Source organism: Candidatus Pelagibacter sp. HIMB1321 (genome assembly GCF_900177485.1).
Taxonomy (GTDB): domain Bacteria; phylum Pseudomonadota; class Alphaproteobacteria; order Pelagibacterales; family Pelagibacteraceae; genus Pelagibacter.
In genome coordinates, this window is record NZ_LT840186.1 from 747,788 (window position 1) to 863,130 (window position 115,343).

A 115,343-nucleotide genomic window follows, 5' to 3' on the forward strand; every position below is an offset into this window, starting at 1 on the left:
TTAGGTTTTGACCTTCTTTAACAATATGAAATCTACTTGGTATTACAATTTTATCTCCCATAACTAATTTTCTAGATCCAGGATAAATTGCATTTGCTAATTCTATTTCTCTTAAAGAAAAACCATATCTAAATGCAATTTGTTCAACTGTTTCATTTTCTAAAATAGTGTGGGTTGTTGGTGTTTTTGCCCGGTCAAATTTTCTAATTTTAGCTCTTTGAAATTTATGCTCAGACTCTTTACTTAATGCTACCCCTTTTAATAAATAGTCCTTTAATGAATAAGCAACAATTGGATCAATATTTAAAATAGTAACTAATTCAGTATCCTGAGGTTCAGCTTCAGCAACTTCAATTGTTTCTTCAGCTTCAATTGGTTGCTCTTCATTAATCTCTTGATCATTATTATCATTTTCAGCAACTAGCTCTTTTTCAACTTCAATTGTCTCTTCTGGCTTTACTTCAACCACTTCAGGCTGTCTTGTAATTCCTATTTCATTGGTAAATGGATCACTATAAGAATTACTTTGAAATAAAGTTATAAGAAATATTAATAATATTCTAAACAGCATTATTTTTTACCTGCCTTTAACAAATTCATAACCATCGCTTCATCATCAAAAACCTCATCATCAACAGGTTTTAAAGATAGTCTTGAATTAAATTTTTTAGATATTTTTTCTTTTGGTAAATCTTCTAGTTTTGGAACAGGCTGACCTTGAACAGTATAAAGCGCTACTCTATCCTCATTAGTAAACTCTACCATTGCTTCAATTTTACTGTCACTGACAACTTCATTATCTGAAAAATTATTCATCATGTTAACCACTGCTTGGTCATTCTTTGCAACCCCTGAAAATAAAATATTATTTTTTTCTTCAATTCCAAAATTAGTTAATCTTATATCTTTAGGAACTATTTGACTTAAACTTGCATAAAGATTTGCAGTTGTTTTTAAATTAGAACCTAGTGATGCTGCAATTCTTGTATCTTCATTTATCTTTTGAATTTTAGCGTTGTAACCTTGTAACAAACTTTGTTTGCTTTCTAGATCTTCTTTGAGTGTTGCCGCTGCAGTTATTTTTGAAGAATTATTAGAAATTTTTAAAATCTTAAATGGTAAAACATGAGCAACAAAACCTAAAATAAATAACATTGATATCATCAAACAAAAATTACCTAAGGATTTTGAACGTCTATTAATTTTCACCTGATTAAAATTAGATAATAAATTTATAGACATTATCTCATTAGTTTCGATATTAAATGAATTAAGTTTTCTTGATGCAATACCAATTGCTTCAGATGCAAGTGATTTATTAGATAGACTATCTACATATTTTTTTGCATCATTTGAAAGTTCAACTGTTTCTTCTGGGTTGTAATGTTTTACAATTACATCGCCTAATTGACGTTCAATTCCTTTTGAAACATTTTTAATTTTTATCTTATCCGTTAGAATTGTAATAATGCTTATTGGATCAAATTCATATTTTGTTTCATACTCAACTAGATATTGTTTAATCTGTGAGCCTAATCTTTCAAAAATTTCATCCCAAAATTCATTTTCTATACTATCTACTTCTTCAACAGTATCTAATAACACTTGGTCAGCTTCAATAATGTTAAGCTCAGAATATTGAAAACCTTTGCTTGAACAAATGGTAATACTTTTTTCTTCTTTCGTATAATTTAAGATTACGTTAGGGGTTTCAAAACCTTCTTTGCCAAGAACAATCCCTTGAGCATTAACATGTGCAAACGGCGCTAAATCTATAACGACTGGATTATAACCTGCTAATCTAAAAATATTTGAATAGGCTTCAACAAATTTTTTTTCCATAGTAACTAAAACAACATCCATAACTCCGAGTTCTTCGTTTGTGTTCACTACTGAGTAACTTGTTTCAAACTCTTCTAAACTTTCTGGTGTTTCATCAAACTGATCCCAAAAACCACCAAAGGCTGTTGCTTCAGTTAAACTTTCCTGATCCATTATAGGGATTTGTAAATTATAAATTTGTGCTTTGGAGGTATCTAGTGAAATTGCAACATCTCTTGTTTTTGTCTTAATAGAATCTAAAGCATTTTTAACTTGATCACTTAAGTATGTGGTTGCTGATAGAAAATCTTGATCTTCACCAATTCCTGCTATTTGTTGGTTTGTAAAATTATCAACTTTACAAGTATTTTTTTTATATGAAATTTCTGCTGCTTGAATAAACTTATCTTTAAAAACTACTCCAATAACCTTTTCTTTTTTAGAGTGGTAATTGCCCAACATTTTTATTACTGGTGCAAATGCTTTTGCAATTGGTGGGCCAAGTTTATCAATCATAAATTTTTAAAAAGCTTAATAGAATCACAATAATAAATAGCGAATCGGTACACAAGCATTAGTTGTGTTACTTTATATATAGATCAACAGTAAAAAAAACTTGAAAAACTGTTACTTTTAGAGCATCAAAACATTAATGAGTTTACATGATAAATTAAAAACATATCCAAAAAATTATGATTTATCTGATATTCACATCAGATCGAATCAACCATTTGCAATCAGAGAAAATGGTGAGATCAAAGTTTTTAGTGATGATATAATATCGAGACAAGACATCGAGTCATTTTGGAAACAATCTTTAGATAAAGCTCAATACGATTACTTAATTACAAATGGAGATTTAGACTTTGCAGTCGTTGTCGATGGACAAAGATTTAGAGCAAATGGTTATTATTCTTCTTATGGACCTAGTATGGTTCTTAGAAAAATTATTAGTGAAATACCAAACATTGAAAAACTTGGTTTACCCCCTGCAGCTCATGAAGCAATTACTCATAAAACAGGTTTAGTTCTTGTCACAGGTCAAACAGGTTCAGGAAAATCTACATCTCTTGCAGCAATGATTGATCAAATCAATTCACACAGAGCAGAAAATATAATTACTATTGAAGATCCTATTGAATTTGTTCACCCTGCAAAAAAAAGTATTATTTCCCAAAGGGAAGTTGGAAAAGATACAGGAAGTTTTGCTAAAGCTTTAAAATCTGCATTAAGACAAGATCCAGATGTAATTTTAGTTGGTGAAATGAGAGATCTTGAAACTATTTCATTAGCATTAACTGCTGCTGAAACAGGTCACTTAGTTTTTGGAACATTGCACGCAAGTAGTGCCTCATCAACTATAACAAGGATCTTAGATGTGTTTCCACCAGCGCAAAAAGAACAAGCACAAACGATGTTAGCTGGATCAATTCGATTAGTAATGTCTCAACAACTTTTAAAAAAGAAAGGTGGCGGAAGAATTGGTTGTCATGAAGTAATGACCGGCACACCTGCAATTAGAAATTTGATTAGAGAAGGTAAAACAGAACAAATCCAATCTACACTTCAAACATCTGCTAAAGATGGAATGTTTACGATGGAAAAATGTTTGGAAGGTTTAAAATTAAAAAAATTAGTTGAATAAAACTAATTAGGACTTTCAGTAAATCGTTGTTGCGGAATAGTAGCTGAGAAAGTTCCGGTTCCTACACAGTTATTTTCTGTTTTCTCTCCAAGGCCTCTATTAACATTTGAAGGATTTGGATTATTTGAACCTTTACAGTTTAAATTTAGATTAACTTTACCGTTCATTTCTACTTCAACATCGATAAATTTAATATTGCTAGCAGTAGACTTCGTTATGATATTATTATAAAAATAATGAGCAGCTAAAAATGCAAAAAAAGCAATAACAAATAATTTAATGCTATCTAAATTTTTTTTAAACTTAATCATATTTACTATAATTATAGCTTTTATTCCTAAAAATTCTAATGCAAATATTTATGAGTTAAGTTGTAAAAATAATAAAAATACAACTACTTGGGTTTATTCAAATAAAAGACAACAAGTTATTTTAACAAAAATCAATAATTCTAAAACAAAAGTAAACTTTAAAATGGATAGACAAACACCGTCATCTTTTTCTTCAAAGGGCAACATTGGTGGCTTTCAAACTAATGTAACATTCAGCAAAAATTCAAAAGAATTAGCGATGTTGCAAAAATCTCTAAGGGGCTCTAATCAATTTTACAAATGTTCTGAGCCAAAACTTCTAAAAGAAGAGTAATTAAAATACCAAAGTTAATAAAGTTCCAGCTTCATCCTTATGTTCATATGCCATTTCTTTAGAAATACTCTTAATAAAATGCACACCTAAACCACCTGGTTTAATATCATCTAATGCTCTATGTTTAATTTGATCTATTGGAACCCGTTGACCAAAATCTCTAATCTCTGCTTTAAAACTATCTCCAGATATTTTTTCTAATTTTATGGTTATCTTTTTTGTTTTATCAAATTTGTATGCATAGCGAATTATGTTTTGTACCGCTTCATCAATCGCTAATTTGATATTTAAAATATTTACTTTAATTTGATTTTTTTTACAAAAATCTTCAACTTTTTGTCTAACGTTTTTTAGCTCAGCAGGGTCAGAATTAAATTCTAAAATCATTATTTCTATGATTTATCACATTTATAATTAATATTATCATAAAATTTCATGCAAACTTTTATACCTTTCTTACTAGCAACTTTTTTATTACTGGTGGTTCCAGGTCCATCGGTCTCAATTATTATTGCTAATACTCTAAGATATAATTTTATCTCAGGAATAAAAACCACTTTAGGTACTGTGACAGGATCTGCCTCTATGTTTGTTTTATATGCTTATGGTTTTGATTTCTTAAATAATCAACTAAATCTTTTTTTAATTATTGTTCAGTGGATTGGTATTTTTTATCTATTTTATATTGGCTTTAGCATGTTTAAAAATGCAAAAGATTTAAATATCAAACTACCGAATGTTGAGAAAAAAAACTTCTATATCCAGGGTTTTTTAGTTTTATGGTCCAATCCTAAAATGATTGTATTTATTGGATCATTTATTCCAGTATTTTTAGATATAAACCAAGACCCTTTTAATCAAATAATAACTTTTGGAATTATATTTTGTATCTTAGGTTTTATCTCTGATGGATTTTATGCAGTGATTGTAAATTTTATGAAAGAAAATTTCTTTAAAAAAGATTTATCATTAATTGGCAGATTATCAGGTACTTGCTTAATGATAGGATCTTTATGGTTATTAAGTTTGAGATTTTAAGTAAATCTTAAACTTCTTTTTTGAATTAAGTTTTTATCTAAGTTTTTGCTTGATAAATATTTTAAATACCCTTTTTTTAATTTTTTCCATTCTTTATCAATAACTGAAAACCATGCGGTATCTCTATTTCTTCCTTTAATCACTGCTGCTTGTCTAAATACACCTTCAAATTTAAAACCTAATCTTAAGGCAGCATTTTTGGATTTTGCATTTCCATTATTACATTTCCATTCGTACCTTCTGTATTTAAGTGTCTCAAAAACATTCTGCATCATTAAATACATAGTTTCAGTTGCCTCAACTGTTTTTCTTAAAATTGGAGAATAGGTAATATAACCAACTTCTATTGAACCTGCTTTTGGTTGTATTCTTAGATAAGATGCCAACCCACAATATTTTTTATGCCTTTTTGAGTAAATGGCATAAAAAAAACAATCTGTATTTTTAATATAATGCTTTAATTGATTAATATTTTTAAATGGTCCATCAGGCATATATTTCCATAACAAACCTTGTTTATCTAAACTAAACGTTTCAAATAAATCTTTAGTATGCTTTGATGGATTAGCTGGCTCTAGAGTAACAAATTTACCTTTTAAAAAATTTTTACCTGGAACTTTAGGAAGTTTGAATTTAATTTTTTTTCCTAACATTGCTAATTAGTATTTGACATAATTTTATCCAGCAACTGCTTTTTTACTGTGATGATGATAACAATGAAAACAAATAGGTCTGTCTTCTATTTCAAATTCTGAAAAATATATCTTTTTATCTGTTCTAATTTCTTTTTCCTGACCACAAAATCCACATCGCTCAATTCTTTTTTGCTTACTGAATTCTTTAGCAATAGGATCTGTGTTATTTAAGTTATACCAAGCCATTAATTTTGATATTAATTTAAAAGAAATATTTAATCTAAAATAATGTCAGGTTTTCCCAATAATTTCTTTTTCTATTTTCAAGTTGAATACCAAACTGTTGAAGCTGATGCCACTTAATATCTTTGTCATTAAATAACTGAATACATTTTTGATCTAAATCTAATGTATTTTTATTTCTAAAAATTTGATTAGTGAATATGTCTGTAATTTTGAATTCATTAATTAGTTTACTTAAAATTTCAATAGTATTACCGTAAAATATAGATAACTTTATGTTAAATTTTTTATGAAACTCATTACTAAGCTCATCTAAGCTTTCTTTGGTAAAATTTAAATGAAATGAGCTAGAAGTTTCTAATTTCCAATATTCTTTATCATAAATGAAGATAGGTAAAACTTCACCACCTATACAAGCTTTATTGAAAGCTTCATTATCTTCAATTCTTAAATCATATCTAAACCAAAGTATTTTCTTCATTTATCTAAATATAAAGCCCTGACGTGGTATTGCTGAATTTAAAATATCTAGATCATACTTTTTAAAAATATCAGTACTAGGCCAATAACCTGATTTTAGTGTTTTTGTATAATGGACATTAAGATTAATTTTCATCATCTTATTAAAAGTTCTTAAATAATTATAAGAGAAAGATTTGTGTTCAATTAAATCTTTTTCTAGATCTATGATTGAATACCATCCTCTATTCGTACCATCATGAGGAGGAAGGCCAATTGCACCACTGTTGTGCCAAAAACTTTTTTTAAAATATCTTGTAAATGGTATTCCACTGTGACCAGCAATAATTCCATTAAAATTTTTAATCAAACTCTTTATTAGTGTTTTGCTTGTTGACGGTAAGATAAATTCATTAATTTTTCTAGGAGAACCGTGACAGACTAAATATTTTTTTGATTTATATTTTAGTATGATTTCATAAGGCAATTTTTTAAGCCATTTTTTATTTTGAATAGATATATTTTTTTTAGAATATGGATACCACTGAGAGGTTAATAAATCACAAGTACTATCTTTTTTAAATCCACAACCACAATCATCTGAGTTAAATGCAATAGACTCTTCACAGTTACCCATAATAGATACGATTTTGTGTTTTTTTACTAATTCAATGGCTTTATTTGGTTCAGAAAAATAAGCGAAAATGTCCCCCGTATTAATAATAGGAATATTCTTAAATTTTGTTTTTTTAATTAATGTTAAAAATTTCTTGAAAGACTCAATGTTAGAATAAATACCCCCAATAACGATAATTTTATTAGTCTTTAAATTGATAGAAATTTTTTTCATGCTTAAAAAAAATTATAATTATTTTAAAGTTCCCTCTAAAACATATTTTAAAATTCTAACAACTTGCATTTGATCTGTAGCAACAGCTGAAGCTGCTGCATCAACTTCTTTTAAAGCATGTTGATGATCATCGCTATGGATTACAATTATTGATTTATTTAATGCTGCTGCATAACCTGCTTCAAATGCTGCATTCCATTGCTTATATTTTTCACCAAATTTAACAACAACGACATCGCTATCTTTAATAGATTTTTTAGTTCGAATTGAATTGATATTTGCACCTTTTCGATCCTTCCAAAAATTTTTCTCTTCAGAGCCTAGAATATCAACTCCACAATCATCAGATGATGGGTGATCCGTTACTGGAGATGAAAATTTGATATCTAAATTTTCTTTTTTACAATTTTCAATTATTTCTTCTCGCCAATTCGTATGAATTTCACCAGCTAAATAAACTTTCAACATTTTAATCCTTTTTTTTACCAAAATAACCCGATTGAAGAAATTTAACAAGATTAACGGTTGAATTATACAATGTATGGTCTACCAGTGAGCTGATGAAAATTTTAAGATTTCTAATCATTTTTATAACTTTTTTTGCTCCGATAAACTTACTAGCAGAAGAAAAAAATTCAAAATTATATGAAGGAGAATGGATCAGTAATTGTTCTGCAGATGATAAAAAACAATGTGTCCTTGAAAGAAGTGTGTTTGTAGATAAAGAAATGAAACAAAAGATAGTTACTATTGCAATGCAAACAAGATCAGGTTCTGATGATGTAAGATTTGTTTTAATTAGTCCTCTTGGAACATCAATACCTCAAGGAGTTAAAATTGGCTTTGATGGAAAATTTATTAGTGAAAAACCGTATGGTTTTAATATTTGTAGACAAAATGGATGCATCACAAGCATGAGGGTTAAGGATGAAACGTTAAGTAAATTTCAAAAAGGTAATGAAATGAATTTAGAGTACGTTGCACCTAATGGCCAAAAAATAAATATCAATCTTGGTTTAAGCGGATTTAGTAAAGAATTTAAGAAAATTGCTTCTAATTAAACAATCTTAAAATTGCTTTGCTTAATTGCACCAAAGCCACCTTCAACATGAGATACTTTTTCAAATCCCATATCCTGTAATGCTTTAGCGGCTAACGCAGATCTTGCACCTGCAGCACAAAATAAAACCATTTCTTTATCAAGGTCTAATTTTCCTTCTTTAAAATATTGACTATTTGGATCTATCCAAAACTCTAACATGCCTCTAGGAATATGAATTGAGTTTTCAACTCTTCCCTCTTTTTCTAATTCTCTAACGTCTCTAATATCAATTAGGTTACATTTGTTCTCTTTAACTAGTGTTAATGCCTCATCAGTATTGATTGTTTTAACCTCAGTATAAGCTTCTTGGACTAACTGTTGTGCTGATTTGATTGTCATAGGTATTATTTATATCAAAAAATTTTATAATCAATTTCTTATATTGCACTATCTATTATTAAAGATATAAGCGCATTAAAAATACATATATTTATACCTTTCCCACCATCAATGAACTTCTCAGATTTACAAATAGAAAATAAGCTAAAAAAATCAATTGAGCTTGCAGAGTTTAAAACTCCAACTCCTATTCAAAGTCAATCAATTCCAATTAGTTTAACGGGAAGAGATATTTTAGGAACTGCCCAAACAGGAACAGGTAAAACGCTAGCCTTTACAATTCCAATGATTAACAAACTTTTAAAAGATAAAAATGCAATGGCATTAATAGTTTGCCCAACTCGTGAACTTGCAACGCAAGTGATGGCAACTGTTTTAAAATTAAATGTAAGAGAAATTGGGATTGGCAATGCTTTATTAATTGGTGGTGAGAGCATGCAAAAACAACTTAGAAAACTTGGCAAACGTGCAAGAATTATAGTTGGAACTCCTGGAAGAATTAATGATCATTTAAAGAGAAAAAGTTTAAATTTATCTAAAGTAAATTATTTAGTACTCGATGAAACAGATCGAATGCTCGATATGGGATTTACTCCCCAAATAGAAGAAATTTTAAACTATGTTCCAAAAGATCATCAAACATTATTATTTTCAGCAACTCTACCTGATAATATATTAAGTATTTCTCAAAAATATCTAAATAATCCTGAAAGAATTTCAGTTGGTTCATTATCAACTCCAATTGAAAAAATTAAACAAGAAACTTTTGAAATTACACAGGATAAAAAATATCACGAACTAATAAATCAATTAGTAGAGCGATCAGGATCAATTTTAGTATTTGTTAAAACAAAACATGGGGCAGATAAAATTGTAAAACGATTAAAATTTGATGGTCATAAAGCAGATGCTATTCATGGAAATTTAAGACAGAGTAAAAGAGATCGAGTAATTAATGGATTTAGAAATGGTAATAGTCGAATTTTGGTTGCAACTGATGTTGCTGCACGTGGATTAGATATTCCTGTTATCAAACATGTTATTAATTACGATCTACCACAAGTACCAGAAGATTATGTACATAGAATTGGACGAACTGGTAGAGCAGGTAAAGAAGGATCTGCTTTAACCTTTTTAACTCCAAGTGATCGTTCAATGTGGAATTCAATTAGTAAATTAATTGATCCAAACTACAAACCCCCACAAAGAGACAGGGAACAAAAAAGAAGTTTTAGAGGTAGAAAAAAAGGTAAAGGTTCTTTTAATAGAAACAAAAGATTTAGAGATAATAAAAAGTCAAACTTTAAAGAGAAAAAGAAGCTCTTTAAAAAAGATGATGATAGAAAGACCAGTTTTAATGGAAAGAAAAATTTTAAAAAGAAAAATGATAATAGAAAGAAAAACTTTAAAGATAAGAAAAAACCTTTTGGATATACTAATAATCCTCAATATTTTGGTAAAAAAGATGATGAAAACCCAAGATCAAATGATGATCGAAAATCCTCTTTTAAAAACAAAAAAAAGTTTAAAAATAGAAAAAGACCTAAAAGTTTTAAATTTAAAAAATTTAAAAAAAGGTAATTAAATATTTGTGGATGAAATATCCACCAACAAGCAGAAATATTCCACTTAGATAAATAAGCCAGAAATTCATATTTAATAAATTTGCGAAAAAGAATGGTATAAAAAATAAATAACTGACAGGCACTGCTATCAGTATGCTCTTTGTAAAGGTTATAGTTTTTTCAACATCTTGATGCTCATAATATGAAAAGATAATTGCAATTAATGAAGCAATAGGAAGAGCTATTATAAATCCTGCTAACTTTGGATATTGACCTGAAAGCCAGCTTGCAAATGAAATTATACTTGCGGCTATTAATATCTTTATAAAAAAAATCATTTTAATTAGTTAAGGGTTGAACTAAAGAAGCGGTATTATTTGTTGGTTTATTTACATCTTTTGATACTTCATGAAAAATTAAGTTTGGTTTTTTAGCCTCTTTTAAAAAATTTGAACCAGATAACTCTAAGTTTAAATATCGATTAACATCTGTTTGATTTAATATCACTGGCTGACGGTGATGAATTTCTTTTATATTATCTGACGCTTCCTCTGTAATTAAACAAAACTGATCACTTTCATAAATACCAGCAAAGAAAATAGGTTTTTTATCCTCTCTTACAAAATAATGAGGAGTTTTTTCTTTTTCCTCCCTTTTCCACTCATAAAATCCATCGGCAACTGCAACACATCTAAAATCTTTAATCAATTTTTTAAAAGAAACTTTTTCATCAATTGTCTCTAATCTTGCATTAATTAATGCTTTAAAATCTTTGTCTTTTGCCCAACTAGGTACTAATCCCCATTTTAAGTTTTCTAAAGTATTACCATTTTTATATTTTTTAATAACTGGAAGCTTTTGATATGGGTGAGCATTATAATTTTCATTATCTTCAATCTGGATTGCAGATTTTATTAATTTATCAGTTTTTGAAACAGGGCTTGTAATCACATAACGTCCACACATAATAAAATATAATACTAGTAAATTTGAAGATTCACAAAGAAATCGTTCGATAATTTTATGATTAACTTGCTTTTAGATTATCAAGCCAATTTCTAACTTCATGAGTTCTATTATCAAAATCTAAATCTTGTTCTTTTATATAGTTAACATGTTTTTCAAACTCATCTTCATTTTTAAAAATATTGTTATTTAGTAACCTGTCTTTTCTTGCATTAGATAAATTAACCATTTGCCAATACTCGTAATCAGGATGATATTGTAATCCCCAAATCTCTGATTGACCCGATTTAAAATAAATTGCCATTACTCTATTAATACTATCACTAGATAATAATTTGGCACCTTCTGGTAATTCTATTACTTCATCAAAATTAAATGCAGGAGTTGTAAAAATGTGTCTTTTATTTTTGTATATTAAATTTTTTTTACCTTCATCATTGATCTTAACGTCAGTTGCTATACCTATGTGGGCACCATTTTTTGCGGGTGCAACATTTCCTCCTGCTGCAGTGGAACATACTTGTAAACCCCAACATATAGCTAAAATTTTTTTTCCGTGTTTAAAACAATTAGATGCAAAATTGATATGCTTTTTAATTTCATCTGTCATATCATTAATTCTCATGGCTCCACCTGTGAATATAATTCCTTTATATTGATTTAAATTTTCTAAAGCTTCTTTTGTTTCATTATCTCTGGAAGGGTTAATGATTTTTATTTCAGCTAATGGCTCTATTTTTTGCACTAGATTTTTTAAATTTTCAGAACAACTTGCTTTTGCAGCTTCAATAAAAACACTAGAATCTTCTGGGTTATTACCTTCAACTATTAAAATATTTAAACTCATTCTTTGTTAATACACTAAATTAACTGTTGTTTTATTAATTCTTTTATTTGCTCAATCATAACTTTTGGAGACTGCATAGCAGGATAAATCTCTTGAGCTCTTTCATAACTTTCAATTGCTATTTCATAATTTTCTAATTTAATATTAACCAAACCTTGTCCAGCTAAAGCTCCAAAATGTCTATTTTCTAACTCCAAAACTTTATTAATATCTTTTTGAGATCCTTCGTAATCACCAATTAAATATAAAGCATTTGCTCTTTTGTTCCATGCTTCGGCCCAATTTGGATCTAGTTCAATAAGATCTGAGAATATCTCAATTGCTTTTGATAAAGTATTTCCCTGCATAAGATTTGTACCCTTCGATAATTTTAATGTAAGTTTTTCGTCAGTTGGGTGGGTGCTCCAAATTTTCCAAATTTTTTGTTCAGTTCCATAAACTAAAGCTGCATTATTAATTTTTAGTTCATTGAATAAACGGTTTAACTGAATGTCTCTATCATTCGCTTTTGAACTGATAGTTAAAAATAATAAACTAATAAATAATGTAATTATTTTTTTCACTTTTAAAAACTATCAAAAAAAATTAAAAATTTCTTTTAATTATTTGGAATTAATCTGATCTATTGTAGGAATTGAATTTGCAGCACCTAATTTAGTTGTAGAAATTGCAGCAACTTTATTCGCAAATATTATAGCTTCCTTAACCGATTTATTGTTTGATAAAGCAATCGCAAGAGCACCATTAAAAACATCCCCCGCACCAGTAGTATCAACAACCTTATCTGTCATTTTATATGCATCTAAAAAATATTCTTCCTTATCATTTTTAAAGAAAGCCCCTTTTTCTCCAAGGGTAATAATCACATTTTTAATTCCAAAATTTAACAAATCTTTTGCTGCTTGTTTAATATCTTCTTCATTTTCAATCTTTTTATTAAGATAAAATTCTGCTTCCTTTTCATTCGGAGTAAAAAAATCAATTAATTTAAAATACCGATTATCTATAATGCGTGCAGGAGCAGGATTTAAAATAGTAATACAATTAAAATCTTTTGCTTTTTCTAAAGCATACATTGTAATATCAGTTGATATTTCTAATTGAGTTAAAAATATTTTAGAATCTTTTATTGTATCTAGATTATTATCAATATCTTTTTTGGAAATTTTATTAGCTACACCAGGAATAACATTTATAGAATTATTCCCTTTTTCATCAATGAATATTCCAGCAACGCCTGTTTTTTCATTTTTATCTAAAAGTACAGAATTTATTTTAACATTATTTGATTTATAAATTTCTAAAGCCATATGACCATATTCATCATCCCCCAGTCTTGAAATAAAGTTTACATCCCCATTTAGCTTAGCAACTGTAATTGCTTGGTTGGATCCTTTTCCACCTGGTCCTATTTGAAAATCATTTCCAATTTGAGTTTGTCCAATACTTGGTATTTTTTTTCCAATAAAACAAAGATCTGCAACAAATATACCTAATACGGTAATAGAATTAGACATAAAAAATTAATTTTTAACAAACCGGTTTTAATATTTTTATTAACTGATTGTGAATATTTTTATTTGCTGAACAAATAATATTACCAGCTTTAACTGCACTCTTGTTACTCCAAGTTGATACTATTCCACCTGCAGCTTCAATAATTGGTATCAATGGATGTATATCCCAAATTTTATTAGAACATTGAATAACAACATCTAATTTTCCTTCAGCAAAATGAGAATAACTTAATGCATCTACACATGGAAATTGCATCAATTTTAATATTTTTGGAATTTTTTTTTGTTGATCTAAAGAAATGCCACCATGAAATGCAACTGACATTTTCATATTAGAAAATTTTACTTTGTTATTAACTTTAATTTTTCTCTTTTTATTATTTTCAACAACAAAAGAGGATTTATTTGATGAATTAAAATAATATTTTTTCAATACTGGGAAATTAGCAAGTCCCACAATTGGATTACCTTTGTAATTTAAAGAAATTAAATTACTCCAAGTAGGATTTCCTATTACAAAAGATCTTGTTCCATCAATTGGATCAATTACCCATGTGAAGTCACTTTTAGATTTTTGATGACCAAATTCTTCTCCAATAATTTGATGCTTTGGAAATTTTGAATTAATTTCTTTTCTAATAAACTTTTCAAAAGCTTTATCAGCAGTTGTTACTGGATCGTATCCTTTGCCCTTGATCTTGTTAGAGGTAACAAACTTTTTGTTAAGTTTTAAGTAATAAAATTTAGTTAATTTCTTTGCTAAATTTTCAACAAATCTTGAAAATACTTTATAATCTGATGATTTAATATCTGACACATCTCTCTAATACTATTTAATTGATATTGATTAAAGACAAATTTTAAATAATCATCTTAACTTCTATGAAAATTGAATTATCAGAAAATAAAGTTTTTTTTGAGAAAGATGGCTCAAAGAAAGAGATTCATCCTTTTTGGTTAAGAGAAAGAGTAAATGGAGATCAATACCTTGATAAAGGAACCCAACAAAGACTATTCGATCCAACAGAGTTAAAAAATGATATCAAAATTAAGAAACTTAATATTATAGATAATTTTTTAGAAGTAACTTTTGATGATGGTGCTTTTACTAAGATAGCTATCCAAAGTATTTTAAAAGAGTTTGCAAATGATAATGACATTAAATTAATAGAAAAAGTAAAATGGAACTCTTCTTTAAAAGATTTTAATTACTTTAAATATAATGAAAACTTTTTTGAAGATAAATTAATGCATGATGCATTAATCAAATTTTATCAATATGGATTTGTGATTTTTAAAGATGTGCCAACAGAAAATAATTTTCTAGTAAAATTTGCAAATTCTATAGGTAGTATCAGACGAACTAACTTTGGTGAATATTTTGATGTAAAATCAAAACCAAATCCAAATGATTTAGCGTATACATCATTACCTCTAGCACCTCATACAGACAACCCTTACAGAAATCCAGTTCCTTGCATTCAAATGTTACATTGTATTGAAAATGAAGTTTCTGGAGGTTTATCAACATTAGTTGATGGTTATACTGTGACTGAGGATCTTAGAGAAAAATATAAAGAATATTATGAAGTTTTAACTAAAACAAAGATAAGATTTCAATTCGTAGATGATACTGTGGTTTTAGATAGTTGGGCTGAAATGATTCAATTAGATGAGCACAAAAAGTTTAAACAAGTAAGATTTAGTCCACGATTAGATTTTGTTCCTTTAATGGAAAAAAATAAATTAGAACTTTATTATTCAGCAAGAAATAAAATATCTGAACTTTATAATTCTGATCAATATCGAATTGAATTTAGATTATCACCTGGAGATTTGTTGATGATGGATAATCATCGCTTATTACATGGCAGAACTACTTATAATGCTAATGAAGGAAAAAGGTTTTTACAAGGCTGTTATATTGATTATGACAGTACTGAAGGCAAGTTAAAACATCTTCAAAGAAAATTTAATAATTAATTTTTATTCCTTCTTTCAATTTCTTTATAAAGTGCACTGTGGTCATCATTATCATTTCCATTTTCAACTAAAGATTTGAACATATCCTTAATTAAATTTGATATGGGTAATTGAGTGTTGAGATCTCCTGCACACTCTAAAATATTATTCATGTCTTTTAAATGAGTAGATACTTTGCCTTTTGGAGAAAAATCTTTATCAATCATTCTCTTACCGTGATTTTGCAAAATTTTACCATCAGCAAACCCACCTGCTAAAGCTTTAATAAATTTATTACCATCAACTCCTGCTTTTTCACATAAAGTAATTGCTTCGGCAACAGCACCAATGGTTATCCCTACAATTATTTGATTGGCTAATTTTGATACTTGCCCACTTCCAATAGGACCTACTAATGTTGGATTTCCCATAACTTTTAAAACATCTTTAATCTGATCAAAAACTTTTTGATCTCCTCCAACCATTATTGCTAAGGTTGCCTGTTCAGCGCCAATGGTTCCTCCTGAAACTGGTGCATCTAAAAAATTGATACCTTGATCTTTTAAAAGTTTTCCATATTTAATTGCAATTTTTGGTTTGATCGATGACATATCAACTATAGTTGATCCTTTTTTTAAATTTTCTTGAAAGTCTTGGTCACTTAAAACTTTTTCAACAGCATCATCATCCGTTAGCATTGTAATAACCACATCAACACCTTTCACGGCTTCACTCAACGAATTTGATATTTTTGCGGCAAATTTCTCTAGAGGTTTAGCTTTTTCAATTGTTCTACTAAACACATTCAATTCTAAATTTTTTTCAAGAAGATTTTTGGCCATTGGATAGCCCATAAGGCCAGTGCCAATAAATGCAATTTTCATTTGAAAGATTTATCTCTTCAAACAATTATTAACTAATATCGCCATTAAGATCCAAACTATAAAGGCTTCACCATTAGTGAATGTATAATCTGCACCTGCAAACCCAGCAACAATATTTAATCCATAAATTATTACTGTAGATGCAACAAGGCTAATTAATAAATCTTTTAATGCACATAAGTACTTCATGAATAAACTTTATACATATTCATTAATCATGTAAACTTGATAATATGAAAAATATTGGCTTCATTGGTGTTGGCTACATGGGTTATGGAATAGCCAAAAACATTTTAAAAGCAGGTCATAAATTATTTGTTGTTGCAAATAAAAACCGAGAACCAATTGAAAAAATAGCTAGTGAAGGTGCAATTGAAGTTAAAAATTTTGATGAATTTAAAGATAAAAATTTAGATGTACTATTTAAATGTGTAACAAATACACCAATCGCAAAAGAAATTGCTGAAAAATTATCCTCAATACTAAGTAATAATTGTTTAGTTATAGATATTACAACTCATAATAAAACTGGATCTATTGAAACAGAGGAAATCTATAAACATAAGAATATTAGATATATAGAGTGTCCTGTAATGGGTGGTCCTGTCCAAGCTGAAGAGGGTGTTTTAGGAGGTATTGTTGGTGCTTCTGATGAAAACTTTAAAATTGCAGAGCCATATTTAAAAAATTTCTGTAAAAATTACTTTCATTTTGGTCCGGTTGGAATGGGAGCTAAATCAAAATTATTAAATAATTTTTTAACTTTAGGAAATGCTGCTCTAATCAATCATTTAGCAAAAACGGGAAAAGAATTTGGTCTCGATATGAAAAAATTATTTGAAGTTGCTAAACTAGGGTCAGGCAATTCAGCAGCTTTAAATCGAGTTTTTGATAATTTACTTGAAGGAGATTTTACTGGTTTTAAATTTACTACAAAAAACTCAGTCAAAGATTTAACTTATATACAAGATTTATTAAAAAATTTCCCTGAAGCAGAAAAAGTTGCAGAAACAAATAAAAACTATTTTCAAAAAGCTGTTGATGATGGTTATGGTGAAAATTTTATTAGTGAATTAATAAATAAAAAATAATTTTTAAAAAAACTTTTTGTATTCTCGTTTAAAGGGAAGTAAATTCTGATATCGGGAACCTACTAAAGCATCAGGTTGTATTCAAGAAATATATTTGCATAAAATTAAAATAAATTAATTGATAAAAGTTTTAATTATAATTAACTTAATAAATAAGGAGGTTATTATGATTAAACTTACACCACCTGACACATAACTGAAGATCTTCAAATACGAAAAAACGAAAACAAAAATCCAATCGGATTTAAATGCCAAAGAGGCAACATAGAGGAGCTCTTTTGGTGAAGAGACTGAAAGAGCGAACCTCTCAAATTAATTAAAAGACTTCAAAATTTCTAAAGGTAAAGGTGCTTCAGGATATTTTTTAGTACAAAGCACTTCATATTTTTTACAAAACCTAATTATAGTTTCATAAACCTCATCAGTTTTATTTGAATTATTCTCAAGATCTAATTGTTTAATCATTTGATCTCTTTCATTCTCAAGTTCTTTAACTTGTTTACCTGATAAATATTCACCTGTTTCAATTTCCCAATATGTGTCTTTTAATTCGTCTTCGCTTAAATTATTCAACTTTGACTGTAATTCTTTAATCACCTCATCTTCAGTTTCTTTATCTCTCATGGGTGAATTGATTAATTTAACAAGACATTTATCCTTCAGACCATCAATAAAATGATCATAAGGTCTGCCGTCAGATAAATCCTTAAAATGATTTGAGCTAAAATATTTATTAATTGCTGATTTAGTTGTACCTTTTTCTTTACCTTTAATGACGGCTATTTGAACATACACTTCTTGACAAATATACTCTTCAAGATGCTCTCTTACTGTTTCGGGTATCATAAATAATTTATTTATTATATTAAATAATACTCGATTTTAATCTAATTGTTTTCTGAGCTTTCTTCATCTCCAGCAGTTGTTTTTTTTGTAACAACTTCTGGAAATATCCAAATTCCAATTATCATTAAAGGAGCTAATGCTGCAATAGATAGAATTAATGATTTATCTCCAAGGAAATTTTCAAAAAGTATTACACCTATTGCAACAATAATCACATAAGAAGTTAAAAATATCTTAATCTTTATTGGCATTAAGTATTAATTTTGATTTTGTTTATCAGCCAATACTTCCTCTTTAATATATTTTTTATTGTATCCGTTAAAAAATGTACCAATCAATCCTCTATCTAAGTCTGATGTTCCAAAAAGCCAGTCAGCAAAAGGAAATGTTAGGTTCATGTTTAAACCCATCATTATTCCTTTATTATGGTGTGCCGCATGATGTCTTCTTATTGTATTGATAAATGGACAATGTCTAACAAACCAATTTTCCTCAACATGGCAACAAAAATGCATAAATTCATAAAGAAGATAAAATGAAGTAGTTGAACATATAAATAACCATCCAACATTAGGTGAAACAATATATGATAACACAAGTACACCTGGTGCAGATAATAATGTGATAAATATTGCTAACGCATATGGAGGAAATACAGTTACTCTCCAGTCATGAGGCCCTGCAAATCTCATTTCTTCTTCAGTAAAAAACTGATGGTGTTGTAAAGTATGCCTTGAATAAATTGCTCTAGCACCTGGAAAATTTTGTGGTTTATGCATAACAAATTTATGTATCCACCATTCAAAAATGTTTGCACCAATCAATGTTACCGGCACAATCAACCATTCCCACCATTGAATATTGTTTAAGTGCGATGTGAAATAATAAAGTGCTACTGCGCCAATTGCATAAACTAATAATACATGCACATATCCATTATAAAAACCTTTTAAATTTGATCTATAAACATCCCTAAATTCTTTTTGCCCTTTTGTAAAATTAGCATTTTTTAGCTCTAAATTTTCTGCACTCATTTTAACCTCTTTTTTTTATTAATATATCAGTAATATATCACAAATAATCAATATTTGTCAATTAGGTGTTTCTTTCTGTTGAATTGCGAAAATTGAAGAGTAACCGTTTGACCAATTAGGTGGAATAATAAATTCTCCAGAATCACATCTGATCTTATTATCATATTTTCCCCTAACGATTGCTTGTTCATATTTTGATTTTAGGGGTTGGGGTGTAAATGGCACAGAATCACCTGAGCTCAAAACATATAGCATTAGAGGCCTTGGCAACTCTGAGTTGTTGGGTTTTGACCCATGTACAGTTCTGTAATTATGAATTGTTATTGATCCCGCATTTCCTTTTAGAATTTTTTTATCATCTAAATTAATTTTAATTAAATTTTTTTCTGAAATATTCCCTAACCACTTACCATTATCATAATGATCAATTACATCTTTTTGATGAGATGTTTTAATGATTTCTAATGGTCCTTGTTCATCTGTGCAATTTTCAAGATAAACACCAATTGTGATGACTGAGTCATTGGTATGTGGAAAATAAGGTTTGTCTTGATGCCATTTTACTTCCGTCCCTCCTTTGGGATTTTTAAAATTTAGCTTTGATTGATAAAATCTTACTACTGGACCTAGAATGTCTTCTGCAACATCTCCTATAGGTCCTTCAGTTAATAATCTCCATAAATCATCATTATAATCACAAGGACTAGATACTCTTCTTAGTTTAGGATTTTCTTTTGTATGGTCGGGTTGAATATCGTAGATTGAATTAGATTTTTTTAAGTTTCTACTTTCATTTATAAAATTATTTATTGCTTTTTGACATTTTTGTAGCCATTCAGGACTTAAAATATTTTCAACTTTAATTCCACCATCTTCAAAAAATTCTAATCTTTTTTCTTCAGATATTATTTTAGGTTTAAATTTTAAAATATCTTCTTTTTTCATTTAAACTATTTTATTCATTAATTTACTGATTTTCAAATCCTAATAGTTTTTCGGGTAACCAGGTAACTAAATCTGGAAAAATCATTACGATCGCTAAAGCAACAACTTGAATTCCAACAAATGGTATCACACCTTTGTACATAGTATTAAGTTTCATCTCAGGCGGAGAAACACCTCTTAAGTAAAAAATTGCTGGTGCCATTGGAGGTGTTAAATAACTTGTTTGTATCATTATCAAAACCAAAATACAGAACCAAACTGGATTAAATCCAATATCAGTTACTATAGGTGCAAATATTGGAATAAAAATTAAAAGAATTGAAATCCATTCAAGAAAAAAACCTGCAATGAAAATAATACCTAAAAATGCAAACAATAATATCCAAGGAGATAATTCTAGTGAATTAACAAACTCTTTCATAATTGACATACCCCCAGAGGCTGCAAAAACACCAGTAAATAAACTCCCTGCCATTAAAATAAACATAATCATTGATGTAACAGTAATTGTTTTTACTAAAGCATCTTTAAAAGTTTTCAGAGTAAATTTTTTATAAAATATAGTAAGGATCAAAGATCCCGCTGCGCCTAAGGCAGCAGCTTCAGTTGGTGCAGCAAATCCGAGCATAATTGAACCTAAAACTGCAAATATCATTAATATTGGGGGCACTAGAGCTTTAACTGTAATCATAATTTTTTCATTAAAACTTAATCTATCAATCTCATCTTCTTCCGTAATCGTTGGTCCATTTTCAGGTCTTACTATGCAAAGAATTAAAATATAGATTATGTAAAGCGCAGCTAAAACTAATCCAGGAAAAATCATTCCTACCATTAAGTCTCCAATAGAAACGTCTGCGATAGGACCTAAAACAACAACAACGACAGATGGTGGTATAATTGTACCTAAAGAACCTCCAGCACAAATAGTTCCTGAAATTAATGAATGTGAATATTTGTGTTTTAACATTGCAGGAATTGCTAATAAACCAACAACTGTTTCTGTAGCTCCTATCACGCCAGTTGAAGCTGCAAAGATTATGCACATAATTACAGTACCAATTGCAAGACCTCCCGGTAATTTCTTTGTCCACATGTGTATTGCGCTGAACAATTGTTGAGCAATACCAGACCTTTCTAGCATTGACCCCATGAAAACAAATAAAGGTACAGCTGCTAAGATAAAATTAGAAGCTATACCTTCAATTTTAGATATGAATTGATAAAAAACTGCATCTCCGAATGTTACTAAACCAAAAGCAAATGCTATACTAATTAAGGATAAAGCGACTGGAAAACCAAAAAAAATTAAAACAAATAATGCTGGAAACATCCATAATGAAATCATTTATTGTTTTTACCTTTTAAAATTAAAATTGATTTAAAACCTTCTGCTAAAGATTGTAAAAATAGAATGAAGAAACTTAAAAACATTATAAAATGCATTGGCCAAATTGGAGGATTCCAAGCTGAATGGCCGGTACTTTCACCACTTAAAAAAGAGTATTCGGTGTGCTGATATAGTTTTAAAGATAAAACACTCAAGCAAGGAATTATAAAAATAATATAGAAAAATAAATCAATAACCGCTTTTTTTTTATTTGATAATCTATTGTAAAAAATATCTATTCTAATGTGCTCTTGTTTTTTTAATGTTAAAGCACCACCCAATAAAAAATGAAAACCCATCAACAAATAGCCAAATTCATATGCCCATATTGTAGGGTTATTTAAAACATATCTTGCAAAAACCTCGTAACAAGTTGCAACTATCAGAGGAATAATGAGACCTGAAGCAATATATCCAGGAAAACAAGTTATAATTTCAGTATATCTTATGAATTTATTCAAAAAAGTTCTCATAAAAATCTCACCCTAAATTTTTAGGGTGAGATCAATTTTTAATATTATCTTACTTTTACATTTCTGTATTTTCCAGAATCTTTCCATCTAGAAAAGTACTCATTTTGATGATCCAAAACTTTCTTAAAGTAAGCATTCTCTTTAGCTACCCCTTCAGCCCATTTTAAACCAGCCTCTCGACCAGCATATTGAACTTCTGCATCTAACTCTATAATTTCATTTCCTTTACCTTTGAAATATTCAAGAGCTTTTGCATCTTCATCTCCAATAGTTAACCAAGAGTCCATTGTGGTAACAAAAGCTGCATCTTTTACCAATTGCTTATCAGCAGCAGATAATTTACCCCAAGCCTTTTTGTTTATTACTAATTCAAAAGGCGCTGTAGGCTGATGCACACCTGGAATGATCACGTATTTAGTAACTTTATCAAAACCTGGTGAAATATTTTCCCAAAGTGTTCCCCACTCTGTTGCATCAATTGTTCCTCTTTCAAGAGCAGTATAAACTTCTCCTCCAGGCATTGTAACTGGTGAAGCTCCCATGCCTTTAGAAATTTCTAGCCAAGCTCCAGCGGTTCTAAGCTTCAAACCTTGTAAATCATTTAAACTTTTTACTGGTTTTCTAGAATGAAGAAATACTTCTGCAGTTCTAACAAATAGTGGCATTGAAACTAAACCGAACTTTTGATCTCTAAATTCAGCTTGCATTTCTGCTCCACCACCTCTGTATAACCAATGTAGCATTTTTTCTGTATCACTTGATCCTGCATAGCCACCGAATAAAACTGTAGTTTTATCTTTACCCCAGTCATATCCCATCCAAGTATGACCCATATCAGCAACACCATTTTTCACAGTTTCTGAAACTTTCAAACCTGGTCCAAGAGTACCAGCTGGAAAAACCTCAATCTGTATTCTTCCATTTGACATCTTATCTACATTTGCTGCAAATGCTTTAGCACCAATTTCCATTAAAGGACCACCACCCCAACTAGTAGCCATTTTAAACTTATGTTTATCAGCTGCAATTGAATGAGAAGTGATTACTAATGAAAAAGTTGCAATTAATAAAAATAATTTTTTTATTTTATTAATCATAATTACCCTCCGATTAGTTAGTTAATTATTAAAAGTATGCACAATTAACAAATTAAAGTCAATTGGTGATATATCTCAGATATATAAGAATGGTTAAATTTGTTTTCTCTTTTCTACTAATGAGAGAAATGTTTCATATTCTTTATCAGATACTGAATAAGAATGTTCTTCATCAGGGAATGACCCATTTTTAACTTCCTGAACATATTTCTTAAGACCATTTACAGCTACTTCGGTTAAATTAGCATACCGTTTAGTAAACTTAGGCTTAAAATCGGTGAAGACACCTAATAAATCATAAGATAAAAGTATTTGACCATCAGTTCCATTACCAGCGCCAATACCAATAGTTGGAATATTTAGTTGTTCTGAAATTACTTTAGCTATTTTGGCAGGAACAGCTTCAAATTCTAACATAAAGCAACCTGCATCTTGGATTGCAAAAGCATCTTCAAGAATTTTCATTGCACCTTCTGCGGTTTTACCTTGAAGTTTAAATCCACCAAACATTGCAATTGTATGTGGTGTTAATCCAATATGAGATGCTGTTGGTATTCCAGAGTCTACCAATGACTTTAAAATATGTGCTTGGGATTTACCTCCTTGTGGTTTTACTGCATCACAATCAGCTTCTTGCATAAATCTTGTAGCATTTTTTAAAGCATTATTGATAGTGTTGTAACTTTGATATGGCATACAGCCCAAAACAAATGTATTTGGCGCACCTTTTCTAACTGCTAATGCATGCATAACCATCATATCCATAGTAGCTGGAATTGTACTTTTGTGTCCATGAGCTACCATTGCAAGCGAGTCTCCTACAACACAGACATCTACACCTGCTGCTTCAGCCCAACTTGCAGAAGTATAATCTGGAACGGAAGAATAAACCATTTTCTCACCTGAATGTTTAGAATCGATAATTTCTTGAATTAATCTTTTTTTTTTTTCAGGCATAAATATATTTGTGATATATCATAAGTTAATTTATTTTGATTGCAGTTGTCAATATTTAATAATAGCTTGCTTTGGAATGTCTAAAACTTTAGCGGAAAAAACTTATTCTATAATTGAGGAGAAAATAGTTAAACTAGAATATAAACCAGGTTCGTTTATTACAGAAAATTTCTTAGAAAAAAATCTAAAATGTGGAAGAACTCCAATTAGAGAAGCTATTCAAAAATTAGCAAGAGAAGGTTTGATTAAAGTTCTACCAAGAAAAGGTTTGTTAATAACAGAAATAAACATAAATGATCAGCTAAATTTGGTTCAGGTAAGAAGAGAAATTGAACGATTAATGGCAAAATTAGCAGCAAAAAATTCAAACACTAATGAAAGAAAAAAATTTAGAGAAATATCTTATGCAATGAAAAAATGTAAAAAAAATAATACTGCTAAATTTATTAAATTGGATAGTCAAATGAATGATTTATTGTCAGTCACCTGTGATAATGAATTTGTAAGAAGAGCTATTAAATTGGTGGCAAGTTTATCTAGACGTTTTTGGTTTTATAGAAATAAAGGTCAATTAGAGGATTTATTAGTAATGGCAAAATTACATTCAGCAGTATGCGATGCAATTGCGCAAGGTAATGAAAATTTAGCACAATCAAAGTCTGATAAATTGATGGATTATATAGAAAATTTTACAAAACAATCCATTAATACCATTTAAAAATGGAAATCATTGATAAAAGAGTTGTAGATAACATTTCAACAGATGTTGTTGTTGTAGGCGGTGGTGCAGCAGGTGTAGCCGCTGCTAATACAATTGCAAATCAAAATCTAAAAGTTGTTTTAATAGAAAAATATGGTTTTTGTGGTGGTGGTGCTGTAGCTGGATTATCAGGCACAATTTGTGGCTTGTATGAAGCTTCAGATAAATTACAAAATAAACCTAAACAAGCTGTATTTGGTTTTACAGATGAATTTGCAAAAATGTTGGAAAAAAAAGGTGGTTTAACCGAGCCAATAGCTTATGGAAAAACTTTTACAAGAGTGCATGATCCCTTAGTCTGGAAAGAAACTGCAGATATTTTTCTACAAAACAAAAATATTACAACAATTTATCACGCTGTAGTTATTAAAACGTTAGTGGAAGGAAATGATAAAATTGAAGGTGTGCAGGTTTGGAGTAAACAAGGCACTTTTAATATTAGAAGCAAAATTACAATTGATGCATCTGGTGATGCAGATGTAATTGCAATGGCAGGATTGCCTAATTTTATAGGTGATAAAGGTAAAGTGCAAAATCCAACTATGATTTTTAAAATTTCAGGTGTTGATATTGAAACTTTTAAACAAACATACGGATTAAATTCAATAATGCCTCAAGAAGTTACTGATTTGATAACTAAAATGAGCAAAGAAAATAAATATAAACTTCCTAGGGCTAAAATTTGGTTATTTTCAACAACAAAGCCAAATGAGTTATTATGTAACTGCACAAGAATAATTGGAGAGGATGGCAGAGAATTGAATTCTCTTTACTATAAAGATTTTACAGAAGCTGAAACTCAAGGCAGAAAACAAATTCGTGAATATGCAAAATTTTTTAAAGAAAATTTAAAAGGTTGTGAAAAGTCATTTGTAACTGATACTGGAACACAAGTTGGAATAAGACAAACAAGACAAGTGGATGGGGTATACAAACTTAAAAATAATGATGTAATCAATGGAAAAAAGTTTAAAGATGGTATTGCAAGATCGCCTTGGCCAATAGAACTTCATTCTGGGAATAAACCAAAAGTTGAATGGTTGCTGGATGACGTGTATGAAGTTCCTTTGAATTGTTTTATTCCTAAAAATGGAGAAGGTATTATTGCAGCAGGAAGGTGCTTATCTGCTGAACATGAAGCTGTTGCATCAGCAAGAGTAACTGCACAGTGCTTTAGCTATGGTCATGCAGTTGGACATGCAGCCTCAATTTCAATCAAAGAAAATATGTTATTAAGAGATATAAAAGGTGAAAATGTTAGAAGAATACTCAATAAAGAAGGAGCAAGATTAGATTAACAAAAAAATTATGCTTTTAATTTATTATTTTCAGGATCAAAGACAGGTTCTTTAATAATTGTTGCTTTAATTTTGTTGCCTTGAATTTCAATTGTAAATTCATTACCAAGTTTAGCGGTTTCAGGTTTAACATAAGCAAAGGCTAAACTTTTCTTAACTCTAAAACCGTATCCACCAGATGTTGTAAGCCCTACTCTTTCATTGTTAAAATATACAGGTTCATTACCATGGGCATCAGCATTTTTTGCATCAACTTCTAAATAAACTAATTTTGTATCAATGCCTTTTTTTAATCTTTCTTTAACTGCATCTGATCCAATAAAATTATCTTTTTTATCTAGATTAAAAAATTTATCTAAACTTGCCTCAACCACACTTATTTCTGGAGTTAATTCTGACCCCCAACCTCTATAACCTTTTTCCATTCTCATCGAATTTAGAGTTCTTGAACCAAAATCAATTATATTTTCACTTTGTCCCTCTTTAAATAATAAATCATAAACCTCACTCATTTTATCCATTGCAATATGAAGCTCCCATCCAAGTTCACCAGCATAATTTACTCTTAGTGCTAAAACTTCAATATCATTAATTTTTATCTGTTTTGATTTTAACCAAGGAAAATTTTCATTTGATAAATCGGTATTTGTAACTTTTGATAAAACATTTCTTGATTTAGGACCAATTAAACCGAGCACCCCTTTTTCTAATGAAACATTTTTAATTGCTACTTTTTCAGTATCAAGTTTATTTTGATTAAACCAATCTAAATCTCTTATTTCAGAAACTGCTGCTGATAATGCGTAGTAATGATTTTCTTTAACTTTTGTGATTGTAAATTCACTCTGAATTCTACCAATATTGTTTAATGTGTGAGTTAATATGATGCTTCCATCTTTTTTTGGAATTCTATTAACACATAATCGATCTAGAAATTGATAACTATCCTCTCCTGTTATTTCATATTTTGAAAAAGTACTTAAATCTAAAATCCCAACATGATTATGAACATGCTCACATTCTTTTTGGATATAAGGAAAAACATTATTTCTATTATAACTTAACTCCTCTTTAATTTTATCGGTATTAAACCAATCTGGTTTTTCCCAACCATACAAATCATAATATTCTGCACCCTTATCTTTTAATGTTTGATAAACCCCAGATGTTTTCATTGGTCTTCCAGCTTCAACTTTTTCGTGGGGCATTGGTGTTATATACATTCGTCCGTATTGTTCTTTTGATTTTATAACTGAATATTCTTTATCCACCCAATTTAGATATCTTCTAGGCTCAAACTCCATCATATTAATTTCACTGTCACCATGTACAATCCATTGAGCCATAAATTTTCCAGCTCCACCACCATGTGCTATCCCGATACTTGCTGCACAAAACATCCAAAAGTTTTTTAGTCCTGGTGCAGGACCTGCTAGAAAATTGTCATCAGGTGTATGAGTAATAGGTCCACAAATAATTCTTTTAATTCCAACATCTTTAAATTGTGGAATTCTATCCATTCCTCTTTCTAAATATTTTTCAATTCTATCTAAATCTGGTTCTAAAAGTTCCATATCAAACTTCCAATCCATTCCTTCTAATGCCCAAGCAGCAACTTCTTTTTCATAAGGTCCAATTAATAATCCTTTACCCTCTTGTCTTAAGTAAGATGATGAGTCTGGATCTCTAACAACTGGAAGTTCTTTATCTAATTTTTCAATCTCTGGATGAGCCTCTGTTACTAAATATTGATGAACCATATTGATACTTGGGACATTCTTAATTCCAACCATTTGTGATACTTCTGGACAAAAACTTCCTGCAGCATTTACAACATGCTCACAGGTTATATTTCCTTTTTCAGTTATAACTTTCCATTCACCACTTGGTAATTGTTCAATATCAGTTACTCTATTTTTTCTATAGATTTTAGCACCTTTATCTCTTGCACCTTTTGCCATTGCATTAGTTGTTGAAGTTGGATCAGTATAACCATCTTCAGGAGTGTAAAATGCTCCAAGTATTCCATCTAATTTTATAAATGGATGATATTTGTGAATTTCATCTGTTGAAATAATAGAACAGGGAGATCCAGCTATATCTAAAATTCCTTTAACATAATGAAACCACTGAAGATCTTCTTTTTTATAAGCTAGTCTTAAGCTTCCTGTTTCATGAAAACCTGTTGGTTGTCCTGTTTCTTTTTCTAAAGATTTATAAAGATTTGTTGAATGAAGATGAATTTTAGCAAGATTTAAACTACTCAACATATGAGGGCATTGACCAGCTGCATGCCAAGTTGAACCAGAAGTTAATTCACTTTTTTCAATTAAAACAACATCGCTCCAACCCTCTTTAGTTAAATGATATAATAAGCTTACACCCATTATACCGCCACCGATGATCACAAGTTTTGCATGAGATTGTAGTTCAGACATATTAATTATGTATTTTGATTAATTAGAAGAAGTAGTTGTAAATTTTAGAAAATACAAATATAAAAATAACGCAATAATTATAGGCCTAAACTCTATTTTGAGCTTCTCTTTTATTTTCACTAATGTTCTTCTCTATACTTATTGTGACAAGCTTTACAATTTCCCCACATCAATTTTCCTAAAACAAGTTTTACATCATCACTATTCTGAATAATTGAAGCTAACTCAAGCATATCATTTGAGGATTTATCCATCAAAGAGTTAAAATTATCTTTCTCCTCCCAAATAATTGGCAATGACTCAGTTTTAAAACCTTGTTTAGTATTTTCAGGAAACATCTCCTTAAGTTTTTTATAATTTTCACTCATTTCCATCATTAATTTTTTTGCGTCATCAAAATTTCCACTTGATGAAAGAGCTTGAACTCTTTTTGCGGTATTATAATTTTTACTAAATAATGCTTTCCTACCTTTAATGATTTCCTCTACAGTTTGATTGGCATTCGCATTAAATCCAACAAAAATAAAAGAAATTATGATTATACCCTTGCATATAAGGTTAATCGTGTGTTTAATTAAAATGTGCATTTAACAAACACCATAACAGAATATGGATTTATTTCAAAATTCTTTCATTGGTCAACAGCTTTACTTTTAATTATTCAAATTCCTTTGGGATTTTACTTAGTTGATTTAGATTTTGGAAAGACAAGGATAGATATAGAAAATATTCATGTAATTATTGGGTTAAGTATATTTTATTTAGTTATTTTAAGGCTTTTAAATAACTTTTTAAATCCAACGCCAAAAATTATAACAAGTAGTTTTTTTGGTCAAAAATTTATAGCAAAACTAAATCATGTCTTGCTTTATTTATCTGTATTAACAATTACTATTTCAGGAATTTTGAAAAAACTATTTAATGGTGAAAAATTAAATTTTTTTTTTAAGGATATTCAAATTCAAGATAATTTTGATTTGGCAGATCAATTTTATGATATTCATATACTGGCTAATTATACCTTGATAGGTTTAATATCCTTACACATATTAGCAGTGATAGTTCACCGTTATATTTTTAAAGAAAATATTTTAAAAAAAATGCTATGATTAATGAATGTTTTTTGCGTTCTTTATAATATGATGCAAACTTAAACCTCTTTTACAAAGCTTCACTAATCCTGCTATATTGTTTACACCTTGGTCTTTGGCTTTATTTAATAAAAATAAAAATAATCTCGCTGTTATTCTACAATCACCTAATGCAGAATGTCTTATCTGATCATCTGTTTGAATATTAAAATGTTCACATAAATTTGATAATTCATAGCTTTCTAAATCTGGATAAAGTCCTGCAGTTAAAAAAATTGTATCAATTGGTTGAATAACCTTCATACGATTTGCTAGATTTGTACCTTTAGCATTATTTTTTATAAAATTTATATCAAAGTCAATATTGTGACCAACTAAGACACTTTTTTTTAAAAATTTTAATATTTTATCTTCAATTTCAATTAAGGTTGGCTTATCCCTAACATCTTCATCTTTAATATGATGGATCATTGTCGACTCTTCTGGGATTTTGATTTGAGGATTTACCAACTCATCTAAGAACAAGTCCTCTTGGATCTTAAAATTATTAATTTTTAAAGAAGCAACAGATATGACTTTATCACCCTTTGAAACATTTAATCCTGTTGTTTCAGTATCTAAAATAGAAAAGTTAGATTGTTCTAATGATACTCGATTAAATAATTTTTGTTTTTCAAAATAATATCTAATTTTATTAAAAATACTCTTCACCAATATCTACTCTGACCCTTTGCTTTAATTCTCTTATTTTTTTAAGATAAATTTTTAAAACTTTTTTTTCTCTTTCAAGTAATGATTTTGGGTTAATAAAATTTTTAATAGTTAAACCTTGTTTAGTTCTTTCAACTTGATTTTTAAGTAAAATGCTAGACATAAAACGATGAGCATTTTTAAAAAAATCAGTTTCATCGTCATTTAAAACTTTAAGTTTATTCAGCTCATCTAATCTCTCAAATGTAGAGGTTTTAGTTACTTTATGCTTAATTGAATATAATCTGATACTCTCAACTAATGGGAGGGTTCCAGTGTGTTTTAAATTTAGTAAGCCAATATTTTCTTCATCATTTTTTTCAAGAATAAATTGACCAAAAAAACCAATTGCTGCATCACTTTCTTCTTCACTAAAATATAAAAATTTTAATAATTTTTTTTCATGAAGTTTTTCATTTAAATGAAATCTTAATTTATCAGCAAGTTCAGATTTTCCATAAACAGATTTAAAGTCATATAGCATATCTATATGTCTCATATCTTGTGGAGTATGATTATCTAAAAACTGACTAACTTGGTTTTTCCATTCTGGCAAACTTTTTCTCCATAAAGGATTACTTGCCATGAGATCACCTTTACAAAAAGGAATATCACAATCGTCTAATGTTTTAGTGAAATCTTTTGCGAGCTCCTCAAAATATAAATCTAATTTTTTGGGATCTTGATCATTAGTTTCATAAATAATTCCATTATCTTGATCTGGATGTAAAAAACTTTCCATTCTTCCGCCTGATCCCATAACAATCACAGAAAAATCAGGAATATCTTTAATGATATTTTTTTCAGCAACTCTTTTTTCAGCAAGCCTTATTGCTCTTCGATAAATCACATTATTTAAAAAACTCAAAAGATATGAAATATCACCTGGATAAACATTTCTATCCAGCATATTTTCAGCAAGAACTACTTGTTGTTGTTTGATTTTTATCAAACCCGATACATCTTGCTCATCATAAGTCATGTTATCTATTTGATTAACAACATCACCTAATTCAGCTTGTAGAGCTGTATTCATATCTATCATTCCTAATATTTTTAAACCCATGTCAAAAACAGGAAGGTGATTTAAATTTAATTTCCGCATCTTACCTACTGCATGAAATAATAGATCATCCTCATAAACAAATTTTACAGGACTTGTCATAACTTCACTTACTTTAGTTAAATCATTAGATGTAAATACAATTCTTTTTAGGATGTCTTTTTCAGTAATAATTCCAATTACTTTTTTATTGTCTTCTACAATAATGGTTGATTTTTTTTCTGTTCTTAATTTTTCAATTGAGTTTTTAACAGTTTGTTCTTTATCAACTAAAACATAATCATCAGTCATGTAATCCATGACTTTATTTGTAAACAAATCTACACTGTTGGATCTTTTAAACATTCTTAAATATAATTAATTCAGATCAAATGCACATCTAAAACCTACATAAATTGCATAAAAATCTGATGGTTTGTATTGTGCTCCACTTTTTGAAGTCTTTGATCCTCCGTACCACCAAGATGCACCAGCAGTTAAAGAATTTTCGCCTCTTTGATCATCTATCCATTCCCAAACATTGCCCCCCATTGCAACCAGACCATTTATTCCAATAGGTAAAGTGGTTACATCAACATGTTTATTATAATCTAATAGACCTTGTGAATTCATATTTTTAGCTTCATCACCACTTGGATATTTATAAGTTGTCCCTTTTTTAAATTTATCTGAGTCAAAGTTTTGCGTATACGCTGCAAAAGACCATTCTTTAAAAGTTGGTAATCGTCCACCTACATATTTACAATATTTATCAGCTTCAAAACGACTAATGTGAACAGCGGGTTCTAACTCTGAAACTGGTTTTTTTCCATAAGGGGTTTGATAATTCCAATTATTTCTTTTTTCCCAACCAGCACCCCATTCATATCCACCACCTGTTTTTTCTGCCTCAGTAATTATATTATTTGCTACTGCATATTTTTTGAATTCTTTGATTGTAATTTCATATTTATTTAAAGAAAATTTTTCAAAATTAATTTTTTCATTAACAAACGCATAAGATATATTTTGATATATAAAAATTAAAAATGTTAGAATTATTTTTTTATAACTACACATCGTAATTTATCTCTAAAATTAATTTCATTTTTAAACTTTAGTCTTATTTCTTCACAACCTTTTTCAATATCTTTTAAATTAAAATCAAGTAGTGTTGAAATATATTTATCTTTAACCATTTTCAAATATTTTTGTTTTTTAACCTTAACTTTATAAATAAATTTTTTACTAATACATTTGTTATTCTTGATTATAAAATTTATAATTTTTTTATCTTTATTAAGAGAATATTGAAGTTTTTGGTGCATCTTTTTAAATGTTGGTATTTCATTTTTTACAGGATCTAGAGTAAAAATAAATATTTGTCCTTCAGGTAAAAGATTATTTTTACAAAATTTAATTAGTTTTTTTATTTCACTCATCTTTAACAAGTGAATAGTTTGCTTAATTAGTATTAAATCAAATCTTTTGTTATTTGCTTTAAAAAAGTTAATTCCATCAATTTTTTTGAAGAAAATTTTTTTATCTTTATCTTTATGACTTTCTATATCAATACCAATTGGCCTATTTTTTAATTTTAATTTAGTAGATAAATTTCCTAAGATTTTTCCTCTGCCACAACCAATATCTAAAATTTTTGAACTGGAGTTAAGATTTGAATGTTTTATTAAAAATTTATTAAAAGAATTAATGTAATCTTTAGATGACAGCCAAGTTTTATTATCCCAATTCTTAATTGATTTCATAACTTATTTTAATCATTTTAAGTTTTTATTAAATAAAGTATTAATTACTAATGAGTCTTGATTATCATATATTTTTAGGTGCAACTGTTGCAGACGCAGCAGCAAGACCTTTGCACTGGGTTTATGATCCAAAAAAATTGAATTTTTTTATAAAGAATAAAAAAGATATTACTTTTCTAAAAAAAAATAGATGTCCATTTTACAATATCAAAACTGGTAATGTGTCTGGCTATAACGATGTTGGACAGGTAATGTTCAAGTCTTTAATTGAGGCTAAAAATCAATTTGAAGTTTTAAAAATTTTTAAAAAAAATATACTTAAAAATTTCGGGCCTGGCTCAAAATATTGGAAAAATTTAAATCTTAGAAAAAAGTATAAAAAAATCAAATGGACTAAGCCAATGACAGGTCCGTGGATCCATCAAAATATAATGGAAACAATAAATAATATTAAATCTAAAAAAAATATCACAGGTGGAAAAAAGGTTAATGAATCTGATGGGTTTTGTGCAGTACTGCCTTATTTTCTATATGACCAAAAAATCTCAAATATTAAAAAAGTTATTAAAAGTGTAGCAAATACTAAAATCAGTGAACAATATGCTTTAGCTAAATTAGAAATAATTAAACTTGCTGCAGATGGCACAAAAGATCCAGTAAGATCTTTTGTAAAAAAAAATAACTCTAATAAATATTTCAAAGATGTTGTCTTAAACCTTAAAAAAATTATTAGAGATGCTAAGAAACCTCATATCCAAACTGTAAAGAAATATGGAAAAGCTTGTAGTTATCCAGGTACATTTTTAGGTTCAATTCACGCAATATTAAATTCAAAAAACTATAAATCAGCTATTATAAAATTAATTAAAGCTGGTGGATGTAATTGTTCTAGAGCAAATTTTGTAGGTGCGTATTTTGTGGCCCTTAACGGATTAAAAGATATTCCAATAAATTGGATAAAAAAAACTATCCCTGCTAGAAAAATATTAAAAGTTATTTCCTAAATAACCTAGTTATAAATCTAAAATTCCAAAGATTTATTCTAATAAATTTTTCTATTATTAGTCGAAGTTTGTTTGTTTTAATATTTTTGTCTCTATTTTCAAAAACTTCATCATGCTTAAATTTACAAACTCCTCTGATGTCAAAATATTCATTATCATTATTAATTTCTTTAAATTTATTAAAATAATTATTTGTAATATGCTCTATAAAGCATCTTTCATCAGGCTTATTATTTATTTCAGGTAATACAGTGGCTTTAAAATAATTTATATTAAAAGCATGATAGCCCAATGCTGATCTTTCGGTGATACCGTAATTATGTCTAAAATTTGTAAGTTTCTTATTAAATTTCCAAAATTTTGAATTAATAAATTTTTTTAAAGTTTTTTGTTCGTAAAGCCAAAAACAACTGTAATTTTCAAAATCATTTAAAAAATATTTTTTATTATCAATCATAATGAATTTATTCATTTTTTTTGAGACATGTATGCAATATCTATTTTGATCAATTTGATTTTTTTCATAAATTAAAAAACCCAAATGAAAGCTATTTTCAGTTAACTTATCTTTATGATCTATGTAATATTCAAAATTATTTTGAGTAAACTTAATATCATGCTCAATATACATAAAATATTGATATTCATTTATTTGCTTTTCAATTAAGGGTCTACATAACCAAGTTAAGTAACCTTTATTTAATTTATCTTCTTCAATGTCATGAATTATAACTTTTGCATCTATTTTTTTATCATCTAGAAATGAATTATGAGTGTGAATAAAAATGTCAGCTTTATGTGAGAGTTTCTTTAAACTTTCAATATTCTCTCTTAGATAATCATATCTGGTAAGTTGTCTGTAACCTTCTTTTTTTTGAGGTATTGGATTATAAAAAGGGATATGTATTGATATAGACATTATTATAATAATATTTATAAACAATTTATCAGACAATATAATGAAAAAATTATTAATTACAGGTGGAACTGGATATCTTGGTAGAAACCTTGCTTTATTTTATAAAAAAAAATACAAAGTTTTTTTAGGCGCGAGAAATAATAAACAAAACTTTCTAATTAAAAAACTTACTGATTGTGAAGTGGTTCCCCTTGATGTTTCAAATATTGAATCTGTCAATGACTGTTTAAATTATACTAAACCAGACATCGTAATACATGCAGCTGCCACAAAATTTGTAGATTTATCTGAAAAATTCCCATTTGAATGTGTAGATGTGAATATTGTAGGCTCTACCAATGTTGCTAGAGCTTGCTTAAATAAAAGAATTCCTACTGTTATTGGTGTTTCCACTGATAAAGCATCGCCTCCAATTAAGAATATTTATGGACTTAGTAAATCTTGTATGGAAAGACTTTTTTCATCCATTAAGCCATATGGTAAAACAAAATTTGTTTGTGTGAGATATGGTAATGTAACATGGTCAACTGGCTCCGTTCTGCCAATTTGGAAAAAAATGATTAAAGAAAATAATACAATACTTACTACTGGACCAAATATGAGGAGATTTTTCTTTTCTGTTGATGAGGCTGTAAGTTTAATTGATCAAGCCCTTAAAAATAAAAATAAATTAAGTGGAAAAATACTATCTGCTCAAATGAAATCAGCTAAAATGATTGATTTCATAAAAGTTTGGGTAAAAAAGTTTGGAGTTAAATTTAAAGTCATAAAAGGAAGAAAAGGCGATAGATTGGATGAATTTTTAATTGGTGAAGATGAACTAAGATTTGCAGAAGAATTTAAAATAAATAAAAAAAAATATTTTGTTATTGACTTTAATCAACAATCAAAAAAACCATTGAAAAAGATTGTATCATCTCAAAACGCTGAAAGATTAAATAATTCAGAAATTGAAAAAATAATTAAATTTGGCCTTAACTCAGATGAGTTATAAAAAAATTGATGATGCTTTCATAATGGCTGCTGGTCGAGGCATAAGATTAATGCCTTTAACCAAAAAAATCCCTAAAGGTATGGTTAAATATAAACAATCTTCTTTAATTGTTAATGGAATAAATAGATTAAGAAAATATATTAAAAATATTCACATATCTGTTGGTTATAAAGGACCAATATTAGCAAAACATCTCATTGAAAATAAAGTTAACACTATCATTAATACAAATGAAAAAGGGAACGCTTGGTGGATTTTTAACTCAATATTTAGAGAAATAAATAAACCAATATTTGTTTTAACATGTGATAATGTTACTCAAATTGACTTCAAAAAAATTGAAAAAGACTACAACAAATTAGGGTGTCCAATGTGCATGATTGTTCCTACAAAACCACAGTTTGGTTTAGATGGTGATTACATTTCTAGAAATAAGAATGTTGTCTATAAATTATCAAGAAAAATTAAAACAGACATTTATTGTACAGGCATACAAGTTTTAAATCCAAAAGATATAATTAAAAATATAAAATATACTGATGATTTTAATGTTTTATGGAAAAGGCTTATAAAAATTAATCAGCTTTATGTTTCTAATGTAATGCCAAAAAAATGGTTCACAGTTGACAACTTAGAAAATTATAAAAATCTTCAAAATTTATAAAAAAACCCCTTTAAGCATTAAAGCTCAAAGGGGTTTTTAAATTTAAACTATCTATTACTTAAAATGGTTTCGCAATAGAAATTGTGAATGTAGTCAATTCAGCATCAGCTTTCTTATCTACTGACGCACTTCCGTTTGAAGTTGTGTTAACCTTCACTTCATCGTATTCAGTGTAAGTCGCTTCTAGTCTAGCAATCAAACCTAACTGAGAAAATTCAGTTGATTGAATACCAATACCAGCCATTGGTCCCTCTAAACTATCATCGTGAGAGTTTACAGTTGTGCCATCAAAGTTAGCTTTTACCCCACCAATATCTGCCATAGAGTATCCAAGTTTTCCATAAACAGAAGCGCCATTGCTTAATTCTTTAGATGCAAGCAAATAAAGAGTAGTGTGATCACTTAATTCTAAGTGTGAGTCTGCAGCGCCATGGTCAACAGAAACTGTTGCAGTGTATGGAATGTATTCAAGTCCAACTGATACTGGACTTTCTCCAAGATTTACCTCAGCAAAAATAGCTGCATATTCGCTATCCTCAGAAGCTGATTGTGCTGTGTATGTGTTACTTCCAGCTGTGTAGCTTTTTTTATTTCCTTCAAGTTCACCAACTCCGGCTTTGATACCGATCATTCCACCAGCAAAAGCTGACGAAGTTAATAAAAGAAGAGAAAAAAAGCTTGTTAGTATTTTCTTCATAATTTTCCTTAACTATAGTTATTATTTATATTAATGGATTATTATTTAAGTCATTGAGTTAAATATTCAAATAGTTAATTACTATAACCCTTGAATAATCTAAAAAAAACTTAGAATGTGGTATTTTTGCAACAATCAATTTAAGCTTTTATATTATAACCTTTTTTGAGCAAGAACGTGACGATGCCAATGCATGCAATAAGAAATACAACCATTGAGCTAATACTTACCCATATATTAAAATCTGAAACGCCATAAAAAGCGAATCTTAAACCATTTATTAAATAAACTACGGGATTAAAATAAGTTACTGTTTGCCAAAATGGTGGTAGCATATCCAAAGAATATAGGCTTCCTCCTAGAAATACCATTGGGGTAATTACTAGTGTGGGGATAATCGACATCTGCTCAAAGTTAGAGCTCATTAATCCAATTAAAAAACCAAATAATGCAAATGTAAATGCTACAAGTACCAATAAAAATATCATTAATAATGGATGCATTACTTGCACTTCAACAAAGAAGGTTGAAGTCATAAAAATCACAAGCCCTACAATTAATGTTTTAGTTGCTCCAGCACCTACAAATGCAATTACTATTTCAAATGTAGAAATTGGTGCTGCTAAAATTTCATAAATTGTTCCATTAAATTTTGGAAAGAATATTCCAAATGACGTATTACTTATTGATTGTGTCAATAGAGTTAACATTAATAAACCAGGTACTATGTAAGAGCCATAACTAATACCGTCTATATTTTCGACGTATCCTCCAATAACAGATCCAAATACTATAAAATAAAGTGAAGTCGACAGAACTGGAGAAAACAGTGATTGCATCATCGTTCTTCTAAATCTATCCATTTCATGAAGATAGATTGCTTTAAATGCATAGAAATTAAATCTCATTATTCTCCTTTACTAAGCTTACAAAGATTTTTTCTAATGTACTTTGTTCAGTTTTTAAATCTTTTAATTTAAGTCCCGCATCTTTTAAATCTTTAAGCAAATTAGTGATGCCAGTTTGCTTTGCTTGAACATTATATGTGTAATTTACAGACATTTTATCTTCACCTAACTCTAAATTATACTCTTTTAAACTATTAGGGATCTCAATCAGTTTTTCCTGAAGATCAACTGTTAATTTTTTATGACCCATCTTTTTTAATAATTCTTTTGTTTGATCAACAATAATAATTTCACCCTGGTTAATAACTCCTACCCTATCTGCTATAGCTTCTGCTTCCTCTATATAATGTGTTGTTAAAATAATTGTGACACCTGTTTTTCTCAAAGATTCAACTACTTTCCACATATCTTGTCTTAACTCTACATCAACACCTGCAGTTGGTTCATCTAAAAATAAAATTGATGGTTCGTGTGATAATGCTTTTGCAATTAAAACTCTTCGTTTCATACCACCTGATAATTGTCTAAGCCTTTGATCTTTTTTATCCCACAGACTCAACTCTTTTAAAATTTTTTCAATATGAGTTGGGTTGGGTGCTTTTCCATACAAACCTCTAGTGTAAGAAACATTATTGAATACTGTTTCAAAACTTTCTAATGTTAGTTCTTGAGGAACAAGTCCTATTCTTGATCTAGTTTCTCTATAATTTTCAATAATATCAAAACTATCAACTGTTACCTTTCCGGAAGTTGGGGTAACTATTCCACATATAATACTAATTAAAGATGTTTTGCCGGCACCATTAGGTCCAAGCATTGCAAAAATTTCACCTTTTTTTATATTTAGGTTAACTTTTTTAAGAGCACTAAAACCATTATCGTAAGTTTTTGATAGGTTTTCTATTACTATTTGATTTTCAGACATAACTGGAAAGTTTATATAAACTTTATTTAATTTATTACAATCTTAACAAAATTTGAGGAATGAGACATTTGAAGAGTTTCTTTTTATAGATATCTGACTTAAATTGAATACAGATGATTATTAAATCAATTATAGTTTCTATAGCAATAATTCTAGTTTTATCCTTTGAAATTTTTTTTCCTAAAGAAAAAATTGAATTTAAAGATAAATTTACAAGAATATTAAAAAATATTTTTTTTTGGCTGGTAAATATTGGAATTACTCCCATAATAATTTTACCAATTACAATTTATGCAACACAATTTGAAGTTCATAGTTTATTTAAGTTTGATAACTTGATTATTAGTTTTTTATTTAATCTTGTAATTTTAGATATTTTTTTATACTGGTGGCATAGATTAAATCATGAAGTTTCTTTTTTATGGAGATTTCATCATGTTCATCATCTAGATGAAACTTTAGATATCACATCTGGTGTAAGATTTCATTTTGGTGAAGTGATATTAAGTGCGATTGTAAGATCCTTCATAATTATATTGTTTAATATTTCTCTAATTAATCTCCTTTTAATTGAGGCAATAATATTAACTAGCTCAATATTTCATCATTCAAATATTGATCTTCCAAAAAAATTTGAAAAATACCTATCTTATATAATTGTAACTCCCTGTATTCATTGGGTTCATCATCACAAACGCCAGAGTGAGACTGATGCAAATTACTCAACTATATTTAGTTGGTGGGATAAAATTTTTAATTCAAAATCTAAGTTCATAAGAAAAGTTGGGATGTCAATTGGTGTCGAAGGAGATAGAGAGCAGAATCTATTAAATTTAATTTTAAGACCAATTAAAAAATAGACTACTCACTAAATTTTTTCTGATTAGAATAAAGTAAAGTATAAAGTTTTTTTAAAGTTGGGTTATGAGAATAAACTTTTTTCTTTAAATCTTTATAAACTTTTAAAAGATCTTCTTTAACATCAATATCTTGATAAAATTTATTTTCTATTAATAACTTTGAAATATTTTTTGTTAGATCAGATAAAACAGTATTAGTTCCATATTTCACTTTATCTAAAATATCTAAAATTTTATCATCCGATGTTGCAAGTAAACAAAAACCTCCATCAAGTGTAGGATAAAAAACATTTGTAGCTGGTGAAGATTTTAAACTATCAGTAATATCTTTAGCTGATAAAAAAGGAATATCAGTTCCTACAATCACAACTTTTTTGAAATATTTAAGACTAAACTTAATTACTTCTTTCATCGAAGCTCCAAGTTCATTTTGAGATGTAAAATATAAACCATCTGTCATTCTTGAAAATTTATATGCGTAATCTTTATTATCTTTTTCAGAAACTGAAATTTGATAGATAAACTTATTTTTCTTAATTTGTTTTACATTCTTTGATAATAATTCAATTAAGTTTTCATTAAGTTCATTAACAAAATCATCAGATAAATCTTTCCTTAGTCGAGTTTTAGATTTTGGAGATTTTGGATCTTTTAAAAAATGACAAATTACATATTTCTTCTTTGGCTTGTAAAATTTGAAGATCTGTAAAACTGTATCTTTAACAGTATTTAATGTTTGAAGAATAGGATCTTCTTTATATTTGATTGCTGAACTTAAAATATAATTAGAAATAATATTAACTTTTACTCCTATAGTTTTTGCTTTCCAAATAAACTCATGATCTTCACCCTTATCAATAGACTCTGTAAATTCACCAATAAAATTAAACAACTTCTTATTAATGATGAAAGATTGATCTCCAAAAGGAAGATTAAGATATTTGGTTCTTAAATTTGCTCCAACTGAGTTATATTTTAGTTTTTCATCATCAAATCTTAATAAAAACGTATTAATTTTTTGATCATCTATTTTCTCAAAATCTAAGTAATCAATTAAGGAAATATTGCTATCAAGATGAAGAAACCACAGTATCTCATTCTTAGCATTTTCAGCACCTACATTTAATGCTTTAGATCTTGTAGAGTTATGAACAGATAAAAATTGATCTACTTTATCTTCAAGTTTTTTTGCTTCATTGTTTTGATACGAAGCAGCAACAATGATTTCAAAATTTTCAAATTTTTGTTTGATTTGATCAATTAATGAAAAGTTTTGATCTTTGTGACCAATTGGAATAATTACTGAAACTTTCATTTTTACTTAAATAAATCTCTTAAAGTGCCAATTACAACAAACCAATAAAATCGAATTTTATTAAAGATACTTTTTTTAGCTAAAGCACGTAGACGATGGTATTCCGTTATACCGCATTCTGTTTTTATGTATCTTTCAATCTTATCAGTCATTATCAGTCAAACCAGCACCTGCAGCACCTTCTTTTAAACTGTCTGTTTCTTCAACAAATGTTTCTTCGGATAGTTTGTACAAGCTTTTCCATTCTTCATCTGAAAAACTATCTTCATTTTCTAAAATTCTAACTTCGACATTTTCAGCAAGTAAAGGACAATTTTTATTTAATATATTAGATGAAATATTGACGTTAAGATTTAATAAAAATTCAATATTGTTAAATTTAATAAATACTCTTTTTCCTATTATTTCAGAACTTCTACTCAAAAAAGGTATCATCAATAAAGGAAAAGCTACTTTATTAAAAATAATAATTTTAAACTTCTCAATACTTTTAATCTGATCAAGAAAACTAATTCCTAGTATTATTGGACAATAGGGATTTTTTTCAGAAGTGTTTTTTTGATTTATTAAACTTAAATTTTCATATTTTTGATTTGGCTTTGTTTGATAATATTGATTTAAAATCTTAACACCTTGAAGACCAAATAATTCTAAAAGCCTAATACTTTTTCCTATTTCCTCTGACACACCCCAGGAAAATCCAGCTGCTCTACTCGCACGTTTTGAAGTAGTATCAATTTCACTTAATGATTTCATTGAAGTCTTAAGAATTATAAACCCATTGCTGATCAAAATTTTTAAGATCAGTTGGGAGCGGTGCACCCTGAAACATACATATTCTTAACCATTTGTCAGATCGTGGATCAAATTTAAGAGCACCAAAAAAGGAAAGCTTCAATCTTAGCATGTCAATTGGTATTACTTCTTTCCCAATAGTATTGTCTTGTATTTCTGAATATGGAAACTTTTCAATTATAAACGCTCGTCTAACGACATGTCGTAAATCAGAATTTTCAATTAAAAATTTATCAATTGTTAAACTGTTTTTAGAAATAAGCAATACTTCATGAAGCTTTTTGATGTCTCTTGCGATTGCAAGAGGTTGTTCTAATTCAGACCCATTTTCTTCAAATCTATCAGCATATCTTGGCTCCTCTTTATTTTTAGATATAAACCAAAAATTTTTTTGGTTTTCTTGTTTTTCAAAATTTATTTTTAGAATGTCAGGATATCTATTTTCAATTATATTTCTTAAATCTTCTACTGTTCGATGAGTAGGAATTGTAAAATACTGATCCTCATCAGAGCTCATTTTGCTAATTAAAGGTTTTATAATTCTATCAAATGGTTCAAGCATCATTGAAACTACATACTCAATGCATTCTTCGCATGCATTTTGCTCTAACCATAAATATATTTCATTAAAAGGATAATCGATTTCAAAATTAAATTCTTTTTCTATAAAGTTTAAAAATTTTTGAACATTTTTTAAAAGAGAGTTAATTTTTTTTTGTTGGTATTCACTGTCTGTATTCCAGCTTGTAATATTTTTTATTGAGCTAATTAAGCTTTCTTTGAAAATTTTAATTTCTTGATTACTGGCTTCTTTGATTTCACGTATTTCTTTTAAAGCAATTTCCCTACTCATAATCCAATTATTTAAAAGTGTTGGATGATTGACTATAAATGGTGCCATACCAAGTCCTGTAGAATTACCAATTCCTAAATTCTTGCAAATATTTTTATCAAGTTTCACAGCTGTTTTAGGATTTTTAAATTTTGCAACGTGATTTACTTGATCAAAAGTGAATTGTCTAACAAGGTAAACTAACATCATTTCTAGTCTAAAAGGACCATTGATCTCTTCTCTATTTTTTAATCTAATTCTATCTGCAAGACCAAATTTTCCAGAACCGTAAACAGCAGTTGTTCTATAGAGATATCCAACTTTAGTTAGTAGGTCTAAGTCGGGCTGCTGACCTTTACTTAAACTATCAACTACATGATTAAATACTCGAACTGACTTATTGGCCCTAGATAAAGTCAATTCTTTATATGATAGTCTTCCAACTTCTTGTTTTGGAACTTCATTTTTTAATCTTTCAATATCTTCTTTAGATGGTATTCCATCATGAAGTGTAAAAGCAGCATCCCATTTGGTTGCAATTACTCGATCAGATCTTTCGTTATCACTAATTTTATTAGCAAAACAAACTAATGAATAAACTCTCTGTTTTTTTTTAAATGAATAAATAGCCGTTCCAAAACCTTCTTCATCTAAATTAAATAGATCATTTTTATATTCCCAATCTTTAAATTCATCTAAAAAACTTCTTAAAAAAGATAATCTTGATTGATGAAAAGATCCTAGTCTAGATAATTTCATTATTACATTTGGATCTCTTAATTGAACTAGCATTTAAATATTTTTATAAAAATTAAACCAATTATTGCCAAGTATACCATCGGTCTCATCCTGTGAAAAACCAACTTTCAATAATCCACTTTCTAAGTTTTCAAAGCCCCTTGCATCTTCAAACCAATCTGGTTGTTTTGGGAAGCCAGGTTTGTTCTTTGATCCTTCCCCGTAATTTTTACTTTTAGACCAAGTTCCATTTCTCATCCACTCAACAACACTATCTGGTTGATCTAAACAAAGATCAGATCCTATTCCAATATTTTTTGCACCCATCATTTCCGCAGTTTTTGCAGTCATCTCACAAAAGCTCTGTATCTCACAATTAGTATTATTTTTTAAATGATGCGGATAGAGAGAAAGACCCAACATGCCACCACTCTCTCCTAAAGTCTTAAGCAAATCACTTGATTTATTTCTTTTAGCTGGATGCCAAAAAGCTGGATTTGCGTGGGTAATTGCTATGGGTTTTTCACTATTTTCGATTGCATCAAAGGTACTTTTTTCAGCTGAATGAGACATGTCCACAACAATTCCAACTCTATTCATTTCTTTAATTGCCTCTCTTCCAAAATTTGTAACACCACTATCAATTTTTTCATAACATCCTGTTGCTAGCAAAGATTGGTTATTATATGTGAGTTGCATAAATCTACATCCAAGATCGTGAACCTTTTCTATTAATTTGATATCGTCTTCTATTGGTGAACAGTTTTGAAAACCAAAAAAAATAGCGGTTTTATTTTCATCATGTGCTTTTTCAATATCTTTAAAGCTCTTGCCTAAAAAAATTAAATCTGAATTTTGATTAAATAATTCTTCCCATTTTTTTATTTCAATTAGTAATTCATCAAAATCTTCATGATAAACTATTGTTGCATGCACAGCGTCTAGTTTAGCTTCTCTATTAATCTCAAAAATTCTTCGAGACCAATTGCAATATTGTAGATTATCTATTCTGTAATTCATGAGTACGTGAATAAACCTTATCAATATGTATTTTCAATTTCTATTAATTTTATTGAAATTTTAGACATATTTTGAAATAAAGATTTTTTTTAATTTATGAATAAAAACAAAAATTTAAAAGTCTCAATTGTAATGGGTAGTCAATCTGATTACAAAATCATGAAATTATGTGAAAAAACTCTTAAAAATTTAGGTGTTTTGTTTGAAACAAAAATTATTTCAGCTCATAGAACACCAAAGAGAATGTATGAATACGCATCAAATGCAGAGAGGAACAACATAGGTGTTATTATAGCAGGCGCTGGAGGTTCAGCTCATTTACCAGGAATGATTGCAGCTCTAACATCTTTGCCAGTTTTAGGTGTGCCTGTTGAAAGTAAAAAATTAAAAGGCCTCGATAGTTTGCTTTCAATTGCTCAAATGCCAAAAGGGATTCCTGTTGGAACTCTTGCAATTGGTGAAGATGGTGCAATCAATGCTGCTTTACTCGCTGCATCAATTTTAGCTAACAGTAATAATAAAATAAAAAATAAACTTAAAAGCTGGAGATTATCTCAAACAAAATCAGTCAAAAAAATTCCTAAATAATGTCAAATATTAAACTTGGGATTATTGGTGGTGGGCAATTAGGTAGCATGCTTTGTCAGGCAGCAAAAAAATTAAATATTGAAACTGTGATCTATTCTGATGATGCTGAGGCCCCAGCTCAAAATTTTAGTGATGAGTTTATTTGTGCAAAATATAATGATAACGAGAAAATTAATGAGTTTGCAAAAAAAGTTAATGTAATTACTTATGAATTTGAAAATATTCCCTACGAAACATTAAATGAACTTAACAAATTAAAACCTGTATCTCCTAAGCCATCTGTTAATCGTTTAATTCAACATAGATTAGCTGAAAAAGATTTTGTAAATAAATTGAATATAAGAACAACAAGATATGTTCATGTGGAAAGTAAAGAAGATCTTTTACCTCTAAATGATTTTTTGCCAGGAATATTAAAGACAACAACAATGGGTTATGATGGTAAAGGACAATATCCAATAAAAAATATAGATCAAATTGACTCATTAAATATAAATTTTGATAATGAGTATATTTTAGAAAAATTAGTAAAATTAAAAAAAGAAATTTCAGTAATAATTACTCGATTTAATAATAACAAATATGAAATTTATGAACCCATCGAGAATACTCATGAAGATCAAATTTTAAGACGATCTAAAATTCCAGCTGAAATTAATGAAAAAATTTTTGAACAATCCAAAGAATGGGCAATACTTATTGCTGAAGAACTAAAATATGTAGGAACACTTTGTGTAGAATTTTTTATTGATCGAAATGATAATTTATACGTTAATGAAATTGCTCCAAGAGTTCATAACTCTGGCCACTTAACAATTAATGCCTTTAATGTCAGTCAATTCGAAAATCATGTCAGAGCAGTATGCTCACTTGAACAAATCCCATTAAAAAAAATTTCGAATGCAGAAATGATTAACCTTATTGGAGATCAAATTGCTCCATATCGAAACAATCCAAAAATTAGCGATAATCAATTTCTTTTTGACTATCTAAAAAAAGATATTAAAGAGAAAAGAAAAATGGGACATTTAACAACCTTAAAATAAATGCTTAAATCTATTGAGGGTAACTTCGATCATCCTGAAGTTAATCAACTTTTAAAAAATCACTTTATTGAATTACGGGGGGCTTCACCAGAGGGAAGTGCCCATGTTTTAGATATTCCTGGACTAAAAGTTTCTTCAATAAAATTTTGGAGTTTATGGGAAGAAGATCAATTAATGGGATGTGGAGCTTTAAAATTTTTAGAAAAAGATCATGGTGAATTTAAATCAATTAGAGTACATGATAAATTTAGAGGTAAAGGTAATGGAGATAAAGTAATTAAACACCTTATTGATGAAGCAAAAAAACTCAAAATTAAAAGATTAAGTATAGAAACTGGAGCAGGAAAATTTTTTGCTCCAGCAAGAAAATTATTTGATAATTTTGGATTTGAACCCTGTCCACCATTCGCTCATTACAAAGAAGATGTGAATTCGCTTTATTTAACTAAACTTCTAGATAACAGCTAAGTTTATTAAGAATAGATAATCTATTTTGTTGACAAAACTACTTATTTTCTAAACAAAGCGGATATTACTTAATTATAAGTAGTAAATTAATACAACAAAAAGTAAGAAGAAAAATATGAGTCTACAAGGAAAAGTAAAATGGTTCAATCCAACCAAAGGTTTTGGTTTTATTGAAAGAGAAGATAAAGAAAAAGATGTGTTCGTACATGTTTCAGCTGTAAGAGATGCTGGTATGAACGGTTTAGATGAGGGTCAAGCTTTGACTTTCGATGTTGAAGATGGTCCTAAAGGTCCTTCAGCAGTTAACTTAAAAACTGCATAATTTTCATTATATCATTTATTGGCTATAATTAATTTAATAAAAATATAATTTTATATTTTTTATAGCCAGTAAATTACTTTAAAAAATTTAAAACTAAATTATTAAACTCATCAATCTTTTCAAGATGAGCGTTGTGTGAACAACATTTTATTATCTCTAATTTACTATTTGGAATATTTTCATTTAAAGTTTTTACCTGTTCATAATTATAGGCTTTATCAAGATCACCCCAAATAATGAGGGTATCTTGATGAATATTTCTTAAATTATCTATCCCTCTCCAATTTTTCATTGCTACTAATCCACTATCACCAGTTTTTTGATTTATATTTTGATAGGCTTCTTCACATAAATAAAAATTTTTTGCTTTATCTCCATCAACAAACCAAGTTTTGGCTATTCTATTTGCTGTTAACTTAACTCCATCTTTTTTTAATCTTTCTCTGGAAACATCAATAGGCTCAAACCTTCCTGGGATATCTCCAATTGAACCAGTTCCAAATAAAATTAATTTGTTAACAATATTAGGGGCTAATTTTATAATCTCTTGAACAATCATGCCTCCCATAGAATGTCCCATCAAATGAAATTTATCAATATTTTGCTTTTTGATAATTTGAATGACAGTGTTTGCCATATCTTGAATCTTATCAAATGATTTTAATTTATAGCTTTCGCCATATCCTGGCAAAGATGGAGCAATAACTTTAAATTTTTTGCTAAAAATTTTTTTTTGATGGCACCACATATTTGATGAACCAAAATAACCATGTACTAAAACTAAGGGATAGCCATCTCCTACAATATCTGTATAAATATTTTCCAACACACATTAATTATTAAATGCAAAAAAGAAAAATTACAAAAATTAATAAAATTAAATTTCAACCTTTCAACAATTATAAAGTTAAAATCAAAGGCCTTAGTTGGTATAAAATAACTTATAATAGAAGTAACGGGGGTTTTGGATCTTATGTGCTAAAAATGGATCCAGGCTCAAAGACTTTACCTCATCTTCATCCTGGTTTTGAGGAATTTTTAGTAATTAAAGGACAATTGACTGACTCAGATGGCAAAATTTTTAAAAAGGGTGATTTTGTTTCATTTAAACCTGGCAGCAAACATTCTTCATTCACAAAAAAAGGTTGTCAGTTATTAGTTTTTATGAGAGGTAAAAATAGACTAATCTAATTTAATATTATTCATTATGATCGGAATATTAGGAGGAATGGGTACTCAGGCTGGTTTAGACTTTTGCAATAAGCTTGCAATTTTAAACAGAGGAAAGATCGACCAAGAATATCCTTTATTCATATTATATAATAAATCTAATATACCTGGTAGACCAGAGTCGATAGGTGTTCAAACAAGTAATATATCAAACTCAAAACCAATCAAAAAAAATAAAAAAAAATATCAAGCAGTTTTAAATAGTTTATTAAAAGGCTGTAAACTTCTTCAAAAGAACAAGTGCAAGTTTATTGTTATACCCTGTAATACGGCTCACTATTGGTATGATGATTTAAAGAGAAAAATTAATATACCTATTATCAATATGCCCCAAGAGGTATTTGAGACAACAAAAAGAACCTGCAAAAAAAATTCAAAGATTGGTTTGCTTGCTACTGAGGGAACTTTAAAAACAGGTGTCTACAACAAAATTTTTGATAAAGACTACAATTTAGAATTTCCAACAGATAATTTGCAAAAAAATTGTGTAAATAAAGCCATCAAATTTGTTAAAATGGGAAATGTTAAATTAGCCGAAAAAGCCATAAGACCTGCAATCAATTATCTTGTAAAACAAAAATGTAAAAAAATAATTTTAGGTTGTACAGAGTTACCTATAGCAATTTTTGCATTTAAATCATTTAAAAATGTAAAAACTTCAAAAGTATTTTTAGATCCAAATTTAATATTAGCAGTTTCATCAATGAAAAAATACAAATCAAAAAATGTCAGAACAAATCAATAAACCATACGTTCTTAAAGCTGCTGAAAAAATTTACTTTAATGTTTGTAAAATTAAAGATGAAAATAAATTAGATAATGAAAAAGCGATTGAATCTTTTATTAAAACTGATCATTATGAAAAACTGTGTACAGGTGATTTTCATAACGAATGGTTAAACCTGATTAGAGATAATAAGAACATTGACCCAGAAACTAATCAAAAAATTCCAGATGAAACTTTAAAATTACTAGAAATTCAAAGAGATGCTATGATGAAAGAATTAATTAAAATTCCTAAGCTTTATGATACAAAAAACAATCAACTAATTGAATTATCAAAAAAAGCTTATAATTTTTTGTGGAGAATGTGCGAAAGTTATGAGTTGTGGTGTAGAGAAACAAAACAAGAAAATTTGATAACTCTAAAAATTATTGATTAAATTTAGTTAAATCTAGCTTGGCTCTAGTCTCTAAAATTCTTCTTTCAACCAATTTTCTCAATTCTTCATTTATATTATTTTCTTTATTCTTGGTTTGAATTTCACTACTGAAATGTTCCAATGTGCTTTTACCTGTTTTTTTCTTTAGAGTGTGATCCATCATGTATTGAGCGCCAGCTTTATAAACATTGCCAGAAGAAAAAATTGTCATTCCAGGACCTAATATAGAAAATATTGGAATAAAACCTGTGGTAAAAATGAATAAAGTAAGAAATGCTAGTATTTTAATGAATTTACTAAACATCAATAGATAATAACTTTTAGAAAAGTTTGCTCAATTGTTAATTTGTTCAAAATAAGCTTAATTAATTAACAAAACCAAGCTAATAAGTCGCAATGATCAAAATATTTCCTTTCATTTTTATAATTCTTTGGTCGTCCGCTTTTATTACTACAAAACCATTAATAGATAACAGTGATCCATTTTCAGCATTAGCATTTAGATTTTCAATAGTTGCTGTTGGTTTTTTTATTTTTTCAATTATTTCAAAAAATAAAATTTTAATTAAAAAAAAGTTTTTTTTTGAGTCATTTTTTAGTGGTGTTTTATTCCATGGACTTTATTTGGGAGGAGTTTTTTTTGCAGTTTTTCAAGGTATGCCCACTGCAATAGCTGCTTTAATTGTTACACTTCAGCCAATACTTACAAATGCTTTGAGTGGACCAATTTTAGATGAAAAAGTTTCCTTTAATCAGTGGTTAGGTGTGATACTTGGTTTCATTGGCGCTGCAATGGTTTTAGGAATTGATATTGGTGATGGAATTCCTTTAACTGGCTTTATTGCAACTGTTATATCTCTAATTGCAATCACGACTTCAACTATTTTGCAAAAAAAATTGAGTAATAATTTACCTTTGTCTGTAAGTAACTTTTATCAAGCAGTTGGAGGACTTTCTTTTCATTTATTGGTTATTATTTTTTTTATTGATCCATATATCAATTTTACAAAAACTTTTATCATTGCAATGAGTCATCAAATTTTTTTAGTATCTTTTGGGGCTTTTACAATATTGATGTATTTAATTAAGAAAAATTCAGCAAGTAAAACAGTTTCTATTTTTTTTCTTATACCACCAACTTCAGCTTTAATGGCATGGATCTTTTTAAATGAAAAATTAAACACATTAGATATATTTGGATTTATTGTAGCGTCAGTTGGAGTTTATATTGCTACAAGAAATAAAATCTAGATAGCTATATAGCCATATTCTAGGCTAGCATCAGTAATGGAATGATAAAATGACTCTCCATAACTTCTTAAGCATATTAATCTAACTTTTTTTGGATTGTCTGAAATAAAATCTAATGTAAATGAAATTGAATTATAAATTGAATTTGAACAATCATCTTTTTTCATAGCATCGACATTTAAAGGACAGCCTTTTTTTAATATTTCATTAGCTAAATTACCCTCTATCTCAATAATCACTTTTGAATTAGAAAGATTAGTTAATGCAAAATTCATTTTATCAATTTTTACACTCTCACTATCTAGCAAATCTAGTTTTGATGAAACTATTAACCAATTATTAGGACCCATCCAGAGTATCCTTGTTGCATCATTTGATGTTACCTTTAGAGGCTTAGGTAAATTTAAATTATCTATAATCAAATTATTGCTGTCAATTATTGAATTTTTAAATTGTACTATTTGAAAAATAATTAAATTATTTATTTCAGAAATCTTTAATAAATTATTTTCATTTATATTTTCATGATTGCCAAATTTCCCTTTTTGATGAATTGAATTTAATACTGATAATTGTGTCATGATCGAACTCTTACGCCCTCTTTATCTACATAATGTGATGATATAACTTCTACTTGAACTGCAGTATTATTTAATGGTGAAATTGCATAAAGTTGTTGTCCGACCATTTTTCTTCCATCTTTAATAATTGCCAGAGAAAATGGATTATTATTTTCAACACTCCAGCATGATGATGACACATGTCCTAATTTAGGATTTGGTAATTTTGCATCTTTATCTTTAACCAAATGAGAGCCCTCTGGAATAGATGTTTTTTTATCCATTGGAACTAAACCAACAATCGTCTGTCTATCGTTAATATTAAAAGCTTGTTTTTGAAGAGAACTTTTCCCAATAAAATCTTTTTTCTTAGATATCAATCCTTCCAATGCTAGGTCGTAAGGAATTGTTCGACCATCAATTTCTGGCCCTGCCACATGTCCCATTTCAATTCTTAAAGTTGAAAGGGCTTCTGTTCCATATGGTTGAATATTAAATTCTTCTCCGACCTCTAAAATTTTCTCCCACATAAATAGCCCACTATCTGAATTGACATTTATTTCATATGCAAGCTCACCTGAGAACGAAATTCTAAATATTCTTACAGGAACTCCAAATAAATTGTCTTCAGCATATCCCATGAAAGGTAAATTTTTATTACTAACATCAAGATCTGGAAATAATTTTGACAACACGTCTCTAGATTTTGGTCCTGCAAGAGATACTCCGGCCCATTGTTCAGTAGTCGACAAAACATTTACATTTAGCTCTGGCCAAACTACTTGAAGATAATATTCTAAGTGAGATAGCACATTAGCCGCTTGTGCAGTGGTAGTGGTCATATGATAATGATCATCTCCAATCCTGGTAGTTGTTCCATCATCCATAATAATTCCGTCTTCTCTTAACATTATCCCATATCTGGATTTACCTATTGGCAATTTGAGCCATGAATTAGTGTAAACTCTATTTAGAAATTCAGCAGAGTCTGGTCCTTTGATGTCAATTTTACCCAAAGTAGTTACATCACATAAACCAACATTATCTCTGACATTTTTTGCTTCTCGTCTTGACGCCTCAAATAAATTTTCATTTCCCTGTTTGTAATATCTTGGTCTTTTCCAAGCACCTGCATCTACAAATACTGCATTATTTTTTTCATGCCACTCATGCATTGGTGTTTTTCTTGTTGGCATATACTCTTTTCCAACTTCTCTTCCAACAATTGTTCCTATTGTTATAGGTGTAAATGGTGGTCTAAAAGTAGTGTGTCCAACTTGTGGGACAATTTTTTTTTCAATATTTGCAACCAATTGAAGCCCATTTAAATTACTTGTTCTACCTTGGTCAGTTGCCATCCCAAGTGTAGTGTATCTCTTTACGTGCTCAATTGATCTATAGCCCTCTCTTAAAGCAAGCTCTATATCCGATACAGCTACATCGTTTTGAAAATCTACAAATCTTTTGTAATCTTTATTCTTTGGTAACGGTGAGCACCAAAATTTATCATGTGTGCTTTGTTTTTTTTCATTAACTTTTGGTATTAAAATACTTTCATTATTTTTAGTTATTAATTTTGAAGTCTCTGATCCTATATCAAAACTTTTTTGTAAAGTTTCTTTTAGATTGAATACGCCATTTGATGCACCTAGAGATTTTTCATTTTGTTTACTTTTGTCAGGAATAAACGCATCTATTTTTTCATCAAACTTCAATTTATTACCAGATTGTGAAGCAAGATGAACTGTTGGTGTCCAAAATCCAGAGACACATATACAGTCACAAGTTAATCTTTCTATATTTTCAAAATTAGTTTTATCTTTATTTAATCTACCAAAAGTTACTGATTTTACTTTTGTATAACCATGGGCTGCAATAACGGCATGAGAAAATCTAATTTCAATATTTTGATTTTTTGCTTCTTCAACAAGCTCTGAATTTTGATCTTTTCTCGTATCTAAAACAATGGGATTGATACCTTGTTTTTTGAATTCTAAAGCTGTTTCATAGGCACTATCATTATTAGTAAATATAATTGGTTTTTTTCCAATTAATACTCCATAAACTTTAATATATTCTTTTGCTGCTGCTGATAAAAAAACTCCCGGAGTATCATTATTTCCAAAAACAATTGGTCTTTCTATTGAACCTGTTGCTAAAAAAACTTGTTTAGCTCTTATGTACCAAAGTCTTTGACGTGGTGTATATTTATCTTTTTTTTTTAAATGATCTCCAACTTTTTCTGACATTACAGTCATATTATGATCATAATAACCAAAAACTTGTGATCTATTTTTTACAATCACATTTGGCATTTCTTTTAATTCAGAAATAATTTTTTCAGCCCAATCCTTTCCAGATAGATTATCTATTGTTACATCATCAATTAATAAAGATCCTCCAAATCTAGGTTTGTCTTCAGCCAATATAACTTTTGCACCATTCTTAGCAGCAGCATACGCACTTGCTAATCCTGCTGGGCCAGATCCGGCTACTAATAAATCACAATATTCATATTTATGATCATATCTTTCGTTATCTTTTGATGTAGAAGCAATCCCTAAGCCTGCTGCTTTTCTAATGAATGGTTCATAAATCTTGTACCAAAAGCTTTTAGGCCACATAAAAGTTTTGTAATAAAATCCAGCTGGAAAAAATTTACTTAAGAAATTATTTATAGCTCCAATATCAAATTTAACAGAAGGCCAACAATTTTGGCTAGTGGCGGACAACCCTTCCACAAGTTCGATTTCGGTGGCGTTTACATTTGGCTCAGAATATCCATTAATAGTGACCTGTAATTTGGCATTTGGTTCATCTACTCCTGCCCCAAAAAAACCTCTTGGTCTATGATACTTAAAACTTCTTCCGACTAAATGAATGCCATTTGCAAGTAGGGCTGAAGCTAAAGTGTCTCCTTCATAACCAAAAAATTCCGTTCCATTAAAATTGAAGCTAATCTTTTTTTCTCTATTAATTAACCCTTCTCTCTCTAATCTAAATTGCTGAGACATCAAATTTCTTCATCTAATTTTACAGTTTTAAAAATTTCATGGGTAACAGTATCCCTTTGTGCTCTAAACCATTGTCTGCATCCTGAAATATGATGCCATAATTCTACGTGTTTTCCTCTTGGACTTTTTCTTTCATAAACAAATGCATTCCATTCTTGATCAGTTACTGATTTATTTAGTTCAGGTCTTTTAACTGTTCCGTCTCCACCATAAGCAAATTCTTTTTGAGCTCGATTACCACAATATGGACATTTGATATTTAACATTTATGAAATCCAAGTTTTTGTTCCAAGACCTTTTTCATCTAATAAATATCCTGTTGAAAATCTACTAAGGCTAAATCCTGAATTAAGTTCATGCACTCTATCCTGAGCAATTGTATGGGCAAAAGTCCACCCAGATGAAGGCACTGATTTAAATCCACCATAACACCAACCACAATTTAAATATAAACCTTCAATATGTGTTTTATCTATAATTGGAGAACCATCCATCGACATGTCCATGATACCGCCCCAGGTTCTTAACATTTTTAGCCTGCTTAAAAATGGAAATAACGCTACTCCACTAGCTAATACATGTTGAATACTTGGGAGATTTCCTTTTTGGGCATAACTATTATATCCATCTAAATCTCCACCCATAACCATTTCACCTTTATCAGATTGACTAATATAAAAATGACCAGCACCAAATGTAACAACACCATCTAATATCGGTTTTACAGTTTCAGAAACACATGCTTGAAGTAAATGTGTTTCAATTGGTAAAGTAATATTTAATTTCTCAGCAAGAACGTTTGTACTTCCTGCAACACAAAGACCAATTTTTTTAGTTTTGATATCTCCTCTTGAAGTTCTTAAACCTATAATTTTACCACCACTAACATCAAATCCTGTTACTTCACAGTTCTGAATAATATCAACACCCATTGAGTCTGCTTGACGTGCGTAACCCCAAGCAACAGCATCATGTCTAGCTGTGCCTGCACTTGGTTGTGCTAAACCACCAAAAATTGGATACCTTACATCTTCTGAAAAATCTGCCATTGGTATCATTTTTTTAATCTCATCTCGATTAAGCAACACTGCATCAATACCATTTAATCTCATTGAATTTCCTCTACGGGCATAAGTATTCATTTGAGCGTCTGAGTGTGCAAGATTAACTATTCCCCTTGGAGAAAACATTACATTGAAATTTAGTTCTTGAGACATGTTTCTCCATAAGTTCATTCCAAATTCATTGAACTTTGCATTTTCATCATACAAAAAGTTTGATCTTATAATTGTAGTGTTTCGACCAATATTTCCTCCTCCAATCCAACCCTTTTCAATAATAGCAACATTTGTAATTTGATGTTCTTTTGCTAAATAATAAGCTGTGGCGAGACCATGACCACCTCCACCAATTATGACTACATCATATTCTTTCTTTGGAGATGGATCTTTCCATGCTAAATCCCAATTTTGGTGACCTGAAAATGCGTTTTTGATAATACTAAAAATTGAATACTTATTCACATCAAAACATTATCTCAAGGAAATGAAATAGTCTTTATCAATTTTATATCTAATTTTTATAAGTTTTACATTTTATAAAAAAGAGATAAGTGTTGGTAAATTTATAAAGAAATTAAAATGAACGAAGTTAAATCAGATATTCAAATTGCTAGAGAAGCTAAAATGCAACCTATTAAGGAAATTCTTGAAAAAGTGAATGTTCCTGATGAAAGTTTTGCATTTAGTCCAATGGGTCGTCATATTGCTAAGATTAATTTAGAGTACATAGAAACTCTAAAAGATAAACAAGATGGAAAATTAATTTTAGTTACTGCAATCACTCCCACACCTGCAGGTGAAGGAAAAACAACTACCTCTGTAGGTTTAAATGATGGTTTAAATAAAATTGGAAAAAAATCTATAGTTTGTCTTAGAGAGCCAAGTCTTGGTCCATCTTTTGGAATGAAAGGCGGGGCTGCTGGAGGTGGTTATGCCCAAGTTGTTCCAATGGAACAAATAAATTTGCATTTTACAGGAGACTTTCATGCAATCACATCAGCACATAATTTATTATCAGCTTTAATTGATAATCATATCTATTGGGGAAATAAATTGGATATAGATGTTAGAAGAATTGTTTGGAAAAGAGTTATTGATATGAATGATAGATCGCTAAGATCTATAAATATCAATTTAGGTGGTGTTGCTAACGGTTTCCCTAGAGAAGATGGTTTTGATATTACAGTTGCATCAGAAATCATGGCTATTTTTTGCTTAGCAAATAATTTAGAAGATTTAGAAAATAGAATTGGAAATATTACAATTGCATACACTAGAGATAAAAAACCAATTTATGCAAAAGATTTAAAAGCACAAGGTCCAATGACTGTGTTGCTTAAGGATGCAATCAGACCAAATGTTACTCAAACATTAGAAAATAATCCTGCAATAATTCATGGTGGACCATTTGCAAACATTGCTCATGGTTGTAATTCAGTTATTGCAACTAAAACTGGATTAAAATTGTCAGATTATGTAGTCACTGAGGCAGGTTTTGGTGCCGATCTTGGTGCAGAAAAATTTTTAGACATAAAATGTAGAAAATCAAATTTGAAACCAAGTTGTGTTGTTATTGTTGCAACGATCAGAGCTTTAAAAATGCATGGTGGGCTTAGCAAAGAAGAACTTAAAAAAGAAAACGTAGATGCTTTGAATAAAGGTTTAGTTAATCTTAAAAGGCATATTGAAAATATTAAAAAATATGGATTACCAGTTGCTGTGGCTGTAAATAATTTTATTACGGACACTGAAAATGAAACAAAAGCTTTGATTGATGCTTGTAATGAGATGAATGTTAAGGCTACTTTATGCACTCATTGGTCGAATGGTGGAGAAGGAACAAAAGAACTAGCATCTCACGTAGTAGAACTGATTGAAAAAGAAAAGTCTGACTTTAAATTTTTATACGAGAATAAAACGCCATTATTTAAAAAAATTGAGACTGTTGCTAAAGAAATTTATCGAGCAAGTGAAGTAGTTGCAGACACAAAAATTAGAGATCAACTTAAAAATTTTGAAGATCAAGGTTACGGGGAATTACCTATATGTGTTGCTAAGACTCAATATAGTTTTTCAACTGATCCAAATTTAAAAGGTGCCCCTACAGGACATGTATTGCAAGTGAGAGAAGTTAGATTGTCATCAGGAGCTGAATTTATAGTTATTATTTGTGGAGCTATAATGACTATGCCAGGCTTACCAAGGGTACCTGCCGCAGACTCTATTAAACTAAATGATAAAGGTGATATTGAAGGTTTATTTTAATAAATTTATTAAATAAAATTTATCCAATTTTGTAACTCTTTCATTCTAACATTGTCTGAACTTGATTTTTTTTCTTCCTCTAGAAGTTTAACATGATTGTTAAATTTTAAATCATTATCAAACAGTTCATTTTTTTTTAAAGTAGCTAAATCGATCATCTTATAATAATCAAATTCTGGGTGATACTGAACTGCCCAAACTTCAGATTTTTCAAACTTGAAACTTATGGATTGAAATTTGTTTATATTGTTAAAAGATAAGCAATTCGTATTATGAGGTAACTTTGAAACTTCATCAAAATTAAAAGCTGGAGAATTAAAATTATTCTTTTTTTCTTTATACATAGGATGAACTTTACCTTCGTCTGTTAATTCAATTTGAAGGCTTACTCCTATATTTGGTCCTTTAATTGATTTTCTTACATCTCCTTCTGCTGCTTTAACAGCGACTTGCATGCCCCAACAAATTGCAAATATTTTATCTACTTTTTTAAAACACGATTTCATAAATTCCACTTGTAATTTAGTTTCATAGTCATTTTCATAGATATGCCCATTACCACCACTCCAAATTAAACCATCATATTTATCTAAATCTAATTTATTTAAATTATCTTTTATAGATGGATCAAATTGATCTAATTCTAAATTTGAGTTTAATTTTTTTAAAGAATTGTGAATACTTTGTGTATGAGTTTCAATATTATTCGATATTAATTCTAAATTATTTTCTTTTGTATTTCCCTCTACAACAAGAATTTTTTTCACTACCAAACAATTTTTAATTTCTTATTTTCACAAATACACTCAATCATGCCAATTAGTAATGGAAATTCTTTTTTATCAAATTCTTTTATAATTTTAGGACCAATAGCAAATGCTAAATCTGCGCCCTCAACAGTTACTTCTTTCATATAATTCTCTTTAGCATCACTAAATGTGTGACCCTGTCCTAAATAAAAACCCATCTTACTATTACGACCTCCAGCAGAACTCACATGAAGATCTCCCAATCCAGCTAAACCATAAGCTGTTTCTGGCTTACCATTAAGTTTTTTTGTCAAATTTTTCATTTCAGAAACTGCCTTGTAGACTAAGGACGCTGCTGTATTTAAATAATATTTTTTTTTAATATCGTCACTTTGCTCTTCACTACTCAAGCCCTCTGATGCACCAATTAGCATTGAATAAATATTTTTTGTTGCAGCACACACTTCAACTCCAATTAAATCATCTGAATATTCTGTTGAATAGTATTTTGTTGAGATTATAGATCCTATTTTTTTAACAATTTCTATATCTTCATTTGCTAAAACCACACTACTATTAATTCTATTTGCCAAACCATTTGCTAAACATGGTCCTCCAACTGCGGAAATTTTTGCTTTTTTTATATTTTTTTCCTTTAAGATTTTATTTAACTTTTCTGCTAAAGTTTCAAAATTATTATTTATTACAGCTAATCCTTTGGTTAATAAAAGTATGTTGGTTGTTTCTTTATAAAATTTTGATAACTCCTCTCCTATCCACTCTATACCTTTGGAACTTACTCCAACTACTAGCAAATCTATATTTTTTTTTAATTCATCATTAAACTCTGAAAACTTTATTACTTTAATAGATGATGGAAGTTGAGATTTTAATATTGGATGAAAATTTTTTTTTAAATTAATTTCTTCAATTACTTTATCTTCTAAAAATGAACCAACTAAATAAACTTCGTTTGAATTATCTGCACACGGTACTGCAAAAGCAGAACCCATAGCACCAGCTCCAATAATCACAATTTTGCTCATAAACTACACATACTTAAACACAAAAATTGCAAACATTGATGACAAAACTGTAGCAATCCATAGATTAAAATCAGTAAGGCCTAACCAAGCTAAATGAATAAATGCTGCACTAAGAAGAGAAATAAATAATCTATCTCCTCTTGTAGTATTTAATGTTAATATTCCTTTTCTAGGGTTTCCACCTGGATCTTTTTTTTCCCAGAAATACATAACTGTAATACATAGAGCTATAAAAATAAAAAAACTAGCTGTAGGCCAAGTCCAAGCCATCCAAGTTATAAAGTCAAAATCAAAAAGGCTTTTTTCTTTAGGTTGACCAACTGTAGACCAACTAGATGCATATAGATTTGTAAAAATCATACTCTCCCCATTGCAAATCCCTTAGCAATATAATTTCTTACAAAGTAAATTACTACAGCGCCTGGAATTATAGTTAAGCTTCCAGCTGCTGCAAGTAAACCAAGTTCATAGCCTGAAGTACTCGAGGTTCTAGTCATTATAGCAGCAATAGGTTTGGCCATTGTAGCCGTAAGAGTTTTAGCTAACAATAATTCAACCCAAGAAAACATAAAACAAAAAAACATCGTAATACCTATTCCGGCAGCTATTGTAGGTATAAAAATTTTAAAGAAAAATTTAGGAAAAGAATAACCATCAACATATGCAGTTTCATCTAATTCTTTAGGAACTGCAGACATAAATCCTTCTAATATCCAAACCGCAAGAGGAATATTAAAAAGACAATGAGATAACGCTATAGCTATATGAGTATCAAATAAATTTACCGATGAATAAAATTGAAAGAATGGTAAAGCAAATACAGCTGGTGGAGCCATTCTATTTGTTAAAAGCCAAAAAAATAAATGTTTATCGCCTAAGAACTTATATCTTGAAAAAGCATAAGCAGCTGGGAGTGCTGCAGATACAGAAATTAACGTATTAAACACCGTATACATTATGGAATTAACATAGCCCATATACCAAGTGCTATCTGTAAATATTGTTTTATAATTTTCTAAAGTAAAATCTTGAGGCCACAATGAATAAACATTTATAATTTCAGTCGTTGATTTAAATGACATATTTAACAACCAATAAATAGGTAACATCAAAAAGATTATGTAAAATGTAGGTACTACCCATTTAATTTTTTTCATCTCGTGCCCTCATCTTTCATCATTATGCTATAAAAAACCCAGCATATTAAAAGCACAATTAAGAAATAGATTAATGACATAGCAGCTGCAGGTCCGAGATCAAATTGGCCCAAAGCCATTTTTACTAAATCCAATGACAAGAAATTTGTAGCATTACCTGGGCCCCCTCCTGTTAAAACAAAAGGTTCAGTATAGATCATAAAGCTATCCATAAATCTTAAAAGTATCGCTAAAGTTAATACTTTTTTCATTTTAGGTAGTTCGATGTATCTAAAAATATCCCATCTACTAGCACCGTCTATCTCTGCTGCCTGATAATAGGCAGGTTGAATTGAGTTTAAACCTGCATAAGATAAAAGAACAACTAAAGAGGTCCAATGCCAAACATCCATAAGAATGGTTGTAAACCAAGCATCCCCACTCTGCTGAGTAAAATTATAATCGAAACCAATTGAATTTAAAGAATTTCCAAGAAAACCTATATCCGGAAGAGCAAATATATTCCACATAGCTCCAACAACGTTCCAAGGTATCAATAACGGCATTGACATTAAGATTAAACAAACAGGCACCCCCCAGCCTTTTTTTGGCATAGTCAAAGCAATTGCCACACCTAGAGGCAACTGAATTAAAAGAATTATAAAAGTAAATATAAATTGTCTTCCTAGTGAATCATGAAATCTTTCAGAATTTAAAACTTGTTTAAACCACCTTGTTCCTTCCCATGCAAATACATTGCTTCCAAAAGTTTCTTGAAAAGAATAATTAACAACTGTCATTAAAGGAACGACTGCATTAAATGCAACAAGTACAAATACAGGGATAACAAAGAACCAGGCTTTTTGATTAAATGTTTTATTCATTATTCAATTATCCAATTATCTCCATATGCATAAGTATATTTTTGATCAAATGTTATATGTGCGCTGTCGCTTGGTATTTCATCTGAAGCATTAGCTAAAATCTTAATACTTCCACTATCACATTCAGTATCAATTACTTTATGTCTGCCTGTATCACTAACTCTTTTAATTTTTACTTTTATGCCATCATTAGAAAATTTTATAAATTCAGGTCTTATACCTACTTCTGTTTTACTAAAATTTGTTTTTTCAATGCTGATATTATTAGATAACAATTTGCCCTCAAAATTAATTTGACCATTTTTAATTTCACAAGGAAGTATATTCATGCCAGGTGAGCCAATAAAATGTCCAACAAAAGTATGTTTTGGTTTTTCAAATAGTTCCACTGGGGTGCCTGTTTGAACAATTTGCCCCTCATGCATTACCACAACTTGATCTGCAAAAGTTAATGCTTCAATTTGATCGTGAGTAACGTAGATCATAGTCCGATTAATTTTTTGGTGTAACTCTTTTAATTTTGATCTTAATACCCATTTCAAATGAGGATCAATAACAGTTAAAGGCTCATCAAACATAATTACATTTACGTCTGATCTTACTAATCCTCTTCCTAAAGAAATTTTTTGTTTTCCATCTGCAGTTAATCCAGCAGCTTTATTGTTTAGAGTTGATGTAAGCTCTAACATCTCTGCAATTTCTTTTACTTTTGAATCAATTTCTGTTTTAGAAAGACCTCTATTTTTAAGTGGAAAAGCTAAATTGTCATACACAGTCATAGTATCGTATATTACTGGAAACTGAAAAATTTGAGCAATATCTCTATCAACTGGATTTAAAGATGTTACATCTTTATTATCAAATAAAATTTCACCTTTAGTTGGTTTTAACAAACCTGAAATAATATTTAATAAAGTTGTCTTTCCACAACCAGAAGGACCTAATAAGGCATAAGCGCCACCATCTTTCCAATCAATATTAACCCCTTTTAATGCCCAGTCTGAATCATTATTGGGTTGTTTTAAATAGCTATGACTTAAATCTTTTAAAGTAATTTTAGCCATTGGTTACCAATCTATTATTAGAGTCAAAATATAAAAATTCATTCACATTCATAAATAACTTTGTATTCTCACCAATATTTTTTTGCTGTATACCGTTTGATAAAGAAACCCAATTAAGTTTACCGGTGGTGAAATGAATTAAACTTTCAGAACCACTTATTTCTGAAATCAAAACTTTTCCATCAATTTCAACTGAATTATTTCCCTCTTTATTTGTTGTAATATTATGAGGTCTGATACCTATTTTATAATCCCCATCTTTGATCTTTATATTTGATTTCCATTGAACGTTATTGTCTTTTAACTTGAACATTTCTCCACTTTTGCTCACTTCTGCAACATTTATGGGGGGGTCGCTAAATACTTTAGCTGAAGTTAAATTTTCAGGTTTCTTGTAAACATCTAAAGTTTTTCCATATTGAATAACATTTCCTTCTAATAAAGTTGCTGTGTTTCCGCCTATCATTAATGCATCTAAAGGTTCTGTTGTTGCATATATAACAACACAATCTCGATCTTCAAAAAGTTTAGGTAATTCCTCTCTTAATTCTTCACGAAGTTTAAAATCTAAATTAGCTAATGGTTCATCAAGCAATATTAAATCTGAGTCTTTTACTAATGCTCTCGCTAAAGCGGTCCTTTGTTGCTGTCCTCCAGATAATTCATCAGGTTTTTTATTTAGCATAGCTGATAATTTTAAAAGTTCAGCCACTTTCCCTACTCTTTGTTTAATTTCATAAGGTTTCACTCCAATAATTTTTAATGGAGAAGCTATATTTTCAAAAACTGTAAAATTAGGATAATTAATAAATTGTTGGTAAACCATAGAGCAATTCCTTTTTTGAACTTCTTTGTCAGTAACATTTTCATCATTAAACCAAATTTCACCTGATGTAGGCTTGTCAAGACCAGCCATAATTTGCATAAGAGTTGTTTTACCCGATAGTGTAGAACCCAACAGAACATTAATGGTGTTTTTTTCTAATTTTAGATTAGTTGAATATATATGAGTTTCTATTCCTACTTTTTTTTCAACATTCTTTAATTCTAGGCTCATATATTTTTGTAATTTGTTTTAAAAAAAAGGGGCAATAAATGCCCCTTTTTAAATTTAGATTAACCCAAGATTATTTCCAAGCGTCTTTATATGCTATGGTTTTACCTTGAGGTTTCTCATTAACTTTAGCTTTTGGCGAACCAGGCTGATTTAACCAATAAGAAGCTTCTCTTGGTTTGTTAAGTCTTGGCCCACATCCACCGTATGCGTTACTAGCTTTATCAGCTGCTTCCATACGAGACATAACTAAGTCCATCTCATCTGCAAGACGATCCATAGTTTCTTGTGGTGTAAATGTACCAGAGTTAACTTCTCCAATGTGCTGCCACCATAATTGTGCTAGCTTCGGATAGTCTGGAACATTGATGCCTGTTGGAGACCATACATTTCTGTTGTCTGATCTATAGAACTCAACAAGTCCACCTAGTTCAGGCGCTCTTTTAGTGAAGTGATCATGGTTAACCGTACTTTTTCTTACGAAAGTTAAACCAACATCTGCTTTTTTAAGAGATACAGTTTTTGAAACTGCAAATTGAGCGTATAACCATGCAGCTTTTCTTCTCTCAACATCAGTAGACTTAAATAAAGTCCATGATCCAACGTCTTGATATCCAAGCTTCATACCTTCTTCCCAGTAAGGTCCTTTAGGTGATGGCCCCATTCTCCATAATGGCATACCGTTTTCATCAACTACTTTATTATTAGGATCTTTTCCTACTAAAGATGCTGTGAAAGCTGTGTACCAGAAAATTTGCTGAGCAACATTTCCAGAAGAAAGAGATGGTAAAGACTGGTAAAAGTCCATAGCTGCTGCACCTGGAGGCGCATAAGCTCTTAACCACTCATCCCATTTTCTAATTGCGTATACTGCAGCAGGGCCATTAGTAGCTCCACCTCTAGATACGTTAGCACCAACTGGGTTACAAGAACCTGGCTCCATTCTAATTCCCCACTCATCTACAGGCACTCCGTTAGGTAGACCTTTACTTCCTGCACCAGCCATTGATAACCATGCATCAGTCATTCTCCAACCTAAGTCAGGAGCTCTTTTACCGTAGTCCATATGACCATAAATATTAACACCATCTATCGTCTTAACATCTTCTGAAAAGAACTTAGCGATGTCTTCATAAGCAGACCAGTTTACTGGTACACCTAATTCATAACCATATTTTGCTTTAAATTGTTTTTTTATTTCAGGTCTATCAAACCAATCTTTTCTGAACCAATAAAGGTTAGCAAATTGTTGGTCTGGTAGTTGATAAAGGTTTCCATCAGGACCTGTAGTAAATTGAAGTCCTATGAAGTCATCTAAATCCAAATATGGATTAGTAACAGCTTTACCTTCACCTTTCATCCATTCCGTTAAATTTACAGCTTGTTGCATACGAGCGTGGGTACCAATTAAGTCTGAGTCATTAACATATGCATCGTAAATACTTACGTTAGTTTGCATTTGTGTTTGAACGGCCATTACTACATCACCTTCTCCGATGATTTGGTGTTGTACTTTGATGCCTGTTATTTCTTCAAACGCTTTTGTAAGAGTCTTAGACTCATACACGTGAGTTGGTATCCCCTCAGATACTACTTTTAAAGTCATTCCTTTGAATGGCTTTGCAGCATCTTGAAACCACTTTAGCTCTTTCTCTCTTTCTTTAGCAGATAAAGCTGAAAGACTAAACTCACCATCAGACCATTTCTTGATTGCATTTGCAGATGCACCAGAAATAGTTACGATTGAAAGTGTAACAGCAACAGCAAGAACAGTTTTTAATGTTTTAATCATTATTTCTCCCGTTAAGTTATTTTTATTTAGAAAATTAAAGTAAACTAAATCAAAGTATTAAAGTCAAAAAAAAACTCGCACTTATTAATTTCAATTTCAAATTGAATATCTATGATAATGTTTTTCTAATTGCTTTATCCCAACCATTAATAAGTTTTTTTCTTTCATTTGATTTCATTTTAGGAATAAAACTTCTATCGACCTGCCAATTATTAGATATATCTTCAAGAGATTTATAAACTCCAATTTGTAGTCCTGCCATAAATGCCGCACCTAAAGCAGTAGTCTCATCCACTTTTGGTCTCAATACTTTAATGTCAACAACATCAGATAAAAATTGTGAAAACCAATTATTTTTTACCATCCCACCATCTACTTTTATTATCTTTGGTTTCAATCCATCATTTTTCATAGCTTCAAATAAATCATGTGTTTGATAAGCAACCGACTCTACAGTAGCTCTTACAATTTCTTTTGGTCCAGTATCTCTTGTTAGACCAGAAAGTATTCCTCGCGCATTTACTGCCCAATAAGGTGCTCCCAATCCTGTGAAAGCTGGGACTAAATAAATCCCATTATTTGATTTCAGTGATTTAATAATTTTTTCTGTATCTGATGCTTTTTTGATAAATTTTATTTTATCTCTTAACCATTGCACTCCTGCACCAGCTATAAAAATAGATCCTTCTAATGCATAAGTAGTCTGTCCTTTAATTCTATAACCAATTGTAGTTAACAATCTATTCTTAGAGTAAACTTTTTTTCTTCCTGTGTTTAAAAGAACAAAAGCACCTGTCCCATATGTACTCTTTAGTGAACCAGTTTCAAAACAACATTGCCCAATACTTGCCGATTGTTGATCGCCTACTATTCCTGTAATTGGATAAGATACACCAGTAAGACTGGGATCTGTATGACCAAAATCAGCTGAACAATCTTTAACTATGGGTAATATTTCTCTTGGTATTTTTAAAATTTTCAATATTTGATCATCCCACTCATTTGTAGAAATATTGAATAACATTGTTCTACTTGCATTTGTAGCATCAGTAGCGTGATCTGCACCGTTAGTTAATCTCCATAAGAGAAAGCTATCCACTGTTCCAAATAATAATCTTTTCTTTTTTATTAACTCTCTAGCTTTTGGAACATTATCAATTATCCATTTAATTTTTGTTGCTGAAAAATAAGCATCAATTAACAACCCGGTTTTATTATAAATAATAGTTTCTTTTTTTTGTTTTATTAATTTTTTGCAGTATTCTGAGGATCTTCTATCTTGCCAAACAATAGCATTATAAACTGCTTTGCCAGTATGTTTGTCCCAAAGGATAGTTGTTTCTCTTTGATTGGTAATTCCAATCGTCAAAACTTTTCCATTAAGTTTTTTACTTTTTGCAATAACATCTTTAAGAACTTTTTTAGTTGAAGACCAAATCTCCTCTGGATCATGCTCTACCCAACCATCTTTTGGAAAATATTGTTTAAACTCCATTTGAGATACAAATTTTGGTCTACCCTTAAGGTCAAAAAGAATTGCTCTACTTGATGTAGTGCCTTGGTCAATTGAAATAATAAACTTGTGTTTTGGCATCAAGTAATTCTAACTAAAATATTTACAAATTGAAAATAAATTTAACTAATTTATTAATATTCAATTTGGTCGATCTAAGAAAAGGTTTTTAGTTATAAATATATAAAATTTAACTCCATGGAAATGGACTATTTGATGTTGGGTGAAGATTTCCTTTTTTGTAGCGATCAAATCTAAATGGCTTTAATAAATTACTTTCTTTACCAATTATCTCATTTGCAACCAGGTGACCCACCCCGATCATCTTATACCCATGATTTGCATCAGCAATTAAATATACATTATCAAAAAATCTATCAAAAATTGGAAAGCTGTCTGGTGTCATACATCCCAATCCTCCTGAAGGACCTTTTCTATATAAAGAGGAGTTGCCTTCAAATCTTTTTTGACAATGTGATAAAGCTGAAGTCCACATATCTGAAAATGCATCTGTTGTTTGATATTCATCAGACTCTAAACCATATGGATCCACGTTAACTTCATCAAAATGTTTATCTACTATGTGTGGTGATGTTCCACCTTGAACACCTAAACCTTCAATGTCAGGTTTATAATAAATGCCCCATAATTTATCAGTCAAAAGTTTTTTATTCTTGTCTGAATAAAGTGGTGCATCTGTATCAACATGAATTACAGGAGGTTGTTTATTTTCATTAGTTCTTAAATAATCTGATTTAACTCCCAAAACTCCTTCTTGTAAAAACCAATATTTCCACATTTCAGTTTGATGTAATTTTTCATCTTTACCTTTAATTTCTATTTTTTTAGGTAATTCTAACATGTTCCAAAAATCTCTAACCCATGGTCCTGCACCAATTACTACTTGCTCACATTCAATTATTCCCTCATTTGTAATTACACTTCTAACTGTACCGTTATTTTCTTTATTAAAACCATTTACAGCAATTCCTTTAAGAATAGTCACTCCCCCAGCGCTTGCCTTTTTTTCTAAGGCCTTAATTGAATCTTTATTAAAAGCATAACCACCCTTTTTTTCATGAAGAACTGAAGTAATTCTTTTTGCTTGCCAATCATCGAAAATATTTTTCATATATTTCATGCAATCTTTTTCACCTTCAATAAAAACTGACTCATAACCAATAGATTTCTGTTGCTCAAAAATGCTGGCAACATCTTCATGCATAATTTCAGATGAAATTTGCATGTATCCAACAGCATTATATTTAAAAGATTTTGGATCACTTTCCCAAACTTCAACTGAATGAGCCATTAACTCTCTCATTGCTGGCTGGAAATAATTATTTCTTACAACACCACAAGCAATTCCACTGGCACCAGCAGCTGTATCTTTTTTTTCTAAAAGAATTATATCACCAGCATTTTTATAAGTTTCAGATAATTTCCAAGCAGTACTTAATCCGTGAATACCACCACCGATAATGACAACTTTTGCTTTTTTGGGTAAAGACATTTTAAAAGTAATTATTAATACCTAATTTCATAAAAATATAATTATTAATATTAATATTATTTATATATAAAAACTAGATACGTTGTTTAATATTCAATATTTCTAAGAGTATCTAAATAATTCTCAAATTCTTTTAAAAACGATTCTGAAGGCACAATATTTTTAATTCTTTGATCGGGTGAGTTTTTTATCAGTTTAAAAAAACCTTTCTCACAGGCTTCATTAATCATAATTGCAGACTTTGGTCGAGAAGTTTTAAACAGCCTAGTTTTTAAACCTTCTACTGATAATTTTTCATTCAACTTATATGATGACATAACAACTAACATCATATGGTAGTGAGATGGTGATTTTCTAAAAAAATAATTGCTTGAAGTTGAAGAATGCTTCATTTGCTCTTCCCAGAACTGAAGTAATGTTTTTTTATTTTTTATTTCTTTTTCAATCATTACAAACCAATAGTTGAGTTTAAATTTATATTAACATACTGATTAATTTTATAAGTAAAAAGTATCATTTTTGTTTATAGAATGTATAAATAATTCCATATAAATTATAGTTCGTTTTTCAATTAATGCATAAGATTTTAGAAAATAAAATTTATTCAATTTCAAACATTGTTTACAATGAAAAACATCTTTTAGATAAAGACAATATTTTTCAAAATTTAGAGGAGAAACTCATCACAGAAGCAGTCACAACAATTGAAAATTGGGAAACATATAAACCAACACCTTTAATTGAATTAGATAAACTTAGCTCATATCTAAATATAAATAAGATTTATTATAAAGATGAAGGATTTAGATTTGATTTAAAATCATTCAAAGCTTTAGGTGGCGCATTTGCAGTTAATAAAATTGTCAAAGAAACTAAAGCAAAAACTGTATCTACGGCTACAGCTGGAAACCATGGAAGATCTGTTGCGTGGGGTGCTCAAAGATTAGGTATTAAATGCAAGATATTTATCAGTGAGTTTGTAAGTGAAGACAGAGCAGAGGCAATGAGGAATTTAGGAGCTGATGTAATTAGGGTTAAAGGCAATTATGATGCTTCTTTGAAAGAGTGCATAAATCAATCCAAAAAAAATCAATGGGAAATTGTTCAGGATGTTTCTTGGGAAGGATACAAAACTGTACCAAGATATATCATGGCTGGTTATACAATAATGATTAAAGAAATTTTTGATAAGATCAAAAATGAAAAAATTTCACATGTATTTTTACAAGCTGGTGTAGGTGGAATGGCTGCTGCAGCAATTGCAGGTTTTGCAAAATATTCAAATAATTTGCCATGCTTTATTACAGTTGAGCCAAAAGATGCTGAATGTGTATTACAAAGTATTAAAAATAAAAAGCCCACTTCAATAAATATACAAAAAGAGTCTATTATGGGTGGTATGTCATGTGGTGATGTATCTAGTTTAGCTTGGGAAATACTCAAACATTCAACAAATTATTCAATATCAATTTCAGATGAAGCTATCGCAACAACTGTTGCACTTTTAAAACAAAAAGAATTTTCAAATGATGAAATTATTGCTGGAGAATGTGGAGTGCCTGGAGTTATTTCTTTAATATCGGCGATTAAAGACAAAAATATTTGTGAAAAACTTAAGCTTAATTTTCAATCAAATGTTCTACTAATAGGTTGTGAGGGTCTGACTGACTTTAAAATGTACAATAAACTTTTAAAGGAAGGACAAGAAATTATAAAAAATGAACAATAAAGCTATTGTTTGGATTAGAGAAGATTTTAGGATTAATAACAATCCTGCTTTAGCTTATGCAAGCCATCAGCATAATTTGGTTTCAGCATTATTTATATTTAATCCAAAAGTATTTATTAAAAAAAGAGAAGCTCAACAATGGTGGCTATCAAAATCTTTGGAAAATTTTAAAGTTGAATTATCAAAATTTAATATAAACCTCGAAATTCAAATTGGTGAAGAGATGGATATATTATCAAAAATTAACTCAAAAGATAATCTAACAATTTATTGGAATAAAATTTATGAACCAGATGTTATAAGTTTAGGAAAAAAAATCAGAGATAATATTTTTTTAAAAAAAAATATAAAATTCAAATATTTCAAAGGGAATATATTAAATGAATTTCAAAATGTGACTAAAAAAGATGAAACGCCTTTTAAAGTATTTACTCCTTTTTGGAGAGTCGCAGAGCAAATTTATATCAATGCAATACCTTCTAAATTATCAAAAGTTTTAAAAAGAGAAAAAAGTTTTGAATACTTTAAAAATAATAGATTGCCTGAAGAAATTTTACCAAAAAAAAAATGGTATAAAAAGTTTGAAAATTATTGGGATGTATCTGAAAAAAGATCTCAGAGCCTTTTAAATGATCTAATCAAAAATAAAATCAATAGGTATGGTGTAAATAGAGATATTCCCTCAGTTGAAGGAACATCAAAACTTTCACCATATATTAAACATGGACAAATACATGTTGAAAAAATTTATAAAGAATGTTCTTTAGTAAAACCTAAAAACATCAATATACAAAAATATATTAACGAACTTGGTTGGAGAGAGTTTTCACACAGTTTAATCAATTATTTTCCTGAAATGTTAAAAGGTAATTTAAGAAAAGAATTTGATAAATTTCCATGGGTCAAAAATGAAAAACATTTGAAAGCCTGGAAAGATGGAATGACTGGTTATCCTATTGTAGACGCTGGTATGCGTGAACTATATGAAACTGGTTGGATGCACAACAGAATTAGAATGGTTGTAGGATCCTTTTTGGTAAAACATTTAAGAATAAGTTGGGTTGAAGGTGAAAAACATTTTAGAAACTGTTTATTAGATTTTAATGAAGCTAATAATGTAGCTCAATGGCAATGGGTTGCTGGCTGTGGTGCTGATGCAGCGCCTTATTTTAGAATATTCAATCCTATCCTTCAGGGTGAAAAATTTGATAAAGAGGGAATATATGTAAAAAAATGGATACCAGAACTTAATAAAGTCCCAGCAAAATTTATTCATAAACCATGGGAGATGGAGATAAAATATCAAGAAGCTATAAAAACTATAATTGGTAAAAATTATCCAAAACCAATTGTAATTCATGAAAAGGCAAGAGCATCTGCATTAGAAGCTTTCCAATCCCTAAAAAATAAATAAATCAATTACCAATAAAATGATGAATTATTATTCTTTTATGAGGTTGAATTCTGTGTTCAAATAAAAATATTCCCTGCCAAGTACCCAGCAGTAATTCTGTATTTTTTATGCTTAAAGAAATTTGATTGTTTGTGAGAGCTGATTTTATATGAGCAGGCATATCATCTTTGCCTTCTGCTGTATGACTATACAACGAGTTATTCATCGGTACTAATTTATCAAAATATGAGATCATATCTCTTTGAACATCAGGGTCAGCATTTTCCTGGATAACTAATGAAGCACTGGTATGCTGAATACTTAGATTGATAATTCCATTTTGAAAGTTGTTTTTGTTAATCCAGTTTAATGTATTGTTAGTAAACTCATAAAATCTTTGTCCTTCGGTTTTTATTTCTAGATTGTAAAATTCTTGTTTCATGTAGTCTGAATTTTTATTGATGTAAGTTCATGTAGCCTGCTGATTGTTCTTTTAAATATTTTTGCAAGACTCCCTGATGAATTTAAATCATTTAATGAATTTGCTGATGAGATTAAAATTGGAATTTTTTTTTCATAAATTATATCGATTAAAGTAATAAATCTTTGCTGTTGATTAGAGTTATCTTCATTAAAATCTGGCAATCCTTCAATCAAAATGAAATTGCAACAATTCGATATCTGAAGATAGTCCTCTGCACCTAAATTTCTATCACATAATTCATTAAATCTAAATTTAGCAATACCTTCATAAAAATTTTCAATTAATAATTCTCTGCCTTTTATATTTAAATTTTTAGGATTATTCTTTTTATTTTTAGTTAACTCCCTAAAAAATTTATTTAATTTAAAATTTGTTGTTTCATTTATTGGAGATAAAAATCTATTTAGAATATCTTTTTTATTAATTCTATAATCTTCATTAATTGATAATTCCTTTTCAATCGAATTTTCCTTTAAAATTTTAAGAAATGGTAAAAATTGATCTCTTTGTAAACCATCTTTATAAAGATCATTAATCTTTATATTTGATGAAAATAAAACACATATTTTTTTTTCAAATATTTTTTCAAATAATCTTCCTAGTATCATTGCATCCACAATATTCGTGACTTGAAATTCATCAAAAAATAGTATTTTTGCCTTATCTTTTAAGTCTTTAACAAATATACCAATAGCCTTATCTTTTTTGTCATTCTCAAACATAAAATCATGAAAGCTAATCATGAATTCATTAAAGTGGACTTTTAATTTTTTTATTTCTAGTTGTTTAAAAAAGAAGTCTAAAATCATTGTTTTGCCAACACCAACATCACCATGTAAGTAAAAACCCAATTTTGAGCTTTTTTTAAAAAAACTATTTAAGAATGAACGATCAAAATTTATATTCTGAAAATTTTTGAGTGTATTAATAATTTCTATTTGATTTGGGTTAATTTCTAGTTTTTTATTACTACAAAATTCAATAAACTTTTTATCTAATTTCATTTATCCATAAAATTAATTCCATACTCAGAACGTGGTCCTTTTCTCAACCCAAAAGGTCCTGGTATAAATATAGTCATTGGTTTTGTACCTTTTTTTAAATCTACTCTGTGATAAGCATTTGCAGATCTAAAACCAATATAGCCGGGCTTTCTCCAAAATTTTCCATGCTTTGTGGTTTCCCAATAACCACCTCTTAATATTATAGTGATATAAGGGCATAAATGGTTGTGAACACCTTCGCCATGATCATCTGCTAACATCTCGTGAATTAAAATATTAAATGGAAACCATTTTGGTCTATTTCTAAAAATTAGATAATATCTATTCATCCATGGTTTTGCTAAATCAAATCTAGGATGGGAAGGGCCTCTATCTAAGACAACCTTTTTTCTACCTATTTTTTCTAAGAATTTTAAAATCATACTTAATCATATTTAACGATGCTACCATTTTTAATTAAATATAAACTTTGATCTTGAATATAAGGTTGTAAAATTTCATCTCTTCCAATTTTAATTTCATTTATTACTGAACCAGACAACAAATCGACTACAATCAAAGTTCCATTATTGTTAGTTAAATATAATTTTCCATCGCCAACAATAAAACCAACTGGTTTTAATGATTTTCTTTTTTTTTCTTTAAAAGATTTATATAAATTGTTTATTCTAATTATATTTCCTTTATTTTTTTGTATCACAAATAAATATCCCTCTTCTGAAACTGTAAATATAAAATCATCTAAAATAATTGGAGTTAATGTTGAATTCACTTCATTTTTCCAATTAATAGATCCTGTAGTTAAATCCACAGAATGAAATTCATTCTTATTGTTTGAAAAAAAAATTGAACTTCCATCAGTTACTAATTTTGAACTTTGAAAATCATAATTCTGTGCAATAGAACTTCTGCTTTGTGTTGGAAGTTGCCAAGTAATTGAACCAGATATCGCATCCAAAGCAGTAATATCTCCAATAGAATTATTAAAAACAATTAAATTATTTATTAAAATCAATGAGTATTTGTTGTTTGGGATTGTAAATGCATTTTCTGTTGGAAGTGTCCAACAGCTTTTTCCATCTAAAATATTAAAACATTTAATATTGTTATTATAATCAATTGCAAAAAATTTATCGCTAAATATTCTAATTTCTGAATTAAAAGGGTACTCATTTTGTTTAGTCCAAATCAGATCTCCAGTATTAAAATCAACTAAATAAAAATTAGCTATATTATCTATCACGACTAATTTATCATTATGTATTGCAAAACTTAATTTTGGATAAAGTTTTTTTTCACTTTTTGAATAAAAATTTTTCTTCCAAATTATCTTGGCATTTTTATCATATTTTATTATGGAACCTTTTTTATCAAAAAAAATTAAAGAATTTTCACTAATTAAGGGTTTTACATCTAAGATATTAAAATCTTCAAATTTCGAAAATTTAAAGTTTCTAACTTTATTGAGTTGGCCTTTATATTTTTGAGAGCTATAAAAATTAAAGTCTTCGTTTTTTTTAATAAATTCATCTTTAAGATTTATTTTTAATGATGAATTAAATTCTTTTTGAACTTTAATTTTTTCATCTAAAATTTTAACTTGGTTTTGATTTAATGATGTGTCTTCTTCTTTTTTATTCCAAATTCTTGAGTTTTCATTTAAAGAACAATTTGATATTAAAAAAAATAATAAAATTAATATTTGAATTCTATTCACTTAAATCTCTATTTAATCTTTTTTGAGCTTCAGTTTTAAGATACTGATTAGCGTTATCTATTAGGATTATTTGATTAAAGAATTCTTTTGATTTTTGTTTTTCATCTTTAGAATAAAAATATTCTGCTATAAGGTAAAGTGCTTGAGCTTTCCAAATACTCTCGGAGTTGGTAATTGGTTTTAATATTTCTAAAAGCTCATTTTCTTCACTAGAGTCAGCATTATAAAGTGCTTTTTTATAGATAATTAAATTTTTGATTTCCTTGTCTAAAGAAACTTCTTCAATAATATTGTCAAACAAGTCATTAATTTCTGACTTACCAGTAATTAGTTTATTATCGATTATAAAGTAAAGAGATAAAGGAGAGTAAGTAGAATCATTCTTATAAACTAAATCAACTAGTGAATTTTTAGTTATCTCCTTATTCTCCTCTGAATACTTAGTTACAGCAGAATTGTACTGATCAGAAATTTCTAATTTTTTATTTTCTTTATATTCTTCATTGGCAAAGTACCCAAATAAAATTGCTATGATGATTACAACAAATGTTAGAAGTGTTTTTTTATTATTAACAAAAAAGTTTCTGATTTTTTCATTTCTTGTATTGCTATTAATAATTGCTGTTTCTTCATCCATAATTAAATCATATTCCGAAGAACATACTGAAGAATTCCACCATTTTTATAATACTCAAGCTCATTTTTGGTATCTATTCTACAAAGAGTATTAACAATTTTTATTTCACCTGAAATATATTTTATTTCAAGTTTTACAATGTCTGATGGATTAATACCTTTTTCAATATCCACAACACTAATCAATTCTGAACCTTTTAGTTCAAGATTAGATCTATTTAAATTATCTTTAAATTGTAATGGCAATATTCCCATCCCAATTAAATTAGATCTATGAATTCTCTCAAAACTTTCTGCTATGACAGCTTTAACACCTAATAATTTTGTCCCTTTTGCTGCCCAGTCTCGTGATGATCCAGTTCCATATTCTTTTCCACCTATTACAACGAGATCGGTACCTCTTTTTTTATACTCAACAACCGCGTCATAAACTGGCATAACTTTTTCCTCTGGATATAATTTTGTAAAACCACCCTCAGTTCCAGGCGCCATTTCATTTCTAATTCTAATGTTTGCAAAAGTTCCCCTCATCATAACTTCATGGTTACCTCTTCTTGAGCCATAAGAATTATAATCTTTTGGTAAAATCTGATGTTTCATAAAATATTCTCCAGTTGGGCTTTCTTTTTGTATGTTACCAGCTGGTGAAATATGATCTGTTGTAACCATATCTCCTAAAATTAATAAAGGTCTTGCATCTTTGATAGGCTTGAATCCTTCTGGTTGATCTGACAAGTTTTCGAAGAACGGGGGTTTCTTTACATAAGTTGAATTTTCATCCCAATTATAAATACTGCTTTTTTCTGTTTTAATCTCTTGCCACTGTTTAGGTCCTTGTGAAACATTAGAGTATCTCTTTATAAACATGTCAGCATTTAATGAAGTTTTTAATGTTTCTTCAATTTCTTGATTGGATGGCCAAATATCTTTTAAGTAAACATCTTTCCCATTTTTGTCTTTCCCAAATGAGTCTTTATATAAATTAAAAGACATATGTCCTGTTAATGAATAAGCAACTACCAATGGTGGTGACGCTAGATAATTAGCTTTAATATGTGGAGATATTCTTCCCTCGAAATTTCTATTCCCTGATAAAACAGAAACTCCATATAAATTCTCTTTTTGAATTGCTTTGACTATATTATCTGCTAATGGTCCTGAGTTTCCTATGCAAGTCGTACATCCATATCCAACAAGGTTAAAACCTAATTTATCTAAATAAGTGTTCAAACCTGCTTTTTCTAAATAATCTGTTACTACTTGAGAGCCAGGTGCTAGTGATGTTTTTACCCATGGCTTTGTTTCAAGACCAAGTTCAACTGCTTTTTTAGCCAATAAACCAGCTCCAATTAAAACATTTGGATTTGAAGTATTTGTACAAGAAGTAATTGCAGCAATTAAAATACTACCATCTTTTATTTCATAATCTGTATTAGAAACTTTTGATGATTTGAATTCATCTCTTGCGGCAACTTCTTTAAAACTTTTATCAAAACTTTGAGATGCCTCTGATAATAAAACTTTATCTTGAGGTCTTTTTGGTCCTGAAATAGTTGGAACAATAGTAGACATATCTAAAGTTAAAGAATCAGTAAACTCAATATCAGAGGTTGCCCATAGGCCTTGAGCTTTTGCATATTCTTCAACAATTTTTACTGTTTCATCATCTCTTCCTGAAAATTTAAGATACTTTAATGTTTCTTCATCAATTGGAAAAAAGCCACATGTTGCACCATACTCTGGCGCCATATTCGCAATTGTTGCTCTATCTGCTAAAGTAAGATTTTTTAAACCTTCGCCAAAAAATTCTACAAATTTACCGACTACACCTTTATCTCTTAACATCTTAACGACTGTTAAAACAAGATCTGTCGCAGTTGTACCCTCGGGCATTTTATTTTTGACTTCAAAACCAATAACTTCTGGTATCAACATTGAGATAGGTTGCCCCAGCATGCCTGCTTCAGCCTCAATACCACCAACACCCCATCCAAGTACTGATAATCCATTAACCATTGTGGTATGACTATCTGTTCCAACTAATGTGTCTGGAAAAATATATTGTTCGTCTTTTACTTTTTCAGACCAAACAACTTTAGACAAATATTCTAAATTTACCTGATGACAAATACCTGTTCCAGGTGGAACAATTCTAAAATTATCAAATGCGTTTTGACCCCATTTTAGAAATGAATATCTTTCACCATTTCTTTTGAATTCTATTTCAACATTTTTATCAAAGCTATCTGCTTTAGCAGATTGATCTACTTGTACTGAGTGATCAATAACTAAATCAACTGCTGACAAAGGATTGATAGTATTTGGATCTTTTGATTTTTCTTTTACAGCTTCTCTCATTGCAGCTAAGTCTGCAACAGCTGGAATTCCAGTATAATCCTGAAGCAAAACTCTTGCGGGTCTATAGGCAATTTCTATATTTGACTTTTTCGTTTTTAGCCAATCTTTGATAGCTGTGATTTGAGATTTATTAACTGTTAAGTCATCTTCGTATCTTAATAAATTTTCTAACAGAACTTTTAATGATTTTGGAAGTTTTGACACTCCTTCAAGGCCATTTTTTTCAGCTTCAGGTATTGAATAATACGTATACTCTTTATTGTTAATACTAATTGCACTTTTAGAGTTAAAAGAGTTTTTGGTTCCTGGTTTCATGTTAAATATAAAATCCGATTATACAGACTAAAATTAGCCCCGACATAACATAATTAAACCTTTTTATAAAACTGTTATTTGTCGCAAATTTTCTTAAAAATTTACCCAACAAAGTCCAAGCAGTTATTGATGAAAAGGCTGTTAAACTACAAACAATAATTACCATCACTGAGGTTGAAATATAATTACCTTGATCAACAAACTTAGAAATCAATGTTGTTGCAGCCATCACTCCTTTTGGATTTATAAACTGGAAAATAAATGTGTCATAAAAAGTTACTGGGTTAGTTTTTTTTTCATTATTTGAAGCAGTTGCAGTTGCAATCTTATAAGCAAGATAAATCAAAAATACTGTTCCAAGAATTCTAATTATTTCCTGAATAATTGGATAGGTTTTGAACAAAGATATTAAAACAAAATTAATTAAAATTACTAATACTGTATAACCAAATCCAACACCCATTATCAGTGGAATTGTTTTTTTAAAGCCAAAATTGAAGCCTGAATATGATGCTACTGCATTATTAGGACCCGGGGTATATCCCAATGAAAAAGAGATACCAATTAACAAAAGTAAATCAGAACTCATCCTTAGGCTATTGGAAGCCCATTTTCAGATTTTTGAGAAGGATGAACTAAAATTACTTTTCCATCTTTATCAATTGATCCTAAGATTAAAACTTGTGAAACAATACCAGCAATATTTTTTTCTGGGAAATTACAAACACCTATTACTTGTTTTCCTTTAAGATTTTCTTCATTGTAGTAATGCGTTATTTGAGCAGATGATTGTTTAATTCCTATTTCATCACCAAAATCAACTTCTACAACTAATGAAGGTTTTCTTGCTTTTTCATTTTTTTTAACAGAGATAACTGTGCCAACTCTAATATCTACTTTTTCAAAATCCTCATAGGTAATTTGTGGTTTCATAAAAATAATATATAGTTGATTAAAAATGACTATAGAAAGTAATTTATACAAAAAATCAATAAAGATTTTATCTGATCTAATTGGATTTCAAACTATATCTGGTCAAGATAATAGTGAACTTATCAATTATTGTGAAAAAATTCTTAATAGTTTGAACATAGAAACTTTTAAAGTTTTTGATGAAGACAAAAAAAGAGTAAATTTATTTGGAACTCTTAAAGCTAAAAAAACTAATGGAAAAAAACCAATAATATTATCTGGTCACACTGATGTTGTTCCAGTTTCCAAAGGTTGGAGTTCTGATCCTTTCACTGCAACAATTAAAGATAATAAATTGTATGGTAGGGGATCTTGTGACATGAAAGGTTTTATAGCTTGTACACTTGCTTACGCTGAAATTTTCAAACAGAGCAATTTAGATAGAGACATTCATTTTTGTTATACGTTTGATGAGGAAACTGCATGTATTGGTGCTCCTTTATTAATTAAAGAATTAAAAAAAAGAAATATTAAAGATGGAATTTGTATTATTGGAGAACCAACTAATATGAAAATAATTGATGGCCATAAAGGAATGAATGAATATACAATTCACTTTGGTGGACTAGCGGGTCATAGCTCCAAACCTCATAAAGGAGTTAACGCAATTGAATATGCATCTCGATATATAAATAAACTTTTACAAATTAGACAAGAGTTAATCAAAAGAGCACCTAAAGATTGTATTTTTGATCCTCCGCATTCAACACTTTCTATAGGAGGAATATCTGGTGGTATTGCTCACAACGTAATTGCAGATAAATGTAAAGTTGAATGGGAAACAAGACCTTTCAATAAAGCAGATGCCGATTTTGTAACAAGCGAAATGGATAAATTTGTTAATGAAGAGCTTTTACCAAATATGAAAAAAGTTTTTCCGAACTCTTTCATTAGAAAAGAAATTATTGGAGAAGTGATTGGATTTGAAAAATTAAACGAGTCTGAAGCTTGTGAATTTGTGACAAGTATTACTGGCGATAATTCAAGAGAGGTTGTTTCTTTTGGAACTGAAGCAGGTTTATTTCAAGAAATAGGAATTAGCACTGTAGTTTGCGGCCCAGGTTCAATTGAACAAGCTCATAAAATTGATGAATTTATTGAGCTTAATGAAATTAAAAAATGTCTAAAATTTTTAGATGGGGTTAAAGAAAAATCTATATTAAATTAATTTGTCCAGCCACCAACAGCTTTAACTTCTAAAAACTCTTCCAACCCATGTTGGCCAGCTTCACGGCCAATTCCTGAATGCTTAAATCCACCAAATGGTGCATCAACTGCTATACCTGCTCCATTTACATCTACCATTCCAGACCTTACTCTTCTTGAAACTCTTTTTACTTTTTCTGGATCTTGAGTTTGAATATAGTTTGTTAAACCATATGGAGTATCGTTTGCAATTTTAATTGCTTCTTCTTCATTTTCAAATGGTATGACTGATAACACTGGACCAAAAATTTCAGTTCTTGCAATTTCCATATTATTATTAACATCTGCAAAAACTGTTGGTTTGACAAAATAACCTTGGTTAATTCCTTCAGGTTTTCCTGGTCCACCTGCAACTAGTTTTGCACCTTCATCAATACCTTTTTGTATTAAAGTTTGAATTTTATTATATTGAGTTTCTGAAATTACAGGTCCAATATGTTCTCCTTCTTTTGTGGGATCATCTACTTTAAATTCTTCAGCATATTTCTTTAATCTTTCAACAGCTTCATTGTACATAGATTTTTCAACAAGCATTCTTGTTGGGGCATTACAAGATTGTCCTGAATTTCTAAAACATCTTAAAGCACCTCTTTCGATTGCCTCAGGGTCTGCATCTTTAAAAATGATGTTAGCCCCTTTTCCTCCAAGTTCTAAACTTACTCTTTTAAAATCTTTTGCCGCATTTTGAGAGATTAAAGCACCAGCTCTTGTTGAACCTGTAAATGAAATCATATTAATGTCGGGATGGCTAGTCAGAGCATCACCTGTAGTTGCTCCATCTCCATTTACTAAATTAAATACACCAGCAGGGAATTTTACTTCATCAATTAATTCTGCAAGTATCATTGAAGAAAGCGGAGCAAGCTCTGATGGTTTTAAAACCATAGTGCATCCAGCTGCAAGTGCTGGCATTACTTTTAAACAAACTTGGTTCATTGGCCAATTCCAAGGTGTGATTAAAGCGCATACACCTTTTGGCTCATAAATCAGTCTTTGATTAGGAGCATGTTCACCTAATGGTTTTTCAAATTCAAAATTTTTTAAATATTTTATAAATGATTTAATGTGTGCAGCACCAGTGCCGGCCTGTAATTTTGTTGAAAAATCTTTAGGAGCCCCCATTTCCATAGTAATTGCTTCAGCAATATCAGCCCATCTTTTTTTATAACTGTCATAAAGTTTTTCTAATAATTGAATTCTTTCCTCTTTTGAAGTGAAGGCCCAAGTATCATAAGCATTTTTTGCAGCCACAACTGCATCATTAATATCATCTTTATTAGCAAGTCCAATTACTGCACAATCTTGCTCTGTTGCAGGATTTACAACTTTAATTTCTTCTTTAGATTTAGGACTTACCCATTGTCCATTAATATAAAAATTTTTTTTATCTATCATAGATAATTCCTAACCCTTCCTTATTTTTTTGCAAACAAATTTGTTAATTCATAAACAATAGTTGCAGCTGCAAGAGATGTAACTTCAGCATGATCATAAGCAGGAGATACTTCAACTACATCTGCTGAAATCAAATTCATTCCAGATAGTCCTCTTATAACATTTACCATTTCTCTAGTTGTCATTCCTGCAATCTCAGGTGTACCAGTGCCTGGTGCAAAAGCAGGATCTAATACATCAATATCAATTGATAAATATAAAGGATTATCTCCAACTCTATCTCTTATTCTTTGTGCAATTTTATCTGTTCCTTGAGTTTGAAATTCATCACAGTGAATTATTTTAAATCCAAAACTTTCATCATTTTTAATATCATTTCTACTATATAGTGGTCCTCTTATTCCAACGTGCATTGAAGCATCATCTAAAAATAGATTTTCTTCTCTAGCTCTTCTAAATGGAGTCCCATGTGTATATGGAGCACCAAAATAAGTATCCCATGTATCTAAATGTGCATCAAAATGAACTAATGCGACAGGTCCATTATTAATTCTATTGATTGCTTTTAATAAAGGAAAAGCAATTGTGTGATCACCACCTAAACTTATAATTCCTCCAACTTTTTGTAATAATTCATAAGCGCCCTCTTCTACCTGTTTAATTGCTTCATCAATATTGAAAGGATTGCAAGTAATATCCCCTGCATCAGCAACTTGTTGCACCTTAAAAGGTTCTACATCATAACTTGGATGATAATTTGTTCTTAAATGACGTGATGCCTGACGAATACTTTGAGGACCAAATCTTGCACCTGGTCTATAACTTGTACCTGCATCAAAAGGAATTCCAACAATAGCTACATCACAGCTTTCAACATCTCTCAATTCAGGAAGTCTTGCAAATGTAGAGGGACCTGCAAATCGTGGGACTTTTGTTCCGCTTACAGGTTGAATTGGATTTTTATTTTTTTCTTTTTTCATACGTAATTGTATCACATTGTTATTAATTAGAATATCTTGGATTATCTTATTAATGAAAAAATTGTTTCATATTATAATCTTAATTTCTTTAATTTCTCCAGTAAAAGCAAATACACTTTATGAATTAATAAAGATTCCTAACTTGGAAATTTATGATTTAAACACACCTAATAAATTAAGGTATGTATATGCAAAACAACCTTTCACTATTGGCTTAGATAATAATATTAATTGTTACAATTCATCTGATACAGATTTAAAAAAAAAATATGAAATTATAAGAAATGAACTTGATAAATATGATCAAAAATTTCTTAGAAAAATAAATTTAAAATATATAGTTTTATGTGAAGATTTATCTATATCAGGAATAAACACCGCAGGAATTCCTGACAATGTCATGAAAACATTAATTGTTGATATTAAATTTAATAATAAATATTTTAAAAGAGTACTTCATCATGAAGTATTCCACATAATTAATGATAGCTATAAAGAAATATTCAATGAAAATGAATGGTCATCGTTAAATGATAAAAATTTTTCCTATGCGGAATGTTCAACTTGTACAGACAAATTAGGACTAGATACTTATCATAATACAAATGGTTTTATTTCAGAATATTCACAATCTACTGCATCAGAAGATATGGCTGAAGTTTATTCGCATATTATAAGTAAAATAATTCCAAAAAAAATTGATCCTATTCTTAAAAGTAAAATTAATTTTATAAAAGAAAAACTAGAACTAATAGATCAAGATTTTAAAATATGATTGAACAAATAAAACCTTCAAGATCAGAAAAAGTAATTTTTATATTTATTATATTGTTAGCATTATTTTCAATTACATCTTTTTTTTTGATTAAAGATAAATGTCTATTTGTTAAAAATCATGATCCAAATGAACTGAAATTTGAAAATCCTCAAAATATTGCAATCTTAAATGTTGAATGTGGTAACGTCATAATTGAACTTTATCCTGAAACATCTCCAATTGCTGTTAAAAGATTTAAAACTCTAATAAGAACAAAAGCATATGACAATGTTGCATTCCATAGAGTGATCAAGGACAAACTAGTTCAAGCAGGAGATTTAGAGTTTGGTAAAAAAGATAATTTAGATTATGGAAAAATAGGTACAGGAAAATCAGGACTAGGGACTTTAAAATCTGAAATAGATAATCCATTTGATTATAAAAAAGGTAGTGTTGGATTTTCAAGGACATCTAAATTTGATACCGAAGATAGCCAATTTTTTATAATTCTAGATGATGAACCTTTATATGAAGGGGAGTATACACCTTTGGGCAAAGTTCTTTACGGACTAGATGCACTTAAAAAAATCAAATATTTAGATAAATCTGTTTATGTATTAAGGCCTGATTTTATCAATACTTTTAGAATGCTAATTAATTAACCAAAGGCTTACCAGTAGTTAAAGTATGTTTAATTCTATCTTGTGTTTTTTTAGTTTCAATTAATTTCATAAAAGCATCTAATTCTAATTTAAAAAAGGCATCTTCAGATATTTCCTTATCAATTGTCGTATCTCCTCCACTTAATACAAACGCAAGTTCTTTAGCAACTTCCATTCCATGATCTAAAATAATTTTATCATTATAAAGTTTATCTAAAATTTTATACATTTTTCCCCTCACACTCTCTCCAGGAAGTTTAAAAACAAGTTCACTTGGTGCTTTAAAGTCTTTATTGTTGTTTAAAATTTCTTTTGAAACTTCTAATAAACTATTTCTATTCATTATTTGTTTATCATCTGGCATCAAATATTTCATAGGTACAGCTTCAACTGGTGATGTTGCAGTTTTTCCATATCCAATGATGTCAAAAACTTTTAGTGGAGCAAAATTTGGATCTTTTTGAGCATCCTCTGTATTCATCCATCTAGCTAACATTTCTTTACATCCGCCACCTGCAGGAATTAAACCAACAATTGTTTCGACAAGCCCAATAACAATATTTGTATGTGAGGCAACAAAATTACTTTGAACTAAAACTTCAAAACCTCCCCCTAAAGTCAATCCTGATGGGGCAGATACTACTGGATATTTTGAATACTTTAACGTTTTGCAGGTTTCTTGAAAATATTTAATAAATTTTTCTATAGATTTAAAATCACCTTTGTCAGCAAAATCCATTGTGTAAGTTAAATTAACACCAGCAGAAAATTGCATACTTTCGTTAATTATAATTAATGGTTTATCGGTTGCTTTCTTTAATGCATCCATTGAATCGTAATCAAGTGCATTAGCTTTGGTGGTGAACTCAACAATATTATAATCTTTGAATCTATAAATCTGCGCTGAACTATTACCATCAAGGCTAATAGCTTTTCTTTTTACTTTTCCTAAAGTTTCAATTTCGGTATACTTTTGACGCTCACCATAGAAATCTTCATTCTTTGTTTTAGATAAGTTTTCTAAAAATTCATTTCCTTGATATTCATCAATTTTATCAAAAAAGTTTTTCACTCCTATCTCTTCCAGCATTTCAAATGGACCTTTTGCCCAGTTAAAACCTAATCTCATTGCCTCATCAATATCATTAAATTTTTTTGTAATTTCTGGAACTAAAGATGAAGCGTACTTAATAATTTTTGAAATTACTGACCAAGCATATTCACCGTATTTATCATCTCTTGAAATCAAGTTTTTAAGATCAACTTTGTCTGATTTAATATCTATTTTCTTACTTGGTGAATATTCACCTGTTTCAAGATTAAGTGCTTCTAATACTTTGCTACCTTCAGATTTATTTATTCTATAAAATCCTCCCTTGCCTTTTCTGCCAGTATAGCCAGTATCAATTAATTTTTTTACTAATGGAATTTCTTTGGCAACTATTTGAAATTTATCCTCTTTAGGAAGTTCTTTAATAAAACTTTTTAAAACATCAGCCATTAAATCTATTCCAATTAAATCATAAAGGCCAAAAACACCCGTTTTTGGTATGCCCATTGGTCTTCCAAAAATAGCATCCGCTTCTTCAACAGATAGTTTCATTTTAAATGCTTCTGTCATTGCAATTTGCATTGCATAAACACCTACACGATTGCCTAAAAAACCAGGTGTATCATTACAAACAATTGCACCTTTACCAAGTTCTACTTCACAAAATTTTTTAAGATCATTAATTTTATTTAGATCATTGTTTTCGTTTTTAACAATTTCTAACAAACCCATGTATCGAACAGGATTAAAAAAATGTGTTATACAAAAGTCTTTTTTTTCATTCTCAGATAAATGTTCTGATAATACTTTAATTGGAATTGAAGATGTATTTGAAGAAACAATCGCTCCATCTTTTCTACTTTTAAAAATTTTTTCATAAATTTGATGTTTGATATCTATTCTTTCTACAACGGCTTCTACAATCCAATCTGCTTGTTTAACAACATCAAAATCATCTGAGATATTTCCTACTTTGATATTATTAATTCTAGTTTTATCTATAAGTAATGGCGGTCTTGATTTAAAAATTCTATCTCTTGCATTAGTTGAAATTTCTGTTGTTAAATCTAAAAGTGTAACTGGAATATTTGCGTTACATAAGTGTGCAGCAATTCCACTTCCCATTGTACCTGAACCAATGACAACGACTTTCTTAATTTCCATTAATTTTTTTGATCAATTATCGGTTAATTCCTCTAAGTCTTTCAGATCTTCTTCTTAAAAGCTCAGCTGTAACTAAAATTAATGTTGAAAGAATAATCAAACAGGTAGCAACAGCTAAAATTGTTGGACTTAACTGTTCTCTTAAACCTGTCCACATTTGAATTGGTATTGTAGTATTTTCTAAGCCTGCCAAAAATAAAACAACCACAACTTCATCAAATGATGTAACGAATGCAAATAATCCCCCAGAAATTACTCCTGGTAAAATTAAAGGCAATGTAATTTTCATAAATGTATTTACTGGATTACTGCCAAGACTAGCAGCTGCTCGTGTAACACTATGATCGAAACCAGATAATGTTGCAGTAACTGTAATTACCACAAATGGCGTTCCTAAAATCATATGTGCTAGAACAATCCCAGCATGAGTTGCAGCTAAACCAGCTTTTGCCATAAAGAAAAATATTGCAACTCCAGAAATAATTAATGGAACAATCATTGGAGAAATTAAAACTGCCATGATCAATCCTTTGTAAGGCATATGTCTACTGCTTAAACCTAGAGCAGCAACTGTTCCTAGTATTACTGATCCAATAGTTGCAAATATTGCAATTATAAAACTATTTTTAGCAGCTAAACCCCATGGATTCTTTGTTCCATAGATCATATCTTTATACCATCTAAGTGAAAAAGCATCTGGGTCTAAACTTTTCATTCCATCAGAAAAACTTAAAAATTCTTCTGCATTAAAAGATAATGGAAAAATTACAAACAGTGGTGCAATTAAAAAGAAAAATACTGATGCACAGATTGTCAAATATACATAGTGCCAAATTCTATAATGAGGTTCTGTATATTTTGGTAATGCCATAATTATCCTAATTTAATATTATCTATTCCAACTAATTTGTTATAGAGCCAATAAATTGCTAATACACCTGCAAGTAACATTAATCCCATTGCAGATGCAAAACTCCAATCAAGTGTGCTTTTCATATGAAACGCGATTTGGTTACTAATCAATGTTCCAGAAGCTCCACCAACTAAGGCTGGAGTGATGTAATATCCAATTGCTAAAATAAAAACTAATAAACTTCCAGCACCTATACCTGGAATTGTTAATGGAAAATAAACTTTCCAGAAGGCAACAAAAGGTGTTCCACCCAATGATTTTCCCGCTCTCATTAATGAAGGTGATATTGTTTTCATCACACTGTAAAGCGGAAGGACCATGAAAGGTAATAAAATTTGTGTCATCGCAACATAAGTTCCAATCTTATTGTACATCATCTCAGGTCTGTTATCGTCAGTTACAAGTCCAATCCATACAAAGAAATCATTAACTACACCTTGTTGCTGAAGTAATATCATCCAGCTAGCGGTCCTGACTAATAGAGATGTCCAAAATGGAAGTAAAACACAGATCATTAGCAAATTACTATATTTCATTGGTAATGTTGCTAGTAAATGAGCAATTGGATAAGCCATTAAAAAACAAAATATTGTAACAAAAAAAGCTACCTCTAAAGTTCTAAGCCAAAGCACTCTGTGAACTCTCCTATCTTCTGAAACGCTAACAATATCTCCATTCTCATTTGTATACATATCCATACCTTTTAGATATTTTTGACCAGTATAGGCATTAGATCTTGCTTTAATTGCTCTCCAGTATTCAACATCAGCCCACCGTTTATGAACAGACATGATTTGCTCTTTATAATTTCCTTCTTCAAATTTTCTCATTGATCGACGAAGCTTTTTAATAATACTTTTAAATCCGTTCTTTGTATAATTAAGCTGTGTAGAAAGTTTACCCTCACGTTTTTCTTTAATTAACAACTCCATATCAAAGTAAAATGCTTCAAAAACTTCTTCAGAAGGTAGATCTTGACCGTCCCAATTTTCCATAGCTTTAAATGTTTTTGGGAGCATATTTGTTACTTCTCTATCATCAACACTTCTGACAAGCATGTCTCCGATAGGAAATACGTAAGTGATTATTAAAAATAAAAGTAATGGTGCAACTAATAAAAAAGCTTTTAACTTATTTTTCCTTTCAGATTTTTTTAAGCTTACCTCTAAAGGTATTCCATCAGTCGTAAGAATTTGTTGTGTTTCAGAGCTCATAAATAAAAAGGGCGGTTAAGTAACCGCCCTTAAATTATAATATATAAAATAAGTTAATCAAAACTTAAATTATAAACCTGCTTTCATAGCTTCCCATTTTTCACCAAGCTCCGTTCCATTGTCGGCCCAGTAAAGAGGGTCTACTAAAAAGTAGTTTTTAGTGTTTTGTGGCGCTGTTGGCATTTGTGGTACCATGTTAGTCTTACCATCTTTATACCAAGGCTCTCCTTTTTCCATCACCGCAATTGATGATTTTCTCCAAGGAGCGTATGCAATGTATTTAGCAGATCCAGCTAACATTTCAGTGTTAGTCATCATCGCTAAAGCTTTTTTAGCATTTCCATTTGCATCGTTTGGTCCACCTTTAACTTGTACGAAATACTCGTAGTCAAGACCTTGAGCATCCCAAACTTGTTTAATAGGAGCACCTTCGCCTACTTCTGCATTAAAGAATCTACCGTTCCAACCAGTTGCCATTACAACTTCACCTGAAACAAGTAATTCTGGTGGTTGAGCACCTGCTGACCAAAATACACATCCGCCTTTTGGATCTGTACATAATTCTTTGATCTTGTTCATCGCTCTTTCAACACCTTTTTCTGTTTCTAACAATTCGTAGATGTTAGCTCCACCTTTTCCAGGTTTTACACCATCAGCAGCTAAAGCAATCTCTAAGTTTGTTAGAGCGCTTTTGTAGATAGCTCTTTTTCCTGGGAACTTTTTAGTGTTAAAGAAATCTTTGATAGTTTTTGGAGTGCCTTTAACGTTGTTCACGTTGTAAGCATAGTTCCAAGAATATAAAATATTTCCTACAGCACATTTACTTGGCATAGAAGTAAAGAAATCTTCTGATGCTGGAGTTCCATCTGGTGCAGGTGGGAAGTCTTTGTCAAAATCAAATTCTACAAATAATCCTTCATCACATCCGTTGATAGTATCCATAGCAAATACGTCAATGATATCCCACGTAATTTTGCCAGCTTCTTTTTGTGCTTTAATTTCAGATAATCCACCTGAGTAGTCTACCCAGTTGATATCAATTCCAAGTGCTTTCGCAGTTGGGTCACCATAACCTAACTTTTGAGACTCAGTGTACGCACCACCCCAAGACACTACAGTAACTGCAAATGCCGAAGTAGCCATAGAGACAGCAAAAGAAATAGCTAGTAACAATTTACTTAGTTTTTTCATTTATCCTCCGTTTAAACGTTTTAAAAGTTAAGTAAAACAATTTACATGGTATGAGTCAACAGGCCTTTTTGGCCAATGTTTATGGGGAATCCTATTAATTTTTTATTTTGGATCTAAAGCTCTAGCGTCTTCACTATTCCAACCAATTTTAATTTCTTTACCGAGTTTAATGTCTAAGTTGGATGAACTATTTGGTACTTTTAAAATAAATTGATTATTTTGAAGTAGATTGATTCTTATTCTTGTGTGATCTCCATGATAAATAACTTCTTCTATTTTACCTGAATGTATATTATCCATATCATTACTTGGATTTATTAATGCTCTTTCTGGTCTTAATGAAACAGTAGTTTTTTCACCCTTAGATTTAACAGTAATTGGATTAGCTAAAATTTCTGCATTTGCTAATTTAACTTTACATTTTTTTCCTGAAATTTCTGATACTTCACCTGCAAAAGTATTATTTTCTCCAATAAACTCTGCCACAAATGAGTTAACTGGTTTTTCGTATAATTCGTCTGGACTTGAAAGTTGTTGTACTTTTCCATCATTAAAAACTGCAATCCTATTTGACATTGTTAAAGCTTCACTTTGATCGTGAGTAACATAGACAACTGTTACACCAATACTTTCATGAATATGTTTAATTTCATATTGCATGCTCTCTCTTAAATTTTTATCTAATGCACCTAATGGCTCATCCATTAAAACTAGTTGAGGATCAAATACTAAAGATCTTGCTACTGCCACCCTTTGTTGTTGACCTCCTGATAACTGACCCGGCATTCTAGATGCAAATCCTTGAAGCGATACCATTGATAATGCTTTATCAATTTTTTTATCTGCTTCATCTTTTGGTATTTTTCTAACTCTTAATGGAAATGCTAAATTTTCATAAACTGTCATATGAGGGAATAAAGCATAGTTTTGGAATACCATTCCAATCCCTCTTTTGTGTGGAGGGATACTTGAAATCGCTTTTCCATCTAAATAAATTTCACCATGGGTTGGGGTTTCAAATCCTGCCAACATCATCAAGCAAGTAGTCTTACCAGAACCAGATGGTCCTAACATTGTTACAAACTCACCTTCTTCGATGTCTAACTGAAGATCTTTTACAACAAGTACTTTACCGTCGTAGCTTTTATCGACTTTATCGAATTTTACGAATTCAGGATTTTTTGCCATAAAGCATGTATGTTAAACATTTGTTAGATAAGAATTCAACATGTAAAATTGATTTATTTTATAAATAAATCTTTTGAAAGATTACAAAACAATTCTGCACCATTTTCAGTCACTCTAATAGATTCTGAGGCTTCAACACCCCAGTTACCAAACTGCATTACTGCAATCATATGGAATGTTACATTAGGCTTTAGCTCTGTCATATCCCCTTTAGAAATATTTAAAGTATGCTCACCCCAATCAGGTGGGTAGCCAATTCCTATTGAATAACCAGTTCTTGAGGTCTTCTCAATTCCATATTTGTCTAAAATTTTCCAAAAAGCTTGAGCAACATCATCAGCAGTATTTCCTGCTTTTACCGCATCAATACCCGATTGAAGCGCTTCATTGGTTTTTTTCATTGTATCAATTTTCAATTGATCTGATTTTCCAAGTAAAATTGTTCGAGCCATTGGGCAATGATATTTTTTATGTGAGCCTGAAATCTCAATAATGGTTGCTTCTCCTTCAACAAATTTGTCATCTGTCCATGTTAAATGAGATGCTGATGTACCTTTTCCAGTTGGTAGCATTGGAACTATAGATGCATAATCTCCTCCAAATTCAGGTGTTCCCTTAATTAATGAGGAATAAATTTCTGAAACAGCATCACACTGTCTTACGCCCGGACTAATAACCTCAAATGCTTTTTTCATTCCATTTTGAACTATCTTAGAGGCAGCTTTCATCAAATCTATTTCAGTATCTGATTTAACAACTCTGACCCAATTTACTAATCGTTCACAATCTGAAATTTTTGCATTAGGCAATCCTGTTTTTATTTTCTCATAACAATAGGCAGTAAAATAATGACTATCCATTTCAAGACCTATTGAAAGTTTATCCCACTTTTTTTCTTTAATTAAATCAACTAATGCATCGTAAGGATGTAATGGCCAAGTATGAATATATTTTTCATCATACTTAATAATATTTTCATCTTTTAAATAAGTTTTAATATATGCACCACCTGCATCTTGATTTCTTACAAAACATAATGGCTCATCTGCATTTACATGTACAATTACACATTGAGCATAATAAAAAGACCAAGCATCATAGCCTGTTAAATAATTCATGTTAGATGGATCTTGAGAAATTAATAATTCAATTCCTTTTTTCTGCATTGAGGCTTGAACTTTTTTTAGCCTATCTTGATATTCATTTTTTGAAAAAATCATAAATTAATAATTAAATAATTTTCCATACCCTACAACATTAATATTAGAGTTAATTTGATTTAGACTATCCCAGATTAAAGCTTGATTACTTGATACAACGAATTTTCCAAGTTTATTTTCAAGGTCGTTTATTAAAGATAGCACAGGTAGAGCTGTACAAGAAACAAATAACGCATCACTATCATTTAAGTTAATTCTACTTAACACATCAAATAGATATTTATCATCGACTTTTCCTATATCTAAATCAGAAGGTATATCAAAATAAGATAATTCATTAATTTCAAAATTTTCATTTTTAAAATACTCAACAACAGAATTGTTAATTTCATTAGTGTATGGTGTGAAAATAGAAATTTTATTAATATTTAATTTTTTTAGAGCTTTGATGGCTGCTGTAATTGGAGTGGTTACTTTAGTATTTGGTTTTGCAGCATTTACTTTTTCAAATATTGAATTGTATCCTGCAGCAATAGTTCCAGATGTACAACCATAAGCAACACAATCTAATTTCTGATCTGGCAATATATCTTTAGTGACATTGGTAATATCATCTGCCATTTTTTTCAAAGTTTCATTAGTTAATGGATTGTAGCAATGAATTCGATTGCAATATAAGTCTATATCTTTTCCATTAATCACATTATTAAAATCTTTTTCGATTCTAAAATCACTAGCAAGAGTGATTAATCCAATACGTGGGTTAGATTTAGCGATATATTTAGGATCTATTTTGGAAAGTTTCATGATATTTATGAGGTAAATATATATTTACAATTATGTCTAGTTAAATCTATTAACAATCAATTATGTCAACTAAACATTATTTTTTAGTATTGCTAATCATGGCAATCTTTGGGAGTGCTTATCCAGTTGGAAAACTCATTCTTAATACTTCTCTTCCACCAATGCTCATGGCTTCAATTAGAATGGGAATTGTTTTTTTATGCCTAATTCCTTTCTGGAGGTTTAAAATCCCTAATAAAAAATACTTTATACCTTTGTTAGGTTTTTCATTATCTATGGGTGCTGGTGTTTTTACTTTTATGAATTTGGCTCTTCAAAAAGCTTCTATTGTTTCCCCAATAATTATTGGAGCCCAACTGGCTGTGCCGTTTGCAATAATTATTAGCTCTATTTTTATAAATGAAAAAATAAGTTTTAATAAATGGGTGTTAGTGGTGATGGCTTTTATCGGAATAATAATTATTGGTTATGACCCTAATCTTAAAGATGAAAAATTGGCATTACTTTATACAGCTTTAATGTCTTTGTGCTATGCGCTTGCGCAAGTTTTTTCAAGACACCTAAAAGAACTCGGTGTTAAACTAACCAATGCATTTATGGGTTTAACTGGTTTTTTAACTTTAATAATTATATCTGTGATATTTGAGGGAGATACTATTTTTCATTTAAGTAATATAAATTTAAAGACTTGGTTGTTAATTTTACATAGTGCGATAATAATTTCTTTAGTTGCACACATGTCTATGTTCTATCTATATAAATTTTATCCTGTTGGAAATGTGATGCCCTTTTATACTTTGTTTCCAATTTTTGGTATATTACAGACATTTTTGATTTTTAATGAAATTCCACCTTTATTAACATTTATAGGTGGAGCGATTGTTCTTTCATCTGTATTTTTCTTGCAAAAAATAAGATAATTTTTCCATTGAAAAATTTTGCTATTTGTCTTTAATCCATCTTTTAATTAATTAAAACAATTACATAATAGAGGAAGTATAATGAAAAAAATATTAACAGCTGCCGCTATTTTTGCTTTAAGCTTAGGAGCAAATGCAATGGCAGGTTCACACAGTAAAACTATAAAAATGGGTATCATTTTAGGTTTTACTGGTCCAATTGAGTCTTTAACTCCTGCAATGGCTGCTTCTGCAGAACTTGCTTTCAAAGAAGCATCAGACTCAGGGTCACTTTTAAATGGATCAAAAATAGAAGTAGTAAGAGCAGACTCAACTTGTGTTGACTCAGCTGCTGCGACAGCTGCTGCTGAGGGAGTAATATCTCAAGGCGTTGCTGCAATTATGGGAGCAGATTGTTCAGGTGTAACTGGCGCAATCGCATCTAACGTTGCTGTACCAAACGGTGTAGTAATGATTTCACCATCAGCAACTTCACCAGGTTTAACTACTTTAGATGATAATGGTTATTTTTTTAGAACTGCACCATCAGATGCAAGAGGTGGACAAATCCTAGCTGATATAACTAAAGACAGAAAAGTAAAAAGTGTTGCAATAAGTTACACAAATAATGACTATGGTAAGGGTCTAGCAGATGTTTATGCAGCTGCAGTAAAAGCTCATGGCATCAAAGTAACAACTGTTGCTGCACACGAAGATGGTAAAGCTGACTATTCTTCTGAAGTTGCAACTTTAGCTTCTGCAGGTGGAGATGCTGTTGCAGTTATTGGTTATCTTGATCAAGGTGGAAAAGGTATAATTCAAGCGTCATTAGACTCTGGTGCCTTCGACAAATTTATCTTATCAGATGGTATGATTGGTCAATCTTTAGTTGATGCATTTGGAAAAGATTTAAGAAAGTCTTTTGGATCAATGCCTGGTTCAACTGGAAAAGGTGCTGGTGTTTTCGCTGATGTTGCTGGTGCTGCTGGAATTGATAGTTCTGGCCCTTATACATCTGAGTCGTATGATGCAGCAGCATTGATCGTGCTTGCTATGCAAGCAGGTAATTCTGCTGACAGAGCGTCTATTGCAAAAAATGTAATGGATGTTGCTAATGCACCCGGTACAAAAATTTACCCAGGTGAGTTAAAAAAAGGTTTAGATTTATTAGCTCAAGGTAAAAAAATTAACTATGAAGGTGCTACTGGTGTAACTTTTACTGATGTTGGAGAAGCTCAAGGTTCATTCTTAGAACAAGAAGTAAAAGGCGGCAAATTTAAAACTAAAAAACAAAGATAATTAAAATCTTTTAAGAAAACCCCAGTGCTATTAGTGCTGGGGTTTTTTTTATTTAAAAAATATACTTATCAGCCATATACATCGTCCAGGCTATTGCAGCTCCAAGAATAATATATTTCATAACTAAGATTATTTTATTTCAATTTTTTCAGGTAGTATACCTTTTGGTCTATATCTCATAATTAAAAGCAGACCTATTCCCATTAATAAAAATCTAAAATAAGGAACACTTTCAATTAAATGTGCTCTAAAAGCATTTCCATCATCTAAGCCTGACGTAAATAAATTTATTAAGTATAAAGAAATTGGAGCAGCTTCAATCCATAAAAACCATACTGCAAAACCACCTAAAACAGCTCCAAAATTATTTCCACTTCCGCCTACAATAACCATAACCCAAATTAAGAAAGTGTATCTCATCGGTTGGTAGCTACCTGGGGTAAATAATCCATCTTGAGTGACTAACATTGCTCCAGCTATTCCCACAATTGCAGATCCTAATATGAAAATAAATAAATGATGTTTAACCACATTTTTACCCATAGCATTTGCTGCTTCTTCATTATCTCTTATTGCTCTCATCATTCTTCCCCAGGGTGAGTACAATGCTTTTTGAGTGAATATTAACAACAATATAACAACAATTAAAAATAAACCTGAATAACAAAGTTTTACAAATACAGATGATCCTTCAATAACTAATTGGTTAAGAGCCTGTTGTCTTTCAGTTAGATCGGAAATTAAATTTAATTTTCCAAAATTAAATTTTTCAACTAAATTTACAAACCATTCTTTTGTTTGAAGATCTACTTCATAGGGTGCAGGCCTTTTTAAACCTATTACATTTTTTACACCTCTAGTTAACCAGTCTTCATGCTTAATTATTGCTATTACTATTTCTGAAATCAATAATGTAGCAATTGCTAAATAATCAGCTCTTAAACCAAGCGCTACTTTACCAACAATAAAAGCAAGTCCACCTGCAAAAATTGCTCCAACTATCCAAGAAAAGATTATTGGCAAACCAAAACCGCCTAGAAAACCTGTTGATGCAGGATTTGTTGCCTCAATAGCCTCAATTCCAGGCGCTGCAGTAACTCTTATTGCTATTATTCCACCAACTATTATTCCAATAATTGAGTATGTTCTAATTTGGCTTTTTTCATAATTTTTTAAAATAAATCTTACGACCAGTATCATCACAATAATTAGCCATAGACACATTAGAATATCAAAACCACCAGCACGCCAAGCTTCTTGAACTGGATCAACGGAGATTAAAACTGCAGCGAGACCTCCAAGTGCTGTGTATCCCATTATTCCAAAGTTTATTAGGCCAGCATAACCCCACTGCATGTTTGCACCTATAGTCATAACTGCTGATATTAGACATAAATTAAATATTGATAATGCTACGTTCCAAGATTGAAAAAAGCCAACTAAAATAATTAAGCCCATCATGATTGCATAGGCATAAATAACATTCAAATTTTTCATCATAAAACCTTACCTTTGAAAATTCCTGATGGTCTGTAGAGTAGTACTATTACCAATATTGAAAAAGATACTGCAAATTTATAATCTGTAGATAATAGTTGAACTAAGCTTTCTGGTTCCATACTTGCTGGTAATACATACATAAAAAATTTTTTGTAAGCATAAGTTAAAAATATTTCTGAAAAAGCGATTACATATCCTCCTAAAAATGCTCCAAAAGGATTCCCTATTCCACCAACTATTGCTGCAGCAAAAATAGGAAGCATATTGTTGAAATAAGTAAAAGGTTTAAAGCTCTTATCAAGTCCATATAAAACACCACCAATTGTTGCAAGTATTCCTGCTATTATCCAGGTAATCATAACTATTCTTTTAGGATCTATACCAGACAAAAGCGCAAGGTCTTCATTATCAGAATAAGCTTTCATGCTCTTTCCAGTTTTGGTTTTATTTAAAAACCAAAAAAGAATTGAAACCAAGACAACCGTTATTAAAATTGTCATAACTTGTGTTGATTTAAGGGCCAAACCTTCATTCAAACCTGTCACCTCTTTAAATTCACCTGCCTTGATTAAAAATCTTTCTCCATCAAAAAATCTTCTATCATCTGGTCCAATAATAATTCTTACAACAGCTTGAGTTACAAACATGACCCCAATACTTACCATTGCAAGCATAACTGGAGGGCTTTTGTTAAAACGATAATATTTGAAAACAAATTTGTCGATAAATAACATATAAAAAATCATACATATTACTGCAAATGGAATTGCTAAAAGTGCAGTTGGTAGAACTCCTAATGAAATGCCCAATGATTGAAAATACCAAGTAAATAAAATAGTCATCATGGTTCCAAATGACATCATGTCTCCTGTTGCAAAATTAGCAAATCTTAAAATTCCATAAATTAATGTCACAAAAATTGCACCAAGTGCAAGTTGAGAACCATAAGTTAAAGCTGGAATAAATATGTAATTAAGTAAAAGAATGATTGCGTTTAAAATATCCATATTAACCACCTAAAAAAGATCTTCTTACCTCTGGATTATTTAATAATTCTTGACCTGAACCAGAATAACGATTTTTACCTGTTACAAGGACATATCCACGATCTGAAATATTCAAAGCTTGTTTGGCATTTTGTTCAACCATCAATATAGCAACATTTGTTCTTTTTACTTTCACGATGTGATCAAATAATTCATCCATTACTATCGGGGAAACACCTGCTGTAGGTTCATCCAGCATCAAAACAGAAGGTCTGATCATTAAAGCTCTGCCAAGCGCAACTTGTTGTCTTTGCCCTCCTGACAATTCTCCTACTAATTGATTTCTTTTTTCTTTAAGGATTGGAAACAAAGAATAAATTTCGTCAATAATTGATTTATAATCCTCTAATACTAAGAAAGCTCCCATTTCTAAATTTTCTTCTACAGTCATACCTGCAAATACATTTTTTGTTTGGGGGACAAATGATATTCCTTCTTTAACTCTATCCTGTGGTGAAAGTTTTGTGATATCTTTTCCATCTATTTTTATTGATCCCGACTTTAAGTTTAATAAACCAAGCATAGCTTTCATTGCTGTTGATTTTCCTGCTCCGTTTGGACCTAATATTGAAACAATCTCACCTTTCTCAACTTTAAGTGAACAAGAATTGATAATATCTGGTCCATTACCATATCCTCCCGTCATATTTTTTCCCTCAAAATATGCCATTAATATAAACCTAAAGTTTCAGGAATATATCTTCCTGGTAAAATAGTAAAAATACCTGCTAAAGTTAAACCAATAAAATTTCCAACCATAAAAATTTTATGCAGAAATACTTTTTTTTTTCTAATAAAATAGATTGAAAGAGTTAAAGAGATTATTACCCAAATACTTAGTAAATGTATCCAGCTATATAACCCATTATTCAATTCTTTGATCCAAAAAGAAGATACAGCTACATACATCATTAAAGTTACCCAAATCCAACCTATTATCTTATGAGTTAATCCACCTTTTTTCGATAGAAGATTTTTAAAACCAAATCCAACAGCTAAAATTGCTAATAATAAGTGTGAAGTTATTGTCATATTAGTTATCTTTTAATTTTGAACCCCTTCCTAAATAACTTTCAATTACTTTTTCGTCTTTTTTTGCATCTTCTACTTTACCTTCAAATAAAACAGAGCCTTCAGCCATCACAATTACTGGATCACATAATCTTCCGATAAAATCCATATCATGCTCAATCATACAAAATGTATAACCTTTTTCTTTATTAAGTTTTTCGATTGCTGTTCCTAAATCTTTTAATAATGTTCTATTCACGCCTGCTCCAACTTCATCTAGTAAAACTAATTTTGCATCAACCATCATAGTTCTTCCAAGCTCAAGTAATTTTTTTTGCCCTCCAGATAAATTTCCAGCAAGTTCATTTGTTAAATGACCAAGATTTAAAAATTCAACAACTTCTATAGCTTTATCTTTAACTTTTTGCTCCTCTTGTTTAATAAGATTTGGTTTTAAAAAATTATTCATTAAGTTTTCACCAGACTGATTAGCTGGAACCATCATAAGATTTTCTAAAACTGAGAGATTGCTAAATTCATGGGCAATTTGAAATGTTCGAAGCAATCCTTTAGAAAATAATTCATAAGAGGGAACATTAGTAATATCTTCATTGTTAAAATTAATATTTCCAGATGAACATTTAAGATTACCAGCTATTAAATTAAATAGTGTAGTTTTACCAGATCCATTAGGTCCAATTATTCCTGTTATGCTTCCTTTTTTAACAGAAATGGAACAATTAGATACTGCAGACAATCCTCCAAAATTTTTTGATAAACTTTTAATTTCTAAGATGTTTTCTGACACTTTATTTATCTAGTCTTTTGTAAATACTATTTAGAGAATTTATTAATGATTTATAAACATCTTTTTTAATCATTTCTTTTAAACCTTGTTCATTTAAACCTTTTGGTGTTTGTGAGTCTTTAACCAATAACTTCAAATCTTTATTTGAATTTATGACTGCATCTTTTGATAATGCTAAAAATAATGAAGTTACATATTTTTGGGCATCTAATTTTTTCACACCTCTTTTATTAAGCCATAAACTCATCGTATCTAACATGTTGTAATAAGATGCCATCATGCCGGAAGTAGACCAAAAATTAATTGATAATTTTTCATTTTTAATTTCAACTGTTGAGCCAAGTTTATCAAAAAAAGCTTTAACTTTTTTATTAGGTGGACAAATGGGTACAGGACCCTCTCTTAGAGAAATTGGAGGTAAAGGTATGGCTCTAACAATATCTATCTTTTTTTTAATCATCTTTTTTAGCTGAGATAAAGTTATTGTGGAAATGAAACTAATGACTTTTTGATTTATTCTAAATTTTAAATCTTTAATAATCTTTTCACCTACCGAGGGTGTAACAGATAAAAAAACCCAATCTGATTTATCTACAATTTCTTGATTTGTTTTTGATATTATAATTTTCTTAAATTTTTTTTTTAAACTTAAAGCTATTTTTTTATTTCTAGGTGAAATAATTATCTGTTTATATTTAATATTTGAATTACATATTCCAATAATAACTGAGGAGGCAATTTTTCCTGTTCCTATAAATCCTAATTTCATAATCTTATAATTAAAAAATTCTAAATTAATATTTATAAATTAATTTATAAAAAAAGATCCTCTTATTCTAAGAAGTTCTCTGCTTAAATTTTTATTCTCTTTAAAAGGTTTTCTTCCATGTAACCAAAAATAGTTATTTGCAACAATTGCTGAACCAACTGGTAATTTTGTTATAACCTTATTTTTACTGCCCTCTAGTGCATCAGATAATTTTTGTAAAAATTGACCTTGTTTCATATTTTTTGGTTCAGGAAATTGATCAATATAGGAGATTTGAGGTAGACCTTTGCTATCTTCAAAAAAAACTGGGTGTTCAACTTTATAATCAACATTTTTGCTTTTAGGTGAAGACCAGGTAAAATTTTCTCTTCCTATTGGATCATTATATAATTCTTTACAATATTCCCAGTCATCTAAATGAAGCATTGCACTTTCTCCACCTTCAACATTTTTTTCTTCAATTTTAGTCATCATCAACCAATCTGTAATTTCTTTAACATAAGTTCCATCAGTGTGAAGATCCATGTTTGTGTAAGCTTTTCTCAAATATGAATCACTTTTATCTTCATGCTTAACATGAAAACGTGCATAGAATTTACCAGCCATAGAATCATAATTTGGTGTCCCAATCAAATGTGTTACTGCTGTTGATAATTTTACCAAAAAAATATCATTAGTTTCATTGGTGACTGTTTCTGGTCCAATAATAAAACAACCTGTTTTTCTATCTCTCAAAATATCATTTAGATATTTGCTAAGTTCATTATTGGTTAAGTCATCCAAATATTTTGCAACAGTAAATCTTGTAAAGGGTTTGTATTCAATTGCAGTTAGATCAAAATTGTTAAATAAACTCACTAAATCACTAACAATCTTATCTTTAATTTTGATATCTATAATTCGTTTAGAAGAACTGTTTTCAGCAATTAACAAACCATCAATTTTTTTCATAATATATATTTATAACCAATTATTTAATAATGCCATACCAAGAGCTGAAAAAATTGTTGGGTAAACATAATTCTTTTTTGAAATAAAAAAAATAATTAAACTTAGAATTACAATTAAAAATATACTTAAATATGTTGCCTCCTCTAACACGCCAACAGGAAAAATTACTGTTCTTGCAATAACGGCTGCCAATGTTGAATATGCAAGACAATTAAACCATCTAAATAGTTTTGAAGTTTCTTTAATTTTTACTGACGAGATAAATCCTAAAAATCTAGAAAGAAATGTGGCTAAGGAAGTCACTAAAATTGCTAAAAATATATTAATTGCCATTAAGTTCTCCTATTATAAAGGCAACCGACCCAGCAACAAAACCTCCTAGTAATATTGACCATTGAGGAGATAAAAAATAAAAAATTGGACCTAATATAAATCCAAGTACAATTGAGAGAATTATTTGTAGTGTTTTCATTGCTCCAACCATCATACAAATAAAATACACAGGGTTTAAAATTGCTAAACCCATCAACATATCTTTATTAAGATAGTCAGACATATAGAAACCTAAAATTGTTGCTAATACTGAAACTGTCCAAGTAGCAGTTCCTATACCAATCCAGAAATCTACTCTATTTTCTTTTTCAATGGTTTGATAATTGCTTTTCATAATTAGCCAAGCAGAAACAGCAATAAAATGACACGATAAGACAAATTTCCATTTTGGCTGTTTATCATCCATCATTAATGGAAATAAAGAAACCGCCATTGGATAAAGTCTTGCATTAACAAACCAAACAGCAATAAAAATACTTAATAAAGAAGCGCCGACCAAAAGTGACTCGGCCATTACCAAAGAACCTGGTAATGCATAAGTCAACATTGTTGAAAATACACTTTCTTGAATATTAAAGCCTAGATTTTTAAATAGTGCGCCAATTGCAATAAAACAACATCCTAAAGCGATAGCTGGACTATCAATTTTTAAAATTGATTTAAAACCTTTTAGAAAATATTTTTGATTAATCAAATTAGCCGCCTAAAAATAAGCGACCTACATCTGGGTTATTTAATAATTCATCACCCTTTCCAGCGATAGCAGTTTGGCCTGAAACTAAAACATAACCAATATCTGCAAATTCTAGACCTTTCTTTGCATTTTGCTCAACTAGAATGATGGTTTTTTTTTCATTTTGCTGAAGATCTTTAAGTATTTCAAAAACCATATCAATGTACCTTGGCTCTAGTCCAATTGATGGTTCATCTACCAACAATACTGATGGCTTCATTACTAATGCTCTTGATATTTCTAATAATCTTCTTTCACCTCCTGATAAAACTTTTGCAGGTTGATTTCTTCTGTTTCTTAATCTTTCATATTTTTGAAATATCTTTTCAGCTTCCTCATATGACTCTTCTGTTTTGTCTTTGATATAACCGCCCATTAATAAATTTTCTTCTACAGTCATATCTGGAAATACAGAGTTATCTTGAAGGATATATGCAATTCCTACAGACTTTAATTTTTCGGCAGGTGTTAGATTGGTGATTTCTTTGCCATCTATTTCAATTTTTCCAGTAAAAATATTAGTAAAACCATATATTGAATGTAAAATCGTAGACTTTCCAGCTCCGTTTGGTCCAATTAAACAAAGTGATTGTGCTTTGCTGACAAATAAATCGAGATTATGAAGTATTTCCATTTTGCCATAACCTGCATTAAGGCCGTTTATGGTTAAATGAATATTATTTGGTGATAATCTTTTTAAATCTTCTGCTTCTGGTGCTTTCCCTAAGACTTCATATTGATTAGCCATTATTGCGCTCCTAAGTAGGCATCAACTACTCTTTTGTCATTTCTAATTTCATCTGGAGTACCGTTTGCAAGCATTTTGCCATGTGCTAAACAAAATATATTCTGAGCTAATTGCATAATAACTCTCATATTATGCTCAATGACTAACAAGGTTATTCCAAAATCTTGATTGACTTTTATTAATCTATCAATAATTCCATTAATTAAAGTTGGATTTATACCTGCTGTTGGTTCGTCTAATAAAAGCATTTCTGGCTCATTCATTAAAGCCATTGCAAGTTCTAATAACTTTTGCTGACCAAATGACAAGTCTCCAGCTCTTAGTTTTCTTTTTTGAAATAACCCAACAAAACTTAATAAATTTTCAGCTTTATCTGTTAATTCTGCTGGAACCTTAGAAAATATAGCTTTAAAACTTTCATCACTAGCTTTGTGGCTAATCAACATATTATCTATACAATTAAGCTTACTGTAAATTCTGGTTTGTTGAAAAGTTCTAAGTAAGCCAAGTTTTGCAATTACCGGAACTGGTAATTCAGATACTTCTCTATCATTAAATTTTATTGAGCCAGAGTCTATTGGATATGTTCCAACAATTGAGTTAAATAGAGTTGTTTTGCCTGATCCATTTGGGCCAATTAGACCAACAATAGATCCTTTTTCAACTGACATTGAAATATCAACATTGGCTTTTACGCCTCCAAAAGATTTACTGACATTATTTACTTCTAATATACTCACTTTAATTCCACCTGTGCCTTACGATCTTCTTCATCAACTACTTCACCAAATTTCTCAGGATATTTTTCTCTTAACCAACCCATTAAACCTTCTGGAAAGTAAATTACTATAACTACAATCAAAACACCTAAAGCAACATACTGCCAACCCAAAAAGAAAGTCCAAAAACCTTCTTTGAAGAAATGAAACAATGTGGCACCAATTACTGGTCCCCATAAAGTTCCTTTACCTCCAAGAATTGCCATTAAAACCATAAACACTCCCATTTCTCTTCCATCAAAAGCAACATCGGTAGAATCGATATAGCCAACCAAACCACCCATAATTCCACCTGCTAATCCACAGAAGAAAGCTGAAATCATCCAACCAGTAATTTTATATTTCATAGTTTGAATACCCATTGCTTCAGCTTTATCTTCATTATCTCTTATTGCATTTAAAACTAATCTGAACCTTGTTGAATAAATAGCTTTGACCACTACAAAAGTAAGAACAAGAGTTAAAAAACTTAGATAGTAAAAGAATTCTCCTCTAGCTTCAGTGCTACCAATGTTTGGAAAAGGAGGTGTTGTAAAACCTTGACCAGCTCCAATGATTTCAATACCACCTGAAATTTCTCCAGCAGCTACTCCTAGTCCTAATGTACAGATCGCAAAATAGTGACCTCTTAATCCAAGTATTGAATAACCAATTAAACCTGCAACTATAGTTGGAACTACAGCTGCAACCAATAATCCAACTCCCATACCCTGAAAAAACTGTGCAGGTGTATGAACAAATGTTTTTTCTCCACCACCTTCTGTCCATTCAGCTAATGGAAAAAACATTCCAACCTGAACTGAGGCGCAGAGATACATCCCAAGTCCATAAAAAAGAATATTACCAAAAGTATTATACCCCATTTCACCACCTTGAATATTCCAGGTAGTTGCTAAAATAATTAAGATACAAAGAATTGATAATTGAACTTTAAAAGCTGGAAATATATATGGGGCAACTAAACCAAAAACTAATATTGATCCATATAATAATAAGTTTCTATTCATTATTTTAAATATTCCCTTTTTCTTGAAAGTTTAAATCTTCTATAAACTAATATTAAAACGAGTAATAAAAATACCGATCCTATTCTAAACTCTGTTCCAAAGATATAGTCTGCAAATTCTTCAAAAACTCCAAGTCCCATTCCAGACATAGCAACACCTGGTAAGTTTCCAAGTCCTGCAACTATTACAATCATAAAAGATCTAATTGTATATGGAAGTCCCATATAAGGATGAATGGTAAAAGTAATTGCAATCAAAGCACCTGCTACACCACATAAAGCAGCATTAATTCCAAAAGTTGCTGCATAAACTTTTTCTGTATCAACACCTAAAATCTTTGCAGCTCTTGCATTTTGAGCTGTTGCCCTAATTGCTCGTCCTAATTTTGATTTTTTCATGTATAAAACTAAACAAATAGCAAAGACAATACTTACAACAGCAGAAAATATTTTAGAATTTGGTAGTGTTACCGAATTATTAAATAACATGGTTGTACCGAATTCTGAATTTGCAAGCACAACATCAGCACCAAATGCAAAATTCATTAATTGCATCATTAAAATACTAATTCCAAACGTTGCTAAAATTGAGATAAATAAATCTCTATCAACTACTTTATTAATTACTGTTTTATAAATTCCAACACCAACAAAATACATCACTATAGGACACACAATAATTCCCCATGCAGGGTGAATTCCTGAAAGATACATAAAGTAAGCAATATATCCGCCTAAAATTACCAAATCACCTTGAGCAATATTGATAATGTTCATCACGCCCCATTGAAGAGCCATACCATAAGCAATTAATGCAAATAAAATTCCAAGTAGCAAACCATCTAAGGTTGCTTGTAATGTAAGCATAGGTACTTGAAATATTAAAAAATCCATAAATAAAAAATTCTTTTATAAAAAAATGCCCCCTATTACTAGAGGGCATTCTTTAATTTTTAATTATCTTGAAGACCAACTTGGAATTGGATGTATCAATTCAGCTGAAGCCCATTTAGTAGGAGCTACAACTTTATTCTCACATTTACTTCCATCATCGTTACACATTACTTGGAAAAGTACCATTGGTTTGTCAACGTTTTGACCACCTTCAGCAAATTTTATATTTCCATAAAATGTTTGCATGTTGGTTGCTGCTAGAGCATCTCTGACTTTCTTTTTATCGAAAGATCCTGCTCTTTCAAAAGCATCTTTAAACACTAACAATGCAGCAGAAGATTCTGCAGCTTGATATGGAGGGTCATAGCCAAACTCCTTATCAAAGTCAGCAGCATATTTCATACCATTACCAAAGAAATCATCTTTGTAAGTTAATGTTTTATGCCATTGAGAAGCACATAGAGCAAACTCAGAGTTTTTACCATGTTGCTTAGAAAGTTTAGCCGCATCACAGTGTGTCATTGCTAACATTGGAACATCAACTTTCATCTCAGCAATTTGTCTAACTGCAGTCAATGCACCTTTTGTGTGACCTGAAACAACTAGAACATCTGGTTTTACAGCTTTAACTTTTGCTAAAGTTGCAGCCATATCATTTAGCTCTTTAGGTAATTTATCATCAATAATGATTTCAGAACCTGTTCTTTTAGCAGCTTCAAGAATACCTAATCTTACATCTTGAGAAAAAGCATCTTGTTCAAATGCTTGTGCTATTTTTACAGGTTTGCCACCATTTTTCTCTACAGCTAAATCGATTGCAACATCAAGATATAAATTTGCTGGTGCAAGCACTGCAAATAAATATTTGTAACCTTTTGTAAACAAAGATCTTGATGCACCATTAGCTTCAACCATTGGCACTCCATATTTCTCTGTAACAGGAGCTATTGCTTTAGTTAATCCTGAAGAATATGGGCCAAGCATAAACTCAACTCCATCTTGAGAGATTAATCTTTCTGCAAGTTGTGCTGCTCTTTTTGGGTTTGACTCATCATCATAATAGATGATTTCAAACTTATAAGTTTTTCCACCAACTTTAACTCCACCCATGCTATTAATTCTATCAACAGCCATATTGTAACCGTTTTGAGTATGAACACCATTAGATGAATATTTACCAGTTAATGAAATCGCAGATCCTAAAATTATCTTATCTCCAACAACTTTTGCAAAAGATATTGCAGAAGAAGATAATAAAATTGCAACTGCAGAAACAAAACTTAAAATAATTTTAGTTATTTTCATTTTTATTTCCTTTGGTTTATTAATTAATTAATCCTTAATTAAAACTTACTTTGTGTAATTGTTCAAGAAGACAAAAATTAAGTTAATATTGTTGTGCAATAACAATAATAACAGCAATTATAACTAAAACACTCGCAGAAATTGTATTTATTGTTTTCGGATTGACTGTTATCCATTTAATTAGTTTTTGTGCGAGCATTGCATAACCAATTAAAGATAAAAAATCCAATACGATGTATGATGTAATAAGAATTACAAACTGAGTTAAAAGATTTGAGTTAAAATCTATAAATTGAGGAAATATAAAAGGAAAAAACATCCAAGCTTTAGGACTTGTACCGGCAACTAAAAAACCATCTTTAAAAAAAGATAAATTGCTTTTTTTAATTATATTTTTTTCAGTTAGATTTTTTGGGTGTGACTTATAGATATCATAAGCAAGATACAGAATATAAAAAACCCCTACCCACTTAAATATATTTAGTATGATTGAATTTTCCGAAAAAAAAGAACCTATTACGAATACTACTAAAACTGCTTGAATAAAATTTGCAGTTACGTCTCCAAAAGCTGACCATATACATTTCCCAACTCCATAATTCATTGAGTAAGAAATTATAACTACTCTTGGTGTTCCTGGGGAGATGAACAAAAAAATTATAATCTGAAGATAGAGTATAAAATCTAAAGGAAGCATTATTTGGATAGTCCTTAAAAACCGGGAGCTAAAGATGGCTAAGAAGGACTATCTAAATCAATATAGCAAATCTCAAAAAAAATGCATTATAGATTTTTTTCAAATATAAAGGATTTATGAAAAAAAAAGGCTATAGCCCAGTCACAAAAGTTAAAAATCCTGAGCCCAAAGTTGATGATCCTGACTGGATCATATGGGCAGCATGGGCAGATAGAATAACCTTTGAGGAAATTAAACAAAAAACTGGAAAATCAGAATCTGAGGTAATCAAGATTATGAGAAAAACTCTTAAACCGTCATCATTCAGATTATGGAGAAGAAGAGTTCACGAAAAAAGTATTAAGCATAAAAAAAAGTTTGAATATTCAAGAAAAGAAATAGCTAGTAAAATAAAAAAAAGTGACTATTTATAAATTATGAAATCAGTAACTATATATACAGGTCCACTTTGTAATTTTTGTGATGCAGCTAAAAGATTATTAACTAGAAATAATGCTGAATACAAAGAAATTAATATTGCAACAACAGATGGTGCGATAGATGAAATGATTAAAAAGGCTAATGGCAGAAGAACAGTTCCACAAATATTTTTTGATGATCAACACATTGGTGGATATGATGATATTCGTGCATTAGAGAAAGAAAATAAGCTTCAGGAACTATTAAAATAATTATTCTTTTGGTTTAAAAACTAAACACACACCATTATTACAAAATCTTTTTCCGGTAGGTTTCGGCCCATCATCAAAAATATGACCATGATGTGCATTACAATTTTTGCAGTGGTATTCAGTTCTTCCATAACCTAATAGATGGTCTGTTTTTGTATCAAAAACATCTGGTAATGATTGATAAAAGGATGGCCAACCTGAACCACTTTCGTACTTTGCATCAGAGTCAAAAAGTTTTATCCCACAGTTTGCACAGTGGTAACTTCCAACTCTTTTTTCATTATTCAATTCACTAGATCCAGGTGCTTCAGTACCATCTTCAAACATCACTAATTTTTGTTCAGCTGTTAGGTTTGGATTTTTTTTATTCATAATTAATTAACAAATTTAGCACATGTTTCATGTAATATTGAATGTAATTCTACAAGTTTTTTAAAATCTTTGTTGTAACCGCCACCTAATACACCACAGAAAGGAATTTTTTTAGAAAAAAAATTTTCAATTACTAACTCTTCCCTTTTTTTTATCCCTTCATCTGTTAATTTCAATTTACCTAAACGGTCATTGCAATGAACATCAACTCCAGCAATATAAAAGGCGAAATCAAATTTTTCCTTATTTAAATCATGAAGATTGTTTTTAAGAATTTCTATATATTTCTTATCTTCGGTATTGTCTTCTAATTCAATATCCAAATCGCTTTTTGATTTTTTAGCTGGATAATTAGATTTTGAATGAATACTAAAAGTAAATACATCTTTATTATTTTTGAAAATATCTGAGTTACCGTTTCCTTGATGAACATCTAAATCAACTATAATTATCTTTTTAACTAGACTTCTGTTTAGTAGATATTGAGCGGCCACTGCAACATCATTGAACACGCAATATCCTGCTCCTTCATCAAAATTTGCATGATGACTTCCCCCAGCAGTATTACAAGCTATCCTGGAATCTAATGCTAATTTTGAGGCTAAAACTGTTCCACCAGTCGCAACTAAAGATCTTTTGACAACACTGTCAACTAATGGAAAACCAATTTTCTTTACCTGATTTTGATCTAATGATTTATTGATTATATTATTTATATAAGTTTCAGAATGAGCTCCTTTAAGTGTATCAACTGAGCACGGATATGGCTTATGAAAATTATTAATTATTTTTTTTTCTAAGAGATATTTAGCCAACTCTCCAAATTTATTTATTGGAAACTTATGATCATCGCCAATTTTTGCAAAATAGTCTTCGTGATTAATTACTGCTAATTCCATTTACTCAATAACACGAATAGGCTTACCATTAACACATGCCTCAAGGTCTTCGATCATTTGAGTATAAAAAATACTATAATTTTCTGCAGTTACATATCCAATATGTGGAGTGAGTAATGCATTTGGTAAAAACCTTAATTTATTATTTTCTGGTAAAGGTTCTTTTTCATAAACATCAATTCCAGCACCAGCAATAACATTAGTTGATAATGCAATAATCAAATCATCTTCATTAATAATGGGACCACGTGAAGTATTAATTATAAAAGCAGTTTTCTTCATTTTGTCTAACTCTTTAAGTGTGATGCAATCTTTATATCTTTCACCACCTTGCACATGAATTGATAAAAAATCTGAAGTTTTAATTAAATCCTCTTTACTACAAGGCAGAACATCTAACTCTTTACACTTATCTAGATTTAAATTTTCACTCCAAGCCATTACCTGCATTCCAAATACTTTACCAATTTTTGCAACTTCTGACCCAACACGACCTAATCCAATAAGTCCTAGAATTTTTCCTCTCAGCTCAATACCAACTGATGTTTGCCAATAACCTTGATACATATTATCTATTTCTTCTTTAAAATTTTTTGCTAAACCCAACATTAGTGCCCAAGTCAATTCTGAGGTTGGATAAAAATTTATCTCAGTACCACAAACAACTATTTTTCTTTTTTTAGCTGCCTCTAAGTCAATTGCTTTATTCCTTGAACCGCTTGTTATAATAAATTTAAGCTTGGTTAAATTATCAATTAAATTTTTTGTCATGGGAGTTCGTTCTCTCATAATTAAAAGTGCCTCAAATTCTGATAACTGATCTAAAGCATCTGCCTCATCTACAAATGGTTCGCTGAATATTTTAAATTCATACTTTCCAGATAATTTTTCTAAATCTACAAATTCTTGGGCAACATTTTGATAATCATCTAAAATAGCAACTTTAAGCACTTAACCTCTTTTGATTTGAAAGAATTATTCCTGTTAAAATAAATATTGCCCCTAAAATATGATAAAACATAAATTTTTCATCAAAAATAATTATTGCCATTACTGCGCTTAGAATTGGCATTAAATGAAGAAAAACTCCCGATCTATTAGCACCAATCATGGAAATACCTTTTATCCAAAGTATAAATGATGCAAGTCCAGGGAGCAAAACTACATACCCAAGAATTAAGAAAAAGGGTTTTTCTAATGTAATCCTAAAACCCATTTGATACTCAATAAAATAAATTGGTATCAAAAATAATAGGCCAAAAGTAATGATAATTTCTAACAACCCTAATTGAGAAATCTCATAAGTTTGTTTTTTAAGTAATGCTGAATAAATTGCCCATGAAAGCATAGCAACAACCATTGTTAAATCCCCTTTGTTAAAATCTAAGTTTAACAAAATTTCAAAATTTGCTTTGGTAATGATTAAAACTACTCCTGTAAAAGAACAAATTACTCCAATCAATTGAAAAATATTTGTTTTTTCAGTTTTTAAAATTGAAGAAAAAAACATAATCATGACAGGTATTGTTGAAATCATCAACACACCACTGATGACTTGGGTAAAATTTAATGAATAGTAAACAATAGAATTAAATACTGTAATACTGGTTATCCCAAGAATGATAAAAAGTTTATAGTTCTTTAAAATATAATCTTTTTTTTTAAACAGTTCCGGAAGTGTAAATGGGGCGAGTATCAACCATGCAAAAAACCATCTATAAAAGTTTAATGAAAATGGAGGAACTTCATAAAAGCTGGCAAATTTTCCAACGATAAAATTACCAGCCCAAAAGCTAACAGTTAATAATAGATATATATAAGCAAAAAAATTTGATGATTTACTCACTTAAGCAAATCTATGTGAGCTATATGGATTTAAATCTAAGTTAGTGTTTTCTTCAGCTACCATTCCAGACACAATCTTCCCAGATATTGGTCCAAGTGTCCAGCCCAAATGATGATGTCCAAAACAATAAAATACATTTTTATAATTTTTTGAAGGTCCCATGACAGGTAAAAAATCTGGCAATGTAGGTCTAAACCCTAACCATTCATCCTCATGTTCTGGTAAATCACCTAACATATATTTTGCATTATTAATTAAATTTTTAATTCTAGATTTTGATAAAGGGTTTTCTAAACCTCCAAATTCAACAGTGCCAACTACTCGTAAGCCTTGCTCCATTGGTGTTATACCAAATCCTCTATTAGAAAAAATAACTGGTCTAGACAAAAGATGATCACAGTCTTTAAAATGAACATGATAACCTCTTTCGGTGTCTAGTGGAATTTTTTCTCCAAGATTATCAGTCAACTTTTTAGAAAAAGCACCACATGCAATAACAATTTTATCAAATTTATATTCTTCTTTTTCTGTTTTAAAAATAGGTTTTTCGTTTTCAAATTTTATTTCTTGAATATTAGATTTTTCAAATTTTCCACCTTTCTTTAAAAAAAGTTCAAATAATTTTAGAAGTATTCTTTTTGGATTTCTTGCATGCCTTGCATAAGGATAATAAACACCAGCATGATAAAATGGTCTTATATTTGGTTCTAAATCATGAATTTCATGTTTATTAACCAATTGTTGTTTAACGCCTAATTCATCTCTTACTTTTATTTCTAATTCTCTACTCTTTAAATCTTTGTCATTCCAAATATATAAAATCCCTTTATTCTCAACTAACCCCTCTAAATCTATTTCATCAAATAATTCATCATAAGCTGGTAAGGCAAGATCTAAAATTTGATGCATATACTTTGCTGTGTGCATCATTTTTCTTTTTGATGTGTTTAGTATGAATTTGATAAACCATGGAATCATTTTTGGCACATAGTTCCACTTAAGTGCTAAGGGACCAGTAGAACTTAAAAGCATTGCGGGTACATCCGCAAGTACATCTGTTCTATTCAATGAAAGGGAGGCATAAGGAGAAAAATGACCTGCATTTCCATATGAAGCAGCTGGGCTTCCAGGCTCATCTCTATCAAACAAAGTTACATCAAAGCCTTTTTTTTGTAAAAAAAGTGCATTTGATACTCCTTGAATTCCAGCACCTACTATTCCAATTTTGGGATTGCTACTCATAAAAAAAGTATACTTCTTTTTATGATTGTTTTTTAAGCGACAAATTATACTTAGGCGATCGATTGCTTGCTATGGATTTTAGCACTCATAACAATCCCAAAGCCTATCATTGTCGCAAGCATAGATGATCCCCCGTAAGACATAATTGGTAATGGAGAACCAACAATAGGTAACAAACCTAAAACCATACTCATATTAATGACGATAAACACAAATAATGAACCACCAAAACTATAACAAAATAATTTGGCAAAATAACTTCTGGATATAGAGCCTATTTTAATAATTCGATAAATTATAATCGCATACAATAATAAGAGTAAAACTGAACCTAAAAATCCAAATTCTTCGGAAAATAAAGTAAATATGAAATCTGTATGTTTTTCAGGTAAAAATTCTAAATAACTCTGCGTTCCTTGTAAAAAACCTTTTCCAAATAATCCTCCAGAACCTACAGCAATCTTCGATTGGATAATCTGATATCCAGCGCCTAGTGGGTCTCTATCAGGATTTAAAAATGTCAACACTCTCAGTTTTTGGTAGGGTTTTAAAAAAGATATAATGAAAGGAAGAGATAAAATAGATATCAAAAATGAGTAAAAAAAATATTTATGATTTAAGCCTGAAAACCATAAAACCAAAATTCCACTTACTGAAATTAGAATTGAAGTTCCCAAGTCAGGCTGAATAATTACCAAACTCATAGGTAACAAAATAATAATCATTGAAACAATGATAGAATAAAATGAATTAACATTTTCTAATCTTTTTCTATGAAAGTATTTAGCCAAGCATAAAATTATAAAAATTTTCATTAGCTCAGAGGGTTGAAGATTAATAAAGTATAAATTTATCCACCTCTGAGAACCTGAGGCAGTTATACCAAAATTTATAGTCCAAATTAACATTAGAATTAAAATTAGGTATGCAATATAGCTAATAGAAAACCAAAACCTTATATTTAAAAAAGAGATTACTAACATTAATCCTGTAAAGACTACAAATTTTATAAAATGACTTTTGGTATGAAATAATATTTGACCTCCATCAGTAGAGTACATTGTTGAAACACTTATGAATCCAAGAAGTAAAATCCCTATCAATAAAATAAAATCAATATCCTTTATCTTTTGAAAAAAATTATTTCTATTTTCTAATCTGTTGTAGAGATACATTTAAATATTTAAATATTTATTACTTTCAAAATTTTTTCTAATTTCGTGTCGGTCAATTATCTTTTTAAATAATTTCTTTGCAAGCGGTGCAGCTACACTTCCTCCTGACCCTCCATGCTCTATGACAATACTTGCAGCATATCGGGGATTTTTATAAGGCCCAAACGCTACATATAAAGCATGATCTCTTTCCTCATATGGTATTTCAGAAGTATCAAGATCTAACTCTCGATCTTGTTTTGTAATTCTTTTGACTTGAGCAGTTCCTGTTTTCCCAGCAAATTGATATTTTGGATCATCTATTCTTGATCTATATGAAGTTCCTCTAACTTCGTTAGTTGAGCTAAACATAGCATCTTGTACTAATTTCATATTTTTTGCGTCTTCTACAATAGGTGCAAATTTATCTTCTTCTTCACTTTTACTATCTAAAATTATTTTTGGGATTATCTTATGTCCCCCGTTCGCAATTTGGGCTGTCATTAAACAAAGTTGAATAGGTGTTGTCTGAATATACCCTTGTCCAATACCTGTAATGATAGTTTCTCCAAGCAACCAATTTCTACCAAGGGCATTTTTTTTCCAAAATGTACTTGGTATTAAACCAGATTTTTCAATTTCAAATAAATCCCCAAAGACTTTTTTTCCTAGACCAAATTTTTTTGCAGTATCACTTAATTTATCTACACCAAGCCTTCTTGCAACCTCATAGAAATAGGTATCACATGATTCTTTCATTGCCTCTCTCATATTTACAATTCCATGACCTTCTTTTTTCCAACAATGATAAGTTTGTCCATAAAGTTTGAGAGGGTTCTTGTGCCCTCTGCAATTTACTTTAAAATTTGAGTTTACAACTTTATTTTCAAGTGCTGATAAAGCTACAATTGGTTTAATAGTTGAACCTGGTGAATAGTTTCCTGATAATGATTTATTAACAAGTGGTTTCATTGGATCATTTCTGATCAATTGCCAGTCATCATTACTGATACCAAACACAAATTTATTGGCATCAAAAGATGGCGATGAATGCATCGCAACCACATCACCTGTGAAAATGTCCATAACACATATAGATCCTGCTTTTTCTTTCAATAGTTCATTGGCTAATTTTTGTATCTCGGTATCTATGGTAAGTTTTATTGTTTTACCTTTTTTACCTTTTTGAAATTCTAATT

Annotated in this window: 128 protein-coding genes (2 of these 128 running past the window's edge); 32 read left to right on the forward strand and 96 right to left on the reverse strand. The window is 29.7% G+C overall.

Annotated elements, in window-relative coordinates:
* Both B9N70_RS04070 and B9N70_RS04075 read right to left on the reverse strand, forming a co-directional pair.
* On the reverse strand, positions 1–571 hold the beginning of the coding sequence (locus B9N70_RS04070) for a LysM peptidoglycan-binding domain-containing protein (RefSeq protein WP_085114531.1). The gene continues 638 nt to the left of window position 1, outside the view; only the first 571 of its 1,209 coding nucleotides appear in the window; the start codon lies at positions 569–571; the stop codon falls past the left edge of the window.
* Positions 571–2,337, reverse strand: coding sequence for a PilN domain-containing protein (locus B9N70_RS04075; protein WP_085114532.1), 1,767 nt, complete (start codon positions 2,335–2,337; stop codon positions 571–573). Before B9N70_RS04075 ends, B9N70_RS04070 begins: the two co-directional genes overlap by 1 nt.
* A gap of 136 nt (positions 2,338–2,473) precedes the next feature.
* Here B9N70_RS04075 and B9N70_RS04080 point away from each other — a divergent pair, with 136 nt between their 5' ends.
* A complete protein-coding gene (locus B9N70_RS04080) occupies positions 2,474–3,466 on the forward strand; it encodes a type IV pilus twitching motility protein PilT (protein WP_085114533.1) in 993 nt (330 codons plus the stop codon).
* A 2-nt stretch (positions 3,467–3,468) separates the two neighbouring features.
* Here the strand turns inward: B9N70_RS04080 and B9N70_RS04085 are convergent, their stop codons facing one another.
* Positions 3,469–3,777 carry a hypothetical protein gene (locus B9N70_RS04085; RefSeq protein WP_085114534.1) on the reverse strand — a complete coding sequence of 103 codons (309 nt, stop codon included), beginning with the start codon at positions 3,775–3,777 and terminating at the stop codon, positions 3,469–3,471.
* On the opposite strand from B9N70_RS04085, the gene B9N70_RS04090 reads away from it, so the two are divergent.
* Entirely contained in the window at positions 3,746–4,111 is a 366-nt protein-coding gene (locus B9N70_RS04090) for a hypothetical protein (RefSeq protein WP_085114535.1), read from the forward strand. The genes B9N70_RS04085 and B9N70_RS04090 overlap by 32 nt on opposite strands.
* Here B9N70_RS04090 and B9N70_RS04095 read toward each other — a convergent pair whose 3' ends face one another.
* Complete coding sequence (locus tag B9N70_RS04095) at positions 4,112–4,498, reverse strand: ATP-binding protein (protein WP_085114536.1); 387 nt, start codon at positions 4,496–4,498, stop codon at positions 4,112–4,114.
* Between the two features lie 48 nt (positions 4,499–4,546).
* On the opposite strand from B9N70_RS04095, the gene B9N70_RS04100 reads away from it, so the two are divergent.
* Positions 4,547–5,149: a LysE family translocator gene (locus tag B9N70_RS04100; protein WP_085114537.1), complete on the forward strand. Its 603-nt coding sequence runs from the start codon at positions 4,547–4,549 to the stop codon at positions 5,147–5,149.
* On the opposite strand, the gene B9N70_RS04105 is transcribed toward B9N70_RS04100, so the two are convergent.
* The 5 genes from B9N70_RS04105 to B9N70_RS04125 are packed head-to-tail and all read right to left on the reverse strand — an operon-like array spanning position 5,146 to position 7,804.
* Complete coding sequence (locus tag B9N70_RS04105; RefSeq protein ID WP_085114538.1) at positions 5,146–5,802, reverse strand: GNAT family N-acetyltransferase; 657 nt, start codon at positions 5,800–5,802, stop codon at positions 5,146–5,148. The genes B9N70_RS04100 and B9N70_RS04105 overlap by 4 nt on opposite strands.
* 24 nt (positions 5,803–5,826) lie before the next feature.
* Complete coding sequence (locus tag B9N70_RS04110) at positions 5,827–6,030, reverse strand: hypothetical protein (RefSeq protein ID WP_085114539.1); 204 nt, start codon at positions 6,028–6,030, stop codon at positions 5,827–5,829.
* A 34-nt stretch (positions 6,031–6,064) separates the two neighbouring features.
* Positions 6,065–6,508: a deoxyribodipyrimidine photo-lyase gene (locus B9N70_RS04115; protein ID WP_085114540.1), complete on the reverse strand. Its 444-nt coding sequence runs from the start codon at positions 6,506–6,508 to the stop codon at positions 6,065–6,067.
* Positions 6,509–7,336, reverse strand: coding sequence for a metallophosphoesterase family protein (locus B9N70_RS04120; protein WP_085114541.1), 828 nt, complete (start codon positions 7,334–7,336; stop codon positions 6,509–6,511).
* An 18-nt stretch (positions 7,337–7,354) separates the two neighbouring features.
* Positions 7,355–7,804, reverse strand: a complete 450-nt coding sequence (locus B9N70_RS04125) for a YtoQ family protein (protein ID WP_085114542.1) — start codon at positions 7,802–7,804, stop codon at positions 7,355–7,357.
* Between the two features lie 92 nt (positions 7,805–7,896).
* On the opposite strand from B9N70_RS04125, the gene B9N70_RS04130 reads away from it, so the two are divergent.
* Positions 7,897–8,397, forward strand: coding sequence for an invasion associated locus B family protein (locus B9N70_RS04130; RefSeq protein WP_085114543.1), 501 nt, complete (start codon positions 7,897–7,899; stop codon positions 8,395–8,397).
* On the opposite strand, the gene B9N70_RS04135 is transcribed toward B9N70_RS04130, so the two are convergent.
* A complete protein-coding gene (locus tag B9N70_RS04135; protein WP_085114544.1) occupies positions 8,394–8,777 on the reverse strand; it encodes a rhodanese-like domain-containing protein in 384 nt (127 codons plus the stop codon). The two genes, B9N70_RS04130 and B9N70_RS04135, sit on opposite strands and share 4 nt — an antisense overlap.
* Positions 8,778–8,888: 111 nt before the next feature.
* Between B9N70_RS04135 and B9N70_RS04140 the strand changes: the two genes are divergently transcribed.
* The gene (locus B9N70_RS04140; protein WP_085114545.1) at positions 8,889–10,358 is read left to right on the forward strand and encodes a DEAD/DEAH box helicase; all 1,470 of its coding nucleotides are present in this window, start codon (positions 8,889–8,891) and stop codon (positions 10,356–10,358) included.
* Here the strand turns inward: B9N70_RS04140 and B9N70_RS04145 are convergent.
* The 6 genes from B9N70_RS04145 to B9N70_RS04170 all read right to left on the reverse strand — a co-directional run bounded on the left by B9N70_RS04145 (position 10,345) and on the right by B9N70_RS04170 (position 14,489).
* A complete protein-coding gene (locus B9N70_RS04145; RefSeq protein ID WP_085114546.1) occupies positions 10,345–10,680 on the reverse strand; it encodes a hypothetical protein in 336 nt (111 codons plus the stop codon). The genes B9N70_RS04140 and B9N70_RS04145 overlap by 14 nt on opposite strands.
* A gap of 1 nt (position 10,681) precedes the next feature.
* Entirely contained in the window at positions 10,682–11,308 is a 627-nt protein-coding gene (locus tag B9N70_RS04150) for an SOS response-associated peptidase (RefSeq protein WP_085114547.1), read from the reverse strand.
* 61 nt (positions 11,309–11,369) lie between these two features.
* Positions 11,370–12,155 (reverse strand): type 1 glutamine amidotransferase, encoded by a 786-nt coding sequence (locus B9N70_RS04155; RefSeq protein WP_085114548.1) that lies wholly within the window; start codon positions 12,153–12,155, stop codon positions 11,370–11,372.
* Positions 12,156–12,169: 14 nt separating this feature from the next.
* Positions 12,170–12,718, reverse strand: coding sequence for a tetratricopeptide repeat protein (locus B9N70_RS04160; protein WP_085114549.1), 549 nt, complete (start codon positions 12,716–12,718; stop codon positions 12,170–12,172).
* Positions 12,719–12,757: 39 nt separating this feature from the next.
* Positions 12,758–13,672: a ribokinase gene (rbsK, locus tag B9N70_RS04165; RefSeq protein ID WP_085114550.1), complete on the reverse strand. Its 915-nt coding sequence runs from the start codon at positions 13,670–13,672 to the stop codon at positions 12,758–12,760.
* Between the two features lie 13 nt (positions 13,673–13,685).
* Positions 13,686–14,489: an inositol monophosphatase family protein gene (locus B9N70_RS04170; RefSeq protein WP_085114551.1), complete on the reverse strand. Its 804-nt coding sequence runs from the start codon at positions 14,487–14,489 to the stop codon at positions 13,686–13,688.
* 65 nt (positions 14,490–14,554) lie between these two features.
* Between B9N70_RS04170 and B9N70_RS04175 the strand changes: the two genes are divergently transcribed.
* On the forward strand, positions 14,555–15,655 hold the full coding sequence (locus B9N70_RS04175) for a TauD/TfdA family dioxygenase (RefSeq protein ID WP_085114552.1): 1,101 nt from the start codon (positions 14,555–14,557) through the stop codon (positions 15,653–15,655).
* Here B9N70_RS04175 and B9N70_RS04180 read toward each other — a convergent pair.
* The gene (locus B9N70_RS04180) at positions 15,652–16,518 is read right to left on the reverse strand and encodes an NAD(P)-dependent oxidoreductase (protein WP_085114553.1); all 867 of its coding nucleotides are present in this window, start codon (positions 16,516–16,518) and stop codon (positions 15,652–15,654) included. The genes B9N70_RS04175 and B9N70_RS04180 overlap by 4 nt on opposite strands.
* 9 nt (positions 16,519–16,527) lie before the next feature.
* On the reverse strand, positions 16,528–16,707 hold the full coding sequence (locus B9N70_RS04185) for a hypothetical protein (protein ID WP_085114554.1): 180 nt from the start codon (positions 16,705–16,707) through the stop codon (positions 16,528–16,530).
* A 44-nt stretch (positions 16,708–16,751) separates the two neighbouring features.
* Between B9N70_RS04185 and B9N70_RS04190 the strand changes: the two genes are divergently transcribed.
* Positions 16,752–17,609: an NAD(P)-dependent oxidoreductase gene (locus tag B9N70_RS04190; RefSeq protein WP_085114555.1), complete on the forward strand. Its 858-nt coding sequence runs from the start codon at positions 16,752–16,754 to the stop codon at positions 17,607–17,609.
* 312 nt (positions 17,610–17,921) lie between these two features.
* On the opposite strand, the gene B9N70_RS04195 is transcribed toward B9N70_RS04190, so the two are convergent.
* The 8 genes from B9N70_RS04195 to panB all read right to left on the reverse strand — a co-directional run bounded on the left by B9N70_RS04195 (position 17,922) and on the right by panB (position 24,351).
* The gene (locus B9N70_RS04195; RefSeq protein ID WP_085114556.1) at positions 17,922–18,455 is read right to left on the reverse strand and encodes a hypothetical protein; all 534 of its coding nucleotides are present in this window, start codon (positions 18,453–18,455) and stop codon (positions 17,922–17,924) included.
* 41 nt (positions 18,456–18,496) lie between these two features.
* On the reverse strand, positions 18,497–18,706 hold the full coding sequence (locus B9N70_RS04200) for a hypothetical protein (protein WP_085114557.1): 210 nt from the start codon (positions 18,704–18,706) through the stop codon (positions 18,497–18,499).
* Positions 18,707–18,712: 6 nt separating this feature from the next.
* The gene (locus B9N70_RS04205) at positions 18,713–19,489 is read right to left on the reverse strand and encodes a sterol desaturase family protein (protein WP_085114558.1); all 777 of its coding nucleotides are present in this window, start codon (positions 19,487–19,489) and stop codon (positions 18,713–18,715) included.
* Positions 19,490–19,546: 57 nt separating this feature from the next.
* Positions 19,547–20,434: a phytanoyl-CoA dioxygenase family protein gene (locus B9N70_RS04210; protein WP_085114559.1), complete on the reverse strand. Its 888-nt coding sequence runs from the start codon at positions 20,432–20,434 to the stop codon at positions 19,547–19,549.
* Between the two features lie 22 nt (positions 20,435–20,456).
* Positions 20,457–21,782 carry a TRAP transporter large permease gene (locus B9N70_RS04215; RefSeq protein ID WP_197684938.1) on the reverse strand — a complete coding sequence of 442 codons (1,326 nt, stop codon included), beginning with the start codon at positions 21,780–21,782 and terminating at the stop codon, positions 20,457–20,459.
* Complete coding sequence (locus B9N70_RS04220) at positions 21,779–22,297, reverse strand: TRAP transporter small permease subunit (protein ID WP_085114560.1); 519 nt, start codon at positions 22,295–22,297, stop codon at positions 21,779–21,781. Before B9N70_RS04220 ends, B9N70_RS04215 begins: the two co-directional genes overlap by 4 nt.
* Positions 22,298–22,341: 44 nt before the next feature.
* Positions 22,342–23,394 carry a TRAP transporter substrate-binding protein DctP gene (dctP, locus tag B9N70_RS04225; RefSeq protein ID WP_085114561.1) on the reverse strand — a complete coding sequence of 351 codons (1,053 nt, stop codon included), beginning with the start codon at positions 23,392–23,394 and terminating at the stop codon, positions 22,342–22,344.
* 93 nt (positions 23,395–23,487) lie between these two features.
* Positions 23,488–24,351, reverse strand: coding sequence for a 3-methyl-2-oxobutanoate hydroxymethyltransferase (gene panB / locus B9N70_RS04230; RefSeq protein WP_085114562.1), 864 nt, complete (start codon positions 24,349–24,351; stop codon positions 23,488–23,490).
* Positions 24,352–24,427: 76 nt separating this feature from the next.
* On the opposite strand from panB, the gene B9N70_RS04235 reads away from it, so the two are divergent.
* A complete protein-coding gene (locus tag B9N70_RS04235) occupies positions 24,428–25,069 on the forward strand; it encodes a GntR family transcriptional regulator (protein ID WP_085114563.1) in 642 nt (213 codons plus the stop codon).
* A gap of 2 nt (positions 25,070–25,071) precedes the next feature.
* On the forward strand, positions 25,072–26,409 hold the full coding sequence (locus tag B9N70_RS04240) for an FAD-dependent oxidoreductase (RefSeq protein ID WP_085114564.1): 1,338 nt from the start codon (positions 25,072–25,074) through the stop codon (positions 26,407–26,409).
* A gap of 8 nt (positions 26,410–26,417) precedes the next feature.
* Here the strand turns inward: B9N70_RS04240 and B9N70_RS04245 are convergent, their stop codons facing one another.
* Complete coding sequence (locus tag B9N70_RS04245) at positions 26,418–28,847, reverse strand: FAD-dependent oxidoreductase (RefSeq protein ID WP_085114565.1); 2,430 nt, start codon at positions 28,845–28,847, stop codon at positions 26,418–26,420.
* Between the two features lie 119 nt (positions 28,848–28,966).
* Positions 28,967–29,434 (reverse strand): cytochrome c, encoded by a 468-nt coding sequence (locus tag B9N70_RS04250; protein WP_085114566.1) that lies wholly within the window; start codon positions 29,432–29,434, stop codon positions 28,967–28,969.
* On the opposite strand from B9N70_RS04250, the gene B9N70_RS04255 reads away from it, so the two are divergent.
* Entirely contained in the window at positions 29,429–29,956 is a 528-nt protein-coding gene (locus B9N70_RS04255; RefSeq protein WP_085114567.1) for a cytochrome b, read from the forward strand. The genes B9N70_RS04250 and B9N70_RS04255 overlap by 6 nt on opposite strands.
* On the opposite strand, the gene B9N70_RS04260 is transcribed toward B9N70_RS04255, so the two are convergent.
* Genes B9N70_RS04260 through B9N70_RS04275 form a run of 4 tightly spaced genes read right to left on the reverse strand, consistent with a single transcriptional unit; the run spans position 29,957 to position 33,496 of the window.
* On the reverse strand, positions 29,957–30,649 hold the full coding sequence (locus tag B9N70_RS04260; RefSeq protein ID WP_172819953.1) for a 3'-5' exonuclease: 693 nt from the start codon (positions 30,647–30,649) through the stop codon (positions 29,957–29,959).
* A complete protein-coding gene (locus tag B9N70_RS04265) occupies positions 30,633–32,096 on the reverse strand; it encodes a DUF294 nucleotidyltransferase-like domain-containing protein (protein WP_197684939.1) in 1,464 nt (487 codons plus the stop codon). The genes B9N70_RS04260 and B9N70_RS04265 overlap by 17 nt, the downstream gene beginning before the upstream one ends.
* A gap of 12 nt (positions 32,097–32,108) precedes the next feature.
* Positions 32,109–32,810 (reverse strand): formylglycine-generating enzyme family protein, encoded by a 702-nt coding sequence (locus B9N70_RS04270; protein ID WP_085114570.1) that lies wholly within the window; start codon positions 32,808–32,810, stop codon positions 32,109–32,111.
* Entirely contained in the window at positions 32,789–33,496 is a 708-nt protein-coding gene (locus B9N70_RS04275; protein WP_085114571.1) for a class I SAM-dependent methyltransferase, read from the reverse strand. The genes B9N70_RS04270 and B9N70_RS04275 overlap by 22 nt, the downstream gene beginning before the upstream one ends.
* 50 nt (positions 33,497–33,546) lie before the next feature.
* On the opposite strand from B9N70_RS04275, the gene B9N70_RS04280 reads away from it, so the two are divergent.
* Complete coding sequence (locus tag B9N70_RS04280; RefSeq protein ID WP_085114572.1) at positions 33,547–34,500, forward strand: ADP-ribosylglycohydrolase family protein; 954 nt, start codon at positions 33,547–33,549, stop codon at positions 34,498–34,500.
* Here B9N70_RS04280 and B9N70_RS04285 read toward each other — a convergent pair.
* A complete protein-coding gene (locus B9N70_RS04285; protein WP_085114573.1) occupies positions 34,490–35,419 on the reverse strand; it encodes a hypothetical protein in 930 nt (309 codons plus the stop codon). The two genes, B9N70_RS04280 and B9N70_RS04285, sit on opposite strands and share 11 nt — an antisense overlap.
* A gap of 40 nt (positions 35,420–35,459) precedes the next feature.
* Here B9N70_RS04285 and B9N70_RS04290 point away from each other — a divergent pair, with 40 nt between their 5' ends.
* Both B9N70_RS04290 and B9N70_RS04295 read left to right on the forward strand, forming a co-directional pair.
* Complete coding sequence (locus B9N70_RS04290) at positions 35,460–36,413, forward strand: polysaccharide biosynthesis protein (protein WP_231909372.1); 954 nt, start codon at positions 35,460–35,462, stop codon at positions 36,411–36,413.
* A complete protein-coding gene (locus B9N70_RS04295; protein ID WP_085114575.1) occupies positions 36,403–37,077 on the forward strand; it encodes a nucleotidyltransferase family protein in 675 nt (224 codons plus the stop codon). The genes B9N70_RS04290 and B9N70_RS04295 overlap by 11 nt, the downstream gene beginning before the upstream one ends.
* 58 nt (positions 37,078–37,135) lie before the next feature.
* On the opposite strand, the gene B9N70_RS04300 is transcribed toward B9N70_RS04295, so the two are convergent.
* The 3 genes from B9N70_RS04300 to B9N70_RS04310 form a co-directional block, all read right to left on the reverse strand.
* Positions 37,136–37,774, reverse strand: a complete 639-nt coding sequence (locus tag B9N70_RS04300) for a hypothetical protein (RefSeq protein WP_085114576.1) — start codon at positions 37,772–37,774, stop codon at positions 37,136–37,138.
* Between the two features lie 140 nt (positions 37,775–37,914).
* Positions 37,915–38,682, reverse strand: coding sequence for an ABC transporter permease (locus B9N70_RS04305; protein ID WP_085114577.1), 768 nt, complete (start codon positions 38,680–38,682; stop codon positions 37,915–37,917).
* Complete coding sequence (locus B9N70_RS04310; protein WP_085114578.1) at positions 38,672–39,607, reverse strand: ABC transporter ATP-binding protein; 936 nt, start codon at positions 39,605–39,607, stop codon at positions 38,672–38,674. Before B9N70_RS04310 ends, B9N70_RS04305 begins: the two co-directional genes overlap by 11 nt.
* A gap of 113 nt (positions 39,608–39,720) precedes the next feature.
* On the opposite strand from B9N70_RS04310, the gene B9N70_RS04315 reads away from it, so the two are divergent.
* Positions 39,721–40,467 (forward strand): sterol desaturase family protein, encoded by a 747-nt coding sequence (locus B9N70_RS04315; RefSeq protein ID WP_085114579.1) that lies wholly within the window; start codon positions 39,721–39,723, stop codon positions 40,465–40,467.
* Between the two features lies 1 nt (position 40,468).
* Here B9N70_RS04315 and B9N70_RS04320 read toward each other — a convergent pair whose 3' ends face one another.
* The 4 genes from B9N70_RS04320 to B9N70_RS04335 form a co-directional block, all read right to left on the reverse strand.
* Positions 40,469–41,782, reverse strand: coding sequence for a DUF2064 domain-containing protein (locus tag B9N70_RS04320; RefSeq protein WP_085114580.1), 1,314 nt, complete (start codon positions 41,780–41,782; stop codon positions 40,469–40,471).
* 144 nt (positions 41,783–41,926) lie between these two features.
* Positions 41,927–42,538, reverse strand: a complete 612-nt coding sequence (locus B9N70_RS04325) for a DUF3726 domain-containing protein (RefSeq protein ID WP_085114581.1) — start codon at positions 42,536–42,538, stop codon at positions 41,927–41,929.
* 7 nt (positions 42,539–42,545) lie between these two features.
* Positions 42,546–44,201: a hypothetical protein gene (locus B9N70_RS04330; RefSeq protein ID WP_085114582.1), complete on the reverse strand. Its 1,656-nt coding sequence runs from the start codon at positions 44,199–44,201 to the stop codon at positions 42,546–42,548.
* Complete coding sequence (locus tag B9N70_RS04335) at positions 44,202–45,167, reverse strand: membrane dipeptidase (RefSeq protein ID WP_085114583.1); 966 nt, start codon at positions 45,165–45,167, stop codon at positions 44,202–44,204. It lies immediately after the preceding gene.
* A 96-nt stretch (positions 45,168–45,263) separates the two neighbouring features.
* Between B9N70_RS04335 and purE the strand changes: the two genes are divergently transcribed.
* The 4 genes from purE to B9N70_RS04355 all read left to right on the forward strand — a co-directional run bounded on the left by purE (position 45,264) and on the right by B9N70_RS04355 (position 47,591).
* The gene (gene purE / locus B9N70_RS04340) at positions 45,264–45,755 is read left to right on the forward strand and encodes a 5-(carboxyamino)imidazole ribonucleotide mutase (protein ID WP_085114584.1); all 492 of its coding nucleotides are present in this window, start codon (positions 45,264–45,266) and stop codon (positions 45,753–45,755) included.
* On the forward strand, positions 45,755–46,801 hold the full coding sequence (locus B9N70_RS04345) for a 5-(carboxyamino)imidazole ribonucleotide synthase (protein WP_085114585.1): 1,047 nt from the start codon (positions 45,755–45,757) through the stop codon (positions 46,799–46,801). The genes purE and B9N70_RS04345 overlap by 1 nt, the downstream gene beginning before the upstream one ends.
* Complete coding sequence (locus B9N70_RS04350; RefSeq protein ID WP_085114586.1) at positions 46,802–47,269, forward strand: GNAT family N-acetyltransferase; 468 nt, start codon at positions 46,802–46,804, stop codon at positions 47,267–47,269. It begins immediately after the preceding gene.
* 115 nt (positions 47,270–47,384) lie between these two features.
* Entirely contained in the window at positions 47,385–47,591 is a 207-nt protein-coding gene (locus B9N70_RS04355) for a cold-shock protein (protein WP_008545539.1), read from the forward strand.
* Between the two features lie 73 nt (positions 47,592–47,664).
* On the opposite strand, the gene B9N70_RS04360 is transcribed toward B9N70_RS04355, so the two are convergent.
* Positions 47,665–48,420 carry an alpha/beta fold hydrolase gene (locus B9N70_RS04360; protein ID WP_231909373.1) on the reverse strand — a complete coding sequence of 252 codons (756 nt, stop codon included), beginning with the start codon at positions 48,418–48,420 and terminating at the stop codon, positions 47,665–47,667.
* A 14-nt stretch (positions 48,421–48,434) separates the two neighbouring features.
* Here B9N70_RS04360 and B9N70_RS04365 point away from each other — a divergent pair, with 14 nt between their 5' ends.
* Genes B9N70_RS04365 through B9N70_RS04375 form a run of 3 tightly spaced genes read left to right on the forward strand, consistent with a single transcriptional unit; the run spans position 48,435 to position 49,984 of the window.
* Positions 48,435–48,782: a cupin domain-containing protein gene (locus tag B9N70_RS04365; protein WP_085114587.1), complete on the forward strand. Its 348-nt coding sequence runs from the start codon at positions 48,435–48,437 to the stop codon at positions 48,780–48,782.
* Between the two features lie 16 nt (positions 48,783–48,798).
* The gene (locus B9N70_RS04370) at positions 48,799–49,566 is read left to right on the forward strand and encodes an aspartate/glutamate racemase family protein (RefSeq protein ID WP_085114588.1); all 768 of its coding nucleotides are present in this window, start codon (positions 48,799–48,801) and stop codon (positions 49,564–49,566) included.
* A complete protein-coding gene (locus B9N70_RS04375) occupies positions 49,547–49,984 on the forward strand; it encodes a hypothetical protein (RefSeq protein ID WP_085114589.1) in 438 nt (145 codons plus the stop codon). Before B9N70_RS04370 ends, B9N70_RS04375 begins: the two co-directional genes overlap by 20 nt.
* Here the strand turns inward: B9N70_RS04375 and B9N70_RS04380 are convergent.
* Positions 49,974–50,288 carry a hypothetical protein gene (locus B9N70_RS04380; protein WP_085114590.1) on the reverse strand — a complete coding sequence of 105 codons (315 nt, stop codon included), beginning with the start codon at positions 50,286–50,288 and terminating at the stop codon, positions 49,974–49,976. The two genes, B9N70_RS04375 and B9N70_RS04380, sit on opposite strands and share 11 nt — an antisense overlap.
* Before the next feature lie 92 nt (positions 50,289–50,380).
* On the opposite strand from B9N70_RS04380, the gene B9N70_RS04385 reads away from it, so the two are divergent.
* Complete coding sequence (locus B9N70_RS04385) at positions 50,381–51,235, forward strand: DMT family transporter (protein ID WP_085114591.1); 855 nt, start codon at positions 50,381–50,383, stop codon at positions 51,233–51,235.
* Here B9N70_RS04385 and B9N70_RS04390 read toward each other — a convergent pair.
* Genes B9N70_RS04390 through B9N70_RS04405 form a run of 4 tightly spaced genes read right to left on the reverse strand, consistent with a single transcriptional unit; the run spans position 51,232 to position 56,332 of the window.
* Positions 51,232–51,816, reverse strand: a complete 585-nt coding sequence (locus B9N70_RS04390) for a sarcosine oxidase (RefSeq protein WP_085114592.1) — start codon at positions 51,814–51,816, stop codon at positions 51,232–51,234. The two genes, B9N70_RS04385 and B9N70_RS04390, sit on opposite strands and share 4 nt — an antisense overlap.
* Positions 51,813–54,809 (reverse strand): sarcosine oxidase subunit alpha family protein, encoded by a 2,997-nt coding sequence (locus tag B9N70_RS04395; RefSeq protein ID WP_085114593.1) that lies wholly within the window; start codon positions 54,807–54,809, stop codon positions 51,813–51,815. The genes B9N70_RS04390 and B9N70_RS04395 overlap by 4 nt, the downstream gene beginning before the upstream one ends.
* Positions 54,809–55,075 carry a sarcosine oxidase subunit delta gene (locus tag B9N70_RS04400; RefSeq protein WP_085114594.1) on the reverse strand — a complete coding sequence of 89 codons (267 nt, stop codon included), beginning with the start codon at positions 55,073–55,075 and terminating at the stop codon, positions 54,809–54,811. The genes B9N70_RS04395 and B9N70_RS04400 overlap by 1 nt, the downstream gene beginning before the upstream one ends.
* Complete coding sequence (locus B9N70_RS04405) at positions 55,076–56,332, reverse strand: sarcosine oxidase subunit beta family protein (RefSeq protein ID WP_085114595.1); 1,257 nt, start codon at positions 56,330–56,332, stop codon at positions 55,076–55,078.
* 117 nt (positions 56,333–56,449) lie between these two features.
* Between B9N70_RS04405 and B9N70_RS04410 the strand changes: the two genes are divergently transcribed.
* Positions 56,450–58,135, forward strand: a complete 1,686-nt coding sequence (locus B9N70_RS04410; protein ID WP_085114596.1) for a formate--tetrahydrofolate ligase — start codon at positions 56,450–56,452, stop codon at positions 58,133–58,135.
* 8 nt (positions 58,136–58,143) lie between these two features.
* On the opposite strand, the gene B9N70_RS04415 is transcribed toward B9N70_RS04410, so the two are convergent.
* From B9N70_RS04415 to B9N70_RS04465, 11 genes are all read right to left on the reverse strand, one after another.
* Positions 58,144–58,902 carry a glutamine amidotransferase-related protein gene (locus B9N70_RS04415; protein ID WP_172819954.1) on the reverse strand — a complete coding sequence of 253 codons (759 nt, stop codon included), beginning with the start codon at positions 58,900–58,902 and terminating at the stop codon, positions 58,144–58,146.
* The gene (locus tag B9N70_RS04420; protein ID WP_085114598.1) at positions 58,902–59,930 is read right to left on the reverse strand and encodes a 2-dehydropantoate 2-reductase N-terminal domain-containing protein; all 1,029 of its coding nucleotides are present in this window, start codon (positions 59,928–59,930) and stop codon (positions 58,902–58,904) included. Before B9N70_RS04420 ends, B9N70_RS04415 begins: the two co-directional genes overlap by 1 nt.
* A gap of 3 nt (positions 59,931–59,933) precedes the next feature.
* The gene (locus tag B9N70_RS04425) at positions 59,934–60,200 is read right to left on the reverse strand and encodes a DUF2160 domain-containing protein (protein ID WP_085115129.1); all 267 of its coding nucleotides are present in this window, start codon (positions 60,198–60,200) and stop codon (positions 59,934–59,936) included.
* Between the two features lie 86 nt (positions 60,201–60,286).
* Positions 60,287–61,087, reverse strand: a complete 801-nt coding sequence (locus tag B9N70_RS04430) for a carbohydrate ABC transporter permease (RefSeq protein WP_085114599.1) — start codon at positions 61,085–61,087, stop codon at positions 60,287–60,289.
* Positions 61,084–61,950, reverse strand: coding sequence for a carbohydrate ABC transporter permease (locus B9N70_RS04435; RefSeq protein WP_085114600.1), 867 nt, complete (start codon positions 61,948–61,950; stop codon positions 61,084–61,086). Before B9N70_RS04435 ends, B9N70_RS04430 begins: the two co-directional genes overlap by 4 nt.
* Positions 61,950–63,014, reverse strand: coding sequence for an ABC transporter ATP-binding protein (locus tag B9N70_RS04440; protein WP_085114601.1), 1,065 nt, complete (start codon positions 63,012–63,014; stop codon positions 61,950–61,952). Before B9N70_RS04440 ends, B9N70_RS04435 begins: the two co-directional genes overlap by 1 nt.
* Positions 63,007–64,071, reverse strand: a complete 1,065-nt coding sequence (locus B9N70_RS04445; RefSeq protein WP_085114602.1) for an ABC transporter ATP-binding protein — start codon at positions 64,069–64,071, stop codon at positions 63,007–63,009. Before B9N70_RS04445 ends, B9N70_RS04440 begins: the two co-directional genes overlap by 8 nt.
* Before the next feature lie 70 nt (positions 64,072–64,141).
* Positions 64,142–65,860 carry an ABC transporter substrate-binding protein gene (locus B9N70_RS04450; protein WP_085114603.1) on the reverse strand — a complete coding sequence of 573 codons (1,719 nt, stop codon included), beginning with the start codon at positions 65,858–65,860 and terminating at the stop codon, positions 64,142–64,144.
* A gap of 109 nt (positions 65,861–65,969) precedes the next feature.
* Positions 65,970–67,454: a glycerol kinase GlpK gene (gene glpK, locus B9N70_RS04455; protein WP_085114604.1), complete on the reverse strand. Its 1,485-nt coding sequence runs from the start codon at positions 67,452–67,454 to the stop codon at positions 65,970–65,972.
* A gap of 109 nt (positions 67,455–67,563) precedes the next feature.
* Positions 67,564–68,886 carry an NAD(P)/FAD-dependent oxidoreductase gene (locus tag B9N70_RS04460; RefSeq protein ID WP_085114605.1) on the reverse strand — a complete coding sequence of 441 codons (1,323 nt, stop codon included), beginning with the start codon at positions 68,884–68,886 and terminating at the stop codon, positions 67,564–67,566.
* A gap of 86 nt (positions 68,887–68,972) precedes the next feature.
* A complete protein-coding gene (locus B9N70_RS04465) occupies positions 68,973–69,335 on the reverse strand; it encodes a hypothetical protein (protein ID WP_085114606.1) in 363 nt (120 codons plus the stop codon).
* A gap of 125 nt (positions 69,336–69,460) precedes the next feature.
* Between B9N70_RS04465 and B9N70_RS04470 the strand changes: the two genes are divergently transcribed.
* Both B9N70_RS04470 and B9N70_RS04475 read left to right on the forward strand, forming a co-directional pair.
* Positions 69,461–70,615 carry a diaminopropionate ammonia-lyase gene (locus B9N70_RS04470; protein ID WP_085114607.1) on the forward strand — a complete coding sequence of 385 codons (1,155 nt, stop codon included), beginning with the start codon at positions 69,461–69,463 and terminating at the stop codon, positions 70,613–70,615.
* Positions 70,605–72,029 (forward strand): cryptochrome/photolyase family protein, encoded by a 1,425-nt coding sequence (locus B9N70_RS04475; RefSeq protein ID WP_085114608.1) that lies wholly within the window; start codon positions 70,605–70,607, stop codon positions 72,027–72,029. The genes B9N70_RS04470 and B9N70_RS04475 overlap by 11 nt, the downstream gene beginning before the upstream one ends.
* 1 nt (position 72,030) lies before the next feature.
* Here B9N70_RS04475 and B9N70_RS04480 read toward each other — a convergent pair whose 3' ends face one another.
* From B9N70_RS04480 to B9N70_RS04515, 8 genes are read right to left on the reverse strand one after another with little or no spacing between them, the layout of a single operon-like run.
* Positions 72,031–72,450, reverse strand: a complete 420-nt coding sequence (locus B9N70_RS04480) for a secondary thiamine-phosphate synthase enzyme YjbQ (protein ID WP_085114609.1) — start codon at positions 72,448–72,450, stop codon at positions 72,031–72,033.
* Entirely contained in the window at positions 72,447–73,496 is a 1,050-nt protein-coding gene (gene zapE, locus B9N70_RS04485) for a cell division protein ZapE (protein ID WP_085114610.1), read from the reverse strand. The genes B9N70_RS04480 and zapE overlap by 4 nt, the downstream gene beginning before the upstream one ends.
* Positions 73,493–73,918: a hypothetical protein gene (locus B9N70_RS04490; protein ID WP_085114611.1), complete on the reverse strand. Its 426-nt coding sequence runs from the start codon at positions 73,916–73,918 to the stop codon at positions 73,493–73,495. The genes zapE and B9N70_RS04490 overlap by 4 nt, the downstream gene beginning before the upstream one ends.
* A gap of 2 nt (positions 73,919–73,920) precedes the next feature.
* Entirely contained in the window at positions 73,921–75,213 is a 1,293-nt protein-coding gene (locus B9N70_RS04495; protein WP_085114612.1) for an outer membrane protein assembly factor BamB family protein, read from the reverse strand.
* On the reverse strand, positions 75,206–75,850 hold the full coding sequence (locus B9N70_RS04500) for a tetratricopeptide repeat protein (protein WP_085114613.1): 645 nt from the start codon (positions 75,848–75,850) through the stop codon (positions 75,206–75,208). Before B9N70_RS04500 ends, B9N70_RS04495 begins: the two co-directional genes overlap by 8 nt.
* Before the next feature lie 2 nt (positions 75,851–75,852).
* Entirely contained in the window at positions 75,853–78,522 is a 2,670-nt protein-coding gene (gene acnA, locus B9N70_RS04505; protein ID WP_085114614.1) for an aconitate hydratase AcnA, read from the reverse strand.
* Position 78,523: 1 nt separating this feature from the next.
* Positions 78,524–79,111 (reverse strand): LysE family translocator, encoded by a 588-nt coding sequence (locus B9N70_RS04510; RefSeq protein ID WP_085114615.1) that lies wholly within the window; start codon positions 79,109–79,111, stop codon positions 78,524–78,526.
* A gap of 2 nt (positions 79,112–79,113) precedes the next feature.
* On the reverse strand, positions 79,114–79,455 hold the full coding sequence (locus B9N70_RS04515) for a tRNA-binding protein (protein ID WP_085114616.1): 342 nt from the start codon (positions 79,453–79,455) through the stop codon (positions 79,114–79,116).
* A 25-nt stretch (positions 79,456–79,480) separates the two neighbouring features.
* Here B9N70_RS04515 and argE point away from each other — a divergent pair, with 25 nt between their 5' ends.
* A complete protein-coding gene (gene argE / locus B9N70_RS04520) occupies positions 79,481–80,662 on the forward strand; it encodes an acetylornithine deacetylase (RefSeq protein WP_085114617.1) in 1,182 nt (393 codons plus the stop codon).
* Here argE and B9N70_RS04525 read toward each other — a convergent pair.
* Complete coding sequence (locus B9N70_RS04525) at positions 80,659–82,095, reverse strand: aldehyde dehydrogenase family protein (RefSeq protein WP_085114618.1); 1,437 nt, start codon at positions 82,093–82,095, stop codon at positions 80,659–80,661. The two genes, argE and B9N70_RS04525, sit on opposite strands and share 4 nt — an antisense overlap.
* A 20-nt stretch (positions 82,096–82,115) precedes the next feature.
* On the reverse strand, positions 82,116–83,075 hold the full coding sequence (gene speB, locus B9N70_RS04530) for an agmatinase (RefSeq protein ID WP_085114619.1): 960 nt from the start codon (positions 83,073–83,075) through the stop codon (positions 82,116–82,118).
* A gap of 52 nt (positions 83,076–83,127) precedes the next feature.
* On the opposite strand from speB, the gene B9N70_RS04535 reads away from it, so the two are divergent.
* Positions 83,128–83,850 (forward strand): putative zinc-binding metallopeptidase, encoded by a 723-nt coding sequence (locus B9N70_RS04535; RefSeq protein ID WP_085114620.1) that lies wholly within the window; start codon positions 83,128–83,130, stop codon positions 83,848–83,850.
* Complete coding sequence (locus tag B9N70_RS04540; RefSeq protein ID WP_085114621.1) at positions 83,847–84,494, forward strand: peptidylprolyl isomerase; 648 nt, start codon at positions 83,847–83,849, stop codon at positions 84,492–84,494. Before B9N70_RS04535 ends, B9N70_RS04540 begins: the two co-directional genes overlap by 4 nt.
* On the opposite strand, the gene B9N70_RS04545 is transcribed toward B9N70_RS04540, so the two are convergent.
* The 7 genes from B9N70_RS04545 to B9N70_RS04575 form a co-directional block, all read right to left on the reverse strand.
* A complete protein-coding gene (locus tag B9N70_RS04545) occupies positions 84,487–86,709 on the reverse strand; it encodes a 3-hydroxyacyl-CoA dehydrogenase/enoyl-CoA hydratase family protein (protein ID WP_085114622.1) in 2,223 nt (740 codons plus the stop codon). The genes B9N70_RS04540 and B9N70_RS04545 overlap by 8 nt on opposite strands.
* Positions 86,710–86,725: 16 nt before the next feature.
* On the reverse strand, positions 86,726–87,580 hold the full coding sequence (locus B9N70_RS04550) for an ABC transporter permease (protein WP_085114623.1): 855 nt from the start codon (positions 87,578–87,580) through the stop codon (positions 86,726–86,728).
* A 2-nt stretch (positions 87,581–87,582) separates the two neighbouring features.
* Entirely contained in the window at positions 87,583–88,836 is a 1,254-nt protein-coding gene (locus B9N70_RS04555; RefSeq protein ID WP_085114624.1) for an ABC transporter permease, read from the reverse strand.
* A 69-nt stretch (positions 88,837–88,905) separates the two neighbouring features.
* Positions 88,906–90,027: an extracellular solute-binding protein gene (locus tag B9N70_RS04560; RefSeq protein WP_085114625.1), complete on the reverse strand. Its 1,122-nt coding sequence runs from the start codon at positions 90,025–90,027 to the stop codon at positions 88,906–88,908.
* A gap of 102 nt (positions 90,028–90,129) precedes the next feature.
* Positions 90,130–91,215: an ABC transporter ATP-binding protein gene (locus B9N70_RS04565; RefSeq protein ID WP_085114626.1), complete on the reverse strand. Its 1,086-nt coding sequence runs from the start codon at positions 91,213–91,215 to the stop codon at positions 90,130–90,132.
* Between the two features lie 53 nt (positions 91,216–91,268).
* Positions 91,269–92,435 (reverse strand): M24 family metallopeptidase, encoded by a 1,167-nt coding sequence (locus B9N70_RS04570; RefSeq protein WP_085114627.1) that lies wholly within the window; start codon positions 92,433–92,435, stop codon positions 91,269–91,271.
* Positions 92,436–92,438: 3 nt separating this feature from the next.
* On the reverse strand, positions 92,439–93,182 hold the full coding sequence (locus tag B9N70_RS04575; protein WP_085114628.1) for a maleate cis-trans isomerase family protein: 744 nt from the start codon (positions 93,180–93,182) through the stop codon (positions 92,439–92,441).
* Positions 93,183–93,244: 62 nt separating this feature from the next.
* Between B9N70_RS04575 and B9N70_RS04580 the strand changes: the two genes are divergently transcribed.
* Positions 93,245–94,102 carry a DMT family transporter gene (locus tag B9N70_RS04580; protein WP_085114629.1) on the forward strand — a complete coding sequence of 286 codons (858 nt, stop codon included), beginning with the start codon at positions 93,245–93,247 and terminating at the stop codon, positions 94,100–94,102.
* 81 nt (positions 94,103–94,183) lie between these two features.
* On the forward strand, positions 94,184–95,380 hold the full coding sequence (locus tag B9N70_RS04585) for an ABC transporter substrate-binding protein (RefSeq protein WP_085114630.1): 1,197 nt from the start codon (positions 94,184–94,186) through the stop codon (positions 95,378–95,380).
* Between the two features lie 129 nt (positions 95,381–95,509).
* On the opposite strand, the gene B9N70_RS04590 is transcribed toward B9N70_RS04585, so the two are convergent.
* From B9N70_RS04590 to B9N70_RS04660, 15 genes are all read right to left on the reverse strand, one after another.
* Positions 95,510–96,841: a branched-chain amino acid ABC transporter permease gene (locus B9N70_RS04590; RefSeq protein ID WP_085115130.1), complete on the reverse strand. Its 1,332-nt coding sequence runs from the start codon at positions 96,839–96,841 to the stop codon at positions 95,510–95,512.
* A gap of 35 nt (positions 96,842–96,876) precedes the next feature.
* Positions 96,877–97,887 carry a branched-chain amino acid ABC transporter permease gene (locus B9N70_RS04595; RefSeq protein ID WP_085114631.1) on the reverse strand — a complete coding sequence of 337 codons (1,011 nt, stop codon included), beginning with the start codon at positions 97,885–97,887 and terminating at the stop codon, positions 96,877–96,879.
* Between the two features lies 1 nt (position 97,888).
* On the reverse strand, positions 97,889–98,596 hold the full coding sequence (locus tag B9N70_RS04600; protein ID WP_085114632.1) for an ABC transporter ATP-binding protein: 708 nt from the start codon (positions 98,594–98,596) through the stop codon (positions 97,889–97,891).
* Complete coding sequence (locus B9N70_RS04605; RefSeq protein ID WP_085114633.1) at positions 98,596–98,958, reverse strand: DUF2306 domain-containing protein; 363 nt, start codon at positions 98,956–98,958, stop codon at positions 98,596–98,598. Before B9N70_RS04605 ends, B9N70_RS04600 begins: the two co-directional genes overlap by 1 nt.
* A 1-nt stretch (position 98,959) precedes the next feature.
* Complete coding sequence (locus B9N70_RS04610) at positions 98,960–99,745, reverse strand: ABC transporter ATP-binding protein (protein ID WP_085114634.1); 786 nt, start codon at positions 99,743–99,745, stop codon at positions 98,960–98,962.
* A 1-nt stretch (position 99,746) separates the two neighbouring features.
* A complete protein-coding gene (locus B9N70_RS04615; RefSeq protein ID WP_085114635.1) occupies positions 99,747–100,514 on the reverse strand; it encodes a pyrroline-5-carboxylate reductase in 768 nt (255 codons plus the stop codon).
* Positions 100,515–100,553: 39 nt separating this feature from the next.
* A complete protein-coding gene (gene glaH, locus B9N70_RS04620; RefSeq protein WP_085114636.1) occupies positions 100,554–101,465 on the reverse strand; it encodes a glutarate dioxygenase GlaH in 912 nt (303 codons plus the stop codon).
* 9 nt (positions 101,466–101,474) lie between these two features.
* Positions 101,475–101,798: an AzlD domain-containing protein gene (locus tag B9N70_RS04625; RefSeq protein ID WP_085114637.1), complete on the reverse strand. Its 324-nt coding sequence runs from the start codon at positions 101,796–101,798 to the stop codon at positions 101,475–101,477.
* Positions 101,788–102,492 (reverse strand): AzlC family ABC transporter permease, encoded by a 705-nt coding sequence (locus B9N70_RS04630; protein WP_085114638.1) that lies wholly within the window; start codon positions 102,490–102,492, stop codon positions 101,788–101,790. The genes B9N70_RS04625 and B9N70_RS04630 overlap by 11 nt, the downstream gene beginning before the upstream one ends.
* Before the next feature lies 1 nt (position 102,493).
* Positions 102,494–103,279 (reverse strand): ABC transporter ATP-binding protein, encoded by a 786-nt coding sequence (locus B9N70_RS04635; protein ID WP_085114639.1) that lies wholly within the window; start codon positions 103,277–103,279, stop codon positions 102,494–102,496.
* Positions 103,279–104,019, reverse strand: a complete 741-nt coding sequence (locus B9N70_RS04640) for an ABC transporter ATP-binding protein (RefSeq protein ID WP_085114640.1) — start codon at positions 104,017–104,019, stop codon at positions 103,279–103,281. Before B9N70_RS04640 ends, B9N70_RS04635 begins: the two co-directional genes overlap by 1 nt.
* Positions 104,016–105,065: a branched-chain amino acid ABC transporter permease gene (locus B9N70_RS04645; RefSeq protein ID WP_085114641.1), complete on the reverse strand. Its 1,050-nt coding sequence runs from the start codon at positions 105,063–105,065 to the stop codon at positions 104,016–104,018. Before B9N70_RS04645 ends, B9N70_RS04640 begins: the two co-directional genes overlap by 4 nt.
* Positions 105,065–105,958, reverse strand: a complete 894-nt coding sequence (locus B9N70_RS04650) for a branched-chain amino acid ABC transporter permease (protein ID WP_085114642.1) — start codon at positions 105,956–105,958, stop codon at positions 105,065–105,067. Before B9N70_RS04650 ends, B9N70_RS04645 begins: the two co-directional genes overlap by 1 nt.
* A gap of 63 nt (positions 105,959–106,021) precedes the next feature.
* On the reverse strand, positions 106,022–107,263 hold the full coding sequence (locus B9N70_RS04655; protein ID WP_085114643.1) for an amino acid ABC transporter substrate-binding protein: 1,242 nt from the start codon (positions 107,261–107,263) through the stop codon (positions 106,022–106,024).
* A gap of 82 nt (positions 107,264–107,345) precedes the next feature.
* Positions 107,346–107,960, reverse strand: a complete 615-nt coding sequence (locus B9N70_RS04660; protein WP_085114644.1) for a LysE family translocator — start codon at positions 107,958–107,960, stop codon at positions 107,346–107,348.
* A gap of 116 nt (positions 107,961–108,076) precedes the next feature.
* On the opposite strand from B9N70_RS04660, the gene B9N70_RS04665 reads away from it, so the two are divergent.
* Both B9N70_RS04665 and grxC read left to right on the forward strand, forming a co-directional pair.
* Positions 108,077–108,373, forward strand: a complete 297-nt coding sequence (locus B9N70_RS04665) for a TIGR03643 family protein (protein ID WP_085114645.1) — start codon at positions 108,077–108,079, stop codon at positions 108,371–108,373.
* 3 nt (positions 108,374–108,376) lie between these two features.
* Positions 108,377–108,631 (forward strand): glutaredoxin 3, encoded by a 255-nt coding sequence (gene grxC, locus B9N70_RS04670; RefSeq protein WP_085114646.1) that lies wholly within the window; start codon positions 108,377–108,379, stop codon positions 108,629–108,631.
* On the opposite strand, the gene msrB is transcribed toward grxC, so the two are convergent.
* The 7 genes in view from msrB to mrdA are tightly spaced (at most 50 nt apart) and all read right to left on the reverse strand, a layout consistent with a single transcriptional unit that may run on beyond the window.
* Positions 108,632–109,003: a peptide-methionine (R)-S-oxide reductase MsrB gene (msrB, locus tag B9N70_RS04675; protein ID WP_085114647.1), complete on the reverse strand. Its 372-nt coding sequence runs from the start codon at positions 109,001–109,003 to the stop codon at positions 108,632–108,634. It abuts the gene before it with no gap.
* Positions 109,004–109,005: 2 nt separating this feature from the next.
* Positions 109,006–109,902, reverse strand: a complete 897-nt coding sequence (locus B9N70_RS04680; RefSeq protein WP_085114648.1) for a histone deacetylase family protein — start codon at positions 109,900–109,902, stop codon at positions 109,006–109,008.
* Positions 109,903–110,853 (reverse strand): D-2-hydroxyacid dehydrogenase family protein, encoded by a 951-nt coding sequence (locus tag B9N70_RS04685; protein ID WP_085114649.1) that lies wholly within the window; start codon positions 110,851–110,853, stop codon positions 109,903–109,905.
* Positions 110,846–111,748 carry a DMT family transporter gene (locus B9N70_RS04690; RefSeq protein WP_085114650.1) on the reverse strand — a complete coding sequence of 301 codons (903 nt, stop codon included), beginning with the start codon at positions 111,746–111,748 and terminating at the stop codon, positions 110,846–110,848. The genes B9N70_RS04685 and B9N70_RS04690 overlap by 8 nt, the downstream gene beginning before the upstream one ends.
* Positions 111,749–112,990, reverse strand: coding sequence for an NAD(P)/FAD-dependent oxidoreductase (locus B9N70_RS04695; RefSeq protein ID WP_085114651.1), 1,242 nt, complete (start codon positions 112,988–112,990; stop codon positions 111,749–111,751).
* Between the two features lie 50 nt (positions 112,991–113,040).
* Positions 113,041–114,165 (reverse strand): rod shape-determining protein RodA, encoded by a 1,125-nt coding sequence (gene rodA, locus B9N70_RS04700; RefSeq protein WP_085114652.1) that lies wholly within the window; start codon positions 114,163–114,165, stop codon positions 113,041–113,043.
* Positions 114,166–115,343: the 3' portion of a penicillin-binding protein 2 gene (mrdA, locus tag B9N70_RS04705; RefSeq protein ID WP_085114653.1), read on the reverse strand. Its footprint extends 697 nt past the window's final position; 1,178 of the gene's 1,875 nt are visible here — the last part of the coding sequence; its start codon lies beyond the right edge, outside the window; the stop codon is at positions 114,166–114,168.

Excerpts from the sequence above, each read along its gene's own strand:
- B9N70_RS04075 (WP_085114532.1), bottom strand. The coding sequence starts at position 2,337 with ATGATTGATAAACTTGGCCCACCAATTGCAAAAGCATTTGCACCAGTA.
- B9N70_RS04080 (WP_085114533.1), top strand. The coding sequence starts at position 2,474 with ATGAGTTTACATGATAAATTAAAAACATATCCAAAAAATTATGATTTA.
- B9N70_RS04090 (WP_085114535.1), top strand. The coding sequence starts at position 3,746 with ATGCTATCTAAATTTTTTTTAAACTTAATCATATTTACTATAATTATA.
- B9N70_RS04085 (WP_085114534.1), bottom strand. The coding sequence starts at position 3,777 with ATGATTAAGTTTAAAAAAAATTTAGATAGCATTAAATTATTTGTTATT.
- B9N70_RS04095 (WP_085114536.1), bottom strand. The coding sequence starts at position 4,498 with ATGATTTTAGAATTTAATTCTGACCCTGCTGAGCTAAAAAACGTTAGA.
- B9N70_RS04100 (WP_085114537.1), top strand. The coding sequence starts at position 4,547 with ATGCAAACTTTTATACCTTTCTTACTAGCAACTTTTTTATTACTGGTG.
- B9N70_RS04105 (WP_085114538.1), bottom strand. The coding sequence starts at position 5,802 with ATGTTAGGAAAAAAAATTAAATTCAAACTTCCTAAAGTTCCAGGTAAA.
- B9N70_RS04110 (WP_085114539.1), bottom strand. The coding sequence starts at position 6,030 with ATGGCTTGGTATAACTTAAATAACACAGATCCTATTGCTAAAGAATTC.
- B9N70_RS04115 (WP_085114540.1), bottom strand. The coding sequence starts at position 6,508 with ATGAAGAAAATACTTTGGTTTAGATATGATTTAAGAATTGAAGATAAT.
- B9N70_RS04120 (WP_085114541.1), bottom strand. The coding sequence starts at position 7,336 with ATGAAAAAAATTTCTATCAATTTAAAGACTAATAAAATTATCGTTATT.
- B9N70_RS04125 (WP_085114542.1), bottom strand. The coding sequence starts at position 7,804 with ATGTTGAAAGTTTATTTAGCTGGTGAAATTCATACGAATTGGCGAGAA.
- B9N70_RS04130 (WP_085114543.1), top strand. The coding sequence starts at position 7,897 with ATGAAAATTTTAAGATTTCTAATCATTTTTATAACTTTTTTTGCTCCG.
- B9N70_RS04135 (WP_085114544.1), bottom strand. The coding sequence starts at position 8,777 with ATGACAATCAAATCAGCACAACAGTTAGTCCAAGAAGCTTATACTGAG.
- B9N70_RS04140 (WP_085114545.1), top strand. The coding sequence starts at position 8,889 with ATGAACTTCTCAGATTTACAAATAGAAAATAAGCTAAAAAAATCAATT.
- B9N70_RS04145 (WP_085114546.1), bottom strand. The coding sequence starts at position 10,680 with ATGATTTTTTTTATAAAGATATTAATAGCCGCAAGTATAATTTCATTT.
- B9N70_RS04150 (WP_085114547.1), bottom strand. The coding sequence starts at position 11,308 with ATGTGTGGACGTTATGTGATTACAAGCCCTGTTTCAAAAACTGATAAA.
- B9N70_RS04155 (WP_085114548.1), bottom strand. The coding sequence starts at position 12,155 with ATGAGTTTAAATATTTTAATAGTTGAAGGTAATAACCCAGAAGATTCT.
- rbsK (WP_085114550.1), bottom strand. The coding sequence starts at position 13,672 with ATGTCTAATTCTATTACCGTATTAGGTATATTTGTTGCAGATCTTTGT.
- B9N70_RS04175 (WP_085114552.1), top strand. The coding sequence starts at position 14,555 with ATGAAAATTGAATTATCAGAAAATAAAGTTTTTTTTGAGAAAGATGGC.
- B9N70_RS04180 (WP_085114553.1), bottom strand. The coding sequence starts at position 16,518 with ATGAAAATTGCATTTATTGGCACTGGCCTTATGGGCTATCCAATGGCC.
- B9N70_RS04185 (WP_085114554.1), bottom strand. The coding sequence starts at position 16,707 with ATGAAGTACTTATGTGCATTAAAAGATTTATTAATTAGCCTTGTTGCA.
- B9N70_RS04190 (WP_085114555.1), top strand. The coding sequence starts at position 16,752 with ATGAAAAATATTGGCTTCATTGGTGTTGGCTACATGGGTTATGGAATA.
- B9N70_RS04195 (WP_085114556.1), bottom strand. The coding sequence starts at position 18,455 with ATGATACCCGAAACAGTAAGAGAGCATCTTGAAGAGTATATTTGTCAA.
- B9N70_RS04200 (WP_085114557.1), bottom strand. The coding sequence starts at position 18,706 with ATGCCAATAAAGATTAAGATATTTTTAACTTCTTATGTGATTATTGTT.
- B9N70_RS04205 (WP_085114558.1), bottom strand. The coding sequence starts at position 19,489 with ATGAGTGCAGAAAATTTAGAGCTAAAAAATGCTAATTTTACAAAAGGG.
- B9N70_RS04210 (WP_085114559.1), bottom strand. The coding sequence starts at position 20,434 with ATGAAAAAAGAAGATATTTTAAAATTTAAACCTAAAATAATATCTGAA.
- B9N70_RS04215 (WP_197684938.1), bottom strand. The coding sequence starts at position 21,782 with ATGATTTCATTATGGATGTTTCCAGCATTATTTGTTTTAATTTTTTTT.
- B9N70_RS04220 (WP_085114560.1), bottom strand. The coding sequence starts at position 22,297 with ATGAGAACTTTTTTGAATAAATTCATAAGATATACTGAAATTATAACT.
- dctP (WP_085114561.1), bottom strand. The coding sequence starts at position 23,394 with ATGATTAATAAAATAAAAAAATTATTTTTATTAATTGCAACTTTTTCA.
- panB (WP_085114562.1), bottom strand. The coding sequence starts at position 24,351 with ATGCCTGAAAAAAAAAAAAGATTAATTCAAGAAATTATCGATTCTAAA.
- B9N70_RS04235 (WP_085114563.1), top strand. The coding sequence starts at position 24,428 with ATGTCTAAAACTTTAGCGGAAAAAACTTATTCTATAATTGAGGAGAAA.
- B9N70_RS04240 (WP_085114564.1), top strand. The coding sequence starts at position 25,072 with ATGGAAATCATTGATAAAAGAGTTGTAGATAACATTTCAACAGATGTT.
- B9N70_RS04245 (WP_085114565.1), bottom strand. The coding sequence starts at position 28,847 with ATGTCTGAACTACAATCTCATGCAAAACTTGTGATCATCGGTGGCGGT.
- B9N70_RS04250 (WP_085114566.1), bottom strand. The coding sequence starts at position 29,434 with ATGCACATTTTAATTAAACACACGATTAACCTTATATGCAAGGGTATA.
- B9N70_RS04265 (WP_197684939.1), bottom strand. The coding sequence starts at position 32,096 with ATGTTTAAAAGATCCAACAGTGTAGATTTGTTTACAAATAAAGTCATG.
- B9N70_RS04270 (WP_085114570.1), bottom strand. The coding sequence starts at position 32,810 with ATGTGTAGTTATAAAAAAATAATTCTAACATTTTTAATTTTTATATAT.
- B9N70_RS04275 (WP_085114571.1), bottom strand. The coding sequence starts at position 33,496 with ATGAAATCAATTAAGAATTGGGATAATAAAACTTGGCTGTCATCTAAA.
- B9N70_RS04280 (WP_085114572.1), top strand. The coding sequence starts at position 33,547 with ATGAGTCTTGATTATCATATATTTTTAGGTGCAACTGTTGCAGACGCA.
- B9N70_RS04285 (WP_085114573.1), bottom strand. The coding sequence starts at position 35,419 with ATGTCTATATCAATACATATCCCTTTTTATAATCCAATACCTCAAAAA.
- B9N70_RS04290 (WP_231909372.1), top strand. The coding sequence starts at position 35,460 with ATGAAAAAATTATTAATTACAGGTGGAACTGGATATCTTGGTAGAAAC.
- B9N70_RS04295 (WP_085114575.1), top strand. The coding sequence starts at position 36,403 with ATGAGTTATAAAAAAATTGATGATGCTTTCATAATGGCTGCTGGTCGA.
- B9N70_RS04300 (WP_085114576.1), bottom strand. The coding sequence starts at position 37,774 with ATGAAGAAAATACTAACAAGCTTTTTTTCTCTTCTTTTATTAACTTCG.
- B9N70_RS04305 (WP_085114577.1), bottom strand. The coding sequence starts at position 38,682 with ATGAGATTTAATTTCTATGCATTTAAAGCAATCTATCTTCATGAAATG.
- B9N70_RS04310 (WP_085114578.1), bottom strand. The coding sequence starts at position 39,607 with ATGTCTGAAAATCAAATAGTAATAGAAAACCTATCAAAAACTTACGAT.
- B9N70_RS04315 (WP_085114579.1), top strand. The coding sequence starts at position 39,721 with ATGATTATTAAATCAATTATAGTTTCTATAGCAATAATTCTAGTTTTA.
- B9N70_RS04320 (WP_085114580.1), bottom strand. The coding sequence starts at position 41,782 with ATGAAAGTTTCAGTAATTATTCCAATTGGTCACAAAGATCAAAACTTT.
- B9N70_RS04325 (WP_085114581.1), bottom strand. The coding sequence starts at position 42,538 with ATGAAATCATTAAGTGAAATTGATACTACTTCAAAACGTGCGAGTAGA.
- B9N70_RS04330 (WP_085114582.1), bottom strand. The coding sequence starts at position 44,201 with ATGCTAGTTCAATTAAGAGATCCAAATGTAATAATGAAATTATCTAGA.
- B9N70_RS04335 (WP_085114583.1), bottom strand. The coding sequence starts at position 45,167 with ATGAATTACAGAATAGATAATCTACAATATTGCAATTGGTCTCGAAGA.
- purE (WP_085114584.1), top strand. The coding sequence starts at position 45,264 with ATGAATAAAAACAAAAATTTAAAAGTCTCAATTGTAATGGGTAGTCAA.
- B9N70_RS04345 (WP_085114585.1), top strand. The coding sequence starts at position 45,755 with ATGTCAAATATTAAACTTGGGATTATTGGTGGTGGGCAATTAGGTAGC.
- B9N70_RS04350 (WP_085114586.1), top strand. The coding sequence starts at position 46,802 with ATGCTTAAATCTATTGAGGGTAACTTCGATCATCCTGAAGTTAATCAA.
- B9N70_RS04355 (WP_008545539.1), top strand. The coding sequence starts at position 47,385 with ATGAGTCTACAAGGAAAAGTAAAATGGTTCAATCCAACCAAAGGTTTT.
- B9N70_RS04365 (WP_085114587.1), top strand. The coding sequence starts at position 48,435 with ATGCAAAAAAGAAAAATTACAAAAATTAATAAAATTAAATTTCAACCT.
- B9N70_RS04370 (WP_085114588.1), top strand. The coding sequence starts at position 48,799 with ATGATCGGAATATTAGGAGGAATGGGTACTCAGGCTGGTTTAGACTTT.
- B9N70_RS04375 (WP_085114589.1), top strand. The coding sequence starts at position 49,547 with ATGTCAGAACAAATCAATAAACCATACGTTCTTAAAGCTGCTGAAAAA.
- B9N70_RS04380 (WP_085114590.1), bottom strand. The coding sequence starts at position 50,288 with ATGTTTAGTAAATTCATTAAAATACTAGCATTTCTTACTTTATTCATT.
- B9N70_RS04385 (WP_085114591.1), top strand. The coding sequence starts at position 50,381 with ATGATCAAAATATTTCCTTTCATTTTTATAATTCTTTGGTCGTCCGCT.
- B9N70_RS04390 (WP_085114592.1), bottom strand. The coding sequence starts at position 51,816 with ATGACACAATTATCAGTATTAAATTCAATTCATCAAAAAGGGAAATTT.
- B9N70_RS04395 (WP_085114593.1), bottom strand. The coding sequence starts at position 54,809 with ATGTCTCAGCAATTTAGATTAGAGAGAGAAGGGTTAATTAATAGAGAA.
- B9N70_RS04400 (WP_085114594.1), bottom strand. The coding sequence starts at position 55,075 with ATGTTAAATATCAAATGTCCATATTGTGGTAATCGAGCTCAAAAAGAA.
- B9N70_RS04410 (WP_085114596.1), top strand. The coding sequence starts at position 56,450 with ATGAACGAAGTTAAATCAGATATTCAAATTGCTAGAGAAGCTAAAATG.
- B9N70_RS04420 (WP_085114598.1), bottom strand. The coding sequence starts at position 59,930 with ATGAGCAAAATTGTGATTATTGGAGCTGGTGCTATGGGTTCTGCTTTT.
- B9N70_RS04425 (WP_085115129.1), bottom strand. The coding sequence starts at position 60,200 with ATGGCTTGGACTTGGCCTACAGCTAGTTTTTTTATTTTTATAGCTCTA.
- B9N70_RS04430 (WP_085114599.1), bottom strand. The coding sequence starts at position 61,087 with ATGAAAAAAATTAAATGGGTAGTACCTACATTTTACATAATCTTTTTG.
- B9N70_RS04435 (WP_085114600.1), bottom strand. The coding sequence starts at position 61,950 with ATGAATAAAACATTTAATCAAAAAGCCTGGTTCTTTGTTATCCCTGTA.
- B9N70_RS04440 (WP_085114601.1), bottom strand. The coding sequence starts at position 63,014 with ATGGCTAAAATTACTTTAAAAGATTTAAGTCATAGCTATTTAAAACAA.
- B9N70_RS04445 (WP_085114602.1), bottom strand. The coding sequence starts at position 64,071 with ATGAGCCTAGAATTAAAGAATGTTGAAAAAAAAGTAGGAATAGAAACT.
- B9N70_RS04450 (WP_085114603.1), bottom strand. The coding sequence starts at position 65,860 with ATGATTAAAACATTAAAAACTGTTCTTGCTGTTGCTGTTACACTTTCA.
- glpK (WP_085114604.1), bottom strand. The coding sequence starts at position 67,454 with ATGCCAAAACACAAGTTTATTATTTCAATTGACCAAGGCACTACATCA.
- B9N70_RS04460 (WP_085114605.1), bottom strand. The coding sequence starts at position 68,886 with ATGTCTTTACCCAAAAAAGCAAAAGTTGTCATTATCGGTGGTGGTATT.
- B9N70_RS04465 (WP_085114606.1), bottom strand. The coding sequence starts at position 69,335 with ATGATTGAAAAAGAAATAAAAAATAAAAAAACATTACTTCAGTTCTGG.
- B9N70_RS04470 (WP_085114607.1), top strand. The coding sequence starts at position 69,461 with ATGCATAAGATTTTAGAAAATAAAATTTATTCAATTTCAAACATTGTT.
- B9N70_RS04475 (WP_085114608.1), top strand. The coding sequence starts at position 70,605 with ATGAACAATAAAGCTATTGTTTGGATTAGAGAAGATTTTAGGATTAAT.
- B9N70_RS04480 (WP_085114609.1), bottom strand. The coding sequence starts at position 72,450 with ATGAAACAAGAATTTTACAATCTAGAAATAAAAACCGAAGGACAAAGA.
- zapE (WP_085114610.1), bottom strand. The coding sequence starts at position 73,496 with ATGAAATTAGATAAAAAGTTTATTGAATTTTGTAGTAATAAAAAACTA.
- B9N70_RS04490 (WP_085114611.1), bottom strand. The coding sequence starts at position 73,918 with ATGATTTTAAAATTCTTAGAAAAAATAGGTAGAAAAAAGGTTGTCTTA.
- B9N70_RS04500 (WP_085114613.1), bottom strand. The coding sequence starts at position 75,850 with ATGGATGAAGAAACAGCAATTATTAATAGCAATACAAGAAATGAAAAA.
- acnA (WP_085114614.1), bottom strand. The coding sequence starts at position 78,522 with ATGAAACCAGGAACCAAAAACTCTTTTAACTCTAAAAGTGCAATTAGT.
- B9N70_RS04510 (WP_085114615.1), bottom strand. The coding sequence starts at position 79,111 with ATGAGTTCTGATTTACTTTTGTTAATTGGTATCTCTTTTTCATTGGGA.
- B9N70_RS04515 (WP_085114616.1), bottom strand. The coding sequence starts at position 79,455 with ATGAAACCACAAATTACCTATGAGGATTTTGAAAAAGTAGATATTAGA.
- argE (WP_085114617.1), top strand. The coding sequence starts at position 79,481 with ATGACTATAGAAAGTAATTTATACAAAAAATCAATAAAGATTTTATCT.
- B9N70_RS04525 (WP_085114618.1), bottom strand. The coding sequence starts at position 82,095 with ATGATAGATAAAAAAAATTTTTATATTAATGGACAATGGGTAAGTCCT.
- speB (WP_085114619.1), bottom strand. The coding sequence starts at position 83,075 with ATGAAAAAAGAAAAAAATAAAAATCCAATTCAACCTGTAAGCGGAACA.
- B9N70_RS04535 (WP_085114620.1), top strand. The coding sequence starts at position 83,128 with ATGAAAAAATTGTTTCATATTATAATCTTAATTTCTTTAATTTCTCCA.
- B9N70_RS04540 (WP_085114621.1), top strand. The coding sequence starts at position 83,847 with ATGATTGAACAAATAAAACCTTCAAGATCAGAAAAAGTAATTTTTATA.
- B9N70_RS04545 (WP_085114622.1), bottom strand. The coding sequence starts at position 86,709 with ATGGAAATTAAGAAAGTCGTTGTCATTGGTTCAGGTACAATGGGAAGT.
- B9N70_RS04550 (WP_085114623.1), bottom strand. The coding sequence starts at position 87,580 with ATGGCATTACCAAAATATACAGAACCTCATTATAGAATTTGGCACTAT.
- B9N70_RS04555 (WP_085114624.1), bottom strand. The coding sequence starts at position 88,836 with ATGAGCTCTGAAACACAACAAATTCTTACGACTGATGGAATACCTTTA.
- B9N70_RS04560 (WP_085114625.1), bottom strand. The coding sequence starts at position 90,027 with ATGAAAAAACTAAGTAAATTGTTACTAGCTATTTCTTTTGCTGTCTCT.
- B9N70_RS04565 (WP_085114626.1), bottom strand. The coding sequence starts at position 91,215 with ATGGCAAAAAATCCTGAATTCGTAAAATTCGATAAAGTCGATAAAAGC.
- B9N70_RS04570 (WP_085114627.1), bottom strand. The coding sequence starts at position 92,435 with ATGATTTTTTCAAAAAATGAATATCAAGATAGGCTAAAAAAAGTTCAA.
- B9N70_RS04575 (WP_085114628.1), bottom strand. The coding sequence starts at position 93,182 with ATGAAACTTTCCAAAATAGATCCTAAATATATCGCTAAATCTAACCCA.
- B9N70_RS04580 (WP_085114629.1), top strand. The coding sequence starts at position 93,245 with ATGTCAACTAAACATTATTTTTTAGTATTGCTAATCATGGCAATCTTT.
- B9N70_RS04585 (WP_085114630.1), top strand. The coding sequence starts at position 94,184 with ATGAAAAAAATATTAACAGCTGCCGCTATTTTTGCTTTAAGCTTAGGA.
- B9N70_RS04590 (WP_085115130.1), bottom strand. The coding sequence starts at position 96,841 with ATGATGGGCTTAATTATTTTAGTTGGCTTTTTTCAATCTTGGAACGTA.
- B9N70_RS04595 (WP_085114631.1), bottom strand. The coding sequence starts at position 97,887 with ATGGATATTTTAAACGCAATCATTCTTTTACTTAATTACATATTTATT.
- B9N70_RS04600 (WP_085114632.1), bottom strand. The coding sequence starts at position 98,596 with ATGGCATATTTTGAGGGAAAAAATATGACGGGAGGATATGGTAATGGA.
- B9N70_RS04605 (WP_085114633.1), bottom strand. The coding sequence starts at position 98,958 with ATGACAATAACTTCACACTTATTATTAGCAATTTTAGCTGTTGGATTT.
- B9N70_RS04615 (WP_085114635.1), bottom strand. The coding sequence starts at position 100,514 with ATGAAATTAGGATTTATAGGAACAGGAAAAATTGCCTCCTCAGTTATT.
- glaH (WP_085114636.1), bottom strand. The coding sequence starts at position 101,465 with ATGAAAAAAATTGATGGTTTGTTAATTGCTGAAAACAGTTCTTCTAAA.
- B9N70_RS04625 (WP_085114637.1), bottom strand. The coding sequence starts at position 101,798 with ATGGCAATTAATATATTTTTAGCAATTTTAGTGACTTCCTTAGCCACA.
- B9N70_RS04635 (WP_085114639.1), bottom strand. The coding sequence starts at position 103,279 with ATGGCTAATCAATATGAAGTCTTAGGGAAAGCACCAGAAGCAGAAGAT.
- B9N70_RS04645 (WP_085114641.1), bottom strand. The coding sequence starts at position 105,065 with ATGAATAGAAACTTATTATTATATGGATCAATATTAGTTTTTGGTTTA.
- B9N70_RS04650 (WP_085114642.1), bottom strand. The coding sequence starts at position 105,958 with ATGGATTTTTTAATATTTCAAGTACCTATGCTTACATTACAAGCAACC.
- B9N70_RS04655 (WP_085114643.1), bottom strand. The coding sequence starts at position 107,263 with ATGAAAATAACTAAAATTATTTTAAGTTTTGTTTCTGCAGTTGCAATT.
- B9N70_RS04660 (WP_085114644.1), bottom strand. The coding sequence starts at position 107,960 with ATGCTTCCTTTAGATTTTATACTCTATCTTCAGATTATAATTTTTTTG.
- B9N70_RS04665 (WP_085114645.1), top strand. The coding sequence starts at position 108,077 with ATGAAAAAAAAAGGCTATAGCCCAGTCACAAAAGTTAAAAATCCTGAG.
- grxC (WP_085114646.1), top strand. The coding sequence starts at position 108,377 with ATGAAATCAGTAACTATATATACAGGTCCACTTTGTAATTTTTGTGAT.
- msrB (WP_085114647.1), bottom strand. The coding sequence starts at position 109,003 with ATGAATAAAAAAAATCCAAACCTAACAGCTGAACAAAAATTAGTGATG.
- B9N70_RS04680 (WP_085114648.1), bottom strand. The coding sequence starts at position 109,902 with ATGGAATTAGCAGTAATTAATCACGAAGACTATTTTGCAAAAATTGGC.
- B9N70_RS04695 (WP_085114651.1), bottom strand. The coding sequence starts at position 112,990 with ATGAGTAGCAATCCCAAAATTGGAATAGTAGGTGCTGGAATTCAAGGA.
- rodA (WP_085114652.1), bottom strand. The coding sequence starts at position 114,165 with ATGTATCTCTACAACAGATTAGAAAATAGAAATAATTTTTTTCAAAAG.